Here is a 111,449-nt window from a genome sequence, read left to right on the forward strand (position 1 = left end):
TAGTCATCGTTCGAGATATGGAGCGCAGAGCAAAGACCTTGAAACTCCTCGGCCAAACGATCACAGACCTCAATCGGAGCCACCCCCTCTTTCTGAGCAGACATCTGCACCTTTTGGCCGTGCTCATCGAGACCAGTTAAAAACTTGACCTCATCGCCCATCAAGCGCCGGAAGCGTGCGACAATATCAGTCAACACCTTTTCGTAGGCATGCCCTAGGTGCGGGGAGCCATTAGCGTAATCGATCGCGGTAGTAATATAGAACTTTTTGCTCATAAGAAACCGTGGAACTTGGGTGATTTCATACAGGGGCGCAAGCGCGGGATTCGGTAAATGTAAAACAAAACTTTACGGACATCGTTTGAGCTACCACTCACCGAGAATATCTTCAACAATTAGCTGACTTTTACCGTAGTAAAAATTTGGCTGCACAACGAGACGAACCTTACCTGCATTATTTTTCTGATAATCCGGCAAACCACCTTCAGCTAACATGCTTCGGTCCACATAATATGCTGGCCACACTCGCTCACCTACCTGAATCCTAAAGGGCTTAAGGCTCTTCACGATCGCCTTCACTGTGAATAAATGAGCGACGTAGGGCGCTAATTCCGTATCATTTAAATCACTCAAGAATCCACCATCCGGCAAATCCAGACTGCCGAGGTATTCTGAAACATTCAGTCGAGGCTCATAATCAGGGGCGTCATCTCCGCGGCTGAAGGCCGCGGTGGTTTGAAAAGCACCAACTCGGAAGCGAGCATACAGTGGCGTGTGATCGGAGACACCACTACCAGTGTCGCCAGCAAAGCTCCATCTGATGGGACGCCCAATCGCATCTGTGTTCAAACCTGGCACAATTAGTTTACTAAAGCTTCCATCGACATAGCTGATGCCAGAATCGTCGTAGAGACCAGAAGTAAGCAGCATGTGCATCAGCGTACCACGATGCCCGCGCCAAACCTCAGAAAAACGCAAGTTCGAAGGCAATTCGAACCATAGATTATATAAATCATTCTGCGCAAAGCTCTCATCGCCAGCGGAGCCCAACACATCGTTGATGCCAGTTTCTATGCCCGGATTCAGAATCGAATGATTATAATGAGAGTTAAGATCACCAGCCACAATGACATCGGCATGAGGATCTTCAGCAAGACGAGCATCTAGCAGTTGCCGCAAGACACGTGCATTCTCCACACGAATCGGCTCACGGGCTGGATTCGAAGCACCAGATTTCCAGTGATTCACATAAACAAAAAGCGGATGCCCTGCAACATCGAGCTCCGCTGCGATAATATCGCGCGCTTGCACCAGCGGGTGCCGCTCGACAGCTCGTATCGGAAACTTGGAAAATACAGCATTAGTATGCGCAACGCCAGAATCCATTCCGCGTGCCGGAGCAGTCACGACCTCATAACCGGTCAAGCCAGCATCACTCAATGACTTGAGCAACCAAGCAACTGCGGGGTATCCCGCATACTGGGGCAACCAATCTGCCCCCAACATACTCGCAACTGTCTGGTCACGATGCTGCAGAAGGAACGCCTCAAAATCAGCGACTGTGGAATCGGGAGTAAAATCCGCTTCAAGCTCTTGAAGAAGAAGCACTTCAGGCCCAGCACCTGCATTGATGGTTTTTAGTACATCAGTGATCCCCTGCAATTTAGTCTGGAACTTTCGGCGACTGTAACCAGACGTGCCGGCATCCGGCCCCATCTTATAGTCATCAAACAAAGCGACTCCATCCACATCGAAGAGATTTTCGACATTATACGTAACAACAGTAAAGCCCCCGCCATCCTGAGGCGCTCCAATGGCAGATTCCGTCCATAGCCCCCAAACAAGCGTACAAAGGCAGATGAATCGAATTGTACTCATTAGGGGAGCCATGGATATTTTTTGTAATTGGGAGCGCGCTTTTCGTTCCATGCTTTTCGCCCTTCTTCCCCCTCCTCTGTTAAATAGTAAAGTAAGGTCGCATTCCCAGCCAGCTCTTGTAAGCCTTGCTGACCATCCACATCTGCATTAAATGCTGCTTTCAGGCAGCGAATCGACAGTGGGCTGTGCTGTAAAATATCCTGCGCCCACTGAACGCCCTCCGTTTCCAAGGCCTCATAAGGGACCACCTTATTAACCAAGCCCATATCCAATGCTTCCTGCGCATTGTACTGTCGACATAGATACCAGATTTCGCGGGCTTTTTTATGTCCGACGATACGAGCCAAATAACTCGCTCCAAAACCTCCGTCAAAACTGCCCACCTTCGGCCCCGTCTGTCCAAATACTGCATTATCAGCCGCAATCGTCATATCACAGACAACATGTAGAACATGCCCGCCGCCGATCGCATACCCTGCCACCAAGGCGATAACCACCTTAGGCATGGAACGAATCAGTTTTTGCAGATCCAACACGTTGAGTCGTGGCACACCATCTTTACCCACGTAGCCACCAGCTTTGTGACCACGTATTTTTTGATCACCTCCAGCGCAAAAGGCAAATTTGCCATCTGTCTGTGGATTAAAACCTGTGAGCAACACAACTCCAATCGACGTATCATCCTTTGCGTCTGCGAATGCTGCGATCATTTCAGCGACCGTATCTGGCGTAAATGCATTCCGCCGATGAGGGCGATTGATAGTTACCTTGGCAATGCCATCGCACTTTTCATAAATAATATCTTCAAACTCACGGACTTGTTTCCAATTCATAGCTGCAAGCTAGAACGGAAAAAGGTCTAAAGACAACAGTCTTGCGCTCAATAATGCGGAGGTTTTTCGTCCGCAGGCATATCGCCGCCCCCCTGAGCGTTCAAGTCAGCGGCAGCAGCTAACTGTGCCTTTTGCTCTTTAACCACTTTCACCAGTGCATCCACACGCTTAGACAATTGATACATTTCCGCGTCCTGCTCCGCGACATGTTTTTCCAGAAATGCGATACGCGTCTCCAAGGATTGATAGGTTTCGTGGCTAACAGACATAAGATGGGGAGATTGAAAAGATGAAGAAAGCTAATAAAGATTGAACGCTTTAAAAAATTTGTAATAAGATTAGGCCATTGAAACAGGAGATACAATGGTTGGTTATTCTTGGATTAGAGCAGAAGCTTTTTTCACTGCAACCCTGTTTGACGGTAGCTCAATCACTGGGCGACGCTGCAGAAATTGTCCCTTTCGCCGAAGAATTACTCCGTGAAAAAGCCTGTGTCGATTTCGATGCGTTACAGGAGCTGGTGGGAATCGCCTATGAAAAAGCGCAGAATGAAAGCGCGCCTCAGGATCCATTTACTTCCTTCTCCAGTCGCTTGACACCCGCTTCGGAGATCAAACCTCAGGGCGCATTTCAGCTACCGAATTCGATGCCCGACATGAATCGCCTGCATAGTATCGAAGAGCGTCAGCAAGCAACTGAATTGATGCGCCAACTGCTTCCTGCCATCCACGAAATGGGTGGCACAGACCTACATCTCTGCGCGGGAGCTCGTCCCTTTGTGCGTCATAACCGCATGTTAAAATATTTGCATGAGCAGCCCTTATCTGCGATGAGCTCCCGAATTCTAAATTTAGCACTGCTCACCGATGCGCAACTCAACGAGTTTGAAGCGACACAGGATTTAGACCTTGCGCTCACGCTGGGGCTGCGAAAGCGCTACCGAGTGAACTTACTTTCCCACCAACAAGGCATAGCAGGCACCTATAGAATGATCCCCAACAAGGTGCCACGCCTGGTGGAACTCGGGTTTGAAGACTTGGCACCAATTCGCAAATTACTCACTTATCCCAATGGTCTAATACTAGTCGCGGGCCCCATATGCTCGGGTAAAAGTGTGACGCTGGCAGCGATGATTGACGACATCAACTGCGCACGTGAGGAACATTTGATTGCAGTGGAAGAGCCGATTGAAATCGTGCAAACCTCAAAAAGCTGTCAAATCACACAGCGTGAAGTGGGTGCTCACACCCATAGCTTCGCAGGGGCGCTCAAGAGTGCACTGCGTCAAGATCCGGATATTATTGTCATTGGCGAGCTTCGAGACTTGGAAACCATTGAAATGGCAATAACCGCATCTGAGACCGGGCACCTTGTCATCGGCACCTTACACACCAGCGACGCGGCCAACACACTGAATCGCATATTGGATGTATTTCCCGCGTCACAACAAACCAATATACGTATAATGCTCTCTCATGCCCTCAGGGGGATCATATGCCAGCGTCTAGTAGCTGCCAGCGATGGGCAGATGGCATTGGCCTATGAGCTTTTACTCAATAACACAGCAGTTCGCAGCTTAATTCAGGAAAATAAATCAGAGGGCCTCGTCAATGTCATGGAAACTGGCGCAGCGGAAGGAATGCGCTTAATGGATAAATCAATCTTATCGCTCTGGGAAAGCGATCGAATTAGTGACGAAGTGGCCCTCACAAACCTCAGAAGTGATATGAAACGCGCACAGCTGCGTGAACTCATTATGCTGCAAAAGCCCACGCATTTGTCTAATTAACGATGCCGCTCATCGACCAGTATCTGCACCAACTCCTGGATCGTGAAGGTTCCGATCTACATCTCTCCATAGGCACCCCCATCAGAGCCCGTATCTCCGGAGCAATTAAGAACCTGGATGACACGCCATTGACAGCAGACCGCTTGACGCGAATGCTAAAAGAGCTCTGTAAATCTGACAAATGGGCAGAATTCAAAACATCAAAAGAACTGGATTTCGCATATGGCATAGAGACAGGAGATCGCTTTCGAGCGAATTTTTTCTACAATCACTGGGGTATCGCAGCTGTGCTACGCTTGATTCCAGCAGAAATTAAATCTTTTAAAACGCTAGCACTCCCCGAAGTCATTCAAACACTGTGTTTTGCACGCTCTGGCTTAGTATTTGTCACCGGCCCGACTGGCAGCGGAAAATCCACCACTCTGGCCGCGATGATCGATTTAATAAATGAGCAGTGCCGCAAGCACATTATCACCATTGAAGACCCAGTCGAATTCGTCCATACAAACAAGGAAAGCGTCATAGTACACCGTGAAGTCGGCGAGCACTGTCACTCATTCGCCGCGGCTCTAAACGGAGCCATGCGGGCGGATCCAGACATTTTGCTGGTCGGCGAAATGCGCGATGCGGAAACGATCCGCTTAGCACTCAATTGTGCCTCAATGGGCATGCTCGTATTTGGAACACTCCACACTAATAACGCACCGATGACAATTGATCGGGTCATTGACGCCTTTCCATCAGATGAACAAAACCAAGTCAGGACGATGCTAGGGGCCAGTCTAAACGGCGTGATCTCACAAATACTTTGCAAAAAAATATCTGGTGGCCGCATCGCTGCCCACGAAATACTACTACAGCACGATGCCTTACCCAACTGTATACGCAGTGGTAAAATCAGTCGCATACGTCAGATCATCGAAGGTAGCATGCAGCAAGGAATGATCACCATGGATGCCTCATTGGAACGCCTGCTGAAAGCACAACAGATCAGTGCACAAGAAGCCTACATGAAAGCGACTAACAAGAGTATTTTCGAAAAGCATATGCAGCAAGCGAACAAAGCGCAACGGCTTGGTAACTTTCCGCAAGGCTACGAAATTTAACCTGCGTCTTCAACCAGTGGGTTTCAGGTAAGTATTCACCAATTCTTCAACGCGTTCTAAACGTAATGGCTTCGTGACAAACTCAACCATTCCCAAACGCAGACAGCGACTCGCCACGTGCTTTCCAGTGTTGGCAGTGACTGCCACAATTGGCGTCTCCTTATTGAGTAAACTACTTGTTACAATTTCGCGAGTCGTATCAAAGCCATCCATATTCGGCATACTCAGATCCATTAAAATAAGATCGAATTTTTGCTTCTGACAGGCACTAATTCCATTGAGACCGTCGTCAGCCGTGTGGACTATAACACCAAAACGCTGCATCATTTTCATAATAGTTAACTGATTGATCTTATTATCCTCAACCAGCAAGACTTGCGGTGCTTCCAATGGCACCTCCACAGATACAGCTTCCTCAGTAATTTGCGTATACTCCAGCAGATCCAAATCTTGAAGCGCTAAAGAAACTCCGATTTCTTGCACAGCAGGCGTCAACATTTGCGCCGCATTTTTAATAAATTGCTGCTCCTCCTCACTGAGTCGATCGATTGGATAGCGCGCTTCCAAACAAAGTGCACCACACAATCGATGATCGATCAGAACAGCCTCACGTTGCAAAGCAAACATACCACGATTTTGAGCAAAATAAGCGTCCAGAGACGATAACGCATCTACAATAATGCACCGCTCCGGCATCGGATCCAACTGCTCTACCTGCCATTGGGCGACTGTCCGTATCCGATGTTTAGACTCCTCCCACAAGCTCAGATAAGCCCTGTCTGCGTTAACCGAAAGCGCAATATGCTGCAGAGCATGACGAAGCTGATGCTCTCGATCAGACTGAGAGTCCGAAAGCAAGCGACTTAGCTGAAAAGTAGCTCTGATAGGATCTAACTGCTGGAACACGCGATTGAATCTTTCTGTGGAAACTTATGCTTGAAATCGAAACAGACTCATTGATTGAGGAGGTAAATCGAGTTTTATCGAATAGGGTCGACCATCCCACTCCACTGGTTCTGCCAACACTCCTCCATTGTTCCCAAATCCGAGACCGCCATATTCTTTGGCGTCCGTATTCAAAATCTCTTTCCAAAAACCAGCATGTGGCACACCAACCCGAAAACCTTCGCGTAATACTGGAGTAAAATTCCCTACAGCCACCAAGTCCTCGGTAGGCTCCGTCCCCTTGCGCAGGAACGACAGTACACTATTCTCAGCATCTGTGCAATTAATCCACTCAAAGCCCTCCGCATGATTATCACCCCGAGCTAAAGCCGGAATCTCGCGATAAATTTTATTCAAATCCCGCACCACCATCTGAATACCTTGATGGTCAGGATATTGTAGAAGATGCCAATCCAAACTCTTACTGTAATTCCATTCAGCAGACTGCCCGAAATCACTCCCCATGAAGAGAGTCTTTTTCCCCGGCCAAATCCACATTAGCCCATACAATAAACGCAGCTGATGCGCCTTATTCGAAATAGGCTCTCCCGGCATTTTAAGTAGCATAGAACGTTTACCATGCACCACTTCATCATGAGAAAACACCTGAGTAAAATTCTCCGAATACTGATAAAGCATTCCGAAGGAGAGTTGATGATGCTCATATTTACGATAGATTGGATCCTTCTGAAAGTACTCCAGTGTATCATGCATCCATCCCATGTTCCATTTGATATCAAACCCGAGTCCCCCCTCCGATGTGGGCTTAGTCACACCTGGGAATGAAGTCGACTCCTCCGCAATCATCAAGGTACCGGGATAATATTTGTGAACCAGGTCGTTCGTTTGTCGTAAAAATTCAATCGCCTCGAGATTTTCACGTCCGCCAAATTTATTAGGGATCCACTGCCCTTCTTCACGCGAGTAATCAAGATACAGCATCGAAGCCACAGCATCCACTCGCAGGCCATCTATATGGTAGCGTTCGCACCATGCCAAAGCAGTGGCAATCAAGAAACCTCGTACCTCATTGCGCCCATAATTAAAAATCAGAGTGCCCCAGTCCTGATGAAAACCTTGGCGTGGATCTGCATGCTCATAAAGCGCCGTGCCATCAAACTGCGCCAAAGCAAAGCTATCTGTCGGAAAGTGTGCCGGCACCCAGTCCATAATCACGCCGATCCCATTCTGGTGCAACGTATCTACAAGATACATAAAATCCTCCGGTGCCCCAAAACGGTAAGTCGGCGCAAAAAATCCCGTCACCTGATAGCCCCACGAGCCATCAAAAGGATGCTCTGAAAGTGGCATAAACTCCACATGTGTATAATGCATGTCCTTGAGATAAGCCACTAACTCATTTGCCAACTCCCGGTAATTCAGGGGTCGAGCCGCATCTTCGACCACAGATTTCCATGACCCGACATGCATTTCATAAACTGAAATAGGCTCATCGCGCCATGCCGTATTGGCGCGACGCTGAACCCAATCCGCATCATTCCATTCGTAGGCATCAACGTCACAAATAATAGACGCATTATAAGGTGGTGCTTCGAAAGCGCTGCCATATGGATCAGTCTTCAATAGCGGGAAGCCCTGGCGTGCACCGATCTCATATTTATACTTCATGCCCGGCTCTAGCCCAGGAATAAACAACTCCCAAATTCCAGAAGCACCTAGGCCACGCATGGCATGATAACGCCCATCCCAGTGGTTAAAGTCCCCCACAACTGACACACGTTCTGCATTGGGCGCCCACACCGCAAATGAGACACCCACCACACCATTGATAGTGCGCACCCTGGCCCCCATCTTGTGATGTACGAAATGATCACTGCCCTCACTAAAAAGATACACATCCTCCTCAGATAGTGTGGGTAAAAAACTATAAGGATCGTAAAATTGACGAATCTCACCATTATATCGCTCGATACGTAGCCGATACTGAAAAACTTCACTACGATCTTCAATCCCCCCCTCAAACAGGCCGTCTTTAGTTAGCCGCTGCAGCGGATAGCGGATACTCTCATCGGCGACATCAACCAACTCACAGGTCTTGGCATCATCCAAATAGGCACGCACAATCAAACAATCTCTTTTGCCCTTTTTATGTGGGTGCATCCCCAACAATCCGTGAGGCTGCGCACATTTGACAGAAGTGATGGATTCGATCTCTTTTTTGCTTATTTTCACAGTCCCAGATGAATGCAATCTGACGTAACATGCAAGTCTCATAGCTCATTGCCGCAGAGGCGCCTCATTGCCAGCGAAGCGTCCGCTCCGCGGAAAGAGGCGCATCAAAAATCACGTAGAAAAATGCCGATTACTAGTATTAGATGAATCAGCAGATCCACCGTCAGCGGCGAAAGCAGTCATGCTCACTAAACACCGACATCACGGGGCAATTGCTGCGTAGCCATACCGCCATCTAGTATCAACTGCGCGCCCACCAAGGTGGGTGCACTCGCGGATGCCAAAAAGAGTACCGTACGCGCGATCTCCTGCTGCGAACTTGGCGCGCCTGCCGGCATGTTTTTCAGACGACGCGCTTCAACACCGGCAGGCAAATGGTTCCAGCGCTCAGTCCATACATAACCAAGCACCAATGAATTGACACGTATACCATCACCGGAGAGCTCCTGCGCCATTGAACGCGTCAGCCCATCCAGCGCCGCCTTACTCACATTATACGCACTGCGCCCATAAATTCCCTGCTGACTGGCCAACGAGGAAATATTCACGATGGCCCCTCCTTCATGCTGCTTCTGATGCTGGGCAACAAGCTGACAACAGCGAAATGCCCCAAACAAATTGACCTCCAGCACTTCTCTAAAAAATTCGGGACTCTGCCCCAATACCCCGTCATCATTGAGTCCCAAATGCGCAGCATTATTAACCAATACGTCTGGCATCCAGTCTTGAGCGTCCAGTTGCTGAAATGCGCGATCGATGGCTGTTGCATCCGACAAATCAAATGCCAGCTGCAACAATTCAGCCTCGGGATATGAGGCTTGTAAGCCATCATATGTAGCCTGGAAATTTGCTTCACAACCGTGCAAAACCACACGTGCTCCTGCTTCAATAAAAGCGATAGCGATAGCCAGGCCGAGATTGCGAGAGGAGCCCGTCACTAAAACGGTTTGTCCACTAAAAGAAAGACCAGCGGTTGAATCAATTGGCATACTATTGAACAGTCGAAAAAAGTGATCGATCAGTTAATACTAAAGGATAATCCGTTAGCGGAATTAAAAAATGTGTGCCGACATGCGCATCATCACAAATGTAAGGCTCGGCAAAGGCCGTGATATCATGAATACTGGCAGTCATCAGAACACCCTTTACTTCTTAAAAATAAATCCACTCCCCAGGGGGCGAATATCAGTCAACGTGCCATCATAATGTCGCAATTCGTGCGGTTGATAAGGATATTTCGCCAATGCTTCGACATCAATATCCACGCCCAAGCCCGGAGTGCTTGGAATAGTTAAGGTCCCATTTTCAAAGCTGGTATCCTCTCGCGCAACTTCCTGCCGCCAGTCCACATCCGTCGCCATAGTTTCCAAACGCATAATGTTATTCGAAACCGCAGCGACATGCAGTGTCGCCGCATTCGCCACCGGGCCACAGGGATTGTGTGGACAGCAGGGTATATAATGTGCCTCGGCCATATCAGCAATACGACGTAACTCCATAATCCCCCCAGCATGAATCACGTCAGCTTGAACAAAATCGGCTGCTTTGAGCGCAAAGAACGGCACATAATCCCAACGGCTATACAAACGCTCGCCTGCAGCGATGGGGATGCGTGATCGCCGCCTCACATCGGCTAATGCATCAAGATTCCCCGGTGGCAACGGTTCTTCAAACCAGCCTACATTATAATTATAGAGCATATCAGCAATACGCACCGCAGTCGGCACATTAAAACGGCCATGCCCTTCAATCAGTAGTTCCGCGCGCTCATTGACAACTTCCGCGACCGCAGCGACGCAAGACTCTGCCTGCTTCATCACTTCAGGCCGTAAATCGTAATACGCCGAGCCAAAGGGGTCCCACTTCAAGCCCCTGTATCCTGCATCAATTGCCAGTTTTGCTTTAGCTGCAAACTCTTCCGGCTTTCGCGCACCAACAAACCATGCATTCGCGTAACATTGAATCGAATCACGAACCTTACCACCCAATAATTCATAAACAGGGACTTCCAGTGCTTTTCCTTTAATGTCCCAGAGTGCCATTTCCAACGCACCCAGTGCAGACATGTAAACAGGCCCACCACGGTAATATACCTCGCGATTGACGTCATCCCAAATAGATTGAATGTCGCCTGCGTTGCGCCCGATCACCGTAAGAGCAATCTCATTTATAGCTTCGGCGACAGTCTTTTCACGATACTCGAGCGAAGCTTCGCCCCAGCCATAAACCCCTTCGTCCGTCTCCACCTTTAAGAAGACCCAATTAGTGCGAAAGCAATCGCCAATATATGGAGTAATTGAGGTAATTTTCATAATAATCTATTTTTGGATCGAATTCAAAGCTGAAGCGCTCAAATCCAACGATCAAACTTAAGCGCTTTACAGCAGTCAGCTTAAAGTTAACAAATATGGGCTTACCTATTGTAGAACTATGACAAATCTCCCGCCTCAATCGGCTGACTGGCAAGCACTCAACCCAGTGCTTGAGCGTTGTTATCAAGGGCGCCCACAAGGCATATCCGGCACCTTTCAAGGTACCGTATTAACCATAGCGAAATTACTAAACGGAGACGTCCGAATGGAAAAAGATGGCTATGAGGTATCCACCAATGCGACCAAAAATGAATGGATTATATGTATGCCTGGCACACGCACGCAGCACTTCTCAGACGATGCAGAAATTTATTCGATCCACTTCGCACTAGGCACCCCACAGAATGGTGCTGAATGGACAGGCAAACCAATTATATGCACCCCGACCCACACACACGCGGAGAATGCATTGAGTCAGCTCATCAACTGCCCGGTTCTCCAAGACCTTCCCCAGGCGCAGCGCTTAAATCTACGCGCGCTCAACGTGCCCCTAAATGACTACTTGGAACTTAAAAAATACAGTTTCTCGCTCCTACAGTGGGCCCTCACCTTTTCAAGGCAATCTGGCATGCACTACGAAGTACCCCGCATCCAAGATACTCGGGTGCGCACCAGTCACCGCAATTTAGCCAGCCTCGAAATTTATAAAGAATTTGACCGTAATACATTCGCAGCAGGTGTAGGATTAACTGCAGGACAACTCGATCGCCTGTGGCGCAAAGAGTTAAAGACAACTCCAAGTCGATACCGTGACCGCCAACGACTGACTTACGCCTGCGAGCAACTGAGACAGCATGAAATCCCCATTAAAATCATCGCGGCCGAGCTTGGCTTTCGGCACATTTCACAATTTTCCAATTGGTTCAACGCGCGCCATGGTGAATCCCCGCGCAGCTATCGTAAACGACCGAGCACTGACTAGCGTTATTCACTGAGTATAGGCTCCTAGCTCTGAGCGATATGTCCAAGCGTAGAGTATAGCTTCTCAGCCCCCAGACCATGCTGCACTCAGGATAGCAGCCACAGCAATCACTATGCAGCAGTCCCACAATCTGGAAAGACCAAGGTAAAGGTAGTGCCCTCTCCCACCTGACTGGCCACAGAGATCTCACCTCCCAGGCTGGTCAAATAATGATGTACCAGATAAAGTCCCACCCCCTTACTATCCGCACGGTCATGAAACTTCTGATGCATCTGAAAAACATGCTCACGATTGTGTTCTAAATCGAAGCCCACACCGTTATCACTAAATACGAGCTCGACCCCTCGTTCCAATTTACGCGATCGCAGCTGCAGTAACAGCTCACGGCCAGGATGCGCATATTTTATAGAATTACTGAGCAAATTCATAAAGATTCCTTCGAGATAGCTACGGTTGAAACAGATCTCTGGACAACTTTCAAAATCCAGCTGAATCCGACCACAGGAGCGCTCGATTAGACAGTGAATCGATGCTGTAACCTGCTTAAACGACTCTTCTAAATTCAGCACCTCCAACATAGAATGATGAGATTCTGCATTCAAATTATCCACATAGCGGTTCAGCATCTTCATCAAATCTTCTGCGGAATGCTCCAACACTTCTAAGATCTCCAATGTCGCTGGATCCTCAATTTTACTGGTATCGATAAGACCACTCAGGGCAACCAGTCCAGCCACAGGCGATCGTATATCGTGAGCAGTGGCATTCGTAAAATGCTTAAGCCTCTGATTCGTTCTCGTCAATTCGGTCAACAATTGGTCGCGCTGCGCCTCACGTGACTTGATGTGTGAAATATCTTTGGCGATGGCGTAGACCAATTCACTGTCCACCATCGGTATAGAATTCCATGAAAGCCAAACCACCCGCCCATTGCAATGCAGGTAACGATTCTCAAAGTTTAATAAGCGTTTCCCCTTCAAGGCAGCAGTGCGGTGCTGGGCAGTCCGTTCTAAATCATCCGGATGTATAAAATCACGAATTGGGCGCGCCATTAATTCTGCCTCAGAATACCCCAGCGTATCGCAAACAGCCGGATTGATTCTTTTAAAGTAACCATCAAACCCTGCAATACAAAGAAGATTCGGAGAGGTTTCGAAAAAAGGATCTACCGAATACTCAATCTTCTCACGATCTGATTTACACATGCCTATTATAAATATATAAAAAAAATTATTGCAATTCTCTTTATATCCATGGCTCAAAGGCTCCTAGTTCAAAAAATACCCCATGCCACGACAAATTGGCGCCTGCATCACGTGTATGGGAGCGATTAAGTCCCTATTAGCATTCTTTTGCGAAAATAGATCAAAAGTTATTGCACCTAATGATCAGCTTTGGCATTTACGAACCTTTCGTGTCTTTAACATAAACTAAGAAATACAGATGAATATCCACGAGTATCAGGCCAAACGCCTTCTTCAGGAATACGGAGTTCCCGTCCCGCGCGGTTACGCCGCCACCAATTCCCGAGAAGTTGAAACCGCTATCTCCCACCTTGGCGACGACATGATCGTTGTGAAGGCCCAAATCCACGCAGGTGGACGTGGCAAGGGAACTTTCACCGATGGCTACAAAGGTGGCGTCAAGGTGGTCAAGGATCGTGAGTCCGCCCTAGATGCGGCGAACCACATGCTTGATAACACGCTGGTCACAGCACAAACGGGCCCAGAAGGCCGTAAGGTGCAGACGCTCTACTTTACAGAGGCCTGTGACATCGAGCATGAATATTATCTAGCCATCGTACTTGACCGCGAAACAGCACAATCTGTCGTGATCGCTTCAACGGAAGGTGGTATGGATATCGAAGAAGTCGCAGAAAAGACTCCGGAGAAACTGATTCGTGTGCCAATTTCCCCCACCATGGGTCTTCGACACTACCACTGCCGCCGTGTTGCCTTTGCGCTCGGCTTTGAAGGCGATCAAGTCAAGCAATTCGCACGTATCCTAACAGGCGTCTACAAAATGTTCTGGGAAAAGAACGCGATGCTAGTGGAAATCAATCCCTTAGTCACCACTAAGCAAGGCCAGCTCATGGCACTCGATGCCAAGGTCTCCTTTGATGGCAACGCGATATTCCAACATCCGGAAATCCAGCAACTGCGCGACTTCAACGAAGAAGATCCTAAAGAGATCGAAGCCTCCAAGCACAATCTCGCCTATATTGCACTCGATGGTAACATCGCCTGTATGGTGAACGGTGCAGGCCTCGCCATGGCAACAATGGACATCATCCAGAGCTTTGGTGGTTCGCCGGCCAATTTCCTCGACGTCGGCGGTGGTGCCAACGAAGACCAAGTGACTGCAGCCTTCAAAATCATTCTATCTGACCCGAACGTGAAGGGTATCCTCGTCAACATCTTCGGCGGCATCATGAAGTGTGACGTGATTGCCAACGGCATTGTCGCGGCTGCGAAAAATGTCGAAATTACCGTGCCACTGGTGGTTCGCCTCGAGGGCACCAATGTTGAAGCTGGTAAAAAGATCCTCCGTGAAAGCGGCGTGGCTCTGACACCAGCCGACAGCTTGGTACAAGCTGCGGAAATCATCGTCGAGCAAGTCAAGAATGCTGACTAATCCCAATAACGATCACATTTAACAACACATTCCAATGAGTATTCTCGTTAACAAAGACACACGTCTCGTCGTTCAAGGGATCACCGGTAAGACTGGTACCTTCCACACACAACAATGTATCGAATATGGCACCAATGTCGTCGCAGGCGTGACTCCCGGCAAGGGCGGTCAAATCTGGGACGGAAAAGTCCCTGTCTGCAATACAGTGGCCGAAGCTGTCGAGCAGCACGGAGCCAATGTTTCGGTCATTTACGTGCCGCCCGCCTTCGCTGCGGACTCGATCCTTGAAGCCATCGAAGCGGAGATTCCCCTGGTAATCTGCATCACCGAAGGTGTGCCCGTTCGTGACATGGCTGAGGTGCGTCGTCGCCTTTACTTCCACAATACAAAAACTCGCTTAATTGGGCCCAATTGCCCAGGGATCATCACCCCCGGCGAATGTAAGATCGGCATCATGCCTGGCTACATTCACAAGCCAGGTCGTGTTGGTGTCGTATCACGTTCCGGCACACTAACCTACGAGGCTGTCTGGCAACTCACACAACGAGGCCATGGTCAGTCGACCTGTATTGGCATTGGTGGTGACCCAATCAATGGCACCTCACAAACCGACGCCATCCGTATGTTCAACGAAGACCCTGACACAGATGCAATCATCATGATCGGTGAAATCGGTGGCAGTGCAGAAGAAGAAGCCTGCGCCTATATCAAAGAGCACGTGAAGAAACCAGTCGCTGGTTTCATCGCAGGCGCATCTGCACCCAAAGGGCGCACGATGGGCCACGCAGGAGCCATCGTATCTGCAAGCGGCGCTGGAACAGCCGAAGCCAAGTTTGCTGCAATGGAAGACGCTGGCGTCTCCATCGCCCGTAACCCGTCAGAAATTGCCGACGCCTTATTACGTATCTACAAAGGCTAAATTGAACTAACCAACAAATATAGTTCATACAAATCTGCCTGCTGGCTTTTCAGCCCAGGCAGATTTTTTTGTGCATCACTCTTATCTGTGAAACCAAATGAATAAGCCGAAAACAATGAAATTTTCCCAGTAAACACGCTTTACACCACCTACCCACACCTTAGCGTGGAAAAGATCATTCAGGCTGATGACTCTCATCTACTACCACATCCGTTGATGCAGTATAAGCTAGGAAAACAAAAATATAGACTGAGTTTTGATGCAAAAAATCAAAGACATATTTCCAGGAGACATTTTGACCTCTTGGTTCACCTCTCTCAAAAGTTTAGGTGAGTTTACTGGCATTAGATTTGGAAATGTTGCTAAAAGCAGCGGTGAAGTTGATTGGGTTTTCATAGATCACACTCATTACGATGGCATTGGGGGATTCGCACAAATTCTGCGAGAACGTGGCGGTAACCTACCCACTCATGAACTGCCGCGGATTTCACATCAATCTCCCGATTCCGTAATGCCTTTGATTAAGTCTCTCCCAAAATTCTTTCAAAGCCCTCGTCGTTTAGAATGGAAAAGCTTGGATGGGTCTCAGGTTCCTTACCATGAGTTCGGTCCGCCTAAATCTCTCTCCTGGCATTTATTCAGCGAAGAAGAAACATCAAAAATAAAGCAGTTGAGCCGCAGTATGGATGTAACGGTCAACACCTATCTGTTGAAGCACCTAGATCGTTCTGTTCGCAGCGCAATCAAAGATCCTTCCGAGGGTATTCCGTGGATGATTCCCGTAAATTTGCGAGGCAAAGTCTGCAACCATGTAGATGAATCAAATCACTCTAGTTGCATCAATATATCTTTAAAGGCTTCTCACACAGTGAAGGATGCTCACAAGCTTCTATACCGCGAGTTAGATCATGGAAATCATTGGGCAAACTGGTACTCCTACAAATATGGTGGAAAGCTTCCTGATAGAATTCGTTGCAATTTGATAAAAGCTGACCGTGCTGGTTATTGTTGGAATATAGGTTGTTTTTCTAATCTAGGCGACTGGGATAAAGAAAAACGTCTTGAAGGAAGCGCGGGTGAAGGATTCTGGTTATTTGCTCCGCCTGTCTTAGAAGGGCAAAGGCTGGGTGCAGGTTGTGTAACTTTTCGAGGCAGAATGAGCTTGCTCTTGCAACTGCATCCAGCCTTATCCACAGATCCCGAGGTTGCCAAAGATTTCATGCAAAATTGGATTGAAAACATTGAATTGGATCTCTTTTAACAAGGCTCTACGCCGCCATTGTTTCTACACTGTGACTTTTACCAGATTCCTTCTTCCGCTATCTTCGTATTTTCTGCTTGCTCTTTCGAATGCCGAAGCAATCGGATTTCGGCTGCCAAATCAGGATCCGGATGCAATTGCCCGCGGAAATGCTTTCGTTGCCACTGCGGATACGCCTTCAGCTGTGTATTTTAATCCTGCGGGAATCACCCAGCTGGAGGGCCAAAATGCCAGTTTGGGCCTTTATGCCATTAGCGCCAACGTAGAATTTACCGGAAATGGAACTTCTGGCAAAACGGATTCCACCGCACAATTCGTTCCACAGCTCTATTACACATACTCTTTAGATAATTCGAATTGGTCCTTTGGGATCGGGGTATTTGCGCCATTTGGTTTATCTATCGACTGGGGAGATGATTCCCCTTTTCCTAGTAAAGCGAGGAACGGTCGCTTAAGTTACATCAGTATTAATCCAGTCGTTGCTTATCAAATTTCAGACGAGCTTTCATTGGGAGCTGGTGTTTCTCTCGACTATGCTGAATTTGAAGTCGAGCAGGCTCTATTTCCCAACAATCTAGGGACTTTCGAGTTTGCAGGAGATGGAACGACCGTTGGCTTTAACTTTGGTCTCTTGTATCAGCCCAACAAAAATTGGTCTTTTGGGCTCAATTTCCGTTCGGCAACTTCGGTCGAACTTGATGGAGATTCGACAGTTAAAACTCCGATCGCTATTGCTCCTGCATTTCCTGCCGCAGGAACCTATCAATCTAATTCGAGCGCCAACTTCGACTTGCCCCAAAATATTGACATCGGGGTTTCTTATCGCCCGAATGAGGATTGGAATTTTGAGATTAACATTGATTGGACAGATTTCGATGTCGTTAATTCCAGCATTATAGAGGCGACTCCGCTCGGTGATGTGAGTTTTCCATTAAACTATGAAGCCAGTTTCACATACGAGTTCGGAGTGACTCGCTACCTCAATGACGGCTATTATATTAGTACAGGGTATATTTTTAGCGAACAATCTGTTCCAGACGAAACATTCACTCCACTCAACCCGGATGCGGATTACCACCTATGGGGTATCGGAGTTGGGCGTAAAGGCGTAAAATGGAGCTGGTCCTTTGGCTATCACTTTGCCTATAACGGAGGAAAGACTATCAGTGGGAATGCTCCCTCTGCCGCAGGAGAAACTGCGGACGGTGAGTATGAAACCTTTAATCATGCGGTCAACTTGGCTCTTCGTTACAAATTCTAGAAGAACTTAGGAGGTCATCGTTCTCGGAACATGCCTTCGTCGCGACGGATGATGGCTCCCATTTTCTCCTCCACGTCAAAATCCACCTGAAAGACGATGGCAAACGCGCCCTGAACGCCATCCGCATCGTGAGGCAATTAGGTCGCCAGTGTTTCGGCGTGTCCTTTTTCAGTGATCCATGCTGGTAAGCCGCAGGCTTACCAAGAATGCAATGAAGGGTGACTGAAACGGGTGCCCTTAGGGCGGCCGAAGAAACAAGAGAACGATGTGCGATTGTCGCCGAAGCGTTTTTGAAACACCGTCTGCGTGAATTGATTTCAAATGCGATGCATTAGAAATCTAATGACACTACAATCACTTATACATTTTGAATACTCGTTTCAATAACGCGTTTGCATAGTTGGAGTTCAACACGACTGTTTTTTTAATATATGATACGATTTTAATAGTCATCTTAAACTAGATCCCTTGTCTTAACTAACATGAAGATCGCGATTTTAGGGATTGGCCTACGTTTTCCACCAAATTGTAACAACCTGGATTCTTTGTGGCGCTTGCTAGAAACTGGCGGCGACGCGATTGTCCCCGTCCCCAAGGATCGCTGGGATCCACGTCGTTTTACAGATAAAGACCCCGATCGCCCCGGAAAAAACTACGTCGCTAAGGGCGGCTACCTACGGGAGAACCCGCGCCTCTTTGACCCCGCAGTGTTCGGCATTTCTCCGCGGGAAGCCCATGGCTTGGACCCCCAGCAGCGGGTGCTACTGGAAACGACTTGGGAAGCCTTTGAAGATGCAGGCATCCCGATCGAGCGACAAGATGGTGCTCGCACGGGCGTCTTTGTCGGCGGCTTTTGCCTCGATCACTTACTACAGATCAACCATCCGGCCAACCGTCTATTGGCTTCCTCGCACTCGGCGACCAGTGCGACCATGACGATTCTCTCCAATCGTCTGTCCTATGTTTTTAATTTACGAGGCCCCAGCTTCACACTCGATACGGCCTGTTCTTCCTCCTTGGTCGCCTTGCATTGTGCCTGTCAATCCTTGATCAGTGGCGAGACTACCATGGCCCTCGCCGGAGGCGTCAATATCATGATGCGTCCGGAATTCCCCTTAATGATGAGCAAGGGGCGCTTCCTCTCCGAGCACGCCAACTGCCGCGCTTTTGACGCATCGGCAGGCGGCTATGTCCGTGGCGAAGGTGCAGGCCTGCTCTTACTCAAACCGCTCGACGCGGCACTCGCGGATGGCGACAGCATCCATGCAGTCATCGAAGGCACGGGGGTAAACCAAGACGGGCGCACACCCGGTATCTCGCTGCCCAATAGCGAGGCACAGGAAGAATTGATGCGCGAGGTCTACACTCGCGCGGGCGTTGCACCTGCAGAGGTCGACTACGTCGAGGCCCATGGCACCGGCACTCAAGCGGGCGATCCGCTCGAAGCCAGAGCGCTGGACTCCGTCTTTCGTGAAGGCCGCGATGCCGAACAGAAACTCCTGGTCGGCTCGATTAAGACCAACTTCGGGCATACTGAAGCCGCGGCTGGTGTAGCGGGCGTGATCAAAGCGGTGCTCGTACTCAAGCATCGGCAAGTGCCGCCCACCCTACACTTCAAAACGCCCAATCCAAAGATCCCCTTTTCCAAATACTTATTCCGCATCGCGGATGCCAAAGAGGCCCTGCCCTCTATCAGCGAAAAGCCGGTCTTACACGTAGGGGTGAATTCCTTCGGTTACGGCGGCACCAATGGACACGTCGTGCTATCCTCCGCACCGGAGCTACCAAGCGCCAGCCCCTGCAAGGAAGCGGAGCCGCCCTTCACTCTGTTTCCGCTATCTGCTCGCAGTCCGGAAGCACTCCGTGAGAGCGCCAGTCGACTCGCATTTTACGTGCGTCGCAACAAGACCGCCTCCCTGAGTGATTTATATCATACCCTGGCGCATCGTAAATCTTTACTCAACTACCGTGCCGGCATCGTGGCATCCGACACCAAGGACTTACGCCAAAAACTCATGCTCGCCTCCAACGGCGATGAGCAGGACGGCCTACGCATTAGCAACGAACCCGTCGAAGCGACACGCCCGGTCTTCGTCTATACCGGCATGGGCCCGCAATGGTGGGCGATGGGCCGTGAGCTCTTCGAAACAGAACCTGTTTGTGCGCAAGTGCTGGACGAGGTGGAAGCCATCTTTCGTCCGCTCAGTGGCTGGTCACTCAAAGAAGCCATGCTGGCCAAAGAAGCCGACTCGCCGATGATGAAGACCGAGGTGGCCCAACCAGCCAACTTAGTGATTCAACTCGCGCTCACACGCCTATGGCAGCAATGGGGCATTGAGCCCGCTGCAGTCATTGGCCACAGTGTGGGCGAAGTGACTTCGGCCGTAGTGGCGGGCGTCTACACCTTGGAAGAAGCCGTATTGGTCAGTTACCACCGCAGTCGCCTGCAAGCCAAGGAAGCCGGCAAGGGGGGCATGCTCGCCGTCGGCCTACCGGAAGCCGAAGTGGGAGAGCTGTTAACAGGACGCCCAGGTGTGTCCATCGCAGCGGTCAACAGTTTCTCTTCAGTCACGCTATCAGGCGATCACGAGGAGCTTAAAGCGATCGCAGCTGAGCTGGAAGCGCGCGAAGTCTTCCACCGCGCTCTGCGCGTGGAGGTCGCCTACCACAGTCCACAGATGGACCCCATCGAGGCGCCCATTCTCGAAGCACTGGCGAGCTTAGATCCCAAGCCCGCGCGCATCCCACTGTTTTCAACCGTCAGTGCGGAGCAAAGCACTGGAGCCGAATGGACAGCTGATTACTGGTGGCGCAATGTGCGCCAGCCCGTGCGCTTCGCCAGTGGCATTCAAGCACTGATCGAACAAGAGCATTCGCTCTTCTTGGAAGTGGGCCCACACCCCGTATTAGGAAATTCGATACAAGAGGTCGCCGCCGACTCGGGCAAGCGTTGCCGCACCGTCTTCTCGCTGCGCCGCAAAGAGCCTGAGCAAGCGACCCTGCACAACAACCTAGCCGCGCTCTTCACTCTGGGCGTCACGCCCGATTGGAACGCCGTCGGCCCACGTGATGGTTCTTTTGTGCGCCTACCCAGCTACCCTTGGCAACGCCAACTCTACTGGCAAGAGACTGCGGACTCCGAAATGGACCGCGTCGGCCTGCCCGGCCCGGTCTACCAAAACACTCGCATCCACGCCTCGCAAAAGACTTGGGACGTTGAAATCAACGATGCCTTTTTCCCCTTCGTGAAAGATCATAGAGTGCAAGGGCAGACGGTCTTTCCTGGCATGGGTTACATCGAAAGCGCGTTGTTCTTACAACAGTCAGCAATGGGCGAAGCCTCCACCTGCTTACGCGACGTCGACTTCGAGGCGGTTCTGATTATGAACCCCAATAAGTTGCAGCGACTAGTCAGCTCTCTAGACGAGCAAACAGGAGAGTTTACCATATCCAGTCGTATCGAGGGCGATGCAGAAAGCACTCGTCGCCATGCCCGCGGACGCCTTTCACCCAGGCCCTTGGAAGCGGAAACCGCCTATTTCCCAAATATTCAAACTTGGCACGATCGCTGCCAACATGAAGTGCCCCGTAGCACTTTCTACGATCGGCTACAGCGTCGTGGTTTAGAATATGGCCCTCACTTTCGTCCGGTTCAGTCCACCCAGACAGATGGGGTCCACTTTTTAGCCGAAGTGGAGGGCATGCCTGAGACAGCCGATCCAGCGCACCTGATCCATCCCACACTCCTCGACGGAGCCCTGCAACCGGTACTCTATGTTGCCAAAGGCGAACGAATGGTTCCTGTATCCATCGCATGCCTACGCTTTCACGCATCGCCAAGTACGCATAAAATCATCGCCTTCGGTTGTATTAATCACGAGACCGACACGAGCTTGAATGCCGATGTGTTTGTTTGCGATGAAACCGGTAAACCTCTAATCACAATCGAGGGCATCACTTGCCAGTCCATAGGCGGCTCTAGCGAATCCGCGCTACCTCCCATCTATTTGCCCGATTGGCGTGCGCCCGAGCCAGTGCAGGCTGTCGCAGGTTCATTCGACTGGAATGCTTGGCAGCTCATCGCAGAAGCCTCTGCTTCGGTTAATTCGCTCGAAGCCGCACTGTGCGATGCTGGCGTCCAACAACTACCTTTTACGAAGTCCAACGGAGACAGCGAACAAAGCAGCTGCTTAGATCTACAAGGCAAGGAACAACTGTTGTTTCTGCTACCAGCAATCGACGCAAGCGACGATCCCTATCAAAGCATACGAGCCCTCAACCTATGCTTCCTCGCTCTATTGCGGGAACTGAAACAACAAGCGTTTGAAGGGCAACTCGTCCTCATCACCAACAGTCCTCCTCACGAAGCTAGCCCGAGCGTGAACGCCATCTCGGCACTGGCTGCACTGGGGCAAAATGAAATCGAAGGTTTACATACCCGTTGTATTTACCTCGCCACCAGTGATTCCAAACAAGCACTCAAATCCTTAGAGGCCGAACTGTCGCAAGAAGCCACTGGCGAAGTCTGGCTTGATCAGGACGAACGTCGCAGCCCTTGCTTAACCAAGCAGGTGCCGCAAGCGATCGAAATCGCACCCGAGCAAGTGTCCCTCTCGGAGCCCGTACACCTCGTCGCCAATGACGGCAAAAAACTAAGTGATCTGAGTTTCCAACGTTGCCAACGTGCGGTGCCACAAGCAGGCGAAGTCGAATTACGAATCCACAGTTCAGCACTCAACTATAAAGATCTATTAAAGATCTACGGTAAGCTCCATCCACTGGTCCTACGTGACACCTTCTTTGGCGAAACGCTCGGCATGGAAGTCTATGCTGAAGTCATCGCCCTAGGCAGCAACACCAGTGATGAACTGCAAGTGGGCGATCCTGTCATCGCCCTACTTCCAGATGCATTTCGCTCCTTTGCGACCGTGCCAGAAACTTTCGTAGTTAAAGCCCCCAGCGGTTGGGGAGCAAACGCCGCCTCGATTCCTGTAGTCTATTTAACCGCAGTGCATGGCTTAGAGAAGTTGGCACAACTGCAAGCAGGCGAACGTGTCTTGATCCATCAAGCCACTGGCGGACTCGGGCTCGCCGCAATTGACGTGGCTCGCAAAGCCGGTGCCGAAATTTTCGCAACCGCGGGCAGTAAAGCGAAACGTGAATGGCTACAGCAGGCAGGCATTCAGCACGTCTTCCCTTCGCGCGACTTATCCTTTGTAGAAAGCATACTCTCCGCCACCGCTGGTGAAGGGGTCGATGTGATTCTGAGCGCGCAGACTGGACTGGCGCAAAAAGAAAGCCTGAACCTACTCAAACCAGGTGGTCGCTACATTGATGTTGGCAAAAAAGACATCATCAACGATAGCGGACTGCCACTACGCGCGTTTAATCGCAATCTACTCTTCGCTGCGGTCGACATCGATCGCCTACTGGTAGAACGTCCCGCGTACATTCGAGGTCTGATGCAAGGCATCGTCGCGGACTTCGAATCAGGCAGCTTCCAAGGCGTCGCCACGGAGTCATTCCCTGCCGCTCAGATTGAAGCCGCTTTTAACAAAATGGCACAGAGTAAGCATCAGGGTAAGATACTGATCGATTTTTTAAACGGCAGTGTCGAAACGACTCCAGCGGAGACGAGCAAGTCGGTGGCTCGTAAGACAGGTGCTTACTTAATCACAGGAGGCACTTCTGGCTTTGGTCTGGAAACAGCCAAGTGGCTGGCTCGTAAAGGTGCCGGTCGTGTTGTGCTACTCAGCCGGCGCGGTGATGCAGTGCCAGGCCTGGCGGATAAACGTGCGGCCATCGAAGAAGAAGGCGCCGAAGTCGTCGTGATCAAAGGCGATGCCACCCTTGTCGCAGACTTACAGCAAGCACGCACAGCGATGAGCACCGATGGCTTCACACCGGCAGGCATCATCCACGGTGCCATGGTACTCGAAGATGCATTTCTCGATGAGATGGATGCTAAGCGTTTTGAAGCAGGCTTCCTGCCCAAGGTGGCGGGAGCACTTGCACTGGAGGCCGTCTTCGGCGGTGCCTCTTTAGACTTCCTCGTATTTTACTCCTCGATCTCAGCGCTCATAGGTAATCGCGGTCAGGCAAATTACATCGCAGCCAACGCATTTCTCGATGCCTATGCCCTACGCCTTCGACAAAGAGGCATGCCAGCAATTTCGATCAATTGGGGCGCCCTGAAGGATTCTGGTGTGGTGGCACGCTCGGCAAGCCTCGAAGGCGCACTCGAAGCGGCCGGTGTTAGAGCACTCAGTGATGAAGAAGCCTTAGCTGCCCTCGAAGTCGTGCTGCAAGCGGATACCGCCCGCGCGGCAGCAATCGACCTCGACTGGCAGGTCTGGAAACAAGCCCACCCCAAGCTGGCGCAAGACCCTCGCTTCCTAGAGCATGCCGAAGCACCTGCTCACGGCCTAGAAAACAAAACCGCCCAAAAATTACTTGCGGAAATCATCGAACTCAAACAGGATGAAAAATCCGCACGGCTCGAGCGGGAAATCGCCGAGGTTCTTTCCAACGTGCTCAAAGTATCCGCTGACAGTGTCAAACCTGAAGCACGCCTGACCGATATGGGCGTCGACTCACTTCTAATGCTGGAATTAAGCCTTGGCCTCAAAGAACGCACCGGTATTCCATTCACAGCGATGGAACTGCTAAAAGGCCCCAACGTCCGAGAATTGGCTCAAGTGCTGCTAACCAGGTTAACCGGTCAAGATACCTCTACCACCCCGACTCAAAACTAACTCTACTCTTCGGTTTCCGCCGAAAACTAATATTCATCCCTCTCTCTAATATCGTGGAACAGTCTATCTCTGGCATCGACAGTGTCGTCTCCTTCTCCAACAATCAGGGTGCAAAAGGCCGTGGCACCCTCGTGCACGTCTCGCGGTCCATGGCAGTGTTCGAGGTGTATAATCCTTTCTCTATCGTGCAGTTGAGTGAGGTGCTAAAAGAAATTGTGATCATGCGCGGCGAGCGGATCATCTATCGCGGCAAAGGTGTGGTCACCAGTATTGTAACTACAGGCCTAATGACCATTGTCTCGGCAACATTTACTGACAGTTGGAAAGACCCTGGTGCACTACGCCCCAACAAGACACTTGAGGATGAAATAGAGACCTTTATCGATGGCTGGGAAAAGGGCCACGACCTCTCGGCGTCTTATCAGCTAGTCGTCAATAAAATGTCCAATTTCTTTGCGGAGATCAGTCGCTGGTTAGAAGAAGTCGAAGTCGCACTCCTAGAGGATTTCGATAGCAACGACTCCGAAAGTATTCAATTCAAGAACAGTGTCGAAAAGCCTGTGCTGGAGAAAATGATCGAGTTTTATCGTCTTTTCGAAGCTGAAGCTGCAAAGATTCCTCAAGAAGAAGTCAGCCTGTATAAAGCCTTTGCCCGACGCGAATTACATCCATTTATCCTCTGCGCTCCATTTGCACACCGTTCGTTCACCAAACCGCTGGGCTACGCGGGTGACTACGAAATGGTGAATATGATGCTCAAGGAGTCGCCCAGTAAGGGCAATAACGCCTACGCTCAGATCGTCAACGATCTGCATACCAATGTACCAGCCTGTATCGCCCACTGTAATCGCATCGACTTCTTGGTCGAATCATTAGGTGACGTAGTCAACCAAGTGCAGGAAGAAATGCGTGTCTGCAATATTCTCAACGTTGGCTGTGGTCCAGCGGTTGAAGTTCAGCGCTTCATTCGTGACAATGAGCTGTCCGAAGAATGTGTCTTTACATTAATGGATTTCAGTGAAGAAACACTCGAATATACCAATGGTCGCATCAAAGAGGCCATTGCCAAATCAGGGCATCAACCAGTAGTGAACATGATCAAACGCTCCATTGACGAGCTATTAAAGGACGTGCACGACAATGATGCCGAAATCGTGCCGACTTACGACCTCGTGTATTGTGCCGGGCTGTTTGACTACTTTCCTGACAATGTGTGTCGTAATCTGATCAGTTTATACTACCGCTGGGTAAAGCCAGGCGGCCGTTTGATCGCCACCAACGTAACGCCAAGTAATCCTGAGCGTTACACACAGGAACATCTGCTGGAGTGGTATCTCATCTATCGTGATGAAGAAACGATGGCATCGCTCGCCCCCCATGGCACCCAACCTGTGATCGAACTGGACGAAACAGGCGTCAACATCTTCCTGACGATTCACAAAGAAAACTAATGTCGACCGCTCATACAGAAAGCTTGCTGGAGGGACGACTTTCTATTCGCAAAATCCTAGACGGATTCTCGAACCTGCTAGGTAAAACGGAGCCAGCGGACAGCGAACTGATGGCTGCGTACCGAGAAACGGATACCGAACGCAGACGCGTACGCTTACACATCGGCATTTGGATCTCAACGATTGGCATGCTCGCGGGTGTAACACTCGACTATTTCGTCTATCCCGAACATCTGGGAGCGTTATTTTCAATAAGACTCGTCGCTACACTGGTCCTGTTTCTACTATTATTTGTCTTAAAAAAAAGAAAGGTTGATCGTGCTCTAGTTAAGAATTTGGGCATCACGATGGCATTTGTAGATAACCTCGCATTTACGACGATGGTCTTCTATCTTGGCGGCGCAACGTCCCCCTACTATGCGGGGATCAACTTGGTACTGCTCGCTATGTCCGTGCTGCTACCTTGGACCTTGAAAGAGACTTCCGCAGTCTGCCTCGGCTCAATTGCGCTCTATGCTTTTGCTTGTATGCTTGAAGGCAATCTCTCTGAAACTGGCGTCTTCTCGAGTTTTTTCAACAACACCTATTTTCTAACGATCACAAGTGTAATCTGTGTAATTTCTGCCCACTTACAAACGCGTGCACGCTTCAGTGACTTCCAACTCCGCCACAGTCTAGACAAGCGCAACCACGAGTTGCAAACCTTGGACCGACTGAAGACAAATTTCTTCTCTAACGTCACACACGAACTTCGCACGCCCCTCGCCCTCATCCTTGGCCCAATCGACAATGTCTTAAAAGGCCGTGAAAAGCTAGCCGACCGTCACCACGAAAACCTACTGGTGGCTCAACGAAACTCGCTACGCTTGCTCAAACTCATTAATGATCTACTGGACCTAACTCGTATGGAGCAAGGAGACAACGTACTCTCTAAAAAGACCTTAAAGCTAAAAGCTTACCTAGTCGAAATCGTCGACTCCGTTCGCCACCTAGCGACGGCCAAGGGCGTCAGCTTGAGCGTGGAGCCCAACAGTGAGTCCATCTATCTCGAAGCCGATCCTGCCAGGATGGAAAAGGTCATTCTTAACTTGTTAACCAATGCGATCAAATTCACAAGTCGAGGAGGCGCAATCAAAGTTGGCTACAAGACGCTTCCTGAAGAAAAGATTGCCATCTACGTAGAAGACAACGGGGCCGGCATCCACCAGAAAGACCTGAACAAGATCTTCGACCGCTTTTATCAAGTTTCAGGAGAAGGCGGCTCGAGTGAACAGGGCGTCGGCATCGGCCTCGCTCTGGCCAAAGAACTGATCAAACAACACGACGGCCAACTCGAAGTCGAAAGTGAGCCGCAAAAAGGTTCCCGCTTCACCATGATCTTGCCGGGCTCACTGCCGCTGAGCAGTCGTTCGCCCGACGTCGTAGCACACGGCTCCCCTGACGCAGTTCAAAATTCGCCGCAACTTACAAACGATGTAGACCAGCCTCTCTTACAAGCCTTTCGCTCGGCCGACCGCACCTTAGTTAACCGTAATTCTGAAAGTGATGAGATTTCCGTATCAGGCAGCGGTGATCAAGTCGTGCTGATTATCGAGGATGAGCCAGACATGATGCGTTACATCACCAGTCTGCTGAACGAACACTTCAAGCTCGTAAGTGCACGCGATGGGCGCAATCTTGAATACTTAATCGAAACCTATGATCCGCAGCTAATCCTGCTCGACTGGATGCTACCAGGCCGTGACGGCCTCACCCTTTGCCGAGAAATTCGTAAAGATAACCGCAACAATGCACGCAAGGTTGTAATGCTGACCGCACGCGTCGATGAAGCCTCCAAAGTCCACGCACTCGAAGCTGGCTCCGATGACTTCCTGCTCAAGCCATTCAGTAGCATCGAGCTCATTACACGTATTAATAACCTGATACGCAATGCCACACTGCAAATCAGCCTCAAGCAATCTAACTTAGAACTGAAAGAAACACTGCAAAGATTGCAAGAGACCGAAGCGCACCTCATTCAAAGCGAAAAAATGAATGCACTCGGCTCACTCTCTGCAGGACTACTGCACGAGATCAACAATCCACTCAATTACGTTTTCTCAGGAATTCAAATTCTTGAGATGCAAAACGACAGTTTCGATGATGAAACCAAGGAAATGATTGGTGACATCAAGGAAGGTCTGGTGAGGGTGAACGATGTGATGAAGGACCTCACCACCTTCGCCTACCCCGAAAAGCCGGGGCAGGTGTCTGAATTCCCCCTCATCGAAGCTTTTCGAGCCGCCGAGAAAATCACTTCTAAAGAAACAATGGGCGTCGACGTCCAGGTCGATCTACCCAGTGAATTAATTGTTAAGGGACAAAAGACTCAGTTGATGCACGTATTTATCAATCTACTAACCAATGCAGGCAAAGCACTGGTCGAGCACCCCAGCGAGCGTCCCAAAGAAATCAAGGTGAGCGCAGAACGCATCGAAGACACCATCAAACTCGTCTTCCACGACAACGGCATCGGTATATCGGAAACCATTCGTAAGCGTATCTTTGAACCCTTCTTCACCACCCGCGATGTCGGTAAAGGCATGGGCATGGGCCTATCAATTTGCCGCACCATTATCGAAAACCACGGCGGTTCTATTTCAGTCGACTCCAAAGTTGACCACTTTACTATCTTCACTATCCATATTCCAGTAACGAAGGCAAACGATCCAAAATGAGCAAAAACGACTCCCCCACACTACCCGGCATCTTATACGTCGATGACGAGACCCAAGCCCTCAAGTATTTTGCGATGGCTTTCAAAAAGAACTACCGCGTCTTCACGGCCGACAACGGCAAGACCGGGCTCGAAATACTGGATGCGCATCACTCCGAAATTTCGATCATCGTATCCGACCAACGCATGCCTGAAATGACAGGAGTCGACTTTCTCTCGCAAGTTCGCACTCGCCACCCAAGTAAAGTGCGAATTCTCACCACCGCCTACTCGGACTTGGAAAGTGCCATCCGTTCAGTCAATGAAGGTAAGATTTACCAATACGTCACGAAGCCCTGGGATTTACAGGACTTCAAGATGGTGCTAAAACGAGCCTACGACTACCATAGTATCCTCTCTGAGCGCGATCAGCTCATGAGGCTCAAGATGAGCACCCTGCAACGCATCATTCTAGCCGATCGCTTAAAGACCCTTACTGGTGTCGCTCATTCCGGTTGCATCAAAGAAACGGCACTCTTTATCGACACCCTTTTGGGCATTATTCAGGGCTTACCCCATAGCTTCGATCTAAACCCCGCCTCCGGAGGCGCTGCCATGCTGCAACACGGTCTCGCCAAATTCATTAAACAAGAGCGCAGCGCCAACGCTGAGATCCTAAAAGCCTGGCAGTCTGCCGACTTCGAACTCGAGACACGCATCGCAGCGCTTAACACGGCAACAAAAGATACAGATGCAAGCCAAACGATACAACTGACGATCGAACAAAACAGCGACTCCCTGACGATTCATTGCTCCATAGGTGACCACACCCCGCAGCAAGTGCTCAACCAGTGCCTGGGTATTCTTTGTGAAGCGGAACCCTCCCCGCTCGCACTTAATTTCTTCCAACTGCTTGCAGCGGCACGAAATGCTGGCAAATCTGTGACACTGTGCCCGAAGGCTGGTGCCGAGGACAGTGATTTGCTCTCGATTTCCGCCCAAAGCAACGAAGATGCGGAACATTTAGAAGAAATCCTTGCCAAACTCTATGATCGTTGGGATTCTGCAAACTTGGGATTCTAATTTTCCCGTGGCAACTCACTGCCCGTTTCAGTTCATTTTTCCGCACCGCTCACGCGGCCCAACAATGGTAGACGTAATTAACAAGCGCCCGGGCGTCCTTTTCGTGGACGACGAGGCAAATGCACTCAAGGTGTTTCGCAGAGCCTTTGAGCGGGATTTTCAAGTATTCACAGCCTCGTCTGTCGATGCAGGCTTGAAAGTACTCGAGTCGGAGGCGCAAACAATCAGTGTAGTCATTAGCGACCAACGCATGCCACAGCGCAGCGGTATCGCCATGCTGTCAGAAGTCCGTCGACTCTACCCCGAAAAAATACGCCTGCTAACAACCGCCTATACACAAGTCGACACACTGGTCGACGCCATCAACGAGGGAGCAGTTTATAGCTTCATCTCCAAGCCTTGGGATTTGAACAATCTTCGCAAAGAGATTTTATCTGCAATTGAGTCCTATTCCACTGCCTGCGAACAACAAAGTTTACTGACAGGGCGAATCGAAGAACTCAAACAAGCCGTGCTCGACGAGAAGATAATGGAAATAGGCAATGTTGCCGTCAATCTAAGTCACTATGTCGATAACGCCCTATGCCCGATTGAATTACTCATCTCTAAAATTGAAGATGATTTAGTCCAAGATTCAAAGACACTGACTAAATCTGAAGATCGAGCAACCTACCTCGATTTTCTAAAACGCATTCGAGTGCATATTCACTCGACCAGCACTCAAATTGCACGACTACACCAGGCAAATTCTCCTCTAGTCCCCGACAGCTTCAGTCGGATCGATCTAGTCGAAGTCTTGCAACAAGCCATGACTGCAAACCAAGTGCTGATGAATGGCAAAAACATACGAATCGAGCATCAAATTGGCCCAGAAACCTGTCATATCTGGGGCGATCGTGAACGCTTGGTCGATCTCTTCAACTTCCTTCTTGCTGAAGAGGTGGTGTCGCTCCCAGAATCCTCCTCCGCCAGCATAGACATTTCCCAACTGCCTGGGCAAGATGCGATCAGCATCACCCTGGAAGATCGGGGCCCCGTCCCCAATCAAGTCGCGCCCTCGCACCTGCTCTACCCTTTCAATGTACGCAGCGGCGATCCGCGTCAGATGGGCGTCTTTCTTATTTGTGCTTATTTAATTGTTCGCAGTCACGGCGGAAGCATGCATAGCAGTTTGCGCGAAGGCGGCGGCGTACGATTTACTTTCGAACTCCCGATAAACCAGCCGGATAGATCAGATATCAAATTACGAAGCGGAATTGCGAATTGACTCTCTTAGCATTAGATTCTTTATTGTACAAGCGCAATTATGGCTCTAAAATCAAATTCACACTGAGTAATCGTACATGCTACTAAAAGACGTTCTAGTCGTTGACGACGAATCATTAATGCGGGAAGCCTTAGAACTGAGCTTGCGCGATGAATTCCGGGTAGTCAAAGCCTGCTCTGGAGCTGAAGCACTTGAATTGAGCGAACAGCAGGTATTCCCCGTCGTTGTACTTGATCTACGAATGGAGGGGCTCGACGGTATCGCCACCTTGAAAAAGCTTCGCCAAAAAGACGCGCATCAGAAAGTTGTGATATTGACAGCCCATCAATCCATGGATTCCGCGATTGAAGCAATCAATTTAGGTGCTCATAGTTACATGACTAAACCTTGTAATTTCCGTGAGCTTAGGTCAGTACTTTCTCAGGCCCATGATCGATACTTCGAAGAGCAACTGCGCACAGAAGAACTGAGAAAACGCTTACTTGAGATGCACGATGATCTCTTCTCATTGCTGTGTCACGAGTTCAATACTCCTCTGAATGGAATCATCGGATTTTCCTCCATTCTGGAAGATGAACTACAGGACAAAGAGAATAAGCATATGGCGGGATTGATTAAAAATTCCGCGGAGGATCTACACGGCGTTTTCGTGGAAATCCTTGATCATGTTCAAAGTAAATTGCCCGCACAACCAGAGGTCAAAGATTCCTTTACCCTGCTCGAACTAAACCAATACCTCAATTCGAAACGTGAGGAATGGAGACGCGAATTTGTGCTGGCTGGAAAGGACTGGCAAGGCCAACAGTCAGTCCGCGGATCCTTCCATTCGATCAAAGCAATCTTATCAAAATTGATACTAGCAAGTTGCCCGGAAAATGCACCTGCGCGAATAAATGTTCAAATGCTGAACAAACAACTAATCTTTAACGTGACCAATCTCAACCTAGAGTCACGCTTTGGTATACTTGAGGACCCGGATACAGTCTTTTCCCCCTATACCACTTCAAAATTTGCGCGCCGCAGCTTCGACTCCGGCGTAGGGCTGCACTTGGCGACCTCTAAGAACTTAGCCGAAACCGCAGGCATGGAATTGATCACAACGAGGAACGAAAACGGACTGATTGATATCCGCTTGAGCGCAGATATTTCAATATCTGCTTAATTTTCGTCTCCATATTTCTCCAGAGTATAGACAAACAATTCTTCGACTTTCTTACGAGCCCAAGGCGTACGCCGTAAGAACTTCAAGCTCGATTTGATAGATGGGTCATGAGTGAAACAACGCACCTCAATGCGAGCCCCCAGCCCCTCCCAGCCATAAAATTCCTGCAGGCTGATTAAAATTTTCTCAAGCGTCAGCCCGTGGAGTGGGTTATTCAATTGTTCTTTAGCCATCTTATTCTAAGCCAGCAGCAGGTCTTAAAGCAGCACTGGAGTCAAGCGAAGGAAATAAAATACGGGGCGGCCAGCCTATAACTATGTATCCAGCAACTGATCCAAAGCCACCGATACCGGCAATGAACCATCGCGTACAGCTGCAGCCATTTGCTCCATACGCGCTCCATGCTTAGCCGCAAAGCGATCCATCACAGCTGACTTCAAGAGCGAATCAAACCAATCTACATTTTGCTCACTGCGTCGTGTGTTAAAAACGCCGGTTTCCGTGAGTTGATCGCGAAAGCATTCTATCAAATTCCAAACTTTTTCAATTCCCTCCGAATGAAGCGCTGAACAGGTCATCGCCTTAGGCTTCCAACCTGGCGTAAAGGGATGTAGAAAATGCAGAACTTTCGTATACTCGACTTTAGCAAGTTGCGCACGCACCTTGTTGTCGCCATCTGCTTTATTCACAACGATCGCATCGGCGAGTTCAATGACCCCCTTCTTTATCCCCTGCAATTCATCGCCTGCACCGGCAATTTGTAATAACAAGAAAAAATCCGTCATGGTACGCACAGCTGTCTCACTTTGCCCCACACCAACGGTCTCAACCAAAACAACGTCGTATCCAGCCGCCTCACACAGCAGCAAGGCCTCACGGGTCCGTGCAGCCACTCCTCCCAGCGAGGCTCCAGAGGGCGATGGACGAATGAACGCATGCTCATGCCGAGATAAGTCCTCCATGCGTGTTTTATCACCCAAAATACTACCACCAGTGCGAGAACTACTAGGATCAACTGCCAACACTGCAACCTTCTTGCCCTGCTGACAAAGCATCATTCCCAGCGCTTCAATAAAAGTGCTCTTCCCTGCCCCCGGCGTACCAGTCAAACCGACACGCAGTGCCCCTCCCGTAAACGGAAGGATAGCCTGCATCAACTCACGAGCAGAAGCACGATGCTTGACAGCACGGCTTTCCACCAAAGTGATGGCTTGGGCCAGCGATGCTCGATCACTGGCACGAATGCCAGCAATGAGTTGCGAAATATCAGGTAGTGGACGCATGACTAAATCTTCATTCTAATCTAACTCATACTCTTAATCCACCACAATAAAAGATCAAGAGAACGTCGGGGCCCACTTGCCCTAGCACACGAGTCGATCAAACGCTAACTAGCATTCGTACGATACTGTTATCCACTCACGCAGTCTGAGTAAGTGAAGCCCCAACGTATAGAGAAATTACTTATTTCGAATATTTACTCGACCAATCAACGCCGCGCATATCCTTCTTTTGCATGAAAGCCTCATGCATCGCAAATGCGGTACGAAGGGTCTGTGGCGTATGCCCATCTTTAACGTCATCAAAGTAAGCGTGTAGCTGATCGCGATACTCAGGATGTGCGCACTTATCGACAATCTCACGTGCACGCTCTGCAGGGTCCTTACCACGTAAATCAGCAACCCCCTGATCAGTCACCAAGACTTGCACACTGTGCTCACTATGATCCAAATGAGCCACCATAGGAACGATGGTGCTAATTGCGCCTCCCTTAGCCACAGAGGGACATGTAAATATGGAGATGTATGCATTACGGGTAAAATCGCCCGAGCCTCCGATCCCATTCATCAAATTATTGCCCATCACGTGAGTGGAATTTATATTTCCCCAAATGTCCGCTTCAATTGCCGTATTAATCGAAATGATACCTAGGCGACGCACAATTTCCGGATGGTTTGAAATCTCCTGTGGACGTAATACCATGCGCTGTTTGAAGAACTCGAGGTCTTCATAAACTTCCTTCAATACAGGAGGAGATACAGTCAGCGAAGTGGCACTTGCAAACTTTACATCACCACTACGCATCAAACCGATCACGCTATCCTGCACAACCTCAGAATACATTTCGAAGGGAGGAATATTAGGATTTTCGCCTAATGCACCAAGTACGGCATTCGCGATATTTCCTACGCCAGATTGAATCGGCAAGAATTCTTTTGGAATGCGCCCAGCCTTAATTTCTTCGGCCAGGAAGATAGCCACGTTTTCACCAATACGCTTTGTCACCTCATCCGTATCTTTAAACCCACCCACTTCATCCGGACGGTTGGTCTTCACGATACCTATGATCTTCTCTGGATCCACTTTGAGCACTGGACTACCGCAGCGGTCGGAGCAACTATACAATGGAATCTCACGGCGATGCGGCGGATCCAGTGGTTCATAAATATCGTGCAGTCCCTGCAGCTCCGCGGGATGCGCTTCATTGAGTTCAATTAGAATTTTATCTGCAACATTACAAAATGTATTTGAGGCGCCCACACTAGTCGTGAGTACAATTTCACCCTCCTCACTGACCGAGGCAGCTTCCACAACTGCATACTTAACCTTGCCCAAAAAACCATAGCGTGCCGCCTGTGGTAACATTGATAAGTGCATATCATAAAAACAGGTCTCACCCTTATTAATCTGAACACGTAAATCTTTACAGCTCTGATAGGGAGTGCGGAAGAGCATCGCATTCGCACGCGCAAGCTCGCCATCCAGACTATCTCCGGTCGAAGCTCCAGTCACAACGCCGATCTTAAATGGACGTCCTTGTGCGTGTTCTTCGCTAGCGCGTGCAGCAATCGCAGTAGGAATGTCTTTAGCAGCACCTGCTGGAGTGAAACCACTAAATCCGATAATATCGCGGTCGTTAATAAGCGCAGCTGCCTCAGTGGCAGTAATAATTGGTATACTCGTTACGGTTGGCATAACTTTTTTCAGGTTAGATATTATATATTTTTATATGAAATGTTCTGACAGACTAAATGAAGACTAATGTGCGCCTCCAAACATCGTGAGGAAGAAGCCTGCAACTAGCGCAGTACCGATCACACCCGCGACATTTGGGCCCATTGCATGCATCAGCAAAAAGTTGCCAGGATCAGCCTTCTGGCCTTCAACTTGACTCACACGTGCAGCCATGGGCACAGCACTCACTCCCGCAGATCCGATGAGCGGATTGATCTTATTCTTGGAAAATACATTCATCAATTTAGCCATAAGAATCCCTGAAGCCGTCGCGACCGCAAAAGCCGCAACACCTAGCACTAGAATACCGAGTGTCTCTGTGCGCAAGAAGCGATCGCCAGTCATAGTGATACCTACACTCGTGCCAAGAAAGATAGTGATTATATTAATTAGCTCATTCTGCGCTGCTTTATTCAAGCGCTCAGTCACCTTACATTCACGTAAGAAGTTACCGAACATGAGCATACCGATCAACGGCGATGCTGGTGGAACCAAGAGAATACAGGCAATCGTCACAATCACACCGAACACCAGTTTCTCAAGGCGACTGACAGGCCGTAAACTTTTCATTCGTATCTTGCGCTCGCTTACTGTTGTTAGCCCGCGCATAATGGGGGGCTGAATCACCGGTACCAGTGCCATATAACTATACGCAGCCACCGCAATAGGTGCTAACAGTTCAGGCGCTAGAGCGTTGGCTAAGAAAATAGAGGTTGGACCATCGGCTCCACCAATAATTCCAATCGCTCCAGAGGCTCCAGCTGAAAAACCGAGAATTTGAGCGCCCATAAACGTGCCAAATACACCAAACTGTGCAGCCGCCCCGAGCAACAATACCCGTGGATTCGCAATGAGTGGTCCGAAATCAGTCAACGCGCCAACCCCAAGAAAGATTAGCGGAGGAAAGATCTCCAATAAAATACCCATCTGAATGTAGTGAAAAAGTCCCCCCGAATGATCACTATGTAACTCACCGATTGCTTGCCCTTTGACGACCTGATCGCCCGCTTGGACTGAATTACTCACAACACGTCCAGAGGCCTCCGCCCAAACCAATTCATCACTCAAGCGAAAACTCTGATCGTTTATTTTAATTTCGATCGGTTGCTTATCACTGGCCACCGCGTCTTGAACACGTAAGATATAAAGCAGACTACCTGCTCCATAGCCTTCGACCGCCTCGCCAGACAGAATCGATTGCAGCGTATCGGGGTCGAGTTCTCCCACGGTCTGAGGCATCACCTTTTCAACCGCATTCAAAGTGACTGACTGCCCTGCCTGGACAGACACATAGATAACTTCACCAGAATCCGGACTGCGCACAATTGATGCCGGTTTATTAATGATGCCCTGAGTAGGTAAATTGGCTAAAATTGCACCAAAGGCTATCGGCACAAGTAAAAGCGGTTCAAATTTCTTATAAACAGCTAGGTACAGAAGCACACCCACGACAGCCCACATGACAAGCATGCGCCAATCGAGGTAGCCAAATCCGGTGTTTCCATAGAGTCGATGAAGGAGATCGATCATTGTAGTGGTGGTGGTAAAATGAAGCGGGAAAGGATGAGAAAATGGAGACATTGTCGTGGTGGCTGTGACCACCACGACAACTTAGACAATATAGATTAAGCGACGTCGACCAGAGCCTGGCCTTCTTCAACACCGTCGCCGGCTTTGGCGTGGATGGCCGTGACTTTACCTGCAGCTGGTGCAGCCACAATGGTATTCATCTTCATCGCTTCCAAAGTAACGAGTTTTTGGCCTTCTTCCACCATGTCACCAATGTTGACATCGATCGACACAACAACCGCCGCTAAAGGACTCGCAACCGAACCTCCGGCCGCAGCAGTTGGCGCGGCTGCCTTAGGTTTAGGCGCAGCCACCGGTGCGGCCACTCGTGTACCGCCACCCGAACTCGCGCGGCGAGGCGCTGGTGCAACGCTTCCTTCATCAAGGATTTCAACTTCAACCTCGTAGGATTTCCCTTCGACTGTAACTTTTAAACGTTTCATAATGATTTATATTTTATAATTTTTTTTGTAATTTTTTAGCGAACTCTGTGCGACGAGAAGATTTGACGACGTCCTTCTTGAGCCCATCCTGGCCCAGTAGACTGGACGGAAACCACTCGATGTGGCCGATCCCCGATCACCGTGTGAACTGCTGCAGCAACGACTGCAAGAATTGCTGGATCTTCAGTATCATCACTACTCGCAGCACTTGCAATTGCAACTGTCGTGGATCCAGCGTCTGCAGATCCGGATGACTTCAAATTCGCCTCAACTGCTTTTTGAGCCGCTTCGGCTGCCTTAGCGGCATCACGAGCAGCCTGTTTAATAAAAAAAGCGCCGGTCATTGAAGTCACCGCAGCCAATAGCGCGAGGACGATCAAAACGAACAAGAAGCCGACGACCACGACACTTGCCGTGGATGGACTGCCCGTTGGCGCTGCAGCACTAATTTGTGCGAGCGTTGTGTAAATTGCAAACATGTGTATAAGCCTTTGGTTAAGTGCTAGAAATGACGGTTTATAGAGGAATGTTACCGTGCTTCTTAGGCGGACGCGTATCACGTTTGTTTAGAGTATTACGCAAAGCCAAAGCAATGGCAGGACGAGTTTGTGACGGTTCAATAACGTCAGTAATCATTGCATTAGAGGCGGCCTGATAAGGTGAAGAGAACTCATTGCGATAGGCTTCACAAAGTTCAGCTGCCTTAGCCTTGGGATCATCAGCTTCTTTAATTTCCTTACGGAAAAGAATTCTAGCTGCACCTTCTCCCCCCATTACAGCGATTTCTGCAGTCGGCCATGCAAAGACCATATCGGCACCAAGGTCTGCAGAACACATTGCAAGATAAGCACCACCATAAGCTTTACGCATAATCAGCGTGATCTTAGGCACAGTGGATGCCGCGTATGCGAATAGCATCTTTGCACCGTGACGAATAATTCCTCCCTGCTCTTGGGCAAGGCCTGGCATGAAGCCGGGCACGTCCACCAGTGTAACAATAGGAATATTATAAATGTTACAGGTACGGATGAAACGTGCCCCCTTATCGGAACTGTCGATATCGAGCGTGCCTGCTTTCACCATGGGATTATTAGCCACAATACCAACGACCAAGCCCTCAATACGCGCAAAACCAACTACAATATTACGAGCGAAGTCAGGCATAATTTCAAAAAAATCACCATCATCGACAAGACGATCAATCACAGCCATGACATCGAGGGCCTCTTTACCTGATGCAGGCACGATTTCATTCATTTGCAAATCCTCACTCATATCAAGATCTGGAAACTCGTGGGGAGGATCACTTATATTATTGCTGGGCAGAAAGGACAGCAATTTTGCAGTCAGTTCCATCGCATGCGAATCATCATCTGCAACCAAATGAATATTACCGGAGATACTCGCATGCGCGGCAGCTGAGGCAAACTGCTCTAATTGGGCCGTTTCACCCGTGGCTGACTTAATGACATCAGGGCCACAAATAAACATATTGGAGTTTTCCTTAGTCATGATGAGGAAATCCGTAAGTGCAGGCGAATAAGCCGCGCCTCCTGCACATGGCCCAGCAATCACGGCTACCTGTGGCACCACGCCCGAAAGGAGCACATTCTTGAAGAACACTTGACCATAACCACTCAGTGAATCCACGCCTTCTTGAATGCGTGCGCCTCCTGAGTCATTCACTCCCACCACTGGCATTCCAGCCTCGTGAGCAAAATCCATTAAATCGCAAATTTTCTTCGCGTGAATTCGCCCAAGTGATCCACCACTCACAGTGAAATCTTGCGCATACGCAGCCACCGCGCGCCCATCAACTAGACCAGAACCACAAACGACCCCATCATAAGGCAGGCTCTTTTTTTCCATACCAAAACGATGGCAGGAGTGCTGCGCATGCATGCCGAACTCTTGGAATGTACCTGGTTCAAAAAAGCTCTCAAGACGCTCACGGGCCCCCATCAGCCCTTTTTCTTTACGTTTCGCAAGCTTATCGGCACCCCCCGCATTACGGGCAGCTTTACGACGCTCTCTAAGATCTTCGAGTAGTTTAGGATCAATTGCCATAATTATTATTTGTTAGTTTTTATTCTTTAAATTCAAAATGCCGAGCGCTACTTGGCTTGACAAAATTCAGTTAGAACTCCATGAGTAGACTTGGGATGGAGAAATGCTACCAGCTTATTTGCCGCACCATCTATCGGGGTCTCATGAATCAACCGAACCCCGGCTTCGGATGCCCGTTTCAACTGGCCGGTAATACCATCTGTCGCGAAAGCAACGTGGTGAATCCCCTCCCCATTCTTCTCCAAGAACTTAGCGATGGGACTGTCCGGAGAAGTTGGCTCGAGCAACTCAATATGAACATCACCTGCTTCAAAGAAGGCTGTCTTCACTTTCTGCGACTCAACCTCCTCCTGACCATGGCAATGAAGCCCCAGAGCTTCTTCGTAATATTTAATGGATTCCTCGAGGTTATTCACCGCGATTCCCAAGTGATCGATATTTGTTATCATAAGCTATCCTTTTTGGTTTATGCAGCTAGAATTACAAATTAGTAGAACTTACGTCAATACAATTTTATATTAAATAAGCTTATTGACAAAGTAATACTAATTATCTTAGGTCTTAGCATCACATTTCTTAATCACTATGAAAACGGATAAACAAGCTACACAACCACTCCTCACCGAGTTTCCTGCGACCAGTGCTGAAGAATGGCGCGACGCTGCCGAAAAGCTGCTCAAAGGTAAGCCTTTCGATAAAGTAATGACACGCCAGACTCCAGAAGGCATTCGCCTGGAGCCAATTTTCCGCAAGGAAGTACTGGATGGGCTTTCAGCGGCTGAAACATTCCCCGGCTTCGACGGCTATTTGCGCGGCACATCAGCAACTGGCTACCAAAAGGAGCCATGGGAAATTGCGCAAGAACTCCCCTACGGCACTCCCATCGAATTTAACACCGCAGCGCGAGCCGATCTCATGCGTGGCCAAAATGCACTCAACGTGCTTTTAGATATTGCCACTCTAAAAGGACTCGATCCTGATTCGGCTCAATCGGGTGAGGTCGGCGCCTGCGGGCTCTCCCTCGCCTGCTTAAAGGACATTGAAGTCGCCTTCGACGAAATTATGCCAGAAGCGGTCAGCTTCCATTTCCGCACCGGTTGTTCCGGACTTTCTGTCGGCTCACTATTTTTCGCATGGTTAAAACAACAAGCAGTTGACCTAAAGAAGGTCAAAGGCAGCCTCGGCATGGATCCTATCGCAGTAAAAGCTGCAGCGGGGCAGGTGCCGGCGAAAATGTCCGAGCTACTCAGTGAACAAGCCATTATGGCAAACTACTGCGCTCAAGAGGCACCAGGCATCCGTGCAGTCGGCGTCTCCTCGCTGCCCTACCACCAAGCAGGCGCGTCAGCAGTCGAAGAGCTCGGAATCTGTCTAGCCACTGGGGTCACCTATCTCAATGAAATGATTGAGCGAGGACTGTCAGTCGACACCGCAGCACAACAAATTCGCTTCAGTTTCTGCATTGGTCCAAACTTCTTTATGGAGATCGCAAAGCTGCGTGCTGCGCGCGTGCTCTGGGCACAAATCGTTAAAGCTTTTGGTGGCAATGCAGAGTCTCAGAAGATCGTCATGCATGCACGCACGGGACTCTATAATAAAACACAAAAAGACCCCTACGTGAATATGCTCCGCACCACAACCGAAGCCTTGAGTGGTGCTATCGGCGGTGTTGACAGTATGTGCGTAGGGAACTTCGATGAAGTGTCTCGCCTGCCAGACGCCTTTAGCCGCCGCATCTCACGTAACACGCAGATCATCCTACAAGAAGAGTGTGAACTGACCTCAGTGGTCGATCCAGCCGGTGGCTCATGGGCCGTCGAATGGTTAACGAATGAAGTCAGCGAAAAATCATGGGAACTCTTCAAAGCAATCGAAGCTGAAGGCGGCATGACCGAAGCACTCAAAAACGGATATATCCACAAGACAATTAATGCCACAGCGAAACAGAACGAGGCACTCCTCGGCGCACGTCGCACCAGCTTAGTGGGCACAAATGTCTATCCAAATCTGGAAGAGAAAGAGCTCGAGACACGCATACCAGACTACGTCGTTGTACGTGATCAACGCGCCCGCGAAATCGCAGCGGCGCGCATGGAACTCGATGAAGCTGCAGACGCAACCGTCATGGAAGCACTGGGCAAGATTGTTGACTCTAGCGGAGAGGACTTACTTCCAATCCTGATACAAGCAGTCGAAGCAGGCGCCACTATCGGCGAAATTAGCAAAACGATCCGCGCCACCGTACATCCAGACGATGCTATAACCCCACTACCAACAACACGCCTCGCAAGTAAATACGAAGCCCTGCGTGCGGCCTCTGCTCGATTTGCTGAGAAAACTGGACGCGCTCCAGCGATCTTCTTGACCAACTTAGGCCCCCTCCGTCGCCACAAGGCACGCGCCGACTTCACCAAGGGTTTCTTCCAGTCCGGCGGATTTGAGGTAATGTCACCGACAGGATTTGAATCCCCCCAAGACGCCGTTGCCGCTCTCGCAGAATCTAAAGCAGGGATCACCGTGGTCTGCGGCACTGACGACGACTACGCAGAAAAGTTTGCAGACTATGCACAAGCCATCAAAGCAGCACTTCCAGAGATGCAGGTCATCCTTGCCGGCTATCCTGGAGAGAAAGAAGCTGCCTACAAGGAAGCCGGAATGGATGACTACATCTTCATAAAGTCCGACAACTACGAACTCAACCGTCGCTACCTTACGGGGCTGGGCGTTCTCTAATAAACTGGTCAATAAACAACTGTAAACCGATCAACTTTAAGAAAATGAAACCTGATTTCAAAAACATCAGCTACGAAGCACCCAAGCCAGCCGCCACACGGGAACAATGGGCAGCTCAAGTAGAAAAAGAAACCGGCAAGTCCGTCAAAGAGCTCGTGACCGAAACCATGGAGCAAATCGACGTCGATCCGCTCTATGGTAAGGATGCTTATCAAGGTATGGAGCACCTCGACTACACTGCTGGGGTGGCCCCCTTCCTACGTGGCCCATACGCCACCATGTATGCCTTCCGTCCTTGGACCGTGCGTCAATACGCCGGCTTCTCCACTGCGGAAGAGTCCAACGCCTTTTACCGCCGCAACATTGCCGCGGGGCAACAAGGCCTCTCGGTCGCCTTCGACCTCGCCACTCACCGTGGCTACGACTCCGACCACCCTCGCGTGACCGGGGATGTTGGTAAGGCCGGTGTTGCCATCGACTCGATCCTGGACATGAATGTGCTCTTCGATCAAATCGACCTCAGCAAGGTGTCTGTCTCTATGACGATGAACGGTGCGGTGCTGCCCGTGCTGGCCTTCTACATCCTGGCCGGTCTGGAACAAGGCTGCAAACTGGAAGAGCTCGCCGGCACCATTCAGAACGACATTTTAAAAGAGTTCATGGTGCGTAACACCTACATCTATCCGCCCACACCATCGATGCGGATCATTGGCGACATCTTCGAGTTCACCTCGCAAAAGATGCCCAAGTTCAACTCGATCTCCATCTCTGGCTACCACATGCAAGAAGCCGGTGCCACTGCCGACCTTGAGATTGGTTACACCTTGGCTGACGGTCTGGAATACCTCCGAACCGGCACCGAAGCAGGCCTCGATATCGACGCCTTCGCACCACGCCTCTCCTTCTTCTGGGCCATCGGTAAGAACTACTTCATGGAAATCGCCAAGATGCGCGCTGCGCGCTGCCTCTGGGCGAAACTGGTCAAGCAGTTCAACCCCAAGAACCCGAAGTCACTGGCACTGCGCACACACTCCCAAACCTCCGGCTGGTCACTCACCGAGCAAGATCCGTTCAACAACGTGACACGGACCTGCATCGAGGCCATGGCCGCTGCTTGTGGACACACCCAATCGCTCCACACCAATGCCCTGGACGAAGCCATTGCTCTGCCGACCGACTTCTCTGCACGTATTGCGCGCAACACCCAGCTCTTCCTACAAGAAGAGACTGGCATGACTAGCTTCATCGACCCATGGGGTGGCAGCTACTATGTCGAAGCGCTCACTAAGGAGCTCATGGACAAAGCCTGGGCGCACATCCAAGAGTGTGAACAATACGGCGGCATGACCAAGGCGATCGAAGAAGGCATTCCAAAACTTCGGATCGAAGAAGCCGCCGCACGTCGCCAGGCACGGATCGACTCCGGCAAGGAAACCATCGTGGGCCTCAACAAGTATCGCCTCGAAAAAGAAGACCCACTGGAGATCCTCGACATCGACAACACCGCCGTGCGCGATTCACAAATCGAACGTCTCAAGAAGCTCAAAGCAGAGCGTGACAACGACGCCTGCCAAGCCGCCCTCAAGGCGATCACCCACAGCATGGAAACCGGCGAAGGCAACTTGCTGGAGCTGGCAGTCGAAGCCGCACGCTGCCGTGCCTCACTCGGAGAAATCTCCGATGCCGTCGAAAACGTCGTCGGTCGCTACCGCGCCAAAATACGTTCGATTAGCGGTGTATATGCCAAAGAATTCGGCACCACTCAAGTTATGGAAGACGTCAAAACACTCATCGAAAAATTCGAAACTGAAGAAGGCCGTCGCCCTCGCATCATGATTGCAAAGATGGGTCAAGACGGTCACGACCGTGGCGCGAAAGTCGTGGCCACCGGCTACGCCGACCTTGGCTTCGACGTGGACATCGGCCCCCTCTTCCAAACTCCGGAAGAGACCGCGCGCCAAGCCGTGGAAAACGATTGCCACCTAGTCGCGATGTCTTCACTCGCAGCGGGTCACAAGACCCTACTGCCCGAACTAATTGCCGAACTCAAAAAACTCGGACGAGGTGACATCATGGTCGTCTGTGGTGGGGTGATTCCCGCTCAAGATTACGATTACCTCTACGAGCATGGGGCCAAAGCCATCTTTGGACCCGGCACAGTCATCCCCGAATCCGCGAAGAAGATGCTTGAGCTTCTGCTCGCTGAGTAATCAGCCAACAACCCAACTCCTCAAGCCCCCGACGAAAGTCGGGGGCTTTTTTAGCCGTCACCATAGGAAAAACAGCACTATTTAGTCGCCCCTTAAAAAGTTAAATCTAACTGTCTATCAACTTGATGCGTCAGATAGATTTGTTTTAATCGACCAGTAAACTCGCTGAAACGCTAAAAAACTGGTCATTTACTTTTAAAGCAGTTGGAGAATCTATCCGACGAACGAGTCTGCGCGGCCTGGGCACGCGATCCTTACATGCAATATTTTTGCGGCGAACTTTACTCGGCTCTTAAAGCCGCATAGTGCTTTTTAAGGCACGACTAGTTAAGTCAACCCGTGGCCTCAAATTCTGTTTCGGGGTTCGATCTTCACGTAGCCTCGGTTCAGAGAACCGAGGCTACGTGAAGAAGGTCCTGAAGGGGGGCAAACCTATTTGAAAGCGGTATCAGTCACCTTCCATTACATTGCGGGCAAGCCTGCGGCTTACCATCTACGTGATGGTCGCGCTTCATCAGCGCTGTAGTCACGTATGTTTATACGCTCCCTTGCCCTTTGGTTGCGGAGCCCACATCTCATCGTTATTGCATAGTTTGGGTTCCATCAAGGCTCAATCGGGAACCTAACACTATCTGGTGAACATTATGATCTAATGTTTAACGATGGGGAGCGCTGCGTCCATTTTCAACTTGCTTTTGCAGTAAGGTTTTTAGCTCCTTTGCTTTACTCGGCTCCTTTTTGATGAGGTTGTGGATTTGCTGTGGATCATCCGCGAGATTGAAGAGTTCACCTTCAGGGGCTGGGAATGCGGCAGAGCGCATTTCGCGAAACCAATCCAGTTCAGGAGTACTGTTTCCGACTCCGTTCATGTAAGTCCATTCACCGCGCGAGATCAATAGGTTTCCGCTGGCAGACCGACATAAGATATCCTCACGCTGCCCGCCCTTACCTTGAAGCACTGGTAAGAAAGAAATACTATCTTCGGCGGCCTCGTTGGGTAGTGCCTGCTCTAGGATTTCCGCTATGGTGGCAAAGACATCGACCTGGCTAATCAGTTCTTCCGTAGCGCCGGGTTCGATCTGCCCCGGCCACGAGACGATGAAAGGAGTACGGTGCCCTCCCTCCCATAGATCACGTTTGAGCCCTCGCCAAGTGCCCATGCTAAAGTGGGCATACTTGCTGATACGTGGATAGGCGACGCGCTCTGGACCATTATCGGAAGCGAAAATGACTAGGGTATTCTCCCGCAACCCATTGCGAGACAATGCGTCTATAATTTCCCCCACGGACCAGTCTAGCTGGTAGACAAAATCTCCGTAGAGGCCAGCTTCACTCTTCCCAATAAATTGCGGGGACACCGCCAAGGGCAAATGAGGAATATGTGGGGCGTAATAAATGAAGAACGGTGCATCGGACTGTTGATTAAATCGAGCTTCGCTCTGCTCTGAAGCTTTTTTGGAGTCAATGTAATCGACGGTGTTTTTCAAGTAGTCCAATTGCGCTTGCACCATGTCAAACTCTGAAAAATTTGGACCTCCGTTTCGAGCGATACCATTCTCGAAATGCCACCGTCCCCCATCCGTAAAAGGATGTTGAAAGTCACCGTCATAGTCTGTCCCTTCGTAATACTCGTAACCATACCAATAGTGAAGTGCTTCATAGGTAAAGCCGAAAGGCTTCCCCGCGAATATCGCTTTGGAGTAATCAATTGCAGTAGGCGTTGGATCATATCCCTTGCGTCCTGGTTTGGCCGCAGCGGCCCAGTCGGCCCCTAAGCCCCACTTGCCGATCGCCGCGGTGTCATAACCAGCATCTCGCAGCATTGATGGCAGTGTCATTCGTTCGGGATCGATTTCAGGTTGGGCGCCTGGAAGCGGGTTGTTTTGCTCGACCCCGACCCGACGCCCAAAATACCTCCCCGTCAGAATGCCGTAACGACTAGGCGAACAGATCGTATCTGGGGAGTGTGCATTGGTAAAAAGCAAGCCACTGCCAGCAAGTCGATCCAAATTGGGAGTTGGAATACGAGAACCGGAATTGTAGCACCCCAAGTCGCCAAAGCCGAGGTCATCGGCATAGATGATTACAATGTTAGGCGGTGTGGGATTGCCACTAGCGATGCTTAAACTGATTGTGAAGAGACTCAGTAAAATCAGTGTAGTTTTTACGACCTGCGGATGTTTATAAGCGATATATCGTTTCACAATATTAATGGTTGGCCTGAAAACGCTGAAAAACGAGTATGGGGTAATAGTCGTTAGCTTATAACACGCCTCACTCCCGACATAATTGTCACTTCAACTCGCAGACTCATCCACACTAGCGGCAGAATCGGCAGCACTGCCACGTCGAGCCTCTAAGTCGACACGAATCTTCATCATCTTCTCTTTTGTCAAAGGGTACTTCCTAAGGAAGAATAAAGCCACTGCGTATCCAAAGATAGGAAATCCAACATAGACCCACTTCATAGTTGTCAGTGTCAACTCAGGCTGAGCTGGCAGTTCCGCATCAAAGCCAGTAGCACTCAAGGCGAAGCCGCCTAACAAGGCACCAATCGTGCCTGCTGCCTTCGAAAGAAATGAAATAATCGCGGCGAGCGCGCCCTCTCTGCGGTAACCGTTTTTATGCTCATCTGCGTCGGCGACATCGGCCAAGATCGACCCCAGCAGTAGCCAAAATGTGCCCACACCCACTGCATTCAAAGAAACGGGAATTAGGGTCAACCAAGGCATAACAGGTGTCACTAGCAGGATTGCCATAAACCAACCAATCAGCGCGATACTAATACCAAACGTGGCCACTTTCTTCTTATCAGCTTCTGCAAAATAACGACTAATCGTGAGCACCGTAATCAGCCCAATGATCGATCCAAGACTGCCGATCCAACCAAAAAATGAGCCTCCCATCGCCTTAGAGCCGTCGAAGAGGTAATAGACCCCTAAGTGTGTGCCAAAAAGCATGTAAACCTGCCCTGCAAAAATACAGCTTAAGGCGACCATACAAACAAGTAAGTAGGTCTTATTGGTAAAAGTAAGCTTGAGAGTTTCTTTAAAGCTTTGCCGACCTTCACTGGATGCAATCGCTTTATGGCGCTCTTTACAAAAAAGTGCGGGCATCATTCCGAAAACAATAAATCCAAATCCAAACAAGATACCGACCATGCGAAGCCCTTGTGCCTCATCCTCCCAAACCTCCATTTGCGTAAGGGCGAACATCCAAGGCAATATCAGCAAAGTAATTTTGACCGTGACTGAAAACCAAGTCATCAAACGAGTGCGCTCCGAATAATCCGCAGTAAGCTCCCAACCCAATGCATCTGTCGGCACTGTCATCATCGTAAAACCAGTATAAAATAACATACTAAAACCGATGAAGTAGATGGTTTTGGCCGTATCCGACCAGTCAGGTCTGGCTTGCCAAAGCAGCATAAACATGATGCCCCCCAAGATGGCACCAACAAAAATCCACGGACGACGACGCCCCCAACGACTCCGCGTATTATCAGACAACCAGCCTACTAGTGGGTCCGTAATCCCGTCATATATACGCATCAGTGCAAAAACCACACCAATCAAAGCAGGATCGAGGCCCAAGATGATCCCGTAAGCCGGAAAGGCAAACATGTTCATCCCGTTGTTACCGAGTTGTTGAGCGAAGGCTCGAATGCCGTAGGCAAACTTCTCCTTAGTCGGAATTCTATCAGCTAGAGCGGTCGTATTGGTTCGGCGCTTCATTTATTTATAATTTATTTGTCTTCAATAAAGTGAACAGAAGCTTGCTGCGCTTCTTTAGGATTAGGAACAACAGGAATAGAGAGTAAAAGTTGATCCTCGCTTAAATAGAGTCGTCCATCTTGTAGTTTAGCTCGCGTAGTCATTGTCGAAAGATCTTCAAATTGATTAGTTATAGCGAAGCTAAATCCTAGTGCAGCAACATTGATTTCAGCGAGAGAGAAAGACTGTTTAGGACCATCATAAAGAACCAGATCTAACCAAGTCACCTTTCCATCACTCCCAGTTTCCCAGTGTGCTTCATAAGATTGAAGCTTCGCAAAAGGTGATTGCAAACGCAGATACATACCATTCGCTTTAACTACTACGGGCTCATTAACAGAATCCGGCAACTTTACTTCTGCCTCGTTTGCGCTGCCCCCCAACTCAAAACGCAATCGCAAGCTCTTGGCATCAAATCGACCACTCCGAATTGCATCTTGGAATAAATGTCGATCTCCACCGTTTGTAGAAAAATTGAGAGCTGCTAAAACTCTATTCTTCTCTTGTGCACTGAAAAAATTAACTGATGAGAAATCATAATCATCTTTCATAAAGCGAGTGCGCAAATAGGCTGGATCTTCACTATTCCCCCAAAAAACTTGAAGGTTACGGCGTTGCTCCCACATATCACCCCGATTGACAGTGCCGATGCTATATTCAGGAGTTAACCACGTGGTTCCGATGACATCAGGCATCCAATCGTAAGCAGACTTTTCAAATCGCTCAACCACTTCACGCGGTTCATCAAGAATTGTGAAATACGAATGTAGTGATTCGGGGATTTCACTGAATAATCGGTGCTCAAAACCAGCTTGGAATGAGGATAGATCAGTTGTCGGCTTAAATTGTCCACTCAGTCCACTATCAATCATGGCCTGATACCCCTCCGGTAAGAGCTCCTGATAAGATCGACTATTGGGCCCTGACCACTGCCGTGTCGGAGGGTGAAACCGAACAGCCGCATGTTTCCATGCCATATAATACAACTGATCGACGATTTTCAGTGCACGCGGATCGCGGACATAACTACGCACGCGCTGGAGTGCATTAATGACAACAGTGAGATAGTTAGGACTATTGTATTCAGTAAAACTACCTTGATCCACCGTATAATCCAAAATCTTCTTCGCTTTGGCTAATCCATATGCCTTCACATCTTTCATGTCATAGGCATCACCTGCAACCAATGTCACAACCAATGACATCATTGCTGGGTTCGTATAGGTAACAGTAATATCACGATGCATAACAGAAACTGCTGCATGTTTTATAGCGACATCGATTCGTTCCTTAAGTGCATCTGGAATACGGTCACCATGTACAAAACGAATCCCGATCAATGCGATACCAAGAAAGTCGGCGGTATTACCATCGACCCTCTGCATGTCTTCCATACTGATTTCAAGGAAATCGGGCCACAGTCCATAGTGACGATCTGTTGGATCGGTATTTTGATACTGTAGCACCACATCGATAATATCTAGTGCACGCTGGCGATAGGCTTCATCGCCTGAATCCATCAAAGTCACGGCGTACTCAAGACTCCAACGAATTGAATGCATCGGAGTCGTAATAAAATTAGTTTTAAATTTTGCTTTCGGCTTTGGGATCAAAAGAAGCTTTTTCTCAGAATCATAGGGAAAACGCCACGCGTCGACAACCTGAACTAAATGCGCTTTTTGTTCCTCACTGAGTGGGAAGAGTGAGGGTTTTCCAATTTTTTCAGTGTGGACAACTGTTTCCTCACTCACCACGGGATCATCCACCTGAGCACCTTTTACGTAAGCACAAATTGATTCAATTGAACAATCGGTCGATCCGCTCATACGGAGATACACTTCCGACCATTCACTGGCATTGGATGTGTCTCCAATATCTGCAGTCTTTTGAGTTTGTTCAGCGTCGAAATATACTTGTTCAAACGAATCGTCCCCCTTCGTCAAATTCTGAACCCAAACTTGGGCTAGACCGGTTTGCAAATCCCATTCACTGCGCAAGCGCACTCGGTCGTTCCCTGTCGTTAAGGGTTCGCCAGACACATTCACACCAAAACTTTTTGAACCACTATAAGTCGCCCCACGCACATGCACTCCCTTATGACTAATACCAAAATATGCGGTGGGCTCTCGAGGCACGTTTTTGCCTATACCAAAAAATAGTCCATAATTGGATTCAATATCCCCATTGACTACCATTTCCAAAATAATGACATCATCTGAGTCTAAATCAAAAAGCTGATTTGGAAGCTCAACCTGGTGATCTGGGCCATATTTTAAACTACGAAGAGAAACACTCTCCCCCTCATCGACAATAACAGGCGACACATGTATTCGCGTGCTCTTCCAACCATTCTGTCCAGCTAGAAAACCTGCATTATAGCCCTCATCAAAGTCTTCGCGATAAAACTCCCCCGCAGCGGAAACTGTCGCGTTGAAAGTGTAAAACAACGTGCTGACCACATAAAAGCATTTCGTAAACGAATTAAAAGATCTGAACATAATTGATTAAATTGAAGGGCTATATAGCCCTATATAAGTAAAATAAGAATGCTGCTGATTTAAGAGATCAAACTTTGCGATCTGAAAAAAGCACACCTGCATACGACCTTGCCCCAATACAAAACGCTCTTCGTATTTCAAAGTAACAAACTATGACGAATCATTCTCCGCTAGCTTGGTGCGAGCAATTCACTGTAAAAAACGCAGAAAGTGCTAAACAAAAAACAAATTCAAGCTCCAAGCTTGAGCCTGCAAACTAGAAAAAGCTAATCCGCTAGATCTATTGTTAAGATGTAGCGGATCAACCTGAGCATCGCTATCGACGACGGCGTAAAGTCATGACTGTAGTTATACAAAGAGCCCCCATTAGCATTGCAGCAGAACTAGGCTCAGGAATTGAATGAACAGAAATACCACTCAGGTATACTCGGTCAAGACCACCCGACTCATTGAGGCCAAGCAGGTCAACAGATAGAGTCGCTGCATCAGCTGTAAACGTAAATGTTCTAGTGACTGCATTGCTAATATTTCCAACTTCCGTTCCGCCAGTATATGTCTGTTGAAACACTGAAGAGTCGGCGCCATCTCCCCCACTGAAATACATTTCACGCGTTTTCTCATCACCAGTATTTATTAAATGATAAGTTTGCACACGGTATTCTTGGCCAATACTTAGCCCGGAAAAATCCAATGTGATGCCACCTCCGCCAGATGACATATAGCCTGCATTGAGTATATCAAACACCTCGTCGGATGACGAGGTGTTGGTGTAAAACCCAACAGCTTGAGCAGTGATTTGTTCAGCACCTGAATTGGTGGCAGTCATCGTTACCGTCAAACCATTCTGAGTCAGCACTTGAGTATCCGTAGCCTTATTCAGGCCTCCAGAATTAAAATAAACACCGTTAATCGTCGAGGTAGTTGCACCACCATTGCCAATATTCATTCCGAAAATTTGAGTGCCACTATTTTGAAAAACAGACCCTGTATCATCAGATACAGATACGGGTATATCGTAGTTAATAGTCGCTGCCGTAGCTGCAGAGGCCAAAACAAGCGAGAGGGGCGCCGAAGCAAATAGGGATATATTTTTCATTATAGTAATTATGGGTTAATTGTAATGCTCATAAGAACATTCAGCAACAAAACAGTGATAATCATAGCACACAGAGGGCACAAGCACATCCAACGAATTTGCCGCAGCTGATACTATATTAACAAAACACATCAAATAGAGGCCTAAGATCTAGGAATCACATAAACTGAGATACCGTTAATATAAGAACGGTCAATACCAGCTCGTTTATCCTTAGGCAGCAAATCGACGGTCAAAGTCGAAGCATCTGCAGTAAAGGTAAACACTTGAGAGACTGCATTCGAGATATCCTCATACGAACGACCACCGGTATATGTTTGCTCGAAGGGAATCGATTGATTCACGTCCGCAACACTGTAGAGCATTTCACGTGAGCCTTGCCCACCGTTCCCTATGATATGGAAAGTTTGCACGCGATAGGTCTGGCCAATTTCCAAGCCTGAAAAATTCAATTGGATCGCTCCATCCCCCGCCCCCGATAGATAGCCGACATTCAATAGATCGAAAATATCACTTGGTGAAGAGGTGTTGGTATAAAGACCTGCCGACACACCGCCAGCTGCCTGAGTCTGATGAGAACCAGCCGTATCCACAGTCATTGTCACAGTAATTCCATTCTGGGCCAGAGTCTGAGTAAGCCCAGATCGGCCTCCATTAGCAAAATTCACCCCATTAATCGACACAGTGCCCGAAGCACCATTGCCCAGATTCATTCCGAAGACCTGCGTCCCACTATTCAAAAAGACCGAACCTGAGTCATTAGGCACAGAAATGGGATCATCATAAATTAATGTAGCCGAGGAAACTTTGCTTTCAGACATAGCCTCGTAATCAGGGACATCCGTACGGAATGGCATGAGAGGCAGATTTGTGGCATCATACACATTTACATCCGGATTACTGGCCCAAGCATACCGGACAGCCACTGGATTAGCGACATCCGGATGGCTCACGACAATCTCTTTGCCTGCAATTTGCGCCTGCCCCCATAGCCACTCGCCCCCTTCGCCTCGAATGGAAAAACAGCGTGGAGGCTGGCCATCATCTGTATGCAAAGCACTAGAAACATTATCAAATGCGAGTCGGATCGCACTGCCTTCCACAGAATAACTCGCGTAACGGGGACTTAAACCAGATGTATCCAACTGATGATAAACCTGCCCTAATGCTGCCATGGCTAAACGTGCCCCGACAGTCTGCTTATCACCAAAATGAATATTATCAGCCTCCCCCACATCAATTGCGGGAACTGTATATGTATGACTCAAGCTTAAGGCACTTGATTGTGCTTCGCGAATATTTGCCCAACTCTCTTCTTCAACTGGCTCCGTTTGTGGCTGCTTAAAGTTAGCGAGTTCAACGTAGAGAAAAGGAAAGTCATGTCCCCACGCATCTCTCCAAGAACTGACTAACATGGGAAAGAGAATACGATAAAGATCAGGCCCACCCCAAGCCACCAGTCGATCATTGGATTCACCTTGATACCAGATGACTCCACGAATCGCATAAGGCAATAAGGGATGAATCATAGAATTATAGAGAAATGTCGGAGCCTTTTGGAACTTTGCGCCATAAATCCAATCCCCATGACGATCGCGTTTTCGTTCATCTTTCGGTGTATTTTGATATTGCTGAAACGCAGTTAATTCGGCCGCAGCCCGCGGACTTGCATTTGTGTTCATCGCGCTCCCAGGGATCCATGACTGCACGGGCGTGCCCCCCCAATTGCTACTAATCAGCCCGACGGGACGCTGTAGTTCTTGATGCAGATCGCGACCGAAGTAATACCCCACTCCTGAAAAATCACCCACCGTCTCAGGAGAACAAAGTACCCATTCGCCACGCAGGTTGCCCAATGGCACAGATGCCGACGATAACTCAACCATAAATAGCCGAAGTTCAGAATAGTTTGCATTGGCAATTTCTTCGGCACTATTATTAGCCTTAGCCACTGTCCAACGCATATTAGACTGGCCCGAGCAAAGCCACACCTCCCCCGTTAACACGTTGCGATAAGTGACCGTATCACTCTCACTACCACGCACCTCAACGGTGACGTTTAAACCAGCTGGTACAGCATCTAAAGTCAGCGCCCAATCACCATCCTGATCGGCGCTGGTTACAGCCTGAACCAGAACATTGCCGTCAGTACTTAAGATGTACACAGTTACTTGCTCTCGGGGCATCGCCGTCCCCCGAAAGGCAATACCTTGCTCCGACTGGAGCACCATATTGTCCCCATAAATACTAGGCAGCCAAATAGCAGCGCAGAGAACAGGCGCATTAGCGAATAGCAAAAGAATACAAGTGGACAGAGATAAGAATTTCATAATGCTTGATATACAATAATAATTGATACGTAGAGACAATCGCCTTCCGCAGTAGTGCCGTCATCTTCAAAGTAAAAGCGGTAGCGACCAGGCTAAGCTTCGACTAATGATGAAGTAATTTCAGGACGCGGCTCTCCGGCCTCCACGATTCTCTCAACGAGACGCGCACGCAACTGAACCCGCACGGACTCATAATCGGGATCATCCACCAAATTGTTTAACTCATGAGGGTCTCGTTCTAAATCGAAAAGAAACTCATCCACATAAACGGGGCTCGAAACTTCATCCCAACCATCCTTGTCAGGTGCTTTGACTGAAAACTTCCACTGCTTATTACGGATACCACGCCCCAAAATTGACGGGCTAATTTGGTAAAAAACCTCGTCGCGCCAAGCATCCGCATTCACATCAACTGCTTCCTGCAAAGGGCGACCACGCATCGTATCAGGAATTTCAATACCAGCGGCACGCATCAGCGTTGGCGGCAAGTCAATCAAACTCGCCATATGCCCATTTTTGCCACCGCCTGTAAACCCCGGGCCATCGATCACCAAAGGCACTCGAATCGACGCGTCATGACAACTGTCCTTCGCCCCCGTATTATGCTTGCCGAAATGGCAACCATGATCGCTGGTAAAGGCCAATACTGTATTATCAGCAACACCCATCTCAGACAGTTTACTGCGAATACGGACCAGATTCTGATCCAAGCTATGGCAACAAGCCAAATAGTGTGAATATTCATCCCGCCAATTCGGAATGAGCCAAGCTGGCTGGCCTTGATAATCTTTCAAATCACCTGGGATTTCGGCGCCCTCAAACTGCTCCGCCATGCCATAGGGCGAATCGTGAGCTTTACGATTATTCTGCCAGTGCGGTTCAATAAAAGACAAAAATAAGAAGAAAGGCTTTTCTTCCGTGCGGGAATCCAAATATTCCAAGGCCCAGTCGGTCATAGCATCGACGCGAAAACGCCCCTCGGGAAACTCACGACGCTTCCCTTCTCCATCAAATAAATGCCCCCCATAGCCCTGAGTCGTCGACTCTAAGTGATTCGAAGCCAACCAATAGTCATAGCCTCCACGGCGATCTTCGGGGATCGGGTCCACAAAACACTCAAACGGCTCTTGTTGCCCTGGGCGCTTTTTTGGATCTGCATAGCGCAGATTCGTCGCGGCTAAGTGCCATTTGCCGATATAGCCCGTATCATAGCCAACTTCCGACATACGATGCGCGATCGTCTTTTCGTCAGTCGGCAAGGCAATATCCAGCATGAAAACCCCAGTTTCTGAAGCATAGCGTCCAGTTTGTAAACAAGAGCGAGCAGGTGTACATAATGGCTGGGGAGAAAATGCATGTGAAAAACACGTTCCATGTTGAGCCATGCGATCCAGTTCAGGCGTAACAGGCAACTGCTGGCCATAGCAGCCACAAGAGTCCCACCGCTGTTGATCCGTAAGAAAGACGATAATGTTGGGTTTCATAAATGTTGAGCTTATTTTACCACCAAGCAATCACGAGACCCACCTTTTCATTAACAATAGCTGATACTTATTTATCGTCCGCAATCAAATCATCAGAAATAAAAATTCCGCCAAGGAGCAGCTAGGCTCCTTGGCGGAAAATAAGTAAGAGCAGTCTTCTACAGAGAAAGCGCAATCAAACTTGAAAGTTGATACGTCATGTCGATAAAATCCGCAGTAAAAGCGGCTCGACTATGATCGACGACGGCGCAAAGCAACGATCAGTAATCCAATCGCACCGAGGACAACACCAGCCTGTGCGGGCTCAGGAATGGTCGACAAACCGAACTTCACATTATCTGCGTTAAACTCCAGAACACGATTATTGAAAGCTGCCCCAGACCCATAGCGAAGGCCGTAACCAAAGGTAATTTCACTGCCTGTCTCACTGAAATCCAAGCTCCCCGAAGAACCGATAAAAGCCGTAAAATTATCCGCATCCAAAACTGCATAAGAAACGGAAGTGACTCCTGAATTTGCGACAACAGCTACACCTTCAGGAGGTGTTACAGTTAACCAGAAAGTCTCTCCTCCCTGCTCCAAAAACACACGAAGAGCCGTGCCATAATTTGCCGTAAAATCCCCACTAAAGCTAAACGAAGTCAATTCCCCACTCACCGATGGATCATATGTATAGCTATCATTGAAAACAGAGGTCGCAAACCATTTATTATTAGTGCTACTAAAATCAACCTGGGCACTTAACTGCAATGCAGTTCCCATATCTGGATCTGTTACATCCGACACAACAACCGTATCGACAATGACATTACCTGAATTTGCACTGGCGCCAAGAGTCCAGTTCGTTGTGCTCATAGCAGCATCAGGCCCGAAGGTCACGTTAGCTGCAGCATTGATGGTGACAAAGGAAGTAGAAACTACGAGACTAGTTAGGAGGTAATAGGATATTCTCATGTACTTAGTATACATCGATTCCACTAAAGCACCAATATAAAGTTAACAGACACTAACACTGAATTAACCTAGCCCCTCATATTATCAACGATTCCCAGCAACTCAAACCTAATACAATCTGGACACAACACACCGCTTGGTAAAAATACAAGCATGAACCAATCAGTGAGCATCCACAAGGCTACAAGACAACTCTTATCAAGCAGGAGAATTTTGTTTGAAATAAGAAGCAAAAAAAACATACGACAGTCTCTGCTAAATCATTTAAGGCCCCTGATTCTACTCCTCTCAACTGGAAGCCTGACGATCGCTCAAACCAATGCAGAAAAACACCGTCCTGCCTACGAACAGGCAATCAATAGCCATTGGCAGGTAAAGTTGACAAACTCCACTCACAAAGAATGGAATCAAAACTGGTTTATCGATGGGTATAAGGCAACCTTAAAGAATACCGAGAAAGGCTTCTACTATGCGTCAGGCTCGATCGCGGGCGACAATGCCTCCCACTCAGTGCTGTGGACACATGAAAACTTTGCAGGCGACCTTAAGATCGAGTTTGATTATACTCGGCTCGATACCATCTACCAATATGTGAATATTCTTTACCTCTATGCAACTGGCGCAGGGCCTGCCCCCTACGTAGAAGATATTGAAGCTTGGAGTGATCTTCGCCAAATCCCCTATATGAGCTCTTATTTCAACCACATGAATTTGCTCCACATCAGTTTTGCCGCGTTCGACAACTCAGTAGATACGGGCAAGGAGTCCGCTTACATACGAGCCAGACGCTATCCTAGTTCACTCTTTGGCGGTAGTTTTCATAAAATGGCTATACCACCAGATTACACTGCAGTCGGCCTATTTGAACCGGGGGTTCTGCACCATGTAACAGTGATTCGGAAAGAGAACGACTTATTCATGAATGTTCAAAGCCCCGAGGAGTCGCGCCTGTTCTACTGGGACCTCACAGATATGCCTGCCCTCAATCAAGGACGCATCGGCATTAGACACATGCACCAGCGAACCGCTTTATACCACAATTTAACAATCAGTGAAGCCGCTGAATCTGAAACGTCTCAATAATCAAGTCGAACTTTTGCTCATACCATAATTACTTGCTATTACAAAAATAAATACGCAACACTCACAGCAAAACACAATGACACTTCAATTACAACGCGTAAGCTTAAGGCCGAACCAATCTTTCTTTGTCGGTCGTTTTGCCAATCCCGACTTCAACTTCCCCTATGTGTTTCATCCAGAAATTGAAATACTATATATAGAAAACGGATTCTGCAATGCAATGGTAGGCAACACATCCTATAGAATGAACACAGGCGACATTCAAATTATTGGTCGAAATATCCCACACCTATTCCACAATGCACCCGAAGACAGCCAAGGGCCGACATGGGCAAAAAGCATCGTGCTCGTCTTTCGCCCACGCGAAACCATAGGAGAGCACTTACTCAGCACTCCTGAATTGAGCGACATACGCCGGATCATTGACCGTATTAATAATTCTGGTGTGCATGTCAAAGGTAAGACGCGTGAAGTGATTCGAGACCTCTTAATCCGCCAATGTAAGCTAGTGGGTATCGATAGTATGATCGGATTATTGAAAATCCTAAAGGCCCTATCACAGGCCCCCCAAGAGGACATGCCCGCCATTGATGGAGAGGAATCTAGCAGCTCGGCGATGCACGATCAAGATATTAGGCGCTTGAATCGAGTCTTTGAATATATTCAGCAAAATTTTAATGATACGATCAGTCTGAACGAAATTGCAGATATCGCCAAAATGGCTCCAGCCTCCTTTAGTCGTTTCTTTCGCAAAAAAACAAAAGGCACTTTTCAAAACTACCTAATCGAATACCGTATCAAAGAAGCGAGTATTAGCTTAATGCAAAGCGAAAAAAATGTGACAGAAATTTGTTATGAAACGGGCTTCAATAACCTATCCAACTTCAATCGACACTTTCGCAGACTAAAGGGAAAAAGTCCCACCGAATTTCGAGATCAATGGAGGCGTGAACACACCGTAAAATGAATCCTATAACAACAAAACCTAGCCAAACCTTCGCTCTGTTTAACCTTATAAATAGAAATTGAAACGATACAAGTTGCAGCGCCAGAAAGTAGTTAAGGCTTAAGCGTTGGATCATTGGTCTGCTTACGCCAGAGTTGAAGTTGACTGTTCAAATCAGCCACTCGATCTTTGAAATCACCTCGATACGCAAGATTTTCAAAACAGTTCGGATCCGTAGCAAGATTGTAGAGTTCATACCTAGGAGGCTGACGATAGGTCTGATACACAGTATCCGTATCCACGCCTTCAAGCGGATACCCTGAATCGCCTGGCCATAAGGGTGCTCCGTCCGTTTCAGGGCGCGGACGAACCGCATTTGAGCTTAAATTTTCAATAAAAACTAAATCTTCCAATCGCATGACACGCATAGGGAAAGTCGCGTCAGCTTGGTGTGCAGTATAACTTGAAAAGAGAGGCCTTTCTACATCTGCCACTGCTTCTCCCTCAAGAATGCCAAGTAAGGACTGACCGGGCAAATCATCGATCACCGGCGCACCAACATAATCCAATATCGTGGGTAAGATATCAACCGTTGAAACTGGTTGCTGACTCAGAGCCTCTGATTGGAGGTTAGGACCGCTCACAATAAACGGAATTCGAAGGCCTAAGTCATAGGATGACATTTTCGCCCGTGGAAAAGGTGGGCCATGATCCCCGATGAAGATGATCAGCGTATTATCCATGACTTCATTATCTTCAAGCATGTCCATAAAGAGACCAATGCCAGTATCCAAACGATTGATACAGTTGAGGTAACTTGCCGTGCGCTGTTTCAAGGCTGCACTCGAATAGCCAGAAAAAGGGAACACCTCCGTCTGCTCGGAACTGACAGGATCTTCAGGCAGCCCCAATCTTTGGTCGAATAAAGGGACGTGCGGATCGATATAACTCATGACCAAAAAGAACGGTCCCGAATTGCCAGCCACGAAGCCTTCAGCAATTTCAGACATCGCAACGACATCACGATTATTAGCGACCAAGTCTCGATTAACTTCTTGCGTCAATTGATAATCCCACGGGCATAGATCATGCGGTGCGATATGGTATTTGCCAATCACCCCAGTACGATACCCGCGTGCTTTTAGTTCTGAAGCAATCGTCGGATAATGGTCGTCCATCGAAAAGCCATGATGAGCAAGCCCAACGAGCCCCGTTTGATGTGGATATCGGCCCGTATGAATACTCCCACGGGAAGGGCTACAACTGGCCGCAGTGACCCAAGCAGTTTCAAAGCGAGTCCCCGTGGATGCCAGCTGATCAATATTTGGCGTCAGGGCTTGTGGGTCACCATAACATCCCAACTGTATACCTAGATCATCGGCAATGATTAAGATCACATTCGGTTGAGACGAGAGAACGGGTTCTTCGCCGGCAAAACTGTACAGTGGGGAAATCCCCCCAAGGACGATGAAGCAACAGATTTGTAATGCTCGCTGTAATTTCATGGGTAAGGAAAAATCAGTCCTTGTCAGTACGGAATGGCATCAGTGGTAAGTCTGACTGATTATATACATTCACGTCCGGGTTACTCGCCCAAGCATGTCTAACAGCAACCGGTGCTGAAACAGCAGGATGCCAAGCGATAATCTGGCCACCGTCAATTTCGCACTCCGCCCAATACCAAGGGCCCGATTCACCTCGGATGGCAAAAGCATTCGGCGCTTTACCGTCAACCGTATGTAGACCACCTTCGGCATTCTCAAATTGAATAAAGACTTTTCCATCCTTAATCGAATATTCGCCTGTATATCGCGGACTCAAGTAAGGAGCCTCTTCGACGGCATACACTCCGCCCAGCACGGCTAGAGCTAAACGCGCACCGACCGCTTGCTTATTACCCGGGTGAATGGTTGTCGCATCCCCCACATCAATTGCTGTGGCGAAAAATGTATTGGGCAACTCTAAGACAGAGGCTTGAGCCTCCCGAATATAACTCCAATTTACAGCCGCCTCTTCATCAACTGGGTTTTGTTGTGGTGCCATAAAATTCGCTAATTCAACATAAATAAATGGAAAGTCGTTTTTCCAATCAGCTCTCCATGATTCAACCAACATAGGGAAAGTGGTTTTATACAAACTGGGTCCACCCCACTTACCTTCACGGTCATTGGCTTCGCCTTGATACCAGATCGCGCCTTTAAAGGTGTAAGGAATCAAAGGATGTATCATCGCATTATAGGAACGAGCTGGAGCTTTTTCATATTTGGCACCATAGATCCAATTGCCTCTGCCATCTTTCGCTCGCTGCTCGCGGGGAGTATCCGTGTAAGCTTTCAACTCATCTAAGAGCACTGCGGAATCGGAATTAGCCAACATGGATTCTTTGGGGATCCATGCTTGAACAGGAGTGCCCCCAGTAGCGCTGAGAATCAATCCTACAGGTTGCTGAAGCGACTGCTGCAATCCTCGACCGAAATAGTAACCACTCGCTGAAAAACCTGCGACCGTTTCAGGCGTACAAACCAACCACTCACCTGTCAGATCCTCCAAAGGCGCGGAAGCTGCGTCCCGCTTAACCGCAAATAGGCGAAGCTCTGGATAATTTGCAGCCTTGATCTCGTTTTCAGCATCATTGGCATTACGAACAGGCCAGCGCATGTTCGACTGCCCCGTGCATAACCAAACTTCACCTGAGAGCACATTCACAAATTCAACGCGCTCGCCTGAACCGTCATCCACTTCAACGCTTAAGCTCAATCCAGAATCAATCGCAGCCGTCTCAAGCTCCCATTTCCCATCATCCCCCACTTTTACCTTTCCCGAGGCGATCACCGCTTCTGCCGCATTTTTGATACTCACGACCACTTCGCTACCAGCATTCGCCTTACCCGCAAATGCCAAAGGTTTATTCGCCTGAAGCACCATATTATCGCCATAGATCGCGGGCAACCATGGCTTCGCATTCAGTAAACTACTGAATGATATGAATAAACTCAAACAGATCGCAAATACAATATAATAAGGGGTGGATAATCTATACATATCTAACAACTTACAATATCTGACGACAGAAGGCTTTGCACTATTTACCTAGAGTAGATACTATTATTGCATAATTTTCAGAACTCAAGCACACCTGCCATTATCCGCATTCGACATACACACGTGGAGATCGTAAAATTACACTAAGCTTACCTAGCGGGAACCGATCGTCTTTTAACACATTTACTCTACTGAAGATTCATCAGATTGCAAAGCAAGTTGACTAAAACAACGCTTATGCATTTTCAGACGCTTTTCGACGTCATACTGGCAAACGATCTAGAGCCTACAAACGAATGAACTTGAGCTCCGATGAACTTGCCCAAATTAACGCGCGAATTGAGATCAGTCTCAAGACAATTGATGCTAAAATAATATTAGTAGATGTCAACCAGCGCGTATGCGCGGAGCACTTAATCTGCTAAAATAAGAGACTATCATATACAGTATATGACCATTCAAATCCTATATCCCTAAATCACCTCACCTTACTCCTAAAAAAAGAATCACGATGAAAAAGACCCCAATCATTCTAGCAGCAGCGCTCGTATTTGCTGTGACCTCATACGGGCAAGCAACTGTCACTTTTGACGGACCTGTACGTATCTTCAACTCAGACCCCGCGACGACACTTGACACTGATGGCACACTACTTTTGGGCATGAATGTCGGTAGTGCTTCGGATGTAATAGTCGACACTAATAGGTCTGAGGGCTCATTGACTTTCACTGGTTCAGACATTAGTGGTGCAACCCAGACAGTCTCAGGGGGCGGCGTCTCTCTCACGGTGTCGCCAGATAATGCGTTCGCTTCGAGAGGTGAAGCAACTTATTCTAATAACCCAGATTTAGAAACGTTATTCAGCAGCTTTGCGATGTCGAATGCATCCAATGCTGCGTCATCTCGCATCACCTTGTCTTTAAGTGGACTCACTGACGGGCAAGAATATCGGTTACAATTGTTGCATTATGATCCAGGGGTTGAACCAAACTCTCGTGAAATGAATCTCTATAATGCAGACGATTTGCTCAACAATACTGGAGTTTTCACATATTATGACAGTTCAAGTAACATTGCTTTAAATGCAGTCGTCATCACGGCGACGTGGACTGCGGTCGGCACGACTCAAAGCTTTTTTCTAGATGGCGAAGGGGCATTTGATCGCTCCGTCCTGAATGCTGCCATCCTCCATTCAATCCCTGAGCCTGCTACTTATGCAGCCTTTGCTGGCCTGCTCGCCTTTTCGGCCATTATGTTCCGCCGCTGCCGTTAGTTTCAATCAACATACATATACGTAAATCGAACTAATCGATTGTATGCACCATAAATAGAGCTCCATTTAGCTCTGAAACTAAACTGCACTCAAAGCCTCAAACAAGCTTGTAGCGACATCCCATTAGCTCTCAGCCACCCCGAGCCTAAGCTAAACGTTATCCCACTCATATCAGGTAGACTTGCGCTGAGCATGGCACTACTACACTATCGATCAGTTAATTAGGATAGCGCACTAGATCTCTTTTAACTTCCGATGTAACGTTTCACCTGAGTCAGTATCAATAATCTCTCCTAGGCTTACAACTCTGGCCTGAGAACAATCCCGGCATTATCCATGTAGAAATCCAAATCAACTGTGCCGCCAGACGCGCTTTGACCACGTCGGCAAGTATATCCAAAGGTAATATTTCCTCCGTTACTGCTAAAATCAATCGAATTACCGCCCCCAATTTCACTAAAATCCTCAGTGACAAGATTTGAAAGGCTAACTGTAGTCCATCCACTATTGATTAGTGGAAAAGTCACCAAGAAACCACGTATTGACCATGGGATCTGGCCCCAAAGCGATAGTGCCAGCTGTAGAGTTATCCCAAACAATACAAATCAACCCGTGGCTTGGAACGATAAGACTAATTTGCTGCCCAATATGACTAGATGGGATCACTGACTTAGCTCGCTCATCAGTGATCATAACATCGTAAACCACGGAATTCGGAAGTGTATAAGAGAGTGTCTGACTGCTCGACTCAGTACTCTGCCATACATCGTAGGTCCTCCCATCAATTTCTACACGAAATCCAGCAAAGCCAGTCTGGTCGAGCTTATCATATAGAGACACCTCGCCACCACTCTGATCCCGAACATGAATTGCAGCTTCATAATCAAGATTACTCAGGATGGCTTCGCAATTAGCATCCTCTTGAAGAAAAATCTCATCCGCATCCGGGTCTCCACGATTATCGGTAATCTGGGCATTGCCATGACTGACGGAATCAAAAGTCGTATCGAGAATGCCAATTCGCAGACGCGATGCTACATTATGTCCGCGACATTTGTATTGCTTGCTATAAATGCTTCCCGAGTCTGTCGGAACCTCTTTCAAGCAATTTTTCTGTTCTGTTCGAATTCGAATACGCACATACTCATCTGTCCGAGTGGAATTGCTGGATTGCATCAGCACTCGACCAACCAAGTGGTCACCTAAGCCTAGCCATATCTGTTGCACATCCCAATCAGTTTCAGAGTTCTCGGGCAGGAATGTCGCTTGCTTTCGTGGACGATATATTGCACCCAAGACTGCAACAGGAGTATCTTCATCCGCCGAGACCATCGTACTCCCTATATAGTTTTGTCCTGTAACAAACGCCGCACGCCCCTGCAACGACTTGGAAACATCCAGAGGCAATAAGCCGACTTCCGGACTGACCATAGTCAGCCCTCTAGCAGCATAAGCATTGATATCCTGCGTCGAATTACTCGAATCTTTTTCTAAACTCAAAACCCCGACCAAGCTATCCTGAGCTGGCCCAAGAGAGCCAACCATCCCGATGTGCCAATTACCTACGTCATGGCCCGCTCGCGTTCGAAATCCTCCGATATCCGGATCCAGTTCCATCGCGTTTGTGGCCGGATCAGCCGCAACAACACTCGCATCCCAGAACTCCAAACCTAGAATGGCATCAGCCTTGTCAAGTTTACCCAATGCGAACTGATCTTGCGCAAACCTTCGAACAATACTATTTCCTGAAATAGACGCAACAATATCAAATTCACCGGCATATCCCACACGATTTCGACTCATAGTATGCTTCCATGCCGGACTTGTCGCATTCTCAGGAACTCCCTGCAACCATGCCTTTGCAAAATGATCACTCATAGCGTCCAGAATATCGCGAGCATCTAACGATTGCGTGTGAAGTATATATTGCGCAAGCATACGCACAATTAACCTAGAATAAGCCGCTTGAGCATTACTCGAGATAGACGCATTAGTCCAATTCGACGTATAAGGCACCGATCCACCTGGCAACATCACTTCTTCAAGAATATAACCGACAATCTCTTCGGCACTCTCTAAGTAATCATCCTCAGCATAGAGTTTACCCGCGGCTCCCATGCCTGTCGCATACGTTGCATCAATATTTGGATATGCTCCCGAGAGCTTCGTCCCCCAGTCTAATTGAGTCCTCTGCCCATATTCATCGTACTGGAAATCTACTGCAGGCTGAAGTGCAGACATCCACTCGGCCATTATCGTCTCATCAAAAACGTTCGCCTTCTGTAACTCCCAAAGACTTGGCATCAAGGCCGCAAGCACAAAACGGTCGCTATTCGAATCACCTGAACGCCCACTATTGGGCCACCACCAACGATTCCCAGCACTAATCGTACCTCCGAGATGATCACAGAGATAGTCAATCTGCTCTCCAACCAAGCTGAGTATATCAGACTTCATTGCACTCTCAATTTCCGCCAAATCATGGCTGAGCGCCCAGACCCGGTAACGAAGATCCTCAGCTATTTTTCGAAAATCAGGATTAATAGTGAAACTTCCATCCAGATTGGGATCAGGCATATCTGGAATTGTGAAAGTTCCCTGTTCGAAACTATCATTCAACCAATCTGCATATTTATTTCCGCCGACTTCATGTAATGCTAAAGCATTAAGCAAAGCACGACCATTTACAGCAGAAGAAAGGCGAAAAGTTTGTGAAGTGCTGTTTGCAGTAAAGATCGTAGAAAGCCTAACAGCAGGTCCATCAGCGGAAACGTAAGAGAAAGCAGGTGACTGAACACCTGGACTATCATCCGTTGAAAAAATCATCGCACGCGTTTGAGGCGAAACTCCTTCTTGAAAATGAAATGTTTGCAGACGGTATTTCGCTTCCGGAACCAGACCTGAAAAAGTGATGTCGATATATGCAGTTTGCGGACCGGCAAAAGCCGTGCTCGCATGACCAGTGAGCAATCCGTTCCATTCTGAAGTAGAGTACATAGACGTCGCCCAATTACCGCGCACACTGCCACTTGAAGATGTGACGGTCACCGTAACCCCATTCTGCGTTGATACTGCGGTTGTTGTGTTAGTCCCTCCTGGAGCATGAAACTCAACCTCATTAACAATGACATTGGATGCTCCACTAGGCCCCAGATTCACAGCAGCAAGTAATTCTCCTTCATTTAGCACACATGGCTCGCCACTCTCGTCGAGAATACTACTAACTGCATTGATATAAACTAATTGATTAGTGCTCAATTCGAGCTCAATATTATCGATGTAAAAATCCAAATCTGCAGTATTCGTAGTGCTCGATTGTCCACGCCGAAAAGCATAACCAAAGCAAACCTCCCCTCCCGTCGAACTGAAGTCGAGCGTCCCAGAACCACCGTCCAATCGGACAAAGGAAGAAGCTAAGGCATTATCAATCGTATATTCCCACCAAGTGTCCCCATGATCGAGCAACACATTATACCCCGTTTCATTACTAATGTATTCCACTCCATCCTGTTCTGCCGCAATAAAGAGCTTTACAGTTTGTTCAGGTTTAAAATCACCAGCCAATTTGACAGATTCAATCTCTCCAGCGGTGGAAGGATCATAGCACCAATTACTATTAAACGCCGTCGTATAAATAGCTATATTTGCGTTACTATTACCAGTATAGCGCATATTTTGACACAACGACGGAGCAGAATTTCCTTCAACATTAGAAACCGATAGGGAATCCGTGTAACTAGCGACACCGTTATTAAATGAATACGAACCAAGCGACCATGTACTTGTAGTAGGATTCGCTTCTAATCCAAAAATAACGCCATTCGCATGAACTACATTCAGCTGTAATACCAGGACAGCAGTGACACTCAAAACACTCAGGGGAATAGGGAATCTCATAATATTAATATGGGGGTAGTCTCTTTCCTCTGAATCGAATGCTACGAAATAACAGAAGCACGAACAGAAAGTATAGAGTAGATTAACAGGTAGGGATCTTGAACTACTATTATACGAAAAAACAAACCACAAGATAGCGTTGAGTTTGCACATGCTGATACTATCTTATCACCTCGAATCGCAATGTAACCATTCGAAAATATTTAACCCAGATTAATAGGATGACAAGAGTGCCCTCACCCGATTACAGAATTTGGCTTAAACAGCTGTAGCACCTCATCATAAAGATCAGTAATTCTAAACGGGGTAAACTCATCTGCGAACAGTCCTGATGTAAACGTGAGCAAATGGTGCAAAGTCACTACCGGGTAATCCTGTTCAAATTCAGGCAACCTACGCATCACTGACACATCAATGTCTAGACGCTCCGAATCGGTCATCGATCAGGCATAAAATGAATCATCTAGGTTTGGACCATTCCAAGGCAACTTACAATTGCTTCAGAAAATAGTTGCATCAACTCATTGATCCAGGCTAATCGCAGCCCATTCCTCCGCAACAGGATAACATTTTTTTTTAATCTAACAACACACGCACCAACTGCCAATGTGAGCTCCCCTTAACCGGCTCCAAGAAGACCAGGCTAACACGCTCCGAAGGAAGGGCCAAGGAAGTCGTAAGCACTGGCTTCCAACTGTCCGCTACTTTAGTCGCAATTTTAATGACATGACGCCCTGCTTCCTTTGGAGCTTCTAAGCTCTGCATCCCCCCAGCCTGAATCATAGCTCGTCTATCATCATATTGAAAAGCCACATTCTGATCTGATAAATTGACGAAAACGGGTTCCCCAGGCTTAAAGTGTGTAGAGCCAATATTAATAACTTGAGCGCGCTGTAATTCCCCCCACTCTTCACTTGTCTCTGTTGCTCCGGGATAAAGGAAAGCCATAAGATTTGTTGCCCCCTGGGGTATTCTGACTACACAATAAGGCTCCATACGAGTCATCAGTTCCCCAGTTTCAGGATTTCGAACTTCTTCTTCCGTATACAGAATAAGTGGATCAGGTCCCGTATAACGCATTTTAGAGGTACGATAAGCAGCCCGTGTTTGGAAGCTCTTCCACTCTTGATTGACTCGATAATGAAGCTTAGGCGCAGGCGTTTGCGTTGAACCGTATTCAGCATAACGCTGATTCTGCCAATAGTAGACGGAAAACTGGATTGAAACGATTGCTTCATCTGATTCCTGCTTTACTTGAGCCCCAGAAGGCGCCAATCCAATGAAAAATGATAAAAAAAACACCAACAGCAGATGGCGATAAATAGCTGTAAATGCATTGTAGCAGACGAAACGATTCGAATTGTATGACATGGATAATATACTCGTTAAATTTCTTCCTCTGATAACCAGCGAAAACTGACAATTCGATATTGACGCCCGAAAATCGAACCAATCGCAGGCTCCAAGGGCTCTGAGACTGAAGCATTCACTGGTTCAACAACGCGCTGTACAACAGCTTCACAAACGGCAGTACTGGCGACCTCATTCAATGTCACAGTATCCCCGTAAGCTCGAATAATAAAACTGTCAGAACGTGGCCGTAAAACAATACCTAAACGAGAAATAAGATCCCCTTGGCTAAGAAAGCCAGGAATCCCTTGCAATAAAGGTCCTGCCAATGCTTCCATATTATAATCATCAAACCATGCGTAACTTTCTGGTGGGCTATCATAGTCAGCAACTGTTGTAACATAGTTACTATCCTCCAAATCATCATTCACGCCACTTGCATCAACTGCAGCTTGCAAAGCACCTTTTAAACGATGTTCCGAAATAGATGCATCCGGATCACGATTAACAAAGTCCGCAAGCGAATAAAAAGGCCCTCTGGCCTTAACTTCATCCACAATTGCCATGGCCAAAGCAGCCACTTGAACCTCCGTCAAACGACGGAAGCCTGCATAGGCTTCCAATGAATCAAAGGGGCCAGAATCATAGTCACCGAGTTTTGGATACTGAGAGCGTAGAAATGCACTACCTAAATCAGAAGAAGTAATCGTTCCGTCCTCGTCGGTTTCAATGTCCATCCCTGTAAATGATCGCAGTAGTGCAGTCCATGCCGCAACTGATGTTGAATTGATATTAAAAGCACCATCAATATAAAGATTCCTTGCAGCATCTATATCAGCCAAACGTTCTTTCCAATCGCTCGCATCCATGTTTCCGTCAGAGGCGTTTTGCATGACCTTAAGTCGTGAATTTGGTAATTCCGGAAAATCATCTCCAATCGCCCAGTCGTCCCATGAATCATCGAGCCAATCCTTAGTCACAGTAGATAGGTAATAACTATCATATAAGGCTTCGTTAATAAGGTAAGACCAATCATAATGAGTCGCCGCAGGCTCCATAGTGTCGCGAGACATAGGCCAGCTATTCCGAAAAGTCTGATTCGATAGCAGGCGAGGATCCGCGAGTGACTCGCCGATCACATACGCCGGACGAAAATTATCCAGAGCAATATTTTTATACGCATCTTTTTGCAGTATATCACCGATCCCCGGCATGGAAATATTGGCATGGCGCAAATCACCAATGCTCGTCACATCCTCCTTGGTGCGCGGCAAGGCATAAAGCACAGTGCGATCGGGTGATGTAACAGGCGAGAGCCCAACCTGCGGCACTCGAAAATCATTATAGGCATTCGGATCATTCGAAAATGCACCTAAATAGCTAGGCATCGCATTAAAACCACCGTGCCCTCCAGTTTGTAATTCCTGCGGCGCACGTCCAAACGCACTCGCTCGTGGATTAAAATTAGCCAACCAACGAATCGGCTCCCAAGCCTTAGGCGAAGCTTTTGCCAAGTCAGGTTGCCGCAGACGAACCATAAAAATTCCGAGTGGTCCATTAGTGCTTCCACTAGGGTCCTGAAACAAATACGTAGCGTCTGGCAAAGTAGTTTCCGGGTAAGGGTCTGCGGGCGTAAAAGTCAGCGCACTGATACCCGAATCTTCCTCAATAAATTTATGCCCAAAAACAGGTATATCCTGCATAAAAAAGACAAAATCATCCAGCGTCCCAGTATTATAATTGAGATCTGCCGCATCCAGAGCTACCCCCATGCTGGAATAATTAGAATTATCTTCTCCAATTAGAGATATTTCCAACTCTGACCACCCTGGTAACATAGTGAAAGGACTGGTTAAATCCCAATGAATATATGTGTCACGATCTCCTGGAGTCAGAGAAATATTATCATCTTTAGAAGCATTCTGACTTGGCGTGAGAACCACGGTTTCCCCTGGAGCCAAATCTGGAATCTCAAGTTTGAGTGCGTAATTGGCCGAATTCAGCTTCAGAGGATTTGTCGGTGTTAAAGTTTGACTTCCGGTTGAATCGGTAAAGCTAACGACGATTTTTACTTGTGGGAAACTCTTCATCCATCCATAATAATAAGTGCCTCCTTTGAGCGTGACATCGTAAGGATTCCAAAAAGAAAACAGCGGAAATACATGTAGGCGTCGCCCGTATTGATCGCCTCCTCGCTCTAAAATACTAGCATGAATGGCATACTGCATATGCAAAAGAACCGGAGCAATAGCACCCTCATCGTCCGTCATTTTTCGCGCGCTAATACTCGCATTAAAATCGCTACCAGTGAGGTTGTCTGGCAAATTATAATAATTCTGCAACTGCGTCCACTTAGGCCCACCAAAATCATCGCCTCCACCCAACTGCGAGCCAAACACTTGGTCGTCACCATGATAATTAATTAACTCAGCCATCTGCCCCTCAAAAGCAGCATTGAGGTTCTTCAGCAAACCACCCTGCTTAGTATTGGTCAATAAGCCCATTGAAGTCGTAGTCAGATCGTAAAATAAGCTTTTACGCGAATCGGAGGGGGCAGCTAAACCACCTGCTTCGAGTGCAAGATCCATATCTCCCCAAGAAGCTGCCTTAGCAAAGACAGATGCGTCAGACACCCCAGAAAAAAGACTATATGCACCCGACGAACTCGGGTAAAATACGAATTCATTCGTTTTCGCCGGAACACGTGTGGGCACCTCTTCAAAATGAACTTGAGCACGCGTCCCCAAATCCCCGACCCACCAAGCGTAATTACCGACCGAATTATCTTCTAGGCCTGTGAGATTCTCTTTCGGGGCCGCAATATAACCAGCAGTAACATCTGCCGAGCCCCCCCCAACTAATTTTGCATTTGTGCCTGTTGTAAGATTTCCTTCAACATCAAAATCTGCAGAAAAATCTTTTAGCGTATTTTCATCTGTTGCATCCTCATACCCAGAAGTTAAATAACCGAGAAACACACCAGTATCGCTTTGCCAAGCCCCAGTCCAATGACGATTCCCCCCCTGCAATTGAGGAGAGGCCTCCGCAGCCTGAGCCACCGCAGGGACAATTTCTGCACTTGCGGTTATTCGCGTATCTGCCCCGGTCATACTTTGTAAGTTACCCAAAGCAATCTGCAGTCCCAAAAGCGCATTTTGCTGCGCTCGCATACGGCTCTCTTGATTCGCACTACTTTGTGACTCCACCTGAATAAAAGTGGTGATAGACAACAGTAACAAAAGAACAAATGCCATCAAGCCAAGAGCAATGATCAACGCAAAGCCTTGATTGTGGCTAAACTTTTTGTTAATGGGGATAGGAGTAAGCGAATGTAACACGCCCATATACTACAAGATATTAAACATTTTCACTTCAACTCGCATAGCCTGTATTGATACTTTCTTAACTTATAGATAACAAATCACATCTTATACTATAATACTACCTAATTGATTACGGCTCAGTATTTTTATCGGATGGCGCAAGCGACACCAAAAGGCGGCAACAAGGGCGTCTCAGTAAAAGAAGCTTCTTTAGCCAAGACGCCCTTACCACTTGCCGTGTAAATGCGAATTTCACGAGCTTTTTTGATCGAAACCGGCAATTTCACGGATTTATCCGATTGATTGAACCAAACCGCATATCTATGGCCATCAATCTCTATAGAAAACCCCATAAGCCCCCCCCCATCAAGTTCAGTAAAGGAACTTGCTACTGATGCATTCTGATAGCTCAAATCAATTAGTGCGCTGTGTGAGAATGGGCGCCCACCACTTTCCTCGAGAAAGACTTCGTCAGCATTGGGTTGATCTCTGCGGTGATCAGTAATTTCAGCAAGACCATGCCTAAGTTTCGGAAAGCTACTTTCCAAAACGCGGAGCCGCAGTGGACCAATGCGATAAGCCCCGTCTCCTATTGGCCGCAGTTTATTACGATGTTCTGTACGAATTCGCATGCGTGCGTAAGCCAAATCACGTTCCTCTCCCGTATAGCGCATGACGCAACGACCAATTAGATAATTATCTAAAAACAACCATACCTGATCAACCTCCCAATCTGAATCCGGATTCTCTGGCTGATAGATCCCTGGCTGTCGCAATGAATAAGTAGCTCCGAGAACAGCCATAGACGCGTCCTTTGCAACCATGGAGCTACCGGCATAATCCTCTCCGGTGGCAAATAGTGCATTCTGAAAAAGAGGCGACTTCGGCTGACTACGCCCATCCAGTCCAACTTCGGGCGTAACCAGTAACAAAGAATAAAAATCATAAGCAGGCGCTGAGCCTTCTTTAATTTTTCTTGCACCGTATTTCGGCACAACTGCCATTGCCCCCACAAGAGAATCCTGAATGGGCCCCAACGCTCCGACCCAACTAAAATGTCCAAAGCGTCCACGAAAGCCATTAATGTCAGGGTCGAGCGAAATGGTATTGTCTGCGGGTGCTTGAGGCACTAAAGATGCATCATAAAAATTCACCGCCGACAGTGCGTCACCTACTTGTAAACGACCATTTGAAACAAGCTCATCCGCATAATATTTATTTTCAGACGAATTCGCCACCGAGGCAATGATTTCAAATGTCCCTGGATAAGCCAGACGATTAGTATAATTTGTATGCTTCCACCAAGGAGCCGTCGTATTTTCAGGAATCCCCGGCATCTCCCAAGCACGTGGGAAGTGTGGTTCCATAGACATCAGCAATTCACGAGCAGCAGCAGATCCCGTTAGATCAAGATATTGGCCCACAAAACGAATCACCACTCCAGTATACACAGGGGCAGCATTTACATTTAGCCCCTCACCACGATTACTACCCGTATAGCGGATAGAACCACCTGGCAAAATATTCTCTTGGAGATAGCCGACAAAAGTTTCGGCGGATTCCGCAAAAACAGGCTCCTGATAAAGTCTGGCCGCAAGGCCCATGACAAAGACATAAGCCGCGTCCATATTGGGATACCCACCAGCCAAACGTGTATCCCAGTTTTCATCGGTGTTCCCACCATATTCAACATACTGAAAATCGATTGCAGGTCGAAGCGCGAGTAGCCAAGTATCTATCTGTAATGCAGGCGCTGCTTGAGCTTCTCGAATATCATAAATCGCCTTTAAAAGCGGCGCGAGCAGGAAACGCCCCATATTAGGGTCTCCCTCAGTACCGGGGATTTCCATTCGCGCAGTGATCGCATCGATCATTCCAAGCGACTCATGCAACAAACGCTCACGGACCGATGCATCTACAGTACTACGCGCATCCAATGCGGCCCAAACGCGGTGTTCCAGATCGCGCGCAGCAGCAACAACATCACTCTGCTTCCCTGTCTCAGGGATTTTAACAGGTGCCGGCAGGGCGGCAGCAGCATCACTCAAATACTTCACATAGGGATTTACTGCCTGCTCAGAGATTGTCGGACTTAAGTCGGAAAACTCTCCCACGGATTCTGGAATAACTGACGGCGGCAGGTAGCTGGTCGATTCAGCCTCGCTGAAAGCTGAAACGTCTTCAATGCCTGCACTCGCTTCGTCAGTAGAAGACGGCTGACATCCTGAAAAGATAATCGTAAAAAACGAAACCGCAATGAGAGCAAACGGCGTACGGGATGAGGACAAAATGATAAGAGGCTTGTGCATCAAACTAATATATTCAGGTTAATTAACATTGGATTCGAATTCTCCAAAGGGTCGTGGCAATTCGCGAATCACCTCAGCCATTTTGGATTTTAAATCTACCACAGTGGACTGCACTGCTGGCTCATGTATCAAGTTGTGCTGCTCAAAAGGATCTTCACTTAAGTCGTATAACTGATCGGGCTCAAAATAGGCTGGAAATGTATACGCAGAATAAAACCAAACACCCACATTTTCCCAAATACCATTGCCAATGACTCCATCCCAAGCAACTCGTCGCCGCAACAGATTGTCCCCATAATTGACACGCTCAAAAGCCATTGCAGACGCAATCGATTCTGGCTCGCGCTCCCAAACCTGAGGATTCACCACTTTTTGGTATTCAGGAACACGATTCAGCAACAACTTCCAACGCTCCGAGACTAGTGCACGCGAGTTGTTTAGCTCAAGAAACACATACGGATGCTGATCGCGACGCTCACCTCGAATCAAAGGCAACAAACTCATACCATCCAACATCGCCCCCATCTGCGAAGAACCTCCTGCAACCTCAACAAAAGTTGGCGCAAGGTCTGCATTCACACAAAGTGCATCAATTTGAGATCCTGGACGTGTAACGCCGGGCCAACGAATGATAAAAGGAACCCGAGCACCTTCATAGCAAGTATTTTTACCACGCGCTTGATGATCTGAAGTAAAAATGACAATCGTGTTCTCAGCCAAACCATAAGCATCCAAGCGCTCTAAAATGGCTCCTACAGAATCATCAATCCAAGTTCCCATACTGCTGCGTTCGTCGATACCGAGCGCTTGCAAACGCTCAAAAATCGAATCGCGGGAAAGCTGCGCATCTTCTTCCTGATCCCAAAATCCGCCAGGAGTGGCTCGAACATCTGACTGTTCCCAACCTTTGTAATAATGCCCGTGAGGCACTGGCATTGAAACATAAAGGAAAAATGGTTCACCATGAACAGCATCAATAAAGTCCAAAGCACCGCCTGTAATCCACTCTAAATTATGAACTTTTAAGGTCTCAGGAACTGGCCAAAACTCCTTATTTTTATTAGAAACCGTCCTCGCCCAATCAAAGCCAATATACTCCTCTAGGTAACGTGTCAGTAAGGTATTATTTGCGCGCACCCTTCGTTGCACTTCCGAGTCATGGATATTGGCACTTGCTTCAACATCGAAGGGATACTCTACATCCATCTCATTTGCAATAGCATGAGCCGCGGATTCACTAATACCGTTATGCCATTTTCCAGAAATCCCGGTGGTATATCCTAAGGCATCCAAACTTTTAATCAGCGTAGGCTCTTCAGGAGCAATGGATGTATTCCATCGAATATTTACCTGCTGATCCTGAGGTATCGTAGCTAACAAGCCTGGGCTACGACTTGCGAGACGTCCCGTTAAAGAGGTATAGCGGCTGGGAGTACAAGCTGCGGAAGTAACATAAAATCGAGTAAAAATCGTTCCTTGATCAGCGAGTTTTTCGACATTGGGCGTCAGCATTCGAGGATCCTCAAAACCGAGCGTTTCATCATCCATCAAAGAATGCAGGTTTTGGACGATTGGCAGTGGTACATCTGCCATAAAATATCCAGCCGCGCGCATGCCTGTGTAACTAGGAAATTCACGATAATCGTATACACTGATTTCATCGAAATCGAGGTCATCAACATTAATATAGATGATATTAGGCTTGGAAGCGATCAAGTAATTGCCGATTATAAGGACGCTGAGCAAAATGCATTGAACAGCAGTTTGAGACAGTTTCATAGCTATATTCATTTGGCGATTACTTCCTTTAAACTGAGTAAATTACGCTCTTCTAAAATCGTATCCACCCGACATGGCAGCCCCGTCTCAAGCGAACGCTCCATCGCCTCCAAAATCGCAATAACATAAAGCCCATCACTTAAATTCGGGCTATGACGATCTCCTGTTTCTAGACACTGTGCAAAGTGCTCTAAATAATTTTGAAATTCGCCAGCATGATACCCGGAACCACCCCAACGAAAATAGAAACCACCATCATCCACATAAGTCTCACAAGTTGGTGCATGACCATCGATCATTGTAAAATAATCAAAGGTTGGATTCGTCGCAGTCGTCGTCGCAAAATCACCTCGCAAAGTGCAGCCCGCTACTGGAGCTGCTTTTGGATGCGCCCGAGGTGCCCCATAAATCCCTGAAGCCTGCCCCAAGACACCTTGCTCAGACTGAAGCACAAATTGGAAGCAATCCGCAAACTCAGATCCCAATTTACGACCAGCGTTACTAAGTTTAGAAAAACCACTCACTGTATCAATCGCTCCGAGGTACCAATAGACTAGGTCTACTGCATGCCCAAGTCCAGAATAGAGCCAGTTAACTTCCCCCTTTTTACCGCGGGCCCCAGCTGAACCTTTTCTCTTATCACCGTTATAACAAGCTTCGCATGAAATAAGGTCACCATGAACACCTTTTTCAAAATCCTCACGTTCCCGAAGAAAAGTCTGAAAAAAACGATAACTGTGTCCTACAAAAACCTGGCAACCTGAACGTTGCTGAGCAGCCAATAGCTCCGTTCCACGTGAGAGGTTATCGACTACGGGCTTGGTACACACAACGTGCTTCCCTGCCTCCAGTGCCATCATAATATGCTCTACATGAATATCGTCAGGGGTAAATACACCAATGACATCTACATCATCTCGGCTTAACATTTTAGTGTAATCAGTTGTCCTTTCACACTCGAGGTCAAACTCACGTTGACGAGCGACACAAAGTGCCTCGCTCAAATCACACACACAAGTCACGCACCAACGAGAGCTTCCTTGAGCCGCAGACAAAATACTACGCCCTTCGCCTAAACCTAGAACTCCCAGACGATGCTGAAATTCATTATCAAATGTGTGTGTATTGGGCATGATCGACTATGTAAAAGCTTGATTGTAACGTAATCACCCAACTAACACTCCTTAGATAATAACCAGCATATGTATTATCTTAACACACAATTATAAAGATAATCACTTTAGCGCCGAAAAAAAAGTCAGCTATTCACTAGCAATTACTCGAAAATCCTTATTTTCAAAGGACACACTCATTTTTCTTTGACCAATATCTCGCCCCTGATTGACCTCCTCCTGTTTCCAAGCATTGCGAAACTCCGAAGGAGTGGTTCTCTTAATGCGCCTAAATTGTCGATTAAAATTCGACAAATTATTAAAGCCGCTGTCGTAACAGATATTAGTCACGGAAGCATCAGTAAGTATCAATCGTGAACACGCATCTAAAATGCGGACTTCCGCAAGATGCTCCTGAAAAGTCTTACCTGTTTTTTGATGAAAGAAACGACTGAAAGAACTAGGTGCCATTGAGGCACACGATGCGACGGTCTCAAGGCTCAACGACTCCGTACTGTGATCATTAATAAATCGATGCACTCGAGCAAGACGATCTGCTTCATGACCATGTAGAGCAACTTGCTCCATAGACTTTAATGACTGCGTAAGCTCTAAATTCTCTGTAATTGTCACAAGAATATCCAGAACATGCAAGACTGAGCGTGCTTGTGAGCTAGCAAATAATTGCCGTATCTGACTGGAAACATGCTTACGTAGCTTTCCCATAAGTACCCTGGAGGCCTGCTCATTCAAAAGATTACGAATACGGCTTAACTCAGGAAGTAAAGTCGTATTCGTTCCCAGAAAGCTCGGTAATAAATGGAGAACCGTATAATGAGTCCAACTATCACTTGTACTGTCCCGAAGACGATTCGTAAAAGAATGTGGCACATTTGATGAAATCAAAAATACATCACCAGCTTGAAAACGCTCCAAATGACCATCAATCAGACAGATACCATGACTACTGTGTATAGCTATTAGCTCAATTTCCGGATGAAAATGATAGATACAATCAAATACTGGCAGTCGCGCTTCATGAACCTCATGGCAACAATTAATAGCTTTAGAACGCTTTTCATAGCGTGGAGCTGAAGGGGCAATAGAATGCATTTAAAATCTCAAACAAGGGGTAAAGAAAAAGCATTTTAAATATACAGCCTAAATAATCAGAAGGTCAACCGAGGATTGACGCTGAACTACAAGGGTTCAGCCACATAGGAGTCTTCAACAGAATTTTATAGGGCCAACAATTCGTAAACGAATATCCCGATGCTTGTTTTTATCATATCATTTCTGCCTGAATGTGCAGTACCCCCATGGAGAAGAGTTAAGCGAGAAAGTCTTAATGGAAAACAACGTTCATCTTTTAAATGCATATGCATCAAAAAGAGACGTCGAACATAATTAAATTATACCCGTTAGCGGATAATCGGAAGCGCTGCAGGCAGAATACCAATCACAATGGAAGCGACTGTCAGTGCGCCTAATAGAAAGCGATCACTTGATGTAGCTCCACAAGAAATATCTTTTACCACTGCTGTGGATGAAGAGGAAAAATAACACTCTCGTATCCACCCGAAATAATAGTAAATTGAAATCACCACACCAACGATGGCAATGATGAGTAAGCCATAGAGTTCCGCTTGAAAGGCAGCCACAAAAAGAAACAGTTTACCGATAAAGCCTCCCAGAGGAGGAATTCCTGCTAAAGAACCAAGACCGCATGCTAATACACCTCCAAGAAAAGGGCGTTTACGAGCAAAACTTTCGTAGTGGTCAAGCTCTTGATTTGCATCTTCTTCCCCAGCAGCAATCGACATCACTCCAAAAACAGCAAAGGATGCCAACAAATATGTCACCAAATAAAAAATTACTGCGTAGACTGCCCAATCTACTCCTCGCATCACGGCAATAACTCCAAGTAATAAATAACCTGCATGTGCAATGCCGGAAAGGCCCATCAAACGCTTCACATTGCGCTGTGCGACTGCAGCAATATTGCCAAATAGTATAGTCGCAGCTGCAATGACTGAAAGAACGGGCACTAGGAAATCTTGAAGTCCAAAGAAAGGACCACGTACCAATTCAATCAATACGATAAAACCCGCGGCCTTGGAAGCCACCGCCAAATATGCAGTAACTGGTGTCGGCGCTCCTTGATAGACGTCAGGCACCCAGATTTGGAAAGGAACAGCACCGATCTTAAAACATACACCCGCAATCACTAGCAAAGCACCAATCTTCACAATCATGTTATTCATATTAAGAATAACAAAGTTCATCAATTCTCCATAATTAAGCGAATCACGGCTAGCACCAAGTAGCTCTGGATTGCCTGCAATACCATAGAGCAGTACAATACCAAAAAGTAAAATACCCGAACTCAGCGCACCTAGAATTAGATACTTTAAACCTGCTTCAAGTGAAAATTGACTGGTGCGACTATAGGCAACCAATACGTAAAAAGCGACGGTCACGGTTTCCAAAGCAACAAATAGCATCACAAAATGTGTGCTTTGAACCAATAGCATCATGCCAGCTGAAATGATCAGTACTAAGGCATAAAACTCAGTCTGCGGCAAAGTCTGTTTAGACAAATAAATGTGGCCGAGGTAACAAACGGCAATCGAACTCACCAGAAAGAAGCCTCGCATAATTTGCGTCACATCTGTTTGCGTAATGAGTCCGCTAAAGTATTGAAACTCCCCGATACTGCAACGTCCAACAAAACCAAAGGCAATCATCAGAATCAGCACTTGCCCCCAAATCGCCAAACGTGGTACCCAAGCTTGCCTATTCTTGGGTAAAACCATCTCGGCAGCTAACAAGCAAAGCGCCAATACGCCCATCATAATCTCAGGCAAAATGGCGGCCCATTGATTTGTTGCGGTATAACCGCTCAAAAATTCTATAAGAAGTTTGTTCATTAGTGTGTAAGCTCCTTGTGTGTATCCACGTCAGTAGATAGCACGGCCGAATGGATGACTGGCAAATGGCTTTGTTGCTGTGGATACAGCTCCAGCAACTCTCTGTTAGCGTCGTCGGAAAAAACTCGTGGGAATATACCTGTCAAAACAAGCGCGGCAATGAGAATACCAGCAGACAATTTCTCGAAGGCTTGTAGATCAGTAATCTGATCACTCTGTAAACGCTCAACAAAGGCTGCCTTAGGCTGCCCAAAGAAGATATTTGCTACAGCACGTAAACCGTAAATCGCAGAAATAATAATCCCGGTAGCAGCGGGCACCACGATCCAACGAGTGAGTTCTGTTTCCGCTAATGCTGCAAAGATAGTAAACTCTCCCCAGAAATTCCCAAATCCAGGCAGTCCAATACTAGCCATGGAGCCAGCCACAAAAAAGGCAGCCAATACGGGTGCCTTAGTCGCGAGCCCGCCCATCTCCGATAAGTCGAAAGTTTGACTGCGATGGTAAATACAAGTCGAGAGCATGAAAAGCAGCGCGACTGAAAGACCATGTGCAACCATCAGAAGTAGTGCACCACCCGCACCTATGACAGAAAAACAAGCCAGTCCTAAAAAGGCATAGCCCATATGCATCACGGAGCTATAACCAAGCATCATCTTCAAATCCTTTTGAGCCAGAGTCACGAGCCCAATAAAAATAATATTCCCAAGTGCCAGCCAAACGATCCATGGAAACCAATGGTCAGCTCCAGCGGGCAGCAAAGGTGCCGCGATTTGCAATAAGCCATAGAGGCCAAATTTCTTCAGCACGCCTGCGTGCAGCATCGCTGCTCCAGTTGGTGCAACCGCATAGCCCTTGGGTGCCCAACTGTGAAAAGGAAACAACGAAACCAATATACCGAAACCGAATAGAAGTAAGGCAAAGATATTGTTTTGCACCGTGTCGGAAAGCGGCTGTGCACTTAAGTAGTTTCGTAATTCTATTAATGAAAAAGAATCGGCACCACTTTGCACATACAAGGCAATCAAACCAAGTAAGGAAAGAAGCGCTCCTAAAGTGAGATAAATCGTCATCTCGATCGCTGCTCCTCGCCGACCAACGCCCCCCCACATACCAATCATCAAAAAAGTAGGAATGAGTGCAAACTCGTGGAAGAAGTAGAAGAAAAACACATCAATCGAAGCAAAAGTCCCCATCAAACCACCCAACATAAAGAGTAATAGAGCAAGGTATAGATGTGGCCGTTCCGCCTTAGAATACATGGCATAAAGACCAGCGGCCAAACCGACAGTCCCAGCCAATAAAAAGAGCGGCATAGAAATCCCATTCAAGCCCAAGTGCAGATAAATGCCAATACTCTCCAAACCGGTTGGCAGACATAGTTCGAAATTATATGCACCAATTAAAGACGGATCGAAGCGACTATATAGCAACAGGCCGATAATAAGCGGCCAAGCAAAACCAAATACAGCGATCGCACGCATAGTAGTTGGACTAAAACGTGCACCTAAAAGCAACACCACACCCGCTAAGAGCGGGGCGATTATTGCAGTAAGCAAAAAGAGTGAATTCGTATCGAGGTTTCCCATATCTAACCTAAGAAAAATTGAATTTACAGAAGTCCCGAAGCGACCGCCCAAAGAAGAACCAGGCCAGCTAGGAACCAATAAACGTAGCTGTGAATGTTACCATCGTGAAGGGATCGAGAGCACATACCCACGAGTCCAACGATGCCAGCGCTACCGCGCACGAAGATACCTTTAACTATAAAGACATCAATAAAGCTGAGAAAAAGTGCAAAACGTTGCTGAATTTTGGCTACATAAAAACCATAAATCTCGTCAAACCAAAGTCTCGATTTAAGAAAATGGTATACTGGAGCCGCCTGCTGTTCGAGGCGGTCCTCTTTTGCCCCAGCCCGATAAAAGAATAGAGAAAGAACCAGCCCAAGCACCCAAGCTGCGGAGCCCAGAATCAGCACTCGATGGTGCATCGTGTCATAATCAGGCAAATGATGTAAGTGCTCAAGATTATCTCGAATCAAACCACCAAGTTGTTCTGGCCAGAATCCGATCCAACCACCAGCGACAGAGAGAACAGCCAAGACAATCAATGGTACCAACATTGTCAGCGGGCTCTCTTTAGCATGCGATGCTGCCTCCGACTTTGGTTGACCAAGGAAAGCAATCCAGAAAAGCCGCCCCATGTAGCCTGCAGTTAAAAAAGCCCCGAGAGTGAGCAAAATGAAGATTGGCGAATGCTGTAATCCAGCCGCAATAAGAATCGCATCCTTCGAGTAAAAACCAGCGAGCCCATACACACCACAAAGAGCTAGTGTACCAAGCAGGAAGGTAATCGCGGTGATTGGCATTTTCTTGAGCAACCCGCCCATTTTGAAGATATCCTGCTCATGATGGCAGCCGTGAATAACAGAGCCTGCCGCAAGGAAAAGAAGTGCTTTAAAAAATGCGTGCGTAATCAGATGAAAGAGTGCCACACCAGGAAAACCTAGACCAAAAGCAGCTGACATGTACCCCAACTGCGAGAGTGTTGAATACGCAAGAATCTTCTTAATGTCATTCTGACCATATGCGCAGAAGCCGGCATAGACTGCCACGGTGGTACCAAGCCATGCGATGAAAGTGAGCACTTCGGACGGGAATAAAAATTGAATGCGAATTAGGAAGTAAACACCCGCGGCGACCATGGTAGCGGCGTGAATCAAAGCAGAAACTGGCGTAGGACCTGCCATCGCATCGGGTAACCAAACGTGAAGCGGAAACTGGGCTGACTTACCAATGAAGCCACACATCAATAAGGCAGCAATACATGCGCTAATCAGTTCGCGATTACCTGCGACGATGCCATGCATCTCGCTAAGGTTAGTGGTGCCGAAGTGCCAGTAGGCATAAACAATGCCGATAAGGAAGCCAAAGTCTCCCACTCGATTCACGATAAAGGCCTTCTTGGAAGCCGCTGCCGCTTCCTCTGTATTCAGATAGTGACCAATCAACATATAAGAACTGAAACCAACCAGTTCCCAGAACACAAAAATCATTATCAAGTTATCTGCTAGAACAATGCCGAGCATCGAGAACATGAAAATAGAAAGCCCACCAAAAAAACGAGCACGCGCATTATCTTCAGCCATATAACCGAGACTAAAGACATGGATCAGAAAGCCAACAAAGCCCACCATAGTGAGCATAGTGGCCGATACACCATTAAAGAGAAAGCCCATGGAGACTTCGAAATCGCCAAGTCTTAGCCAAGTCCAGGAAATGGATACATCCTCTCCAGCAGCGCCACGAATGGCGATCAGTGAAAAGACAAAAATACCAGCTGCAGCCAATACCGAAATGGTGGAAGCGACTGTACCCAAACGACGACAGAAAAATGCAATCAATGCTGCCGAAAGCAAGGGCGTGATAAGAACTGCGAGAAGAGATTGAGCGGCGGTCATATTTCTAGCGACTCAAGGCGGTGAGTTGATCAACCATTACTGTCTGACGCAGACGGAAAAGCGCGACAATAATAGCAAGGCCGAGGGCGACTTCAGCAGCCGCCACAGTGATAATAAAAAAGACGAACAGGTTACCGTCCATGGTACCGTTATAGCGAGAAAACGCGACTAGCGCGAGATTCACCGCGTTGAGCATGAGCTCTAAGGACATGTAAATGATCAGCGTATTCTTCCGAAGAATCACTCCGAGCAAGCCGATTGCAAACAGCAATCCGGCAACCAATATAAAAGCATTTAAACCTACGGTCATGAGAATTAGGAATTAGCAGAGTGTTTTTTAGAGACGACGATAACACCGATCATGCCAGCGAGCAGTAGGAAGCCCGTCACTTGGAACGGCAACATATACTTAGTAAATAAACTATAGCCAAACGATTTAGCCGATGTAGTGAAAGGTATGCCAATTCCCTCGCCAGTAGGATTTTCCATCACAGGCATCAAAGAAGTCTCTGGCAAGTGTTGGCCTCCGGCAAAAGCGGAACAGATCAAGACAACTAATAGCGCAAAACCGGCAATCGATGCACTCAGCGTCAATTTATCCTTAAGAATCTGGTTGGTCTCTTTATCCACATCCAACAACATGATAATAAAAAGAAAAAGCACCATAACCGCACCTGCATAAACGAGAACCTGAAGCACTGCGAGGAAGTATGCTTCAAGTAACACAAACAATGCGGCCGTGCCTACAAATGCCACGATCATGCACATAGCACTATTCACAGCATTCGGACTCACCACCATTAGCAGCGCCGAAGTCAGCGTAATTGCTGCAAAGACGTAAAAAAGTATGTCTATCATTTTAATTGATTAATGTGCGTTACCTGCGGCCTCGGCGGATTTCTTTTTATCCCACTTAAAGTGCTTATCCGGCAATGTGCCACCAAGCTCATAAAGCTTCTGTTTATTATTGATCATTTCCTCTCGGGAATAACCAGAGAGTGAGAAAATATCCTGAAGAAAAATTGCCTCTTCCGGGCAAACCTCTTGGCAGAGACCACAATAGATGCAACGGAGCATATTAATATCAAACTCCTGTGGCGCCTTCTCGACATGTGCACGCTCAGGCTCCGCATCCGTATCGATCGCCCCGGGCGTAATACGAATCGCCTTGGGGGGACAAACAAATTCGCACAACTGGCAAGAAACGCATTTTTCACGACCATTCGGATCTTTAACCAAAGTGGGAACGCCACGATAGTTATCAGGAATGGTTGGACGCTCCTCCGGGTACTGCAGTGTCACTCCCTTCTGCAACATACTGGTGAAGGTAGTCTTCAAGCCCGTAACAATCTGCGGCAAAAAGGTTTTCTCCGCAAAGGACAGCGGCTTACGTTCTAGAACTTTTGTCTTAGCCATTAGATTTAGCGGGTGAGTGTATCGTAAAGTGCGATGATAATGGTATTCAGCACCAAGTTACCAACAGCAAGTGGAAGTAGAATTTTCCAACCAAGCGACATCACTTGGTCGTAACGGAAACGCGGCAAGGTCCAACGCATCCATATAAAGAAAAAGATCATAAAGAACACCTTGGCCATGAACCAAGCAACTGATAGCACGCTCCCGAAGATGCCATCTCCCCAAGGATCCGCGACCCATGGCAGAAAATTCCAACCACCGAGAAAGAGTAATACAAATATGCCCGATCCCATAATAATGTGGGCATATTCAGCCACAAAGAAAAGGCCGAACTTAAAACAGCCATACTCAGTATGGAAGCCGCCGACGAGGTCTGTTTCCGATTCTGCCATATCAAAGGGCAAGCGATTGGTTTCCGCAAAAAGCGCAACCAGGAATAGCAACGCAGAGAGTGGTTGCCACAGAATCGTCCATGCAGCCTGCTGTGATTGCACCACGCCAAACAGGCTCATTCCATAACGACTTCCTTCAACAAATAACCCTTCTGAATCGTAATAACCTGGACTGGCCGCCCACATAAAGACCGGCAGCAGCGCCAAGCCCATTGCGAGCTCATAAGAAATCATTTGAGCGGAAGCGCGCACACCTCCGAGAAAGGGGTATTTACTATTCGATGACCAACCAGCCAGTACAATGCCATAGACTCCAAGCGAGGAGATTCCCAGTATGATCAACATTCCTAAATCAACATTAGCCAAGACCAGGGGCTGCGTAATGCCATCGGCATCAACATAACGTCCAAATGGTAAAACAACCATAGTCGTCAATGCAGGCGCAAGTGCGATAATAGGTGCCAAGTAATAATAGCCTTTATTGACATGCCCAGGAACAATTTCTTCTTTAAAAAGAAATTTAAGACCATCTGCAACAGGCTGAAATAGTCCGAGCCCAGTCATAACATTACCTAAAATCGGAATGTGCCCAACTAAGGGCACGCGAGTACGATTCGGCCCCACACGACCTTGAATCCAACTGGACACTTTGCGCTCAGCAAGCACTGAGTAACTGCAAAGGCCCATAAAGACAGAGATCATAAGGACTGCATATACAATCGGCATGATGTAAGGCAGAGATGCGTCTAAGAATTCCATATCAGAAACTGGTTCAATAGCTTAAGCCTCCGTCGCAATAGTGGCGGACGTTTCAGCGGGTGCCGCGGACGTTTCTTTAAACGCAACGGGATCAAATTTAAGATTTTTACTTTCCACAAAATTAAGATCGAGAAAAGCAGATGCGTCCAAAGCGACTCCCTCTTCAGGCAGTGCACTCCAGCGTATTGCAGCATCAAATTGTGCGATTCTCGAGACCATACGTTCCCAGACATCATCTATACTTAGAGGCGCCACTTTTTCCTGAGCCAGAGGTGCTGCGATTCTTTCAAGCACATGAAAGTCTGATAATACGCCACGCGGCCCAGGCACGGCAGTTTTAAAACGTTGTACACGGAAACTCTGATTGATAAATGTACCATCCTTTTCGTAGACCATCAGCGATGGAATCACCACATTCGCAACTTCACTGGTTTCATTGGCGTGCGTCCCCACATAAATCACCTTAACTTTAGCTAGCATCTCTTTATGGATGCCCAGTTTGGTTAAATCTTCGTTCACTACAAAGATAGTCTTCACAGCACCCGAATTAATATCACGGGCAAGAGCTTCAAGCTTAGCCTCACGCTCGGGTAGCTGATGAATTAAGCCTGTCACTAATGCCCCCCGTAAATTAGGCGTCCGGTCTTCTGACAATAGCAAGCCATCACCTTCAGCATAATGGCTGACTAGGGAAACTGTCGCACCACTACGTTGTGCAATGCTCTGATAAAAGAACTGTTCTTCAACTGAACTATGCGCAGAGGCCACGAGTGCCACTTCCCTAGCTTGCAAAAGCTCCACTGCCGCAGCTGCGACTTCATCAACTGTCTTGTGTACCCCTTCAATTGTATATTGAGTCAAACGATCATCCGACTCGATGGCTTTATACAGCACACGGCCGGAATCCGTCATCCATGTATCATTCACAGCGTCATTACGGCGCGGCGTGATACGATAAATTTTGCCCTCACGACTCCAGATCTCAGTATTGGCTCCCACGCTACTTTCAGTGCAGATACTATGCGTGCGTTTCAGGAACCAAACCCGCATTTTAAAGCGGAAATCAGTGCTAGTCAGTGCGCCCACGGGACAAATATCCACTGTGTTTAGTGAATAGTTGTGTGAGAGCTCTTTCCCGGGAAAACAAGTGAGCGTCGAGTAAGTACCACGATCGACGAAGCCGAGTACATCGTCGCCAGCCACTTCTTTGCTAAAACGAATGCAGCGCGAACAAAGGATGCAACGCTCGTCATCGAGTGTGACACGTGGCCCCAGCGTCGTGCGCTTGGGCTTCACATTCTTCTTTTCAATAAAGCGACTATAACCACGGCCATGCTCTGCGGAGAACTCCTGCAAGCGACACTCTCCTGCTTGGTCGCAAATTGGGCAGTCCAAGGGATGATTGATCAATAAAAATTCCGTCACTCCATTACGCGACTCCTTGACCATTTCAGAATTAGTGCGGATATGCATGCCCGGCGAGGCATTGGTAGCACAACCAATCGTCGGCTTCGGCATCCAACCGATCTTTTGCACTCCGTTCTCATCCAGAATCGGTTCGCCAGTGCCACGATCACGCATCGGCATGCCCATTTCAACCATGCACATGCGACAGTTACCTGCCACAGAGAGTTTCGGATGGTAGCAATAGTGTGGCACTTCCTTGCCCTTGCCGACCATCTTCACGGCCTCTATGATGTTAATCCCCTTGGGGACTTCGACATCCTGCCCATCAATATTAATGGTGATGTTTTCGACGATGCTCTGAATGTTCATGGTCTAAATTAAAGTAGTCTCCTTCGCGACTTCTTGGCCTTCCTTACGACGGGCTGCTTGCTCTTTGGCTTTCTCGACGAATTCGTCTTTAAATTTCGCGATAAAACTTTGGACCGGCCATGAAGCCGCCTCACCGAAGGCACAGATGGTGCGACCGGCAATCTGATCAGCAATGGATTTGAGCAGGTCGGCATCTTCTTCGCGAGCCTCCCCGTCGACCATACGCTGTGTAACTTTACGCATCCAAGGCACCCCTTCACGACACGGAGTGCACTGCCCACAGCTCTCGTGAGCGTAGAAATAGTTAATATTCGCCAGGGCCTCCACCATATCAGTGGTATCGTCCATGACGATTACCCCCCCCGATCCAGACATCGAACCGACAGCCATCAAACTATCAAAGTCCATCGGAATATCTTCAATGCCCCAATCAAATTCAGTGCCATCTTTCAGCTTACCTGTGAAACGCTCATCCGCCCGTAAAATCTTAGCGGACGAACCACCAGGAATGACAGCCTTAAGCTTGCGTCCGGGCTTAAGGCCACCGCATACATCGTATATCAGTTGCCCCAGCGTCACATCCGAGCAGGCAAACTCATAGTAGCCGGGCTTCTGCACGTGCCCGGATACGCACCAAATACGAGTGCCGGTATTGCCAGGTGTGCCGATCTTCGCAAAGCCTTCGCCGCCCATCTCGATGATGTGCTTCACGTCACAAAGTGTTTCCACATTATTGACGATGGTCGGGCACTGATACGCACCCAGTGCCGCAGGAAAATATGGTGGCTTAATGCGTGGATTAGCTCGGAAACCTTCTAAAGACTCAATCAAACCAGTTTCTTCGCCGCAAATGTAAGCCCCAGCTCCACGGTGCACAATGATATCACAGGAATAGCCCGAGCCAAGAATGTTATCTCCCAGAAAATTCTTCTCACGCGCTTCTTCGATCGCACGCTCCAGAATTTTGTAACCTTGGAAAAACTCACCACGAATATAGATGAATGCCAGCTTCGCTTGAATCGCAAAGGCAGCACACATCATGCCTTCGATCAACTGGTGGGGGTCCTGATGAATGATCTGACGATCTTTAAAGGTACCAGGTTCTGATTCGTCAGCATTACAGACAAGGTAAATGGGCTTGCCCGATTTACGGTCGAGAAATTTCCACTTCATCCCCGCGGGGAAACCGGCACCACCACGGCCACGTACGCCAGAAGTGAGCACCTCCGCGCAGATATCTTCCGGCTTCATCGTCACAGCTTTCTTAAGCTGCTCGTAGCCGCCGTTTTTCACATAACAATCGATATCGTTGGTATAGCCTTCTTCGTCGATATGTTTGAAAATTAATCTGGTTTCTTGAGGTGCCATTTTTAAAATTAAAAAATTATAAGTATGAAGGGGAGTTAGAGGCCTTTGGGAAACTCCCCGTTCTTCATTTTAGTCGCCATCTCAGCGGCTTTTTCCGGATCGATGTCAGTGTATTCATCTTCCCCAACCATCACTACTGGTCCCTTGCCACAATCTGCGTGACATTCGACGAATTCAAGCGTCACTTTACCGTCTTCACTCGTATGGCCGACCTTACAACCGAACTCCTTTTCAAAGCTTTTGCAGGTTTGATATGCACCCGCCAGCGCACAGGGCAACGTACGACATACGCGCACGTGATATTCTCCAGTAGGCTCGGTACGTAGCATGGGGTAAAAGGTGACGATTTCGATAATGTTAATCGGCTGCAGTCCCAGACGCTCGGCGATCCACTCCATCGCCTCCTGTGAAAGGTAGCCCTGATCCTCTTGCACCAAATGGCACAGCGGCAGCGCTGCACTACGCACAGTCGGATAGCGTGGCACAAGCTTGTCGATCTTTTCGATTGTTTCTGGTTTTAAATTCATTTGCCTGGATAGAGATCAGATTTGTCCTATTTTTTACTCCTAATTTTTAATTCCCAATCTATCTATCACACTCCCCCATCACGAAGTCGAGCGAACCAAGTATCACCGTAATATCAGTCATATAATGACCGGGAATCATCTTTTCGAGAATACTCAGATTACAGAAAGATGGACCACGAATCTTCAAACGGTAAGGCACACCTCCCCCCTTGGAAACGATAAAAAAGCCTAGGGCTCCCTTAGGGTTTTCTGCCTCAAAATAAACTTCACCCGCAGGAATCTGTGGTCCTTCGGTCACAATCATGAAGTTCTGAATCAGTTCCTCCATGCTAGTCAGCACTTTGGCCTTCTGTGGTGCAAAAATCTTTTTAGCATCTTCCGCATAATAACTGCCTTCTGGAAATTGGTCAATGCACTGGCGAATGATGCTCACACTTTGACGAACTTCCTCGGCACGCATCAGGTAACGATCGTAGCAATCTCCAGCGGTACCCACTGGCACTTCAAAATCAAATTTTTCATACCCAAGATAAGGTTTATCTTTACGCAAATCAAGGTCGACCCCACAGGCACGCAGATTAGGACCAGTCAGACCATAGGTAATCGCATCTTCCTTGGAAATTGCACCGACACCCACCGTACGATCCATAAAGATACGATTACGTGTTAGCAACTTATCCACTTGATCCAACACAGGTAGAACCCCCTTACAAAATTCAAGCACACGCCCCAACCATCCATCAGGAATATCGCGTGCCACCCCACCGATACGAGTATAACTAGTCGTGAAGCGCGCACCAGTCAGCTCTTCAAAGAGCGTATATAGCTTTTCTCGCTCCGTAAAAGTATACATGAAAACCGTCCACGCTCCAGCGTCCATACCATAGACTCCGATTCCTAACAAGTGCGACGAAATACGCGCCAGCTCACAGCATAAAACCCGAATAGCCTGACAACGGTCAGGTACTTCGAGGGCGGCGAGTTTCTCTACCGCCATGGCGTAAGCCACATTATTGGCCAGCGGTGCAAGATAGTCCAATCGGTCTGTATAGGGCACAAACTGATTATACGTCATATTCTCGGCGATTTTTTCATCGCCTCGATGCAAGTAACCCAACACGGGGTCGCAGCTCTTGACGATGTCACCATCCAGTTCCATCTTCAAGCGTAACACACCATGTGTGGTGGGATGTGAAGGTCCCACGTTTAACGCCATCGTCTCTCCTTGCAGCGTAGGCTCGGCCCCGTGACTGCGTGCCCCGAGATCGCCGATCGAAATTTCTTTTGTGGTCGTTGCCATGTCTAAAGATTACTCTACTGGTTTCTCCTGTTGCTCATTCCAACTTTCATCGCGAGCACGGGGCTCAGTCTGACTCATAGGACCATCCGCCGATGAAACGAAGGGGCCCCCAGCCATTGGCGCAGGCAGCACCTTGGCATTGGTCGCCTCAGCCACATCATCCGCAGGAAGAGGTGTTTCGATACCAGCCAGAGGAAAATCCTTACGCAATGGATGATACGGATAATCATCCCACATCAGAATACGTCGTAGATCCGGATGCCCCTCATAATGAATTCCCATCAAATCGAATGTCTCGCGCTCATGCCAATTTGCAGCAGCAAATACACCACTGAGCGACGGTAAGCTAGGATGTATGCTATCCACACAATTCACGGCGATCCGAAGATACTCGTGTTTAGTCGTCGATAACAGGTGATAAATGCCAGTAAAACGTGGACTTTGTGCATCCCAATCCACTGCAGTAACATCCAGCAAAAGATCGTATCCCAGCTCATCGCGCAAGGCAGTGCAAAACCCGACCAGATGATCGGCGGGACAATTCACCGCCAAATGATCGGCAGATTCACGCTCAGTCAAATAGTCAAAACGCTCCTTCAATTGAGCAAATTCGCTCTCGGCCATGATTTAGCTTTCCTTTCCAGCTCCTGCCAGTTTCGCGTCTGCGGTTTTGGCATTTCGTTCGGTCAAGTTCTTGACCGAGCGCTCCCGGCCAATCTTGTCCTGCAATTTAATCATCGCATCCAGCAGCGCCTCCGGACGCGGAGGGCAACCACTGATGTAGACATCGACGGGAATGATACGATCCACCCCTTGTAAAGTGGCATAAGAGCGATACATCCCGCCGGTACTAGCACAGGCACCCATGGCAACGACCCATTTAGGCTCGGCCATCTGCTCATATATACGTCGCACCACCTCTGCCATTTTGTAAGTCACCGTGCCCGCGACAATCATACAATCCGCTTGACGTGGCGAAAACCGCATCACTTCCATGCCGAAACGAGAGATGTCGAAGCGTGAACCACCTGCAGCCATCAATTCAATCGCACAGCATGCGAGACCCATCGGCATCGGCCACACCGAATGCTTGCGAATCCAATTAATCACAGCATCCGCTTGAGTGACAATGACTTCACCCTCCACTTTGCTATCGTAGGCTACGTTTGTTTTTTGCATGTTGATTTCAGCGTCAAATCGGACTCTATCCTCAAAGCTCAGGGAACTTAGTTGGCACCCAATCCCATGCAAGCTACAATTTAGATTTATGACAGGACACTATTTATATAGTTAAAAAATAACCCCAATAATCTCGTAAAAAATAGTTGGACTTGAGCACGGAACATGCCTAATTTGAAGGCTGTATCATGAATTGAAGTCTTTAAGAACTTCTTCTACCCCCTATCAACAACATCAGTTTATTATTATGAAAACTAAATCCACCCCCCGTTCAGGTTTCACCCTGATTGAGCTCCTCACTGTTATCGCGATTATCGGTATTTTGGCCGCTATCCTTATTCCTGCCGTTGGTAAGGTTCGGGAAGTCGCCAATAAGTCGAAATCATCTTCAAATATGCGTTCAATCGCAGTCTCCTACGCGACCTATTCAACATCTGGTGGTCGTGTTCGCACACTGACGAAAGCAAAAATGGATGCAGACACAGACATTACTTTGGATAATGTCGCTGGAGTCGCTCAATTTCTTGCGAAAAACTCGGACCTGACCGACGCCTCGATTTGGATCATCGAATCTGACCCAGCTGTTGCAGATTATTCCGCTACACTGCCTGCCATTGTCGGCTATCGCGATAGTGACAATGCATTCCAAACTGCAACTGAGTGGGTACAAGCAGTCCCCGTTGGTTACGACTTCGCAATTGGCGTCAGCGGCAACGCACCGACTTCAACCACGCCTCTAATTTGGACACGCGGACTCACCACTTCTGGCACTTGGGGACAATACACACCTTGGGGCTTGGGCGGCCATATCGCATACCTTGACGGTCACGTATCCTTTTATACTGAACTAGGCACTGAAGACGGTCAGCTGGTAGATCCAGATGATGGCTCTTTAACAGTCAACATTCAAGAGATCCACGACTCTGAAGACATCATGTTAGCACCCGAATACACCGGGAATTCATCCCAATAATAAGGCCTAACAAACGATTAATCTAATAAGCCCCAACCTCACTAAGAGGTTGGGGCTTTTCTTTTTATAAATGTATGACTTTGGCATTGTTGAAAGCAGCTGAGGCACTTTACTAGAGACTTAACATGTCTGATCCCATTTACATCTTTGGTCATAAGAACCCTGACGCTGACGCCATTTGCTCCGCCCTCGCCTACGAGGCCTACAAACATGCGATCGGGCAGACTGAATATGTGGCCGCACGTTGTGGCAATTCCAACGCTAGAATCGACGCCATTTTAGAGCGCTTCGAAACCGCACTACCACGCTTCATCGGTGATGTCACACCACGCGTGGGCAACATAATGCAAAACGAAGCGCTCACAGTTACGCGGCAGAGTACCTGCGCTGAAGCCTTGGAGCTCATCGACAAATATGACGTGCGCGCCCTTCCCGTGGTGGATCAAAACGGGCAAATCGAAGGCTTGGTATCCATTTTCCAATTAGGCGAATTCTTTATTCCGAAGCCACGGGAGCCTCGCGCAATGCGTCGCGTGCACACAAGCGTCCAGTCAATCATCGACTCACTAAACGCCAAAGTGCTACATGCCGACCATCAAGACGAGCTCGAAGAGCTTTATGTGCGCATTGGCGCCATGGACATTCGATCCTTCGGCAGTCACCATAAGGAACATGGTCTCCCCTCCGATCGAAGCATTATCATCGTTGGCGATCGTTGGGACATTCAAGAACGCTGCTTACAACTCGGCGTGCGCCTACTCGTCATTACCGGCGCACTGGAAGTGGATGAAGATGTCATCGCTCGTGCAAAAGAGCGCAACGTCTCACTCATCGTCAGCCCTTACGATTCGGCAACCACCTCTTGGATTATTCGCACCGCGACTCATATCGATGGCTTAATTGACCCCGAAGTCAGTTGCTTTAGTGCGGAAGATCGGATTTCCTCGGTTAAGCGTCGTATCGCCAATAACAACGATCCCCTCTATCTCGTCGTCAACGACAACAAACAACTTATCGGCGTCTTCTCTAAAAGTGACATTCTGCGCCCAAGTCATACTCGGATCGCCCTGGTAGACCACAACGAGTTGGGGCAAGCGGTCAATGGAGCCGCAGAGGTACAAATCACTGAAATATTAGACCATCACCGGCTTGGCAATATACCAACTGACCAACCTATACTATTTATTAATCGCCCAGTAGGATCTACCTGTTCAATCGTCGCCGATCTCTTTCGGGCACAATCGCTCACCCCCGAACCCAATATAGCAGGCATTTTAATGGCTGGCATCATCTCAGACACCTTACTCTTAAACAGCCCGACCACAACTCCATTGGAGAGTGAGTTACTTGAATGGCTTTCCCCAATCGCTGGTATCGAGCCTAAAGCTTTAGCCGATCTAATCTTTACTGCTGGATCCGTCGTTATCAATAGTGAGCCAGCTCAAGTCATCAGCTCCGACTGTAAAATATACGATGAGGGTGAACTCCGCTTCTCAGTATCACAAATTGAAGAACTGGGCTTCGATAACTTCTGGAAGAACGAAGAAGCACTGGATCAAGCGCTGGAAGCTTACCGGGCTAAAGAAGAACTCTACTTTAGTTTCCTACTGGTCACCGACATCAATTCACAGGACTCACTATTAGTTGTCGCAGGTAATGATGAACTCAAAAGCTCCATTAACTACCCGCAACGAGGCCATAGTAATATCTACGAACTATCCGGCATCGTCAGCCGCAAGAAACAATTAATTCCCTACATTTCCTCACTATTAAAAACAATGGGAGTTCTGTAACTCTGCCATAAACGACTCAGCTCCCGCATAATAAGGAGAGAACCCCATCTGCGGATGAAAGCTTCGAAGCGGAAACGGTGAATCTCCAACAAAGGTCCATTGCAGATCAACTGCCCGACAGAGTGCATAGGCAGCCGCAATATCCCATACTTTAACGCGACAATCAATCACACCAGTTAAGTATCCAGTGGCAACATACGCAGCCGTTAAGGCGCCACTCCCGATACAGCGGACTCGGAATTTTGCCAGCAAAGGAGCGAGCTTCTGCAGCTGTTCACTTGGCATCGGGAAATGTAAACCCACCATCGCCTGGGCATCGGCCACAGTCGCATTACGATCGACCTTTTTCTGATTACGCAATAATCCACGATCAGGTCCACCTTCAAGTAAATCTCGACTACTGTGATCATAGATAAAACCATAGACTGGTATTCCATCTAATAATAGCGCCAGTGATATCGCACAAAAAGAACAGCCTAAGGCATAATTATTTGTGCCATCAATCGGATCCACAACCCAGGCAAAACGAGCCTCAAGTGCCAAGGTCTCATCCAGTGGGCTCGCCTCTTCACTGCAATAATCGTCCCGAGGAAAATCACGTCGCAGCTCTGCAAACAGCTTCTCTGAAATCGCAAAGTCGGCAAAGGTCACCCGTGTATCATCTTCTTTCCACTCTGATCGAACGTCGCCAAACTGCCTCTCGAAAAAAGCAATCTGATTACGTACCGCAACACGCCCCGCATTAATACGATGACGCAACTGACTATCAAGGTGTGCTTTAGCCTGGCGATTCATTAATGAGAATGTCCCGCATGGTCATGCGGCTCAGGCACATCAAATGCCGGTGCTTTCCTAGGCGCTTCCAAAACTGGCTCTACTACAGCCTGAAAACGCTCCCAGAAAGGAATCTCCAACGTATTCTCAAGCTCGCGAATACGCTCCAATATAATTCCTTTTTGTGCATAAGGCACATTTGGCAGCTCACGGTGTAAATCTTTAAGATATGTGTAAGCCTCTGCATTCTTACCTTGTTTGCGCAACAATTCGGCATAAATTCGAGCTGCATAGTATGGAGCATCCGCTTGCTTGGATGCCTGAAGAAACCACTTGGCTGCATTCGCATCATCTTTCAAACGATTGAGATAAATCTGACCTTTTTCCAAATAAAGCTTTGCTCGGTCTGGATGAAACTCAAGCGCTTCATCCAGCAAATCAAAGGCTTGATGGGATTGCTCCAAGTCAATAGCCCGCTGTCGCGCTTCCGGCACCTCGCTGTAGCCCCCTTCTTCCCGAATTCGCCAATTCGGCACATCATAAGCAATCATGCGACTACCGTTTATCCAAAAAAACTCGGGACGGGGATCCAAGGTTGTCACCAAACGAACCATTGCATCCATCTTTACACGATCGCGCCGCTCCCATATAGTATTTGTTCGGATCCAAAGAAAATCAGCCAAAATAGCTCGAAAGCCTCCCAACACACCGACCACGAGACCTTGTCCCAAGGCACCTTCAATGGCCTCCAAGTTCATCTCAGGCTGCCCGGACTTAACGACCCGCCAAGCAGGGCCTTCAAGCGGTCGTGTCAATAGACCCAGTAAGGACAATATCAACAAAACAAACAAAATACGCCTGAGCCGAAGTGTAAGAGGATGTTGGAGTAAACTCATCTCTAGATTTCCCGACGACGAAAATTAACTTGAGCAAGTAACAGAAAAGCCACCGTATAAATCACACCATAGCCTACAAGTTGCAGCACAGTACTAAGCGGTAAGGCTTGATCCACATCAAATACGAGTTGATCCCCAATATTAAATAGTTGGAAATTGGGAAAAATCAAACCAAGCCCCAAGACAAGAAAACGCTCCCAGCCAGCCTCCATTCCAGAGTAGGCATCACGTGCAATGTACTGAAGCTGACAAATGATCAGTAAGAAAAAAGAAACAATAATAGTATATAAATTGGTATTGGAAAAGCTTGCGACAAAAAGCGTCATAGCTGCCAGAATACCGAATTTCATCCACTGTAAGAAACCAAATAGAAATACATCTCCATAACGAACCAAGGGGCCATCTAAAATCACTTCATCACCTAGCCGAGCAACCAGTGCGGTATCCCGCCAATATAAAATCGCACTCAAAACTAAGGTAATAACAAAAGTAAAACTCAGCATTAGCAAATGAGCGCCCAAAAACTTACCAGCAAGGAATTCCAGCTTATACACCGGCTTAGCCAACATCGTTAGTGCAGTACGGTTCTCCATCTCATAAAAGAAGAGCTGGGTAGTCGCGGTGATCGACAAGATGGAACCAAAAAAGAAAAGCGCACCGAAACCAAAATCTGTAATAAACTTCAATTCTCCGGTACCAAAATCAAATTGCTGAAAGAAAGTCGAACTTCCCACCAGAGCAATCGATATAATCAAAAGTGAATTAAAGAATTTTTGCCGCACCGCTTCGAGAAAAGTCGTGCCCGCAATCAAACGTATACGTGTAAATGAATCTAAGATGCTCATACCTAATTGCTCCCTTCACTATCATTATTCGCTGCGTGTTCGCTCTCACGCTGATGCACTTCTTTCAAAAAATAGGCATCTAAACTCAAACGCGGCTTTTCAACACGAGCCAGACGCGCTCCCTGAGCTTCAATTGCAGCTTGAACCGCTGCTCGTCCTTCGGCGCTCAAGCCCTCGACCACCAGCGATTCCGCATCTTTCTCTTCAACCAAATCAGCGACTCGACCTTCACGCACAAGTTTGCCCCGGTGCAAGATTGCAACACGATCACACAGTCCCTCGATTTGTGCCAACAAATGCGATGAAAGCAGCACAGTTTTTCCACGACGCTTAAGCTCACGCACGATATCAGCAATTGCTGCTGAGCCGAGAGGGTCCACACCAGCGGTGGGTTCATCCAGCATCACCAATTGTGGATCATGCACTAAAGACTGCGCCAAGCCGATACGCTGCAACATACCTTTGGAATATGTAGCAACACGCCGATCCGCAGCTTCGGTCATACCAACGAGTTCGATCACTGAGTCGACGGCATCGCCAATCTGCGCTCGCGGCACCATACAAATACGCGCGTAATAACGCACCAGCTCACGGCCAGTTAAATAGCGATAAAAATAAGGTGCCTCCGGCAAAAAACCAACACTTCGACGCGCATCAACTTGCTTACTTGGTTTACCATAGATTTCGCACGTCCCCGTGGAAGCCTCGAGTAAGCCAAGGATAATTTTAATGGTCGTGCTCTTGCCCGACCCGTTGGGCCCAAGTAGTCCAAAAATTTCGTTATCGCCGACTTCCAAGCACAAATTGTCCACGGCGCGAAGCTTCACGCCTCGAATACCGACCGAGAAGTCTTTGGTTAAATTCTGAATACGAATTGCGGGGTTGTTCATATACTAAAGGAGGGTTGAAAAGTAGTGTGGTACACAGGCTAAACATTCTGGATTATGTACTACGCAAGGCTGTGCAAGCGAAGACACTATAATTTATTGTTCGATTCGAAAATTTTGACAAGCACGCGGTCCCCGATCAGTCTTAATTTCTGCTCCACGGATATAATTTTGTAATTCAGACGCTACTTCAGCCTGAAAGGCAAGCACCTCCGACTGCTCTCCCTCAGCATAAAGATGCACTCGACCATCAACCAAATTACGCACATTTCCGGTAACATCAAAGCCCTTGGCCACTGACACTGTCTGATAGCGAAAACCGACACCTTGCACATGGCCTTCAAACCAGCAATTCATTTGAAAAACATGATTATTCATAAGTTAACTAAAGGTTAATAGATTCTACCTGGATGCAAGTGCATTAGGCCTTGTCTCATAGGTTTTTAAGCGCAGAGATAAGAACTGACACATGACAAACGCCTCCTCAGATTCCACAGCCCCGACGCTGATCGACATCATTTTGCCACTGGAGCAGTCCGAAGACACAAGTGCACAAAAAACTGCAGTCGCGGCTAAATTGGGATGCGAAGTACAGCAAGTCGTGGATTTACGACTACGCAAGCATTCAATCGACGCCCGCCAAAGAACCATAAAGGTGCAGCTACGCTTCGAAGTCGGCCTCGGTAAGCTGCTACCGCCTGAGCCAGAATTAGCCCCTCACTATCAACCAGTTCCAGCCAATGCATCCAAAGTGATTATCGTCGGATGTGGCCCCGCTGGACTCTTCGCCGCCCTACGCTGTCTTGAACTGGGTCTCTACCCGATTATTCTTGAGCGCGGCAAAGACGCCTCGACACGCCGTTTCGACCTAGGGCCAATTCTGAAAGAAGGCCGTGTCATCGAAGACTCGAATTACTGCTTTGGCGAAGGCGGAGCGGGCACCTTTTCCGACGGCAAGCTCTATACCCGTGCGACCAAACGTGGACCTGTGCGCACGATTTACGAAACACTGGTCGCTCACGGCGCACCGGAACGCATCTTAATCGACGCGCACCCACACATTGGATCCAACCTCTTACCTAAAGTGGTCATGGCAATGCGGGAATCAATACGTAACGCAGGTGGCGAAGTACATTTTGGCGCCAAAGTAGACTCTTTTCTAATACATAAGCAAAGTATTGTCGGCGTACGCACCACTGATGGCCGTGAATTCCTAAGCCAACAAGTCATTCTCGCCTCCGGACACTCGGCACGTGATATTTATGCTCAGCTATACGCGCAAAACATCCGATTGGAGCAAAAACCTTTCGCTGTAGGCGTGCGGATTGAGCACCCACAAGCACTCATCGATAGTCTGCAATATCACACAGCCCGCGGCAAAGCCCGTCCGGATTTACTCCCCGCGGCCAGTTACCGCCTCGCAACGAAAATTGACAACCGAGGCGTACACTCATTTTGCATGTGTCCCGGCGGTTTCATAGTGCCAGCTGCAACTGAAAATGACGAAGTGGTCGTAAACGGCATGAGTCTCGCGCGTCGCGACTCTCCCTTCGCAAACAGTGGCATGGTTGTCACCGTCGAGCCGGAAGACACCGCTGCTCAACGACCCGAACACGGCGTGCTCGCTGGCATTGCTTTTCAAAAATCGCTCGAACAGGCCGCCAAACAATTTGGCGGCGGCGGCCAAATTGCCCCCGGACAACGCGTGACTGATTTTCTAAAAGGCGCCAATTCCACCAACCTGCCTGAAACCAGCTACTTTCCAGGCATCACCCCCGCACGCATCGATCAAATTCTTCCCGAATGGATCACCCTTCGCATGCGTCGTGGACTCGATATTTTCGGCAAGCAAATGCGTGGCTACATAACGGACGAATGTAACCTAATCGGATTTGAAACCCGCACCAGTTCACCAGTGCGTATTCCCCGCGATGCCGCAAGCCTACAACACCCCGAAGTCACCGGCCTGTATCCATGTGGTGAGGGTGCAGGATTTGCCGGCGGAATCGTCAGCGCCGCACTGGACGGAATTCGCTGTGCGGAAGCCGTCGCGACAAATATCACGACTCCATAATATGATTGGCCTCATTGAAAGCTCCGGCAGTGCCCCCATGGCCAAAGGCTACCTAGTCACCCTAGTCGAGAACATCTTCAAGGCGGGCGGTTACCTACAAACGGAAATGCATCTCGATCATCGCCCCCAACAGGAGGCGATGGCACTCTCGGTTGCCACGGCTCTGGAATCCGATCAGCCACTTCTCTTCGAAGCAGGCACCGGAGTGGGTAAAAGCCTCGCTTACCTGGTTCCCGGTATCATTCACTCAGTCAACAGTGAGCGCCCCTTTATTATCTCCAGCCACACCATCAGTTTGCAGGAGCAGATTCGTGAAAAAGATCTCAAAATCTGCCGTGATCTTTTTACCCGGGTGCCCGCACTACGACGCTATGCCCTTTTCAAAACAGCGCTCATGGTAGGCAAGGGCAACTACTGCTGCAGTACCCGCCTCAGCAATGCGCTCAAAGATGCACAATCCACTAAACAAACAGAATTGTTTAAAAACGACGAAAAAGCAGACCTCGTGCGCATTGCGACCTGGTCAGCGACCACCAAGAATGGAGTGATCCAGGAGCTCTCTCCCGCCCCCCTGCCTGACATTTGGGATGCTGTCAATGCCGACAGCTCCACCTGCTCCCGAAAGAATTGTGATCCTGCAGTTTGTTTTTATCAGCGCGCCCGCAAACAACTACTCTCCGCCAACTGCGTCATCGTTAACCACAGCCTGCTTTTCTCACTCATCAATGCGGGCATGCAGCCAGAAGGTAAGGTACGCGGCATTCTGCTCGCTGATGATTTTGTGGTGCTGGACGAAGCGCACCGTATTCCGGCAATCGCCACCGATCATTTTGGCACCCACGTAAGCTCTTTCGCGGTAGATCGCGCACTCAAGCGCATCTATAACCAACGCACCAATCGCGGCAGCCTTCGACGCCATGGACAAGCCTGGGACCAAGATGCAGTCACAAATGCGATCGACGCAGCTCATGAATTCTTCAGTTACCTAGGCGACACCTTCCTCGCAAGAAAGCCCATCCAACGCATTCACAAACCAGACTTCTGCGATAATATCCTCACTGGTCCCCTCAAAGAAGTGGCCGAACGCCTAGGAGCTCTCATACAGAAGAGCGACGACGAACGTGCCCAAGATGAACTGCGCGATCACCGCCGTCGCATTCTAAGTTATCGAGATGCCATTAATGGCTTTATTACTTTCGCCGAAGAGGACCACGTGCAATGGCTTGAGCGCGGAGGAAAGAAGGGCCAAATCATTACCCTACGCAGCGCCCCACTCGATGTCGCCCCCTACCTGCGCAAGCACATATTCCAGCGAGGAACCGCAGCGGTGCTAACCAGCGCCACCCTCTCGGATGGCAACCATATGGATGCCTTTCAAGAGACCGTTGGCGGCCAAATCGCCGATAGCGAGATCGTCGACTCCCCATTCAATTACCAAGACAATTGCCACATTTACATTGCCAGTGATGCCCCCCAGCCTGAGCCTGGCCAAGGCCGCCTCGATCTCGATTATTTGGCCAATATGATCTGCTGGTGTGCTCGCCGCGTCGAAGGCGGCACCTTAGTGTTGTTCACCAGCCATTTCGATCTACGCCAAGTTCGCGATCGCACCGAAAATTTCTTCAACAAAATCCAACGCCCTCTCTTCAGCCAAGGTCATCAAATGGCGCGTACAGAAATCACTCGGAAATTTGCTGCTGCCGGCAATGGTGTGCTTTTCGGCACCGACAGCTTCTGGACGGGAGTCGATATCCCAGGACAGCCACTTTCGCAGGTCATCATAGCGCGCCTCCCCTTCGAAAACCCAAGCCATCCGGTCAGCGAAGCCCGCAGCGAACACATACGTGAGCGCGGCGGCAACCCTTTTGCCGAAATGACCGTACCTGAGGCCTTGGTTAAATTCCGTCAAGGCATCGGCCGCTTAATCCGGCGCAACGAAGATTGCGGCAATATTGTCATATTGGACTCGCGGATATTAAACAAACCATATGGTGCGCGCTTCCTCGAAGCTCTGCCAGTTCAAAACTACCAGCGTTTCAATCGCGAAAATCGGGATTCCGTATTCGCATAGTGTGTCTTCATTCATCTAACTACTCTTAATGCAAATCAGCTCCTACGGCATATCTGATCAAGGCAAAGTTCGCCAAGCGAACGAAGACTCCCTCTTCTTAAACGACACGCATCAATTCTATGCCGTCGCCGATGGTTTGGGAGGGCTTCCAGGAGGCGCCGAAGCCAGTCAGCGCATCGTCCAACTGCTTGAGCGAACAATGAGTCAAGTCAACTCGGCCGAAGAACGCGTCGATCTCAATGACCTCATGCTTGGCATTCATCAAATAATCACTCAAGAAGGTAACGATGCACATCCCTTTACCGGCATTGGCAGCACCCTGACCATCGGGCAAATCGTGGGTAATCAATTATTCATTGGCCATGTAGGTGATTCCGCCGCCTATTTACTTCGTGGCGAAGACCTCGAAAAGCTGACAATCGATCACACAATGGAGCAGGAGCTAATCGATCGAGAAGGCGAAGCAGCACGGGCCATTATGCCCCCCGAATATCAGCATACTCTAACTCGCTGTATCGGTCAGGGCAATCCACTACGGGTCGAAAATAGACAGATCAGCGTCCAGGCAGGTGACCGATTATTACTCTGCACGGATGGACTCAATAAAGTGCTCTCAGCCGACCACATCAAAGAAGAACTTGCCCGCCCACAAAGCCCCCGGGAAACCTGTCGACGACTCACACTCATGGCTAATGAGAACGAAGGTCCGGACAATATCACCCTAATCGTCGTGTATATTTCGTAATTCCGGGGCGAAAAGCATCCGCAGCAATCGGCGACCAAAGCAAAAAAACACCAATCGTAATTATTAATAACTTTAAAGATCTAATCAGAATGAAAAAATCCTCAATCTTCCTTCCCAAAGTCGAAGCCAAACCCGATAACATGCTCTTCCGCTTCAGCTTAGGACAAGCCCTTTATGAGGAAGGGGACAGCTTAGCCGCGATTCCACACCTGCAAAAGTGCGCCGACTCGCGGGCGGACTGGATGCTCCCCCGGATTTTGCTAGGTAAAGCACTGCTACAGCATGGCCAAGTAATACAAGCCAAACCCATACTGGAAACCTCATTGCAATTGGCGATCGCGCAACATCATGAAGATCCTGCTGCAGAACTTCGTGAAATACTGGCTGACATCTGAGCTACTGCCATCGATGTAAAACCCGATTCCACATCTTACACTTGCCGTCTGACTAACGAATGCGGTGCTTTCAATACAACATCAGGTCAGAATCGTCATTGCCATTAATCAGTCGCGACTGGATCGCTCGAGCGACTCGGCAAGCTCAATATTGATCACAAGCTCAAACGCAATGCTTATGGGGCATAATTATGCAGCTAATACTGGACATAAGCGAATTCCCAAGTCAAGTTAGGTATTATACCCTAACTACCCCTTAATCAACTATCCCTGTTAAATTAAATGGCTCAGGACCACCATCCCAGCAACGGCGACAATGATTCTCAAAATACTCAGGATGAAACTGTCCAGAGTAACTTGAGTAATCTGAATCATCAAGATTATACATTGCGCCCTGAACTGGAAGCCATCGTACAAAACTGCCCCAGCCCGACCCTGATTGCCGCAGCTGATGGCGCAATCGTTCGCAGCAATCAAGCGTTGCGGGAGGCACTTAAGCAGAGTGAACCGGAAATAATCGGAAGTAACCATTTACTCGGCTCCTCGATGTTTCAGAAAGCTGGCCTGTTGTCGCAGGTAAAATTAGTTTTTGAAACGCATGCAACAGTCCACCTCCAGATTCCATGGCCACTTTGCGATAGTCAAATAACAGCCCACGGCGCCCCCCCGCCCCCACTTACAACTCCAAATACGGTAGATGTCGTACTCTATCCAATCCTCACACCTGCAGGCGAACTGGAATACGTCTTTTGCCAATGGGCAAATAATCACTCGAATATCCGTCATTTACGGCGCAACCAGCAGCTAAACAATCAACTCAAGGTCAGTGGAGCGATTAATAAAGTCATCGCAAATCAACATGATGTAGAGACCCTCATCACACAATGTTGCGACCTATTAACACAACAGTATGCATCCACACGCGTTTGCTGTGTCTTAAGAGGAGATTCAGAATGCCTCAATTTTCACTACGAAGCAACTACACAGGCTTCCTCACGACACACGAATTCCGGCTTATCGAACGCTGTTCTTTCAGAATGCGAATATAAGCTAGACCAAAACGCAGACAACCGCCTGCAATACCTCCCAGGACAGCAAACAAGCCTTAGGCATCTTTTCCCGCACGACTGCGACCACTTATTACGCCTAACAATCAAACTATCATTTAAGAATGAATATTACGGACTGTTTTCAGTCGCGACTCCCATAATCGCACTCTCCGAAGAAGAAGAGACTTTTTTCTTCGAAGAAATTGGGCACCACCTGAGTCAGGCAATCAACCACCTAAAATTGCATGAAAAGCACAAAGGTGCTTACCAAGCCATGGAACATGCTAAGGCACTCGCAGAAAACGCCAATCGAGCAAAAAACGAATTTCTATCCGTAATGAGCCATGAAATGCGCACACCGCTCAATCCTATAATGGGCTATACCGAAATATTGCTGGCCGATTCGCAGGGTGAACCGGCGGAAATGCTGCAAACTATACTCAGCGAAAGCGAACGCATGCTGAGCCTCATTAACCAAATATTAGAGTATTCGCGCCTGAACAGCGGAAACATCAAACCAGACCAAGAGCCAACGGCCTTACTTGAACTATGCCAGACGCAGTTCGATCAAACCAGACAACATGCCCCTCATTTAGACCTGCAATTCCACAACGGGAATCATCAATTAACCCCCATCAACGAAAACTTACAAGTTGAGGCTGACGGTCATTTGCTCCGCAACATGATTAACATTTTGCTGGAAAATGCGTGCAAATACACAAAGCAAGGCTCCATACAACTTACAGTCGGGCGTATTAACCGAGCCGTCACACCTTTCGAGTATCAGTTCATTTTCAGAGACACTGGCATTGGTATCGCGCAACCTCTCCTGCAAAAACTATTTAAACCATTTTCACAGGTAGATGCCTCTTATAAGCGCAATTATCAAGGAATCGGGCTTGGTCTCGCCACCTGCCACAAACTGGTTCACATCATGGGGGGACAGATTGAAGCCTCTAGCCAAGCAGGAGTCGGTACATGCTTCAAAGTCACTCTGCCACTGAAAACGACCCGCGAAAAACCTGTAAGCACGAGCCTGGCAAAGCTAGATCGCAGGCTCAATATATTGGTCGTCGAAGACGAAATAACTAATGCCAAATTAATGGAACGCACCCTCTCGATGCTGGGCTGCCAAGCCACGCTAGCTGCCAATGGACAAATTGCAGTGCAACTCGCCAAAGGGAATCAATATGACTTGATACTCATGGACTTAAGTATGCCCCTATTAGACGGATTTCATGCAACCGAGGAAATCAAACGAAATCAAACCAACCAAGCAACCCCCATCATCGCACTCACTGCGAATGTCGAAACATCTATTGAACAGCGCTGTTTGGATCATGGGATGTCGGACTATATCAGCAAACCGATTAATATTCAGTCGTTTCGCGATAAAATCGCACGCTATTGCGCTTAATGCCTCCCGACTGCTCATCTATTAATCAGTATAAAATACTGCCTTAAATAAAAGAAGAATACATATTAACTTCCCCTATCACTAAAAAAGGAAGTCGGCACGAACTTCAAAGGAGTGCTTGCAAAACGCCCAGGATCGCAAATCAGCTGTTTTCTTGCCTTGCAGTCTGGCGAAGGAGGCCTAATCTCCGCCTCTTTTTTGGAATTTCAAGGCTCGTAATGAGCCCGCCGATGCCCTTCTAAACCACACACAAACAAACTCTTAACACACATACGATACGATCATGACCGACCTATCAAAATACAGAAATATTGGTATCTTCGCCCACGTGGATGCTGGTAAAACAACGACAACCGAGCGTATTTTGAAGCTCACTGGTAAAATCCACAAGTTGGGTGAAGTGCACGATGGTGCGGCGACCACTGACTTCATGGAACAAGAGCAAGAGCGTGGTATCACGATTCAATCAGCAGCGACCACCTGTTTCTGGCCTGGTTCGGAACAACAATGGGATGCACACCGTTTCAATGTGATCGACACTCCTGGGCACGTGGACTTCACAGTGGAAGTCTACCGTTCACTTAAGGTGCTCGACGGTGGTATCGGCGTATTCTGTGGTTCGGGCGGTGTGGAGCCTCAGTCCGAAACTAACTGGCGCTACGCCAATGATTCCGAAGTTTCTCGTTTGATCTACGTCAACAAACTCGACCGTATCGGAGCTGATTTCTACAAGGTTGTCGACCAATGTAAGAACATCTTAGGTGCCAACCCTCTCGTAATGGTGCTACCGATCGGCACAGAGAGCAACCTGAAGGGCGTTGTCGACCTACTTACACGCACAGCGTGGGTATGGGATGAGACTGGCGATCCTCTTGCTTACGAGAAGAAGGAAGTGCCTGCCGACATGGTCGACAAGGTAGAAGAATACCGTGCAATGCTCGTCGAAACTGCTGTAGAACAAGACGATGCAGCAATGGAAGCTTACCTCGAAGGTGAAGAGCCTGACCTTGCGACACTCAAAAAGTGCATCCGCAAGGGCACCATCAACCTCGACTTCTTCCCAACTTACTGTGGTTCTTCCTTCAAGAATAAGGGCGTCCAAAATCTTCTCGACGGCGTTGTAGACTATTTGCCTTCTCCTACTGAAGTGAAGCCACAACCTGAAGTGAATGCTGAAGGTGAAGAAACAGGTGAATTCGCGATCGTCGACGTCAATAAGCCACTCCGTGCACTTGCGTTCAAGATCATGGACGATAAATATGGCGCACTGACTTTCACCCGCATCTACTCTGGTAAGATCACTAAGGGCACCAGTGTGCTCAACACCTTCACAGGTAAGACAGAGCGTATCGGCCGCATCATTGAGATGCACGCCGACGAGCGTAATGAAGTGGAATCCGCACAAGCGGGCGACATCGTCGCCCTCCTCGGCATGAAGTCGGTGCAAACAGGTCACACACTCTGCGATCCTGCACACCCGGCCACACTCGAGCCGATGGTATTCCCTGAGCCTGTGATCTCAATCGCGATCAAGCCGAAGGACCAAGGCAATGCGGAAAAGATGGGCACTGCGATCGGTAAGATGGTTGCGGAAGACCCGACCTTCATCGTCGAAACCGACGAAGACTCGGGCGAAACCATCCTTAAAGGTATGGGTGAGCTTCACCTCGACATTAAGGTCGACATCCTCAAGCGCACTTACGGCGTTGAAGCTGTTATCGGTAAGCCACAAGTTGCCTATCGTGAAGGTATAACGAAGACTGTTTCCGATTCCTACACCCATAAGAAGCAATCTGGTGGTTCCGGTCAGTATGCGAAGATCGACTACACACTCGAGCCACTCGAGCCAGGTTCTGGCTTCGAATTCGAGTCCAAAGTTGTCGGTGGTAACGTGCCTCGTGAATTCTGGCCTGCAGTTGAAAAGGGCTTCAAAGCTTCCACAGAAAAGGGCGTGCTCGCAGGCTACCCTTGCTTGGACTTCAAAGTCACACTCGACGACGGTGCCTTCCACGCAGTGGACTCCTCGGCGGTTGCTTTCGAAATCGCATCCAAGGCTGCTTACCGTCAAACCATGCCCAAGGCTGGTGCAGAGATCCTCGAGCCCATAATGAAGCTCGACGTCTTCTGCACAGAGGACAAGATGGGCGACGTGATCGGCGACTTGAACCGCCGCCGCGGCATGATCAAGACACAGGAGCCAACCAGCAATGGCGGCATCCGAATCAAGGCAGACGCCCCACTTTCCGAAATGTTCGGTTATATTGGCGCACTTCGCACCATGACTTCCGGTCGTGGTCAGTTCTCAATGGAATTCTCGCACTATGCATCCACTCCACGTAACGTGGCGGATCAAGTGATCAAGGAAGCACAAGAGCGCCAAGAAGCAAAAAAGAAGTAAATCCTTCGCTTGACATTAAAGCTCTGCCACCGCCAGAGATCAAAATTTAACCAAGTCCCCGTTCAAACGAGCGGGGACTTTTTTTTGCTACTCGCCGGATACTCCTCTACAGATTCAGCCTCATGCGTGAGCGACCGGTCACAGTCGCTCAAATTACGAGATTGCGCTTATGCAACATAAAGCTTGGGTAAGACACTATGCCCGAGAATAATGCACCCTTTCTGTCCCCATCGCAAAAGCGCATAGTCGCAGCCGGAGGCACGGCATTGGCAACCGTTTTCCTCGCAGCAACCGCTTACTTTCTGTTCGCGTTACTGCGTGAGCTAGTCACTCAGTTTAAAGACGTGCTCCTGCCACTTGCGATCGCAGCAATCCTCGCCACCCTACTACGCCCAATCATCACCCTCTGCGAAACCAAAACACGTCTCAACCGTGTCGGCGGTATCATACTCTTGTTTACGCTGGTTTTAATGACACTCGTAGCCATTGCTGTATTTGTCGTCCCTCCAGCACTCGAAAATGCAGGTGAATTTCTAAAAGCAGCTCCCGACATGCTGAGCCGTCTATTGGAATCCATACAGGGCTTTGCCCCTTCAATCTGGGAGTGGTTAACGGAACAATTAGGCGAATCACCAGAGACTTACTTAATGAATGCACTGGAAGGTAACTCCGAACTACTGAAGCAAGCACTCGCACATTTACAGGCTTCTGCTGGCTCTCTAGTTGCTTTTTTTGCATTTTTCGGAGGTATTTTCGGCAAAATCGCCGCCTACTCGATTATCCCAGTCTACTTATTCTTCATACTAAATGGTGATCGCAACATATGGAAGGATATCGACAAACAATTAAGCTTTCTCCCTGACGAAAGAAAAAAAGACCTAGTATTCCTCGCCAAACAATTCAGTCAAATTTTAGTCTCCTTTTTCCGAGGTCAAATCATTATTGGGCTGTTACTAGGGCTCGTACTGGCAGTCGGTTTCGGAATAGTCGGCCTTAAATTCGGCATCGCAATCGGCGTGATACTCGGCCTACTAAATATCATCCCTTATCTAGGCACGATGCTCGGCATCGTGACTGTTCTCCCCATTGCCTACTTACAAGAAGAAGGAGGCATCGGACTGATCATAGCCTGTGCCATTGTCTTCACAATTGGGCAATTATTGACAGACTACGTGTTCACTCCACGCATCATGGGAGATAAGACAGGAATGGGCCCGATGCTCATCATCTTCTCCGTATTTTTCTGGGGCGCGGCCCTCGGCGGGCTCCTGGGCATGATCCTCGCCATTCCACTCACCGCGTTCTTCCTCGTTTTCTGGCGCCTAGCACGCGAGAAATATTTACCTGCGCTGACAGCCAAAGAAGAAAAAACACAGGCCATTAAACAGCTTTCTCTTTAAACCTCGAAGACAGAAAGCCGTAGACCGCAATTATAAGGAAGCAAAGAATCACCAAGAAGAACGAACCACGCGTAGCAGTCGTGCCCATAAAGCTATCCATGTCCAAGACTTGCCCCTGAAAACGAGTCATAAAAACTCCGCCAATAATTGCAAAAATGAGACCGGCGGAACCAAGTTTGGCATCTTCACCCACTCCATCTAAGGCTAGGCCATAAATAGTGGGAAACATCAGAGACATACAGGCGGAAACTAGTACCAAGGAATATAGCCCCGTGATACTGTGAATATAAATAGCACCTAATGTGAAAGCTATCGCACCTGCACTGAGTATCATCAACAACTTACTGGGTGCAATATACTTGAGAAAAAATGTGCAAATAAAACGGCTACAAAGAAAGATCACCATCGCCATAATATTAAAATTCTGTGCGGTTGCCTTATCGATGCCTAGTTCATTCTCAGCATATTGAATAATAAATGTCCAAGTCATGATCTGCGCCCCAACATAAAAGGTTTGAGCAATCACACCACCAACGTAATTTGGATTCGTTAATAAACGTTTTAAAGTCCGACCAAAATGCACATCATGATCCGCATCAGGCGGACTGGTATTAGGTAGTTTGGTCACTAAAAATATGACTAGAACTACCAAGACCACACAACCAATTGCCGTGTAAGGCATAGCAACCAACTTCAAATCGTTCTGCTGAAGCTCACGGTGAGTCATTCCCTGAAAACTATAGATCTTACCATCTTTGAAATCTTGCAAGGCGGTTACAGGCGCACCCACGCCTACCGATGCTACATATGCTTTCACGTTTTCATCGTAAACGCGTTCACGAGGCTTTGCTTGGAGAAAGGAGGGAATATTGTGCTCTCGTTGAACAACCGGCGTCGCTTCAAGACTCCCAGCGTAGCCATTCACGTCGTTTTTGAAGTCCTCCACTTGTATTGCGGACAAAATAATTGTGCCAGCGATGAACATCCCCGTCAACGAGCCAACTGGGTTAAACGCTTGAGCAAGATTCAAACGTCGCGTCGCAGTCTCTGGCGGCCCCATTGAGAGAATATAGGGATTTGCAGTGGTTTCGAGAAAGGCGAGCCCAAAAGTCAGTATATAGAGCGCAATGATAAAGAGGTTAAAATTAGCCCCCGCCGCCGCAGGAATGGAAATCAACGCCCCCAGCGCATAGAGAGCCAAACCAACAATAATACCCGATTTATAAGAGAAACGACGAATAAAAATCGCAGCGGGTAAGGCCATGGTTGCGTAACCACCATAAAACGCCATCTGCACCCAAGTGCTCTGCGCATTTGTAATTACAAACACATCTTTAAAAACAGCAACCAGTGGATTAGTGACATCATTAGCAAAGCCCCACAAGGAAAACAATGACGTCACTAAGATAAAGGAAAGTAAGAAATGACGGGGGATGACGGGGATGTTAGATTTCTCCATATTAATGATAATAGTTGTTAGTTGAATTGCTTAATATAATGGATGTAGCGTAATAGACAGACGACAATTGGATAAAATGTTACACAAATTGCCAGACATATACCCCCTATCGATATGGCGTTAGTGTAATGCGCTTCACGCTGAATCCTTGGCCCAGCAACTTGCGAGGAGTCAGCTCCAAGTGATTCAGGCCTGTCTTGGCTATATTCAAGACCCCCAGTGTGGCCACAAAATTGCGCTGGCGCGGAGGGCCCGGTTGAAATGATTTATTCGAATCAAAACCGGATTCAAAACTCACGAAAGTGATGCTCTCATCGCCACAGGAGAGCACCCACTCGGAGTCAGCTGCATC

At 48.2% G+C, this 111,449-nt stretch carries 81 protein-coding genes and 1 pseudogene (1 of these 82 only partly in view); 28 read left to right on the forward strand and 54 right to left on the reverse strand.

What is annotated here, in order from left to right; genetic code table 11:
- The 4 genes from metG to QEH59_RS06510 all read right to left on the reverse strand — a co-directional run.
- Nucleotides 1–275: the 5' portion of a methionine--tRNA ligase gene (gene metG / locus QEH59_RS06495; protein WP_308984551.1), read on the reverse strand. Its footprint begins 1,264 nt before the window's first position; the window shows 275 of its 1,539 coding nt (coding positions 1–275); the start codon lies at nt 273–275; the stop codon falls past the left edge of the window.
- Between the two features lie 90 nt (nt 276–365).
- The gene (locus tag QEH59_RS06500; protein WP_308984552.1) at nt 366–1,877 is read right to left on the reverse strand and encodes an endonuclease/exonuclease/phosphatase family protein; all 1,512 of its coding nucleotides are present in this window, start codon (nt 1,875–1,877) and stop codon (nt 366–368) included.
- On the reverse strand, nt 1,877–2,710 hold the full coding sequence (gene menB, locus QEH59_RS06505) for a 1,4-dihydroxy-2-naphthoyl-CoA synthase (protein WP_308984553.1): 834 nt from the start codon (nt 2,708–2,710) through the stop codon (nt 1,877–1,879). Before menB ends, QEH59_RS06500 begins: the two co-directional genes overlap by 1 nt.
- 47 nt (nt 2,711–2,757) lie before the next feature.
- Nucleotides 2,758–2,979 (reverse strand): SlyX family protein, encoded by a 222-nt coding sequence (locus QEH59_RS06510; protein WP_308984554.1) that lies wholly within the window; start codon nt 2,977–2,979, stop codon nt 2,758–2,760.
- A 77-nt stretch (nt 2,980–3,056) separates the two neighbouring features.
- Between QEH59_RS06510 and QEH59_RS06515 the strand changes: the two genes are divergently transcribed.
- On the forward strand, nt 3,057–4,499 hold the full coding sequence (locus tag QEH59_RS06515; protein WP_308984555.1) for a type IV pilus twitching motility protein PilT: 1,443 nt from the start codon (nt 3,057–3,059) through the stop codon (nt 4,497–4,499).
- 2 nt (nt 4,500–4,501) lie between these two features.
- Nucleotides 4,502–5,605, forward strand: a complete 1,104-nt coding sequence (locus QEH59_RS06520; RefSeq protein ID WP_308984556.1) for a type IV pilus twitching motility protein PilT — start codon at nt 4,502–4,504, stop codon at nt 5,603–5,605.
- 9 nt (nt 5,606–5,614) lie between these two features.
- On the opposite strand, the gene QEH59_RS06525 is transcribed toward QEH59_RS06520, so the two are convergent.
- The 4 genes from QEH59_RS06525 to dgoD all read right to left on the reverse strand — a co-directional run bounded on the left by QEH59_RS06525 (nt 5,615) and on the right by dgoD (nt 11,055).
- Entirely contained in the window at nt 5,615–6,511 is an 897-nt protein-coding gene (locus QEH59_RS06525; protein WP_308984557.1) for a response regulator, read from the reverse strand.
- Between the two features lie 24 nt (nt 6,512–6,535).
- Nucleotides 6,536–8,785, reverse strand: coding sequence for a 1,4-alpha-glucan branching protein GlgB (gene glgB, locus QEH59_RS06530; RefSeq protein WP_425609235.1), 2,250 nt, complete (start codon nt 8,783–8,785; stop codon nt 6,536–6,538).
- Nucleotides 8,786–8,931: 146 nt separating this feature from the next.
- Complete coding sequence (locus QEH59_RS06535; RefSeq protein ID WP_308984559.1) at nt 8,932–9,732, reverse strand: SDR family NAD(P)-dependent oxidoreductase; 801 nt, start codon at nt 9,730–9,732, stop codon at nt 8,932–8,934.
- Between the two features lie 156 nt (nt 9,733–9,888).
- Nucleotides 9,889–11,055: a galactonate dehydratase gene (dgoD, locus tag QEH59_RS06540; protein ID WP_308984560.1), complete on the reverse strand. Its 1,167-nt coding sequence runs from the start codon at nt 11,053–11,055 to the stop codon at nt 9,889–9,891.
- A 118-nt stretch (nt 11,056–11,173) separates the two neighbouring features.
- Between dgoD and QEH59_RS06545 the strand changes: the two genes are divergently transcribed.
- Entirely contained in the window at nt 11,174–12,037 is an 864-nt protein-coding gene (locus tag QEH59_RS06545; protein ID WP_308984561.1) for a helix-turn-helix domain-containing protein, read from the forward strand.
- A gap of 110 nt (nt 12,038–12,147) precedes the next feature.
- On the opposite strand, the gene QEH59_RS06550 is transcribed toward QEH59_RS06545, so the two are convergent.
- A complete protein-coding gene (locus tag QEH59_RS06550; RefSeq protein ID WP_308984562.1) occupies nt 12,148–13,242 on the reverse strand; it encodes an ATP-binding protein in 1,095 nt (364 codons plus the stop codon).
- 238 nt (nt 13,243–13,480) lie between these two features.
- Here QEH59_RS06550 and sucC point away from each other — a divergent pair, with 238 nt between their 5' ends.
- The 4 genes from sucC to QEH59_RS06570 all read left to right on the forward strand — a co-directional run bounded on the left by sucC (nt 13,481) and on the right by QEH59_RS06570 (nt 18,112).
- Nucleotides 13,481–14,671, forward strand: a complete 1,191-nt coding sequence (gene sucC, locus QEH59_RS06555) for an ADP-forming succinate--CoA ligase subunit beta (protein ID WP_308984563.1) — start codon at nt 13,481–13,483, stop codon at nt 14,669–14,671.
- Between the two features lie 34 nt (nt 14,672–14,705).
- Nucleotides 14,706–15,590: a succinate--CoA ligase subunit alpha gene (gene sucD / locus QEH59_RS06560; RefSeq protein WP_308984564.1), complete on the forward strand. Its 885-nt coding sequence runs from the start codon at nt 14,706–14,708 to the stop codon at nt 15,588–15,590.
- Nucleotides 15,591–15,849: 259 nt separating this feature from the next.
- Nucleotides 15,850–16,851, forward strand: coding sequence for a hypothetical protein (locus QEH59_RS06565; protein ID WP_308984565.1), 1,002 nt, complete (start codon nt 15,850–15,852; stop codon nt 16,849–16,851).
- 31 nt (nt 16,852–16,882) lie between these two features.
- Nucleotides 16,883–18,112, forward strand: a complete 1,230-nt coding sequence (locus QEH59_RS06570; RefSeq protein WP_308984566.1) for an OmpP1/FadL family transporter — start codon at nt 16,883–16,885, stop codon at nt 18,110–18,112.
- A gap of 14 nt (nt 18,113–18,126) precedes the next feature.
- Here the strand turns inward: QEH59_RS06570 and QEH59_RS06575 are convergent, their stop codons facing one another.
- Nucleotides 18,127–18,249, reverse strand: a complete 123-nt coding sequence (locus QEH59_RS06575; RefSeq protein WP_308984567.1) for a hypothetical protein — start codon at nt 18,247–18,249, stop codon at nt 18,127–18,129.
- 345 nt (nt 18,250–18,594) lie between these two features.
- Here QEH59_RS06575 and QEH59_RS06580 point away from each other — a divergent pair, with 345 nt between their 5' ends.
- The 6 genes from QEH59_RS06580 to QEH59_RS06605 all read left to right on the forward strand — a co-directional run bounded on the left by QEH59_RS06580 (nt 18,595) and on the right by QEH59_RS06605 (nt 32,525).
- Entirely contained in the window at nt 18,595–24,867 is a 6,273-nt protein-coding gene (locus tag QEH59_RS06580) for an SDR family NAD(P)-dependent oxidoreductase (protein ID WP_308984568.1), read from the forward strand.
- A 53-nt stretch (nt 24,868–24,920) separates the two neighbouring features.
- On the forward strand, nt 24,921–26,318 hold the full coding sequence (locus tag QEH59_RS06585; RefSeq protein WP_308984569.1) for a class I SAM-dependent methyltransferase: 1,398 nt from the start codon (nt 24,921–24,923) through the stop codon (nt 26,316–26,318).
- Nucleotides 26,318–29,035: an ATP-binding protein gene (locus QEH59_RS06590; protein WP_308984570.1), complete on the forward strand. Its 2,718-nt coding sequence runs from the start codon at nt 26,318–26,320 to the stop codon at nt 29,033–29,035. Before QEH59_RS06585 ends, QEH59_RS06590 begins: the two co-directional genes overlap by 1 nt.
- Nucleotides 29,032–30,096: a response regulator gene (locus QEH59_RS06595; protein WP_308984571.1), complete on the forward strand. Its 1,065-nt coding sequence runs from the start codon at nt 29,032–29,034 to the stop codon at nt 30,094–30,096. The genes QEH59_RS06590 and QEH59_RS06595 overlap by 4 nt, the downstream gene beginning before the upstream one ends.
- A gap of 64 nt (nt 30,097–30,160) precedes the next feature.
- Nucleotides 30,161–31,363 carry a response regulator gene (locus QEH59_RS06600; RefSeq protein WP_308984572.1) on the forward strand — a complete coding sequence of 401 codons (1,203 nt, stop codon included), beginning with the start codon at nt 30,161–30,163 and terminating at the stop codon, nt 31,361–31,363.
- Between the two features lie 76 nt (nt 31,364–31,439).
- Nucleotides 31,440–32,525 (forward strand): response regulator, encoded by a 1,086-nt coding sequence (locus QEH59_RS06605; protein ID WP_308984573.1) that lies wholly within the window; start codon nt 31,440–31,442, stop codon nt 32,523–32,525.
- Here the strand turns inward: QEH59_RS06605 and QEH59_RS06610 are convergent.
- The 8 genes from QEH59_RS06610 to mce form a co-directional block, all read right to left on the reverse strand.
- Complete coding sequence (locus QEH59_RS06610; protein ID WP_308984574.1) at nt 32,522–32,758, reverse strand: VF530 family protein; 237 nt, start codon at nt 32,756–32,758, stop codon at nt 32,522–32,524. The two genes, QEH59_RS06605 and QEH59_RS06610, sit on opposite strands and share 4 nt — an antisense overlap.
- A gap of 81 nt (nt 32,759–32,839) precedes the next feature.
- The gene (meaB, locus tag QEH59_RS06615; protein ID WP_308984575.1) at nt 32,840–33,808 is read right to left on the reverse strand and encodes a methylmalonyl Co-A mutase-associated GTPase MeaB; all 969 of its coding nucleotides are present in this window, start codon (nt 33,806–33,808) and stop codon (nt 32,840–32,842) included.
- A gap of 181 nt (nt 33,809–33,989) precedes the next feature.
- Nucleotides 33,990–35,501: a butyryl-CoA:acetate CoA transferase gene (locus QEH59_RS06620; protein ID WP_308984576.1), complete on the reverse strand. Its 1,512-nt coding sequence runs from the start codon at nt 35,499–35,501 to the stop codon at nt 33,990–33,992.
- Between the two features lie 63 nt (nt 35,502–35,564).
- Complete coding sequence (locus QEH59_RS06625; RefSeq protein ID WP_345785332.1) at nt 35,565–37,121, reverse strand: sodium ion-translocating decarboxylase subunit beta; 1,557 nt, start codon at nt 37,119–37,121, stop codon at nt 35,565–35,567.
- Between the two features lie 44 nt (nt 37,122–37,165).
- Nucleotides 37,166–37,552, reverse strand: coding sequence for a biotin/lipoyl-containing protein (locus tag QEH59_RS06630; RefSeq protein ID WP_308984578.1), 387 nt, complete (start codon nt 37,550–37,552; stop codon nt 37,166–37,168).
- 35 nt (nt 37,553–37,587) lie between these two features.
- On the reverse strand, nt 37,588–38,031 hold the full coding sequence (locus QEH59_RS06635) for an OadG family transporter subunit (RefSeq protein ID WP_308984579.1): 444 nt from the start codon (nt 38,029–38,031) through the stop codon (nt 37,588–37,590).
- Between the two features lie 37 nt (nt 38,032–38,068).
- Entirely contained in the window at nt 38,069–39,619 is a 1,551-nt protein-coding gene (locus QEH59_RS06640; protein WP_308984580.1) for an acyl-CoA carboxylase subunit beta, read from the reverse strand.
- A 47-nt stretch (nt 39,620–39,666) separates the two neighbouring features.
- On the reverse strand, nt 39,667–40,068 hold the full coding sequence (gene mce, locus QEH59_RS06645) for a methylmalonyl-CoA epimerase (protein WP_308984581.1): 402 nt from the start codon (nt 40,066–40,068) through the stop codon (nt 39,667–39,669).
- Nucleotides 40,069–40,204: 136 nt separating this feature from the next.
- Here mce and QEH59_RS06650 point away from each other — a divergent pair, with 136 nt between their 5' ends.
- From QEH59_RS06650 to QEH59_RS06660, 3 genes and pseudogenes are all read left to right on the forward strand, one after another.
- Nucleotides 40,205–42,352 (forward strand): methylmalonyl-CoA mutase family protein, encoded by a 2,148-nt coding sequence (locus QEH59_RS06650; protein ID WP_308984582.1) that lies wholly within the window; start codon nt 40,205–40,207, stop codon nt 42,350–42,352.
- A 44-nt stretch (nt 42,353–42,396) separates the two neighbouring features.
- On the forward strand, nt 42,397–44,562 hold the full coding sequence (scpA, locus tag QEH59_RS06655) for a methylmalonyl-CoA mutase (protein ID WP_308984583.1): 2,166 nt from the start codon (nt 42,397–42,399) through the stop codon (nt 44,560–44,562).
- A 183-nt stretch (nt 44,563–44,745) separates the two neighbouring features.
- Nucleotides 44,746–44,841, forward strand: a pseudogene (locus QEH59_RS06660) (transposase); the annotation flags it as partial.
- A gap of 377 nt (nt 44,842–45,218) precedes the next feature.
- Here QEH59_RS06660 and QEH59_RS06665 read toward each other — a convergent pair.
- The 7 genes from QEH59_RS06665 to QEH59_RS06695 all read right to left on the reverse strand — a co-directional run bounded on the left by QEH59_RS06665 (nt 45,219) and on the right by QEH59_RS06695 (nt 56,598).
- The gene (locus tag QEH59_RS06665) at nt 45,219–46,766 is read right to left on the reverse strand and encodes a sulfatase family protein (RefSeq protein ID WP_308984584.1); all 1,548 of its coding nucleotides are present in this window, start codon (nt 46,764–46,766) and stop codon (nt 45,219–45,221) included.
- 93 nt (nt 46,767–46,859) lie between these two features.
- The gene (locus tag QEH59_RS06670; RefSeq protein WP_308984585.1) at nt 46,860–48,296 is read right to left on the reverse strand and encodes an MFS transporter; all 1,437 of its coding nucleotides are present in this window, start codon (nt 48,294–48,296) and stop codon (nt 46,860–46,862) included.
- Nucleotides 48,297–48,307: 11 nt separating this feature from the next.
- Nucleotides 48,308–50,833: a hypothetical protein gene (locus QEH59_RS06675; protein WP_308984586.1), complete on the reverse strand. Its 2,526-nt coding sequence runs from the start codon at nt 50,831–50,833 to the stop codon at nt 48,308–48,310.
- A 316-nt stretch (nt 50,834–51,149) separates the two neighbouring features.
- Nucleotides 51,150–51,929 (reverse strand): PEP-CTERM sorting domain-containing protein, encoded by a 780-nt coding sequence (locus tag QEH59_RS06680; protein WP_308984587.1) that lies wholly within the window; start codon nt 51,927–51,929, stop codon nt 51,150–51,152.
- A 143-nt stretch (nt 51,930–52,072) separates the two neighbouring features.
- Nucleotides 52,073–54,259, reverse strand: a complete 2,187-nt coding sequence (locus QEH59_RS06685; protein WP_308984588.1) for a sialate O-acetylesterase — start codon at nt 54,257–54,259, stop codon at nt 52,073–52,075.
- A 92-nt stretch (nt 54,260–54,351) separates the two neighbouring features.
- A complete protein-coding gene (locus QEH59_RS06690) occupies nt 54,352–55,743 on the reverse strand; it encodes a sulfatase-like hydrolase/transferase (protein WP_308984589.1) in 1,392 nt (463 codons plus the stop codon).
- Nucleotides 55,744–55,974: 231 nt separating this feature from the next.
- Nucleotides 55,975–56,598: a hypothetical protein gene (locus QEH59_RS06695; protein ID WP_308984590.1), complete on the reverse strand. Its 624-nt coding sequence runs from the start codon at nt 56,596–56,598 to the stop codon at nt 55,975–55,977.
- Between the two features lie 312 nt (nt 56,599–56,910).
- Between QEH59_RS06695 and QEH59_RS06700 the strand changes: the two genes are divergently transcribed.
- Complete coding sequence (locus QEH59_RS06700; RefSeq protein ID WP_308984591.1) at nt 56,911–57,780, forward strand: hypothetical protein; 870 nt, start codon at nt 56,911–56,913, stop codon at nt 57,778–57,780.
- 76 nt (nt 57,781–57,856) lie between these two features.
- Nucleotides 57,857–58,747, forward strand: coding sequence for an AraC family transcriptional regulator (locus QEH59_RS06705; protein ID WP_308984592.1), 891 nt, complete (start codon nt 57,857–57,859; stop codon nt 58,745–58,747).
- Between the two features lie 92 nt (nt 58,748–58,839).
- Here QEH59_RS06705 and QEH59_RS06710 read toward each other — a convergent pair whose 3' ends face one another.
- A complete protein-coding gene (locus QEH59_RS06710; RefSeq protein WP_308984593.1) occupies nt 58,840–60,231 on the reverse strand; it encodes a sulfatase family protein in 1,392 nt (463 codons plus the stop codon).
- A gap of 13 nt (nt 60,232–60,244) precedes the next feature.
- Entirely contained in the window at nt 60,245–61,768 is a 1,524-nt protein-coding gene (locus QEH59_RS06715) for a sialate O-acetylesterase (RefSeq protein WP_308984594.1), read from the reverse strand.
- Between the two features lie 511 nt (nt 61,769–62,279).
- On the opposite strand from QEH59_RS06715, the gene QEH59_RS06720 reads away from it, so the two are divergent.
- Nucleotides 62,280–63,041, forward strand: a complete 762-nt coding sequence (locus tag QEH59_RS06720) for a PEP-CTERM sorting domain-containing protein (RefSeq protein WP_308984595.1) — start codon at nt 62,280–62,282, stop codon at nt 63,039–63,041.
- Nucleotides 63,042–63,545: 504 nt separating this feature from the next.
- Here the strand turns inward: QEH59_RS06720 and QEH59_RS06725 are convergent.
- From QEH59_RS06725 to nuoB, 20 genes are all read right to left on the reverse strand, one after another.
- Complete coding sequence (locus QEH59_RS06725; protein ID WP_308984596.1) at nt 63,546–66,938, reverse strand: hypothetical protein; 3,393 nt, start codon at nt 66,936–66,938, stop codon at nt 63,546–63,548.
- Between the two features lie 576 nt (nt 66,939–67,514).
- Complete coding sequence (locus tag QEH59_RS06730; protein ID WP_308984597.1) at nt 67,515–68,309, reverse strand: hypothetical protein; 795 nt, start codon at nt 68,307–68,309, stop codon at nt 67,515–67,517.
- A 14-nt stretch (nt 68,310–68,323) separates the two neighbouring features.
- Nucleotides 68,324–71,626 carry a hypothetical protein gene (locus tag QEH59_RS06735; RefSeq protein WP_308984598.1) on the reverse strand — a complete coding sequence of 1,101 codons (3,303 nt, stop codon included), beginning with the start codon at nt 71,624–71,626 and terminating at the stop codon, nt 68,324–68,326.
- A 131-nt stretch (nt 71,627–71,757) separates the two neighbouring features.
- Nucleotides 71,758–73,899, reverse strand: a complete 2,142-nt coding sequence (locus tag QEH59_RS06740; RefSeq protein WP_308984599.1) for a hypothetical protein — start codon at nt 73,897–73,899, stop codon at nt 71,758–71,760.
- Nucleotides 73,900–73,938: 39 nt separating this feature from the next.
- Entirely contained in the window at nt 73,939–75,699 is a 1,761-nt protein-coding gene (locus tag QEH59_RS06745) for a sulfatase family protein (RefSeq protein WP_308984600.1), read from the reverse strand.
- A gap of 8 nt (nt 75,700–75,707) precedes the next feature.
- Entirely contained in the window at nt 75,708–76,832 is a 1,125-nt protein-coding gene (locus tag QEH59_RS06750; RefSeq protein WP_308984601.1) for a Gfo/Idh/MocA family protein, read from the reverse strand.
- Nucleotides 76,833–76,961: 129 nt separating this feature from the next.
- A complete protein-coding gene (locus tag QEH59_RS06755) occupies nt 76,962–77,924 on the reverse strand; it encodes an AraC family transcriptional regulator (protein WP_308984602.1) in 963 nt (320 codons plus the stop codon).
- 308 nt (nt 77,925–78,232) lie between these two features.
- Nucleotides 78,233–79,741 (reverse strand): NADH-quinone oxidoreductase subunit N, encoded by a 1,509-nt coding sequence (locus tag QEH59_RS06760; protein ID WP_308984603.1) that lies wholly within the window; start codon nt 79,739–79,741, stop codon nt 78,233–78,235.
- Nucleotides 79,741–81,300, reverse strand: coding sequence for a complex I subunit 4 family protein (locus tag QEH59_RS06765; RefSeq protein WP_308984604.1), 1,560 nt, complete (start codon nt 81,298–81,300; stop codon nt 79,741–79,743). The genes QEH59_RS06760 and QEH59_RS06765 overlap by 1 nt, the downstream gene beginning before the upstream one ends.
- 53 nt (nt 81,301–81,353) lie before the next feature.
- Nucleotides 81,354–83,204: an NADH-quinone oxidoreductase subunit L gene (gene nuoL, locus QEH59_RS06770; protein ID WP_308984605.1), complete on the reverse strand. Its 1,851-nt coding sequence runs from the start codon at nt 83,202–83,204 to the stop codon at nt 81,354–81,356.
- A 4-nt stretch (nt 83,205–83,208) separates the two neighbouring features.
- On the reverse strand, nt 83,209–83,514 hold the full coding sequence (gene nuoK, locus QEH59_RS06775; protein WP_308984606.1) for an NADH-quinone oxidoreductase subunit NuoK: 306 nt from the start codon (nt 83,512–83,514) through the stop codon (nt 83,209–83,211).
- 5 nt (nt 83,515–83,519) lie between these two features.
- The gene (locus tag QEH59_RS06780) at nt 83,520–84,062 is read right to left on the reverse strand and encodes an NADH-quinone oxidoreductase subunit J (protein ID WP_308984607.1); all 543 of its coding nucleotides are present in this window, start codon (nt 84,060–84,062) and stop codon (nt 83,520–83,522) included.
- A gap of 9 nt (nt 84,063–84,071) precedes the next feature.
- Nucleotides 84,072–84,620, reverse strand: a complete 549-nt coding sequence (locus QEH59_RS06785) for a NuoI/complex I 23 kDa subunit family protein (protein WP_308984608.1) — start codon at nt 84,618–84,620, stop codon at nt 84,072–84,074.
- A 5-nt stretch (nt 84,621–84,625) separates the two neighbouring features.
- Nucleotides 84,626–85,771 (reverse strand): complex I subunit 1/NuoH family protein, encoded by a 1,146-nt coding sequence (locus QEH59_RS06790; protein WP_308984609.1) that lies wholly within the window; start codon nt 85,769–85,771, stop codon nt 84,626–84,628.
- 21 nt (nt 85,772–85,792) lie between these two features.
- Entirely contained in the window at nt 85,793–87,547 is a 1,755-nt protein-coding gene (locus QEH59_RS06795) for an NADH-quinone oxidoreductase subunit G (protein ID WP_308984610.1), read from the reverse strand.
- Nucleotides 87,548–87,550: 3 nt separating this feature from the next.
- Entirely contained in the window at nt 87,551–88,915 is a 1,365-nt protein-coding gene (gene nuoF, locus QEH59_RS06800) for an NADH-quinone oxidoreductase subunit NuoF (protein ID WP_308984611.1), read from the reverse strand.
- 35 nt (nt 88,916–88,950) lie between these two features.
- Nucleotides 88,951–89,442: an NADH-quinone oxidoreductase subunit NuoE family protein gene (locus tag QEH59_RS06805; protein WP_308984612.1), complete on the reverse strand. Its 492-nt coding sequence runs from the start codon at nt 89,440–89,442 to the stop codon at nt 88,951–88,953.
- Between the two features lie 58 nt (nt 89,443–89,500).
- The gene (gene nuoD / locus QEH59_RS06810) at nt 89,501–90,742 is read right to left on the reverse strand and encodes an NADH dehydrogenase (quinone) subunit D (RefSeq protein WP_308984613.1); all 1,242 of its coding nucleotides are present in this window, start codon (nt 90,740–90,742) and stop codon (nt 89,501–89,503) included.
- A 9-nt stretch (nt 90,743–90,751) separates the two neighbouring features.
- Entirely contained in the window at nt 90,752–91,366 is a 615-nt protein-coding gene (locus tag QEH59_RS06815) for an NADH-quinone oxidoreductase subunit C (RefSeq protein ID WP_308984614.1), read from the reverse strand.
- Between the two features lie 3 nt (nt 91,367–91,369).
- On the reverse strand, nt 91,370–91,921 hold the full coding sequence (gene nuoB / locus QEH59_RS06820; protein WP_308984615.1) for an NADH-quinone oxidoreductase subunit NuoB: 552 nt from the start codon (nt 91,919–91,921) through the stop codon (nt 91,370–91,372).
- A gap of 247 nt (nt 91,922–92,168) precedes the next feature.
- Here nuoB and QEH59_RS06825 point away from each other — a divergent pair, with 247 nt between their 5' ends.
- Nucleotides 92,169–92,894, forward strand: a complete 726-nt coding sequence (locus QEH59_RS06825) for a prepilin-type N-terminal cleavage/methylation domain-containing protein (protein WP_308984616.1) — start codon at nt 92,169–92,171, stop codon at nt 92,892–92,894.
- A gap of 125 nt (nt 92,895–93,019) precedes the next feature.
- Nucleotides 93,020–94,687, forward strand: a complete 1,668-nt coding sequence (locus tag QEH59_RS06830; protein WP_308984617.1) for a putative manganese-dependent inorganic diphosphatase — start codon at nt 93,020–93,022, stop codon at nt 94,685–94,687.
- On the opposite strand, the gene QEH59_RS06835 is transcribed toward QEH59_RS06830, so the two are convergent.
- The 5 genes from QEH59_RS06835 to QEH59_RS06855 form a co-directional block, all read right to left on the reverse strand.
- Nucleotides 94,664–95,482 (reverse strand): inositol monophosphatase family protein, encoded by an 819-nt coding sequence (locus QEH59_RS06835; RefSeq protein ID WP_308984618.1) that lies wholly within the window; start codon nt 95,480–95,482, stop codon nt 94,664–94,666. The genes QEH59_RS06830 and QEH59_RS06835 overlap by 24 nt on opposite strands.
- Complete coding sequence (locus QEH59_RS06840) at nt 95,482–96,276, reverse strand: tetratricopeptide repeat protein (RefSeq protein ID WP_308984619.1); 795 nt, start codon at nt 96,274–96,276, stop codon at nt 95,482–95,484. Before QEH59_RS06840 ends, QEH59_RS06835 begins: the two co-directional genes overlap by 1 nt.
- Before the next feature lie 83 nt (nt 96,277–96,359).
- On the reverse strand, nt 96,360–97,202 hold the full coding sequence (locus QEH59_RS06845; RefSeq protein ID WP_308984620.1) for an ABC transporter permease: 843 nt from the start codon (nt 97,200–97,202) through the stop codon (nt 96,360–96,362).
- 2 nt (nt 97,203–97,204) lie between these two features.
- Complete coding sequence (locus tag QEH59_RS06850; RefSeq protein WP_308984621.1) at nt 97,205–98,092, reverse strand: ABC transporter ATP-binding protein; 888 nt, start codon at nt 98,090–98,092, stop codon at nt 97,205–97,207.
- A gap of 93 nt (nt 98,093–98,185) precedes the next feature.
- Nucleotides 98,186–98,467 (reverse strand): acylphosphatase, encoded by a 282-nt coding sequence (locus tag QEH59_RS06855; protein WP_308984622.1) that lies wholly within the window; start codon nt 98,465–98,467, stop codon nt 98,186–98,188.
- Between the two features lie 91 nt (nt 98,468–98,558).
- Here QEH59_RS06855 and QEH59_RS06860 point away from each other — a divergent pair, with 91 nt between their 5' ends.
- From QEH59_RS06860 to QEH59_RS06890, 7 genes are all read left to right on the forward strand, one after another.
- A complete protein-coding gene (locus tag QEH59_RS06860) occupies nt 98,559–100,163 on the forward strand; it encodes an NAD(P)/FAD-dependent oxidoreductase (RefSeq protein ID WP_308984623.1) in 1,605 nt (534 codons plus the stop codon).
- A gap of 1 nt (nt 100,164) precedes the next feature.
- Nucleotides 100,165–102,234 carry an ATP-dependent DNA helicase gene (locus tag QEH59_RS06865; RefSeq protein WP_308984624.1) on the forward strand — a complete coding sequence of 690 codons (2,070 nt, stop codon included), beginning with the start codon at nt 100,165–100,167 and terminating at the stop codon, nt 102,232–102,234.
- Nucleotides 102,235–102,262: 28 nt separating this feature from the next.
- Nucleotides 102,263–102,979 carry a PP2C family protein-serine/threonine phosphatase gene (locus tag QEH59_RS06870; protein ID WP_308984625.1) on the forward strand — a complete coding sequence of 239 codons (717 nt, stop codon included), beginning with the start codon at nt 102,263–102,265 and terminating at the stop codon, nt 102,977–102,979.
- 89 nt (nt 102,980–103,068) lie between these two features.
- On the forward strand, nt 103,069–103,374 hold the full coding sequence (locus tag QEH59_RS06875; RefSeq protein ID WP_308984626.1) for a molecular chaperone DnaJ: 306 nt from the start codon (nt 103,069–103,071) through the stop codon (nt 103,372–103,374).
- 282 nt (nt 103,375–103,656) lie between these two features.
- Nucleotides 103,657–105,840 (forward strand): ATP-binding response regulator, encoded by a 2,184-nt coding sequence (locus QEH59_RS06880; RefSeq protein WP_308984627.1) that lies wholly within the window; start codon nt 103,657–103,659, stop codon nt 105,838–105,840.
- Between the two features lie 283 nt (nt 105,841–106,123).
- Entirely contained in the window at nt 106,124–108,238 is a 2,115-nt protein-coding gene (gene fusA, locus QEH59_RS06885; RefSeq protein WP_308984628.1) for an elongation factor G, read from the forward strand.
- A gap of 197 nt (nt 108,239–108,435) precedes the next feature.
- Nucleotides 108,436–109,638, forward strand: a complete 1,203-nt coding sequence (locus QEH59_RS06890; protein ID WP_308984629.1) for an AI-2E family transporter — start codon at nt 108,436–108,438, stop codon at nt 109,636–109,638.
- On the opposite strand, the gene QEH59_RS06895 is transcribed toward QEH59_RS06890, so the two are convergent.
- A complete protein-coding gene (locus tag QEH59_RS06895) occupies nt 109,619–111,097 on the reverse strand; it encodes an MFS transporter (protein ID WP_308984630.1) in 1,479 nt (492 codons plus the stop codon). The genes QEH59_RS06890 and QEH59_RS06895 overlap by 20 nt on opposite strands.
- 106 nt (nt 111,098–111,203) lie before the next feature.
- A partial coding sequence (locus QEH59_RS06900) for a hypothetical protein (protein WP_308984631.1) occupies nt 111,204–111,449 on the reverse strand: 246 nt, incomplete at its 5' end.

Source organism: Thalassobacterium sedimentorum (assembly GCF_031127905.1).
Lineage (GTDB): Bacteria > Verrucomicrobiota > Verrucomicrobiia > Opitutales > Coraliomargaritaceae > Thalassobacterium > Thalassobacterium sedimentorum.

Coding starts and splice junctions, on each gene's coding strand:
- QEH59_RS06500 (WP_308984552.1), bottom strand. CDS start 1,877: ATGAGTACAATTCGATTCATCTGCCTTTGTACGCTTGTTTGGGGGCTA.
- menB (WP_308984553.1), bottom strand. CDS start 2,710: ATGAATTGGAAACAAGTCCGTGAGTTTGAAGATATTATTTATGAAAAG.
- QEH59_RS06510 (WP_308984554.1), bottom strand. CDS start 2,979: ATGTCTGTTAGCCACGAAACCTATCAATCCTTGGAGACGCGTATCGCA.
- QEH59_RS06520 (WP_308984556.1), top strand. CDS start 4,502: ATGCCGCTCATCGACCAGTATCTGCACCAACTCCTGGATCGTGAAGGT.
- glgB (WP_425609235.1), bottom strand. CDS start 8,785: ATGAGACTTGCATGTTACGTCAGATTGCATTCATCTGGGACTGTGAAA.
- QEH59_RS06535 (WP_308984559.1), bottom strand. CDS start 9,732: ATGCCAATTGATTCAACCGCTGGTCTTTCTTTTAGTGGACAAACCGTT.
- dgoD (WP_308984560.1), bottom strand. CDS start 11,055: ATGAAAATTACCTCAATTACTCCATATATTGGCGATTGCTTTCGCACT.
- QEH59_RS06545 (WP_308984561.1), top strand. CDS start 11,174: ATGACAAATCTCCCGCCTCAATCGGCTGACTGGCAAGCACTCAACCCA.
- QEH59_RS06550 (WP_308984562.1), bottom strand. CDS start 13,242: ATGTGTAAATCAGATCGTGAGAAGATTGAGTATTCGGTAGATCCTTTT.
- sucC (WP_308984563.1), top strand. CDS start 13,481: ATGAATATCCACGAGTATCAGGCCAAACGCCTTCTTCAGGAATACGGA.
- sucD (WP_308984564.1), top strand. CDS start 14,706: ATGAGTATTCTCGTTAACAAAGACACACGTCTCGTCGTTCAAGGGATC.
- QEH59_RS06565 (WP_308984565.1), top strand. CDS start 15,850: ATGCAAAAAATCAAAGACATATTTCCAGGAGACATTTTGACCTCTTGG.
- QEH59_RS06580 (WP_308984568.1), top strand. CDS start 18,595: ATGAAGATCGCGATTTTAGGGATTGGCCTACGTTTTCCACCAAATTGT.
- QEH59_RS06590 (WP_308984570.1), top strand. CDS start 26,318: ATGTCGACCGCTCATACAGAAAGCTTGCTGGAGGGACGACTTTCTATT.
- QEH59_RS06595 (WP_308984571.1), top strand. CDS start 29,032: ATGAGCAAAAACGACTCCCCCACACTACCCGGCATCTTATACGTCGAT.
- QEH59_RS06600 (WP_308984572.1), top strand. CDS start 30,161: ATGGTAGACGTAATTAACAAGCGCCCGGGCGTCCTTTTCGTGGACGAC.
- QEH59_RS06605 (WP_308984573.1), top strand. CDS start 31,440: ATGCTACTAAAAGACGTTCTAGTCGTTGACGACGAATCATTAATGCGG.
- QEH59_RS06610 (WP_308984574.1), bottom strand. CDS start 32,758: ATGGCTAAAGAACAATTGAATAACCCACTCCACGGGCTGACGCTTGAG.
- meaB (WP_308984575.1), bottom strand. CDS start 33,808: ATGCGTCCACTACCTGATATTTCGCAACTCATTGCTGGCATTCGTGCC.
- QEH59_RS06620 (WP_308984576.1), bottom strand. CDS start 35,501: ATGCCAACCGTAACGAGTATACCAATTATTACTGCCACTGAGGCAGCT.
- QEH59_RS06625 (WP_345785332.1), bottom strand. CDS start 37,121: ATGTCTCCATTTTCTCATCCTTTCCCGCTTCATTTTACCACCACCACT.
- QEH59_RS06630 (WP_308984578.1), bottom strand. CDS start 37,552: ATGAAACGTTTAAAAGTTACAGTCGAAGGGAAATCCTACGAGGTTGAA.
- QEH59_RS06635 (WP_308984579.1), bottom strand. CDS start 38,031: ATGTTTGCAATTTACACAACGCTCGCACAAATTAGTGCTGCAGCGCCA.
- QEH59_RS06640 (WP_308984580.1), bottom strand. CDS start 39,619: ATGGCAATTGATCCTAAACTACTCGAAGATCTTAGAGAGCGTCGTAAA.
- mce (WP_308984581.1), bottom strand. CDS start 40,068: ATGATAACAAATATCGATCACTTGGGAATCGCGGTGAATAACCTCGAG.
- QEH59_RS06650 (WP_308984582.1), top strand. CDS start 40,205: ATGAAAACGGATAAACAAGCTACACAACCACTCCTCACCGAGTTTCCT.
- scpA (WP_308984583.1), top strand. CDS start 42,397: ATGAAACCTGATTTCAAAAACATCAGCTACGAAGCACCCAAGCCAGCC.
- QEH59_RS06670 (WP_308984585.1), bottom strand. CDS start 48,296: ATGAAGCGCCGAACCAATACGACCGCTCTAGCTGATAGAATTCCGACT.
- QEH59_RS06675 (WP_308984586.1), bottom strand. CDS start 50,833: ATGTTCAGATCTTTTAATTCGTTTACGAAATGCTTTTATGTGGTCAGC.
- QEH59_RS06680 (WP_308984587.1), bottom strand. CDS start 51,929: ATGAAAAATATATCCCTATTTGCTTCGGCGCCCCTCTCGCTTGTTTTG.
- QEH59_RS06685 (WP_308984588.1), bottom strand. CDS start 54,259: ATGAAATTCTTATCTCTGTCCACTTGTATTCTTTTGCTATTCGCTAAT.
- QEH59_RS06690 (WP_308984589.1), bottom strand. CDS start 55,743: ATGAAACCCAACATTATCGTCTTTCTTACGGATCAACAGCGGTGGGAC.
- QEH59_RS06695 (WP_308984590.1), bottom strand. CDS start 56,598: ATGAGCACAACGAACTGGACTCTTGGCGCCAGTGCAAATTCAGGTAAT.
- QEH59_RS06705 (WP_308984592.1), top strand. CDS start 57,857: ATGACACTTCAATTACAACGCGTAAGCTTAAGGCCGAACCAATCTTTC.
- QEH59_RS06710 (WP_308984593.1), bottom strand. CDS start 60,231: ATGAAATTACAGCGAGCATTACAAATCTGTTGCTTCATCGTCCTTGGG.
- QEH59_RS06715 (WP_308984594.1), bottom strand. CDS start 61,768: ATGTATAGATTATCCACCCCTTATTATATTGTATTTGCGATCTGTTTG.
- QEH59_RS06720 (WP_308984595.1), top strand. CDS start 62,280: ATGAAAAAGACCCCAATCATTCTAGCAGCAGCGCTCGTATTTGCTGTG.
- QEH59_RS06725 (WP_308984596.1), bottom strand. CDS start 66,938: ATGAGATTCCCTATTCCCCTGAGTGTTTTGAGTGTCACTGCTGTCCTG.
- QEH59_RS06730 (WP_308984597.1), bottom strand. CDS start 68,309: ATGTCATACAATTCGAATCGTTTCGTCTGCTACAATGCATTTACAGCT.
- QEH59_RS06745 (WP_308984600.1), bottom strand. CDS start 75,699: ATGAAACTGTCTCAAACTGCTGTTCAATGCATTTTGCTCAGCGTCCTT.
- QEH59_RS06750 (WP_308984601.1), bottom strand. CDS start 76,832: ATGCCCAATACACACACATTTGATAATGAATTTCAGCATCGTCTGGGA.
- QEH59_RS06755 (WP_308984602.1), bottom strand. CDS start 77,924: ATGCATTCTATTGCCCCTTCAGCTCCACGCTATGAAAAGCGTTCTAAA.
- QEH59_RS06760 (WP_308984603.1), bottom strand. CDS start 79,741: ATGAACAAACTTCTTATAGAATTTTTGAGCGGTTATACCGCAACAAAT.
- nuoL (WP_308984605.1), bottom strand. CDS start 83,204: ATGACCGCCGCTCAATCTCTTCTCGCAGTTCTTATCACGCCCTTGCTT.
- nuoK (WP_308984606.1), bottom strand. CDS start 83,514: ATGACCGTAGGTTTAAATGCTTTTATATTGGTTGCCGGATTGCTGTTT.
- QEH59_RS06780 (WP_308984607.1), bottom strand. CDS start 84,062: ATGATAGACATACTTTTTTACGTCTTTGCAGCAATTACGCTGACTTCG.
- QEH59_RS06785 (WP_308984608.1), bottom strand. CDS start 84,620: ATGGCTAAGACAAAAGTTCTAGAACGTAAGCCGCTGTCCTTTGCGGAG.
- QEH59_RS06790 (WP_308984609.1), bottom strand. CDS start 85,771: ATGGAATTCTTAGACGCATCTCTGCCTTACATCATGCCGATTGTATAT.
- QEH59_RS06795 (WP_308984610.1), bottom strand. CDS start 87,547: ATGAACATTCAGAGCATCGTCGAAAACATCACCATTAATATTGATGGG.
- nuoF (WP_308984611.1), bottom strand. CDS start 88,915: ATGGCACCTCAAGAAACCAGATTAATTTTCAAACATATCGACGAAGAA.
- QEH59_RS06805 (WP_308984612.1), bottom strand. CDS start 89,442: ATGAATTTAAAACCAGAAACAATCGAAAAGATCGACAAGCTTGTGCCA.
- nuoD (WP_308984613.1), bottom strand. CDS start 90,742: ATGGCAACGACCACAAAAGAAATTTCGATCGGCGATCTCGGGGCACGC.
- QEH59_RS06815 (WP_308984614.1), bottom strand. CDS start 91,366: ATGGCCGAGAGCGAATTTGCTCAATTGAAGGAGCGTTTTGACTATTTG.
- nuoB (WP_308984615.1), bottom strand. CDS start 91,921: ATGCAAAAAACAAACGTAGCCTACGATAGCAAAGTGGAGGGTGAAGTC.
- QEH59_RS06825 (WP_308984616.1), top strand. CDS start 92,169: ATGAAAACTAAATCCACCCCCCGTTCAGGTTTCACCCTGATTGAGCTC.
- QEH59_RS06830 (WP_308984617.1), top strand. CDS start 93,020: ATGTCTGATCCCATTTACATCTTTGGTCATAAGAACCCTGACGCTGAC.
- QEH59_RS06835 (WP_308984618.1), bottom strand. CDS start 95,482: ATGAATCGCCAGGCTAAAGCACACCTTGATAGTCAGTTGCGTCATCGT.
- QEH59_RS06845 (WP_308984620.1), bottom strand. CDS start 97,202: ATGAGCATCTTAGATTCATTTACACGTATACGTTTGATTGCGGGCACG.
- QEH59_RS06850 (WP_308984621.1), bottom strand. CDS start 98,092: ATGAACAACCCCGCAATTCGTATTCAGAATTTAACCAAAGACTTCTCG.
- QEH59_RS06855 (WP_308984622.1), bottom strand. CDS start 98,467: ATGAATAATCATGTTTTTCAAATGAATTGCTGGTTTGAAGGCCATGTG.
- QEH59_RS06860 (WP_308984623.1), top strand. CDS start 98,559: ATGACAAACGCCTCCTCAGATTCCACAGCCCCGACGCTGATCGACATC.
- QEH59_RS06865 (WP_308984624.1), top strand. CDS start 100,165: ATGATTGGCCTCATTGAAAGCTCCGGCAGTGCCCCCATGGCCAAAGGC.
- QEH59_RS06870 (WP_308984625.1), top strand. CDS start 102,263: ATGCAAATCAGCTCCTACGGCATATCTGATCAAGGCAAAGTTCGCCAA.
- QEH59_RS06875 (WP_308984626.1), top strand. CDS start 103,069: ATGAAAAAATCCTCAATCTTCCTTCCCAAAGTCGAAGCCAAACCCGAT.
- QEH59_RS06880 (WP_308984627.1), top strand. CDS start 103,657: ATGGCTCAGGACCACCATCCCAGCAACGGCGACAATGATTCTCAAAAT.
- fusA (WP_308984628.1), top strand. CDS start 106,124: ATGACCGACCTATCAAAATACAGAAATATTGGTATCTTCGCCCACGTG.
- QEH59_RS06890 (WP_308984629.1), top strand. CDS start 108,436: ATGCCCGAGAATAATGCACCCTTTCTGTCCCCATCGCAAAAGCGCATA.
- QEH59_RS06895 (WP_308984630.1), bottom strand. CDS start 111,097: ATGGAGAAATCTAACATCCCCGTCATCCCCCGTCATTTCTTACTTTCC.